This is a genomic window from Paenibacillus montaniterrae, assembly GCF_018403185.1.
In the GTDB taxonomy this organism is placed as follows: domain Bacteria; phylum Bacillota; class Bacilli; order Paenibacillales; family Paenibacillaceae; genus Pristimantibacillus; species Pristimantibacillus montaniterrae.
Genome location: NZ_BOSE01000001.1, coordinates 170,337 through 285,679, shown reverse-complemented (window position 1 = coordinate 285,679; position 115,343 = coordinate 170,337). Strand labels below are relative to the sequence as shown.

The following is a 115,343-nucleotide window of genomic DNA, read 5'->3' as shown; positions in this document are numbered from 1 at the left end:
AAGGCTCAATATGCTGAATAGCCTGCACAATTTCCGTTTTTTGCTGCGAGCGATTGAGCAAAATAGATGGATAATCGCCGTTCGTAATCAAGGTTACTGCGCCGCCATCATATTGCTGATCAATCCATTGCAGCGCATCCTGCTTCGCCTGCGTCAAATAGCTGTCTCCGCCCTCAAGCTCCGAGGTCGCCATGCTGGCTGAGCGATCAATCAAAATAATTGCATGCGCATCCTTCGTCAGCTGCTTTTCGATAGCAGGCTCCATTAAGGAAAGCACGATAATAATAGCGGCGATAAGCTGAAGCCAAAGCAGCAGCCGCTGCTTCAAGCGCTGCCAGGGCTTGTTGGCTTCCTGCTCCTGCAGCGCCTTGCGCCATAGCAAATGGCTGGAAATCGCTTTGGGCTCATAGCGTTTTTTCAAAATATACATCGCAATGATCAACAAGCAAGCGAGCCCAAACCACGCTGATGCTGTAGAAAGCCAATGCAAGCTGCCACCTCCTAAACCTTTTATTCGTCATCTCTTCTATTTAACGGTAGCGAAGCTGTTCTCCCTGCTCCAGCAGCTTCATAAAGCCGTCTGGCAGTGGCTCGCTGCAATTCATCCGGTAATACGTTATCCCTCTGCGTTCACAAGCTGTTCGCAGCTGATCGATAAACATCGCAACGCCCTGCTTATAGCGCTCCATAATGCTTTGCGACATCGCGACCTCCTTGGCCTGAGTCGTTTCGATATCAACCAACCTCAGCTCCCCCTCGAGCTGCGGCTCCAGCTCCTCGCGATGCAGAATGTGAACAAACACCACCTGCTGCTGTCGAGCCTGCAAATTGGCCAATAGCTGCTCAAAGCCCTGCTCATACAGCCCATCGGAGAATATCCATGTCACGCCTGCCCGTCTCGGCAGCTTGCTGCCATCAGAGAACGGCATGAGCGCATCGGTTACATCGGTGAGCGGCGCTTGCTGCTCATTTGCTGTATGGCTCTGCTGCTGTACGGTGCGAATCAGCTCGGCAAGCCTCATAAGCAGCGTAAATTTCGCTTGCTTGCCATAAAGATTGGGCAGCTGCCCAAAAACCTCACGCTCGTTGAATAAGGAAAGTCCCATGCGATCCTCGCTTTGCAGCGCCAAATAACCAATGCTGGCTGCAGCCCTCATCGCAAACAGCCATTTATTTTGCTCGTCCTCGCCAAAGCCTCGCATCGACTGGCTGCTATCCACATAAAGCTGAAAGCTGCGCTCCTGCTCGTCCCAGTATTGCCGTATATATGCCTTTGAGGTGCGGCCATACAGATTCCAGTCAATACGGCGAATATCGTCGCCAGCAATATAAGCGCGATAGTCGGCAAATTCAAGCGAGCTGCCAAGACTGCTCGATTTCCGCTTGCCTGCCAGCATGCCTTTTACTCTTGAGCTGGCATTCAGCACGATGCCATCCAGCTTGGCAAGCCAGCCGTCATATGGAAACAGCAGCTTCATATCGTGCAGGCGGTTCGAAGATTGATGCTCAGCCATGCTAGCCCTCCTTACTGCCTCGTACGTTCTTGCTCGATTGATTGCTCGATTTGCTCGATAATATGATCACTGGAAATGCCTTGAGCCTGCGCCTCGTAGCTCAAGCCGATGCGATGCCGAAACACAGGCTTGGCAACGGCCGACAAATCCCCCCACGAAACATGGGCGCGACCTTGCATCAGTGCCCGTACGCGAGCGATCGAGATTAAGCCTTGCAGGGCGCGCGGCCCCGCTCCATAACGCACATATTGCTTTACGAGCGCAGGCGCATCGGCTTCATGCGGATGGGTGCGCATTGTAAAGCTGACAGCCAGCTCCAGCATTTCCTCGGAGCATATGATTTGCTTGGCCAAATGCTGCAGCTGCTTAAGCTCTGCCGCGCCAAGCACGACACTGGCCCGGTTAATTTGCGTGCCGGTTGTGCGCTTTACGATTTCCTTCAATTCGTCTCGCGTTGGATATTCAATGCCGATTTTAACGAGAAAGCGGTCCAGCTGCGCCTCCGGCAGCGGATACGTTCCTTCCTGCTCAATCGGGTTTTGCGTTGCCAGTACGAAAAATGGCTTTGGCAGCGCATAGCTTTCTCCTGCTGCTGTAACGGTGCCTTCCTGCATCGCCTCGAGCAGCGCGCTTTGTGTTTTCGGAGTCGCGCGGTTAATTTCATCAGCCAGAACAAGGTTGCCGAATATTGGACCGCGGCTAAATTTTTGAGTATGCGAGGCCAAATCCAGCAAGGTAGTGCCGGTAATGTCCGCAGGCATCAGATCCGGTGTAAATTGAATGCGGGAAAACTGCAGCTCCATCGCCTCTGACAACGTGCGAATGAGCATCGTTTTGCCGAGGCCCGGGATTCCCTCGAGCAGTGCATGACCACCTGCAACGACACACCAGAGCAGCTGTTCAACCACCTGCTCCTGTCCGACGATTACGCTCTTTATCTCCTCTTTTAATGAAACAATCCATTGCTTCGCTTGCTCGATTTGCAGATTGCTTTCCACCATATGCTCCTCCGTTTCTATTCGTCAAATCTATTCGGGCTGAATGGAATCAAAATATTGCTGAACCTTGGACTGAACATGCGATGGCAGCGTTGAACGGTTCAAGGAATCCTTCGCTGCAGCTTCATACTCGCGGAACACCTCACTGTAATCGCCCTGCTGTCCCTCCAGCATTGGCGAGATGCCGCCAGAGATCGTTTGCCCGCCGGAGCTTGGGCCGCCATCCACACTAACCTCGCTTGATCCTTCAATGCGCGGCGTTGTAATTGTCGCATGGTTGCCTGGCGCACTGCCAGCGCCGCCTCCCTGACCTGCTCCTGCTCCCGAGCCGCTTCCTTGACCGCTTCCTTGACCCTGCCCGGAGCCGTTGCCAGCTCCTTGACCGTTTCCTTGGCCCTGCCCGGAGCCGTTGCCAGCTCCTTGACCTTCACCATTGCCTTCTCCCTGACCTTCGCCTTGGCCTTCACCATTGCCTTCTCCCTGACCTTCGCCTTGGCCTTCACCATTGCCTTCTCCCTGACTATTTCCTTGGCTCTGTCCAGCTCCTTGACCCGACCCTTCAACCTGTTCAACTGCTTCCGCAAGGCTTTGACTTAAGGAAGGATCGGTCTGTGCCAGCGAGCTGCTTAAATCACTAAGCTGCTGCGCCAAGCCGCTGCCAGCTTCACTTAGCATTTCGCTTAACGCCTCCGCAGACAGCAGCTCGGATAAAGCGTCAACAAGCTGCTCGCTTGTCTGCTCATTCATAGCGCCAGAAGCAAGCTGCTCTGACGCTTCCTGCATGAGCGAGGATAGCTCGGGCTGCTGTTCCGCAAGCTGCTCGGCCAATTGCTGCAGCGCTTCAGACTGCTCCTTCGACAACTGCTTTAATGCCTCGCGCAGCTCGGCTTGCTGCTCTGCGCCTTGCTGTTCCAGCGCTTTATTCATCGCCTGCTGCAGCTGCTGCAGCGATGGCTGAGCGGCAATCCCTTCGTTCAATTGCTTCAACTGCTCCATCTGCTGCTGTTTTTCCTCCGTCTTCTCCTTCAGCTGCTCCAATGCCTGCTGCAGCTCCTCGCGATTTTGCAGTTCAAGCTGCTTTTGCTCATCCAGCTTTTGCAGCAGCTCGTCGAGTGAAGCAAGCAGCTCCTGCTTGCTTTCCTCCTCAAGCTGCGACTGCTCAATTTGCTCCTTCATCTCTTCAAGCTGCGTCGCGATTTCCTCTTTCATTTCTTCCTTTATTTTTATTTGCTTCGCGACCGCATCCTGCTCATTAGGTACAGCAAATAAAACCCCAACCACAAAAATAGTTAACGACATTAAATAAATCCAGCGCTTTGCTTGCCAGCCTCGCTTCCAAGGAATGCGCGCTGGCAGCTCTTGCTCATATTGCTTGGCAGATTGCAATGCCTGCGCCAGTACAAGCTGGCCCAATGGCGAGTTTGCCTGCTTTTCCTCCAAAGTTAGCGCAGTCAGCACCGAATCCTCGCCAAGCTCAACATCAACCAGCTTGGCTGCATCAAGCTCCTTCATTCGCTTCAGCCAGCTCGCCAGCTCGATTGCTGCTATTGCAAGCAGCCAGATCGCGGCCGCAATCCACTTGCTGTACATAATGGGAACAAGCCTGGAAACGATCAATAGTATGAACGGCAGCACCGCACCGTACACGATACCTTGAACGAATGCTGCCAGCAGCTTGACTTTATTCCAGCGTCTTGCAATCGCCTTTAGCGATGACATCATAGCGGTCATCGTTGCACCTCCTCACATAGCAGAAAGGAGTCTATACCAGGGCGTGGCCTCGGAGTTCTCAGACACGCCTTAACTAGACTCCTCTATCCTTTATAACGCTTGCTGCCTGTCCTCTGCACTGTCTATGCCGGATGAACCGGAGCGGATCAGCTCTTTTTCAAAAGGCAATTAGCCTTTCCTTCTTTTAACAGGTCTTAGCTTGCGAATTGCTGCTACAAGCGCCAGCACAAGCATAATCGTGTAAAACAGAACATATTCCAGCCAAAACGGCACATAATCGAAATATCCCTTCGCACCAGAGCTATTGTTAACATTGGCAAGCGATAAATGCCAGTCGCCAGTGTCAAATAAACTAAACATCGCGAAGGCCGGATTAATAGCCAGAAAATGCAAAATCCACGAAAAATCAAGATTCTGACTGGCATTTCCTGAATGGATATAGTTCGTATATCCACTGAAGAACAGCAAGTAAATAATCCCTGTCCCCGCAAACATAAACAGCACCACACCATAGGTTACAATGACCGCCATCATCGTCCGCTTGAATAGCGTCGAGAACAAAATACCAAATGATCCAAACACAAACATGTTAAAAATAAAAAAGGCAAAAACGGACAATAGCTGATCAGGCGATATTCCGCCATACAAGAACACAATCCCGTAAAGCGGCAGCGATGCAAACACAATGAGCAATATAAAACCGATGCTGCTCAACAGCTTGCTGACAATAATCGTAAACGAGGATTGCTGCGTAGTAAGCAGCAAATTCAATGTCTGCTTTTCACGCTCGCTGCTGACGACTCCAGCCGTCAAGCCCGGAGACATAAAAGCGATAAGCCCCAGCTGAGCAAAGGAAAGCACGATAAAGGCTATCCCTGAAAATTCGTTATCGTAGGCGTTGCGCCCTGAACTAATCCCGACAATCGAGAAAATCACGCCTGCAAACAAGCCCATTGCGATCAAATAAGCAAGCAGCGTCCACATAGATCTTGAGGTCCGCATGCGCAGCCGGTATTCCTTATCAATAACCGGATTGAGAAAAAACTGCTTTAATGCTTGAATGGATTTGCTCATTGCTCGGCTCCTCCTCCCCTCGTAATCGCAAGGAAGATATCCTCGAGATCCGTTTGCGCTTCCTGATACGAAATAACCTCAAAGCCAGCCAGCAATATCGCCTTAAGCAGCGCTGCCTGCTCGACGTCCTGCCCGGAGAACTGAACCTCCAGTGTCTGTCCATCAATAAATACGCCCTGCACATGCGGCTGATCGTTAAGAAATAGCTTCAGCTCATCCTGTCTGCTGCTTGTTTTAATGCTGAGCTGGCGCTTGGCCATCAGCTGCTGCTGAATATGGTTAATATTGCCGACAGCAACCATTTCCCCATGCTCGATTACACCAATTTCATCGACCATCTCAGCCAGCTCAGGCAAAATATGCGAGGAAATAATGATCGTTTTGCCCATGCTTTTCAATTCCTTCAAAATTTCCCGCATTTCGATCCGTGCTCGCGGATCCAGCCCTGAAGCAGGCTCGTCAAGAATAAGCAGCTCGGGATCATGCACAAGGCAGCGTGCCAGGCACAAGCGCTGCTTCATACCTCGCGACAAGGAATCTACATAGGCATCGCGCTTATCCGACAAGTTGACCAGCTCCAGCAGCTGTGGAATAAGCTGCTCCCGCTCCTTGCGCGGAATGCCGTAGCTGCCGCCGTAAAAATGCAAATACTCATCTGTTTTCAGCTGATCGTATACACCGAAGAAATCAGGCATGTAGCCAATTTTTTTGCGTACCTCATGCGGCTGCTCTGTAACATCCATGCCATCTACCTTGGCTGTTCCTTCTGACGGCAGCATGAGCGTAGCGAGAATCGACATCGTCGTCGACTTGCCTGCTCCGTTTGGGCCGACAAAACCGAATACCGTTCCTTTTTTTATCGAAAAATCGATGCCCTTCAAGGCGTGAAAGGTGCCGAAGTTTTTTTTCAGACCGTTTATTTCAATCATATATTCCGACATTATTGCACCTCACGATCAAGCAGCAGTACCGGGAAGCTGCCTTCAAAATAATTTTGTCCGCTGTCAAGCTTCACCTGCAGCATATTAAATTCATTCATATACGGCTCCAGCTCAAAGCTTCCGGAAGGAACGTCTTCCCATTGTCCCAGCTCTTCATTGAAAATGCGCAGCGAAGGGGTGAAATTCTGATAATTGTCCAACTGCACCTGACCTGACAACGCCGTGCCGCTTTGGCTCGCTGCGATCGTATACTTAAACAGAATTTCGCCTTGATTGAGCGAGAAGTATGCTTGATCCATTTGTGAATATTCGCCTTGCTCGACGATTACATTCGACGGACTTACAAGATCCTGCTGCAGCAGGCCATCTGTCAACTGGTCAGTAATATTGACAACCCATGCGGTTAGTTCATCGCTTTTGACTGCCTTGTCGTTCACTACATATTTAGCTGTGTCATCATAGCTGAACGCGACTAGCATAGCGGTATCGTTAATATAGCTGCCGCTGTCAAGCAAAGCGGTTTCCCGAGCAAGCTGCTCCCATTCCATGCCCGAGCCTGTTACCAAATCCGAGCTGTAGCTGCCGCCATAGTATTTTGGTTGATTCGTTATAATCGTCAATGCTGGCAATGAATAGGAAACCTCCTCACCTGCCGCCAGAGCGCCAATATAATAGAGTTGGTTATTTGCTGCGAGCGACAAGTGCTCGACATCGACGCCCGTATCATTGCGAATAAGCAAACTAGCCGAACCATCTTGCAATGTTGCGCTTAATGTGCCGTATTGCTCCGCATTGTAAATTTGCTCCTGCAGCACGACGGATTTGGTCGTCCAATATTTATTGTTCGTATAGACAGCCTCTCTGCTTGCCCCGTTATAATAAATGCGCTGCTGCTTGTTCGTATTAACCTCAGCGCTGTTGGAAATGCTTGATTCGCTTAGCCGCGGGTAAGAATGCTCCGGCAGCGCAATATGGACATCCTTGCTGTTCGGGATAAACACCTTGCGTGCCCCGACTTCCTTAACAACCTGATCATCAATCATCGCGACCTTTACACCGTTCATATAAAGCTCAGCTTTATCTCTTGTGCCGACGATTACGATAATTACTGTCGATACTACCGCCATCGTCGGAATGAGCCACCAGGACCATTCACGACGATCCAAACGGCGCAGCACGATATAAAGAATCGGCGCTACGATCAGCGTGTATATGGCAAAAATAACGAGCAGACCGCCAACCTCTGGCGATTTCAAGCGTGGAAAATAGCTGGCACTGTTTTCAAGTGGCCAGTTGTAGTTGGCTTGATAAGCTGCGCCCTGCAGCATAAGCTGCTCGCCAAGGATGCTTTGCAAAAATTCAGTACGGCCATCCCAATTGGAAAATGGCTTCAACCCAAGGTCAAAGGCAGTATAATACACCTTGCCATGCCCGTAATCATTGACCGCAACGATCGGTGTTCCCTGATCCTCTAGCACTATGCGGCCGCGCACAAGCTTGCCATCGATAATTTGCAAAGGCGCGAGCGGCTCTGGACTGCCAATATAACTGGAAAGCAAGTCAGCTCTACTCCAGGTTACGGTCGCTTGTCCTTCCACTGGCACTAGCTCGGCAAAAGCTGCTGCCGTTTGACTATAGCCAGCTCCGCCTCCGACCAGTAATGTCCCGCCGCTTGCTACCCAATCCTTAATCGCCTTTACCTTTTGCTCCGACCACTGCCCAGCGGCAACGTCATTCAAGGCAATAATCGAAAACATCGATAGATCATGGATCGAACCCGCATAAAAATCGTCGCCCAACACAATTGGCGTTGTACTTATTCCGTTATTATTAAAAAAGGCTGTGAAATTGAGCGTGTCGGGATCACTTGCGGCAATGCCGATAACATTTGGAGTAGAAATGCTTTTCCCCTCTAGATAGCGTGTCCCATCGATTTCCACCTGCTCGCCCCGATCAACTCCGCCTTCGTAAAATTGAATCCAGGAGCCTAATTTGGAAAAGCTGCCATCGACCGTCATAACCGCTTCAACTGTGCTGCCCATTGTAATTTCAAGCGGCATAATATGAGCAGCCGCCACTCCGCTGGAATCCCTAATATTCAGCACAAGCTCGCCCTTCAAGTCGCGATTCAGATTATTGCTTAGCGTAAACGTAACAGGTACGCTTTTCCCAGGCAAATAAGTGCCGTTATAGCCTACCTCCGTCTGCACATGAAGCTTGTCGGCCGCTTTCTCTCCTTCAGCTGTCGCATAAGCTGACGGGCCTGGTAAAATCAACAATAATGCCAAACAGCTTGTAATGATCCCGCTTAGCAGCTTCCTTTTCTTATCATAGCGCACATTATGACCCCTTCCACTCTCTATTCTGTTTATTCCATTATAACGTTTAAAATCTGACAAAAGTTGCAGCTTTTTCACATTGCAGAAAGCGCGTGACATCGCTCCAAACATTTAGTACATTAAATTGAGGAGATGATCAAATGAAACTGGCACAATCTCAAGCTGCGCAGCGCGGCTTGTTCGTAGTTGTAACGATTATGTACTGGATTTCCATGTACATCTATGTTCCTATTCTATCACCTTATTTATCCAGCTTAAACTATTCTTTGAAATTTGTCGGCATTGTGCTTGCCAGCTACGGCTTTATTCAGCTGCTGTTTCGCTTTCCGATCGGCATCTTATCCGATACATTAGGCAAGCGCAAGCCGTTTATTATTGTCGGCATGATCAGCACTACGTTAAGCTGCTTGCTGTTTCTTATACCCAATTTATGGGTGTGGCCTTTGCTCGGACGTGCTGTCGCAGGCATCTGCGCTTCGACCTGGGTAGCTTTTACAGTCATGTACGCAAGTCAATTTTCCGACCGTGAAATTCCGAAGGCGATGGGGCAAATCAGCCTGCTTACTGTAGTCGGGCAAATGATCGGGATGCTGCTGTCCGGCTGGCTGACTGATTTGGCAGGCTCCGCAGCGCCATTTATCGGGGGAGCGGTCATCGGCTTGATCGGCTTGCTGCTGGCGCTGTTTTTACATGAACCGCGCTCCGGCATTAAGCGCGAGCACGGCATGTCTCCGCAGCTAATCGGGGAAGTTATTCGCACTGGACCTTTGCTGCGGGCAAGCTGGCTGTCGATTCTCGCGCATGGCGTGCTGTTTATTACGATGTTTGGCTTTACGCCATTGAAAGCAACTGAGCTTGGCGCTTCCGGAACAGAGCTGACGCTGCTCGTATTCTGCTTTATGCTGCCGCATGCGCTGGCGGCGATCGTCGTCAACAAATGGTTTATTCCAACGCTTGGCGCCCAACGGACAATTCTGCTTGCATTTGTTGTAAGCAGCCTCTGTACGCTCGGCCTGATTGTTGTGCCAAGCTTGCCATGGATGTATGCAACGCAAGCGCTGAACGGCTTTGCGCAAGGGCTGCATTTGCCGCTCTTCCTCAGCCTTGCGATTATGGATGTCAAGCCGCAAATGAAAGCTACAGCAATGGGCTTATACCAGGCTATCTATGCAATTGGAATGTTCAGCGGTCCATTTATTGCCGGCTACCTGAACAAAGCGTACAGCATCGACTACGGCTTTGCCTTGGGCGGCGTGCTTGCGATAATTGCCGCTGGCTTCGTTCTGTATTGGATGTACCGGGAAAAATCAGCTTCATTGGAGAAAGGAAGAAGCAAGCATGAACAAAACGCTGGTGCTTGATGCAGGTGGGGTGCTGGCTACAAATCTGTCACCCGGTCTATGGCAGCAGCTAAGTGACATAGGCCAATGCGAGCAGCAGGCACTCTATGCCGCATATAAGCAGGAAATTAGTGATGACCTGTGGCGCGGCGCATGTACGGAGCAGCAGTGGTGGGAGTGGCTATCGGCGCGCGGCATCCGATTAAGCGACGAGCAAAGAGCAACCCTGATCGCTGGGCAGCTTCGCCCGCTGCCAGCCTTAAACAAGCTGAAAGCTTGGTCAGCAGGCTGCAAGCTTGTCATTATGAGCAATCATCGTTCGGAATGGCTGCTGCCACTGCTTGAGCCGCTGCTTTCCAGCCTGCATGCGGTGCATATTTCAGATCAGGCAGGTCTGCGCAAGCCTGATCCGCTTTGGTTTGAGCAAATCGACAACACGCTTGAGCGGCCTGCAGATATTGTGTTTGTCGATGACAGCCGTAAAAATTTACAAGCAGCTGAACGCTATGGCTGGCGCACGCTGCTTGCAGATGAGCAAGGACTATGGATTAAAATGATCGATGAATGGCTAAATTGATTAACGCCAAGCCGAGCATAAACAACAACAGCAAGGAATCCTGCCGCTGCCAGTGCACTCGTGCATGAAGCAGCGGCTTTTCTTTTATCCAGTCGTATCCTCTAAGCTCAAGGCTGGTCGCAAGCTGATCTGACAGCTTGAGCATGCTTCTGACGTAAGCAAGCATTAGGGCATAAAGCATTTGCCATGAAAGCAGACCTGTCTGCTTGTACCTTGTTCGACACAGCGATTGCAGCTGCTGCCAGCGCTTCGATAACATCGGCACAATGCGAAAAATTAACGATACGAGCAGCGCATAGCTGTCTAGGGACAGCTTCAGCTTGCGCAGCGGCGCAAAGCTTTGCTGCAAGGCGCGCTGCAGGCGAAATGGTGTCATAAGCGACAGCAGCGGCAAGCCTAATACGATAATGACGAGCAGCGACAGCATGCGCTGGGCAATTTGCAATGCTGGCTCCGCATGAAAAGCAAGCGGAGCCAATGACAAGCCCCCGACTACAGCAAAAATAGCGGAAATAAAGACAAAGCCGAGCACGATGCCAAGCCAATTGGCGGAGCTTCTGCGCAGCAAGACCGCTGTCGAGAGCGCCAACACGCCATACAGCGCAAGTGCATACCAGCTATTCCACAGCAGCAAGCTTGCCGAGCAAAGCAACATGCTAAGCATAAGCGAGCGCGGATCGAACAAGCTGGGCAGGCGGCTAATCCGTTCATGCCGGCGATGCGGATCAGTGTGCTGCTGCTTCGCGCTGGCGGTACGATGAAGCTCCCACGGCTGCAGCAGCTGCTCATCTGCTTGCTGCAGCAGCAGTGCAAACCTCGCTTCATCGGAGCTGATTGCCCCTGCTTCTGCTGCATGCAGGCCGCCCTCATCGAGCAGCACATTTTCGTCGATTAACGGCATTAGCTCCTCCAGCTGATGGCTGACTATAATTGTACCTTGACCTGCCTGCTTTCTTTGCGCCAAACTTTCCAGCACAAGCTGCTTACCCGCTTGATCCAGCCCGGCAAACGGCTCGTCCAGCAGCAGCCATTCCGCCTGCAAGCTAAAGCTGATTGCCAGAGCGAGACGCTTCTGCTGCCCTACACTCAAGCTTTGCAGCTCCCGCTCATGCAGGCTCGGCGTAATGCCATAGCGCTCAAGCGCCTGCTCCAGCCGCATCTGCAGACTGCCGTCTGCAGCACTGTATTGCTGCAGCGTCAGCTTAAGCTCTTGTACAATCGTTCCGCCAAACCACATATCCTCAATATGCTGCGGCACATACTGGATTTGCATAAGCGCTGCTTTATTCCACTTCAGCTTGCCGCGCCAATTTTTGCTGGCAAGCGGCAATTCGCCAATGCGAACGATGCCTTGAGCAACCGGCTCGATGCCCGCCAGCCTTTGCAGCAGCGTTGATTTGCCTGCTCCGTTATGCCCTTGAATGAGATAGCTGTGCCCTGCAAGAAAATGATAGCTCAGCCTCGTATTGCTCTCGGGCAGCAGCAAAGCATCAACGAGCTCAAGCCGCCCTGCTTCGCCGTCTGCTGCGGCTTTAATACGCTGCGACTGCATGCTGCTTCACCACCTTCGCCAGGCTGTAAGGGTTAAACTGCAGCTGTTCCGCTGCTAGCCCAAGCTCATAGCTCTTATGCACACTCCACGGAGTTGGCAAGCCAAGCTGAGCGGCTTTGGAGCCTGCTTCTTCTCCGCAGTAACGGTAAAGCTCTGCTGCCGACCCTTGATAGACCATCTCGAGCTCGCTCATGACCCATACAGTGTCGCTGGCCTCCAGCTCATCGAGCTGCTGTGTAATCCAGATCACGGCAATGCCCTGCTCCGCGGCAAGCTTGCGAATCATCTCACATACTCGCCATTTGTTTGTCTCTGAAAGCATCGAAGTAATTTCATCCAAAATAATGCATCGCGTTTCCATTAACAGCGCTCCGGTAAAAGCAACGAGCTGACGCTCGCCGCCAGACAGCTGATCGATCGGCACATGCTTGAGCTCCCGCAGCTGCAGCGCGGCAAGCAGCTCATCAATGCGAGCTTCGAGCTGTTCAGGCTCAACCCGCCTGCCATATTGCTCATAGCTGATCACTAAATCCTCATATGCGCTTGCTCCAAGCAAGTAATCGGAGGTCATTTGCGTTACAATTGGAAATATGTCTGCGGACTGGCGCATCTCCTGCCCTGTTATCTCCAGTCCGGAGCGCTGCAGCCCGCTAATTATACGTCCTAATGTGCTTTTACCCGAGCCGTTGCGACCAACGAGCGTAATCCATTCACCCTCGTGAACCGCGCAAGTAAAAGGCTGCAATAGCTGATGCTGGTCGTAGCTGCGGATCGCCACTAACTGCTCAGCAGCATAAATTTTTGTCGTTGTTGGAATAAAAATATAAATCGCCCTCTTCACAAGCTAATGATAATATGCTAAACTCCGTATTGTTAACTCGAATTAAATTATAAATGGTTAACAATGAAATAGCAATATGGAAGGATGGATGGAATGAAAGCAATTCCAATACGTACATTAGTGTATACGGCACTGTGCAGCGCAATATTTATCGTATTTTCTGCTATTCAATTGAAGTTTGCCTTCTCGCCGGTGCCGATTACGCTGCAAACGATGGCTGTTATTATTGCTGGCATGCTGCTCAAGCCTAGAGCGGCCTTTCTCAGCATTGCCATCGTAGTTGTGCTCGGACTGCTTGGACTGCCTGTGTTTGGCGGTAAGAGCGGGATCGCTCATATTATGGGGCCAACTGGAGGGTTTATTTTATACTTCCCGTTTGGTGCAATGTTGATCAGCCTTTGCATTCAAGCGCTTGAAGCAAAGCTGCCTCAGCGTTCATTGAAAAAGCACGCGATGTATTTGCTCGTATTTCTGGCATTAAGCTCCTGGCTGGCGTATGTTGTTGGTGTACCGTGGTTTATGGCCTCGCTTGGCAATGTTTCGCTTGCTAAAGCGCTCGCGCTTGCCTGCTACCCATATGTAACCGGAGATGTATTGAAATCAGTGCTGGCCTTGCTCATCTTCTTTGCACTACATAAGCCGATTATGCAGCTTCGCGGTCAGCAAGCGAGCAGACGCAAGCCGGCATCAGAGCTCCACATGTAAGGCTGCCCACACAAATCGCAATAACTAAAAAGCATCAACTCAAGCGTGGCGGAAGCTGATTATACCGCCAGCGAATGAGTTGATGCTTTTATTTCATTGTGCCGTTAGTCGAGGCAGTCGTCCGTTTCTTCCTTAAGCGCGTCTTCCAAATTAATTTTATCGGTTAATGTATCGCGCACGATCGTAATAACGAGCTGCAGCAAATAGTTGATATCGGCCTGGCTTTGCTGAAACTCTGTAACGACTGGAATGCTGTCCAGCTCGTCCTGCAGCTCATTCATTTCTGCTTCAATCTTTTTCACCATTTCCGGGTTGTTGAACGTTTTCTCGAAAGCAACCGCTTCTTTTTGCTTCTTCTTAATCGCTGCAATTAGCTGCTGCACTCGCTCATGCTTATTAATTTTTTCTTCAGCACGGCGATAATGTGCAACCTCCTCCGACTGAGCTAGCATATCCGCCAGCTCCCTAGCCTTCGCTTGAATGTCTTCCTTCACGCGTAAATCTACAATAGTATGTGATTTTACCTGTGCATGAATTCCGCTATGGCTGCAAGCAGCACCAGCAGCCTCGCCTCCATGCTGAAATAGCTTGGCATCTATCGATTGTTGCGGCATGTTCATCCGTATTCGCTCCTATTATTAGTTTGTCATTAACGTACTTTCAATCGGCTCGGCTTTAATATAAAAGCTTTGGGCTACCGTTACTTTCGCGTGGATCAGCTTGCCGATCCACTCCGCTGGCCCTTCAATATGAACAAGCTTATTGGAACGTGTACGACCAGACAATACTTTGTCATTGTTTTTACTTACACCTTCAATTAAAACCTCAATCTCTTGGCCGAGCAGAGCTTCGTTCTTTTGTCTGGAAATGTTGGCAAGCAGCTCATTCAAGCGGTACAAGCGCTGCTTCTTCACTTCCGCAGGAACATCATCCTCCATAACTGCTGCTGGTGTACCAGCACGCGGAGAATAGATGAAGCTAAAGGCAAAATCGAAGCCAACCTCCTTCACGAGGCTGTATGTTTCTTCAAATTGCTCCTCCGTCTCGCCAGGGAAGCCAACAATAATGTCAGTCGTCAGCACTGCATTCGGAATCGCTGCTTTAATTTTTCTGACCAGCTCCAAATACTGCTCGCGATTGTATTTGCGGCTCATTCGCTTCAAAATCGTCGAGCTGCCGGACTGCACTGGCAAATGGATATGCTCGACCAGATTTCCGCCTTTGGCAAGCACCTCGATCAAATGATCGTCAAAATCACGAGGATGGCTCGTCGTAAAGCGAATGCGCGGAATATCTATTTTGGAAATATCGTCCATCAAATGGCCGAAGCGATAATCAATATCCTCAAAATCTTTGCCGTAAGCATTTACGTTTTGCCCAAGCAGTGTCACTTCCTGATAGCCTTCTCTTGCCAACTGGCGCACCTCGGCAATGACATCCTCAGGACGGCGGCTGCGCTCCTTGCCGCGCGTATAAGGCACGATGCAGTATGTGCAAAACTTGTCGCAGCCGTACATGATGTTAACCCATGCCCGCATGCCGTCGCGTTTTTTCGGCATGTTTTCAATGATGTCGCCTTCCTTGGACCAAACCTCAACGACGAGCTCCTTGCTGTAGTACGCATCGTGCAGCAGCTGCGGCAAGCGGTGTATATTGTGCGTGCCGAATATAAGATCGACGAAGCCGTGGCGCTGCAGCAAGCGGTTGACGACTGTCTCCTCCTGAGACATGCAGCCGCAAACCCCGAGAATGAGATCGGGCTTTTCAAGCTTTAAGCCTTTAAGATGGCCAAGCTCGCCAAATACCTTCTCCTCTGCGTTTTCACGAATCGCGCATGTATTTAGCAGAATAACGTCCGCTTCCTTGCGATCTGTCGTTGCAGTATAGCCCATCTCCTCGAACATGCCCTTCATAACCTCGGTGTCATGCTCATTCATTTGACAGCCATACGTATAGATCAGATAATGTCTGCCGCGACCGAATTGCTTCATCTCTTCCGGAATTGAAAAGTCGTAATGCACCTGCACGTCCTGCTTGCCCCGCTTTTTCTCTTCACGATGGTCTGGCGCAGCATTGATCTGGATATTGCGTCCTTTAATGCGATATGTCTTTTTGCCGTCTTCCTCACTAATCAACTTTGCATCGGAGAAGTCAAAGTATTTGGAGTAATCTTTCGTTTCCTTTGACATATATATCCACTTCCCTTTAATTATCGTTTCTATTTATGCACTTTTTCCATACTGATAGTCTCAATGTACCATTATATCATACATTAGTAGCTGCATACAGTATAGACCCTAAAATGAACAAAAGGGTGATCCAGAAGTCAGTGAACCTGACAGTTCTGAATCACCCTATCGCTCGCTTCGGAAAGAAATGCCCTCCAGCCGCTTCAGGAGCTGCCGAGCAGTCCTCCCGAGCAATCGGCCAGCAGCCTATTGCTTCTGTGCATCCTCAACCATTTTGCTCATTGGCACGAAGGTATAGCCGCGTGCGCGCACTTCCTCGATAATTTGCGGCAATGCTTCAACTGTATGAATATCATCCAGCATATGAATCAAAATAATGCTGCCATTTTGCACATTGTCAAGCACCGTTTGCAAAATATCGTGGGCGTCATTCGTATTATCCCAGTCCTTCGTTGTCAAATCATAATCGGCAATCGTCGTATAGCCGGTTGCCGCGACGGTACGAGCCGAGCGCTCATCAAAAGCTCCAGTCGGCGGACGGAACAGCTTGAGCGGCGGCTGCTGCAGCGCTTCGGTTAAAATTTGATGCGCTTTTACAACCTCCTCCTGCAGCTCTTCATCGCTAATCGTCGTAATGACCGGATGCGAATACGTATGGTTAGCTACCTCAAAGCCCGCTTCCAAAATCGAGCGAGCCAAGCTAGGATTGCGCTCCGCACCGTTAACACGAACAAAGAAGGTAGCTGGAACGTCATATTCCGTAAGGATGTCAATGATTTGGGTAACGGTATAGTCGGTTCCCCAGTCGTCGATTGTCAACGAAACCTCGTTGATAGAGCGATCACCATTTTCCACGACGGTATAGGTCGTATCCGCAGTGGCAGGGTTGATTTTCGCAAAATCTCCGCCTTCAATTTCATCAAACGGTTTATATTCCAGCTCATCCTGCATGACAGCAGACACCGTAGCAAGCTCATAGCCGACCTCGCTAACCGCCTCATGCACCAGGGCAAGCAGCTCATCAATGCGTGAATTGCGCTCCAAATCGATGCATACAATGCCGCCGCGGGTAATAAAGATGCGAAGATCCTTGGCGGAAGTGAACTGCTCGTCCAAATCGCTATCCTTTAAAAACAGACTGTAGCCGATGACCGCATCATAGCCTGAATATGCTGCAGCGAGGCCAAGCATTTCATTCGGCTCAGACGTAACCGCACGCACATATTGCAGCTCATGCTCCAAAGCTTGCTCAATCGTTTGCTTGCCAAGCTGCATCGTTTGAGCCATTTCCTGATACGTGCTGTCATTATAGTTATGGCGCTTCAAGCCCAAGCTTTGCACCTCGTGACCGCGCTTTTCAATTTCCTTCAGCAGCTCCGGCTCCTCAGCTGCTCGCATTCCAGTAACAAAAAATGTAGCCTTTGCCTGATAGCGATCCAGCTCATCAAGCACCTGCTTAAGCTTGTCTTTATCTGGCAGCCCCTCAAAGCTTAATGCCATTTTGCGAGCTGTCGTATATACATGTTTGACGACGCGGCTAGGTTCACCTTCATATTGTGTCAAATTGCCATGCTGTTCATTTGCTGTGCTTTCCTTGTAGCGATCAGTGATCGGCGGCGCAGAATTTGTCGAACTGCAGCCTGCCAACAGGATCAGCACAAGCAAAGTGGCTAGTCCTTTTCGCTTCATCGTTGCTTCTTCCTCCCATATAGTTGCTCGTTTAACACTATCATCTGTATGTAATGATACTAATTGGGACTAACAAAAAACTGAACGAGCAAAAATCCTCTTTGCGATAAATGTCCATAGCATTCATCACATAAGAGGATTTTATTCCAGCATAAGTTCAATTGTGTCTTAGGACATGCCTAATCTATAATTTCAGCCGTATCTCCGTTGTTCACACCTGCTGCGTTCGCTTCATCGGTATCGATATGCATATCGAGCGCAAAATCTGGCGAAACACGAGCGATTACATTTTCGAATATAACGCCGCGCTCGCCGCCTACACGTACACGCAGCTTTTGTTTATCGGCAATTCCCCATTTTTCCGCATCGGAGGTATGAAAATGAATGTGGCGGGCTGCTATAATAACGCCTTCTTCAATCGTTACCTCGCCAGCTGGGCCTTGTATTGTAATGCCAGCTGATCCCGCAATATCTCCTGATTCACGCACAGGCGCTTTAACGCCAAGCGCAAATGAATCTGTACGAGATACTTCAAGCTGAGTCGCCTTGCGTGCAGGGCCTAAAATTCTAACTTTTGGAAAAGATCCCTTCGGACCTACAACGGCTACAGTTTCATTGGCTGCATATTGACCAGGTTGAGATAATGGTTTGAATTCTGTTAGTTGGTAGCCTTTACCAAACAACACTTCTACATGCTCCTGGGATAGATGAATATGTCTTGCTGATACGCCTACAGGTATTTTTTTCTCCATTTCTCTTTACACTCCAATATTAGGTTCTCTCTTTCGCACCGATGCACGAAAGGCATATGATCTATTTCATACGCCTTAATCATACCACTGTTTGAAAGTTGAGAACAAGCAATCATGAAAATAAGCATAAAATTTTCAAAAATGAGCTGGGGCGTGTTTTCAGACACGCCCTAACGCCGCGGATTCAAATTCCGCAGCAAAAATTGGTAGGCATTGCGCCACATAATTTTCTCAACAAGCTCCCGGCTATAGTATTGCAGCAGCAATTGCTCGAGCCCGTTCACATCTCGTGGAGAGCTTAATCCTTCAATATGTTGGTCGATTCCGTCAAAGTCGGAGCCAAGCATAATGTGATTTTCCGCACCCAATGACAGCATATGCTCGATATGCTTTAACAAATCTGTCACATTTGCCTGCTTACCTTCTACGACAAACCACGGCACATAGGTTATGCCGATTAGCCCCTGCTTCTGCACAAGCGCTATAATTTGCTCATCAGTTAAATTGCGGGGGTGATTGCATATCGCTTTTGCATTGGAATGCGAAGCAATGACAGGCTTGCTGCTAATTTTTACGACATCCCAGAAGCTTTTTTCTGACAAATGAGAAACATCAATTGTAATTCCCAGCTTATTGCACTGACGCACAAAATCTTTGCCGAGACTCGACAACCCTGCACCGCTAGCTTCCAATACTCCGTCCGCTGCCCAATTCATAGCATTCCAGGTTAGTCCGGCAAAGCGTACGCCTAGCCGGTAGAGCAAGGAGGTTAAAAACAGATGTCCCTGCAGCCCATCAACGCCTTCCAGCGACAAAATAGCGCCGACCTTGTTCGTCGCCTTGCAGCGCTCAACATCAATCGCAGAGTCGACTACGATCATATTGGGGTGATTGGCAATCCGCTCATAAAAAATTTCTATGCTTTTCATAATGGTAATCAGATCCTTTGGGTGATCCGACGGGATATACACTGCAAACACTTGAATCATATAGTCGGCATCAAGCAACGACTGCAATGTGACATCCAGCCTTGAGGAAAAATCCTCCTTATGAAAATCCAAATCATGCTCAACGAGCAGCTTGCTAATGACATCACAATGAAAATCGATTTTTCGCAATGCGTCTCCCTCCTTTATTTCAAGCAAAATAACCTGTTTACCCTGAAGTAAACAGGCCAATGTTATTATAGAAATCGTCTATGCCAATTCACCTTGACGAGCTTCATTATCTAGGTTCAACGATAAGCTTAATCGCCGTACGATCTTCTCCATCAATAACAATATCAGTGAATGCAGGAATACAAATCAAATCTACTCCGCTCGGTGCAACAAATCCACGGGCTATTGCAACTGCTTTGATCGCCTGATTCAAAGCCCCTGCGCCAATAGCTTGCAGTTCAGCTGCGCCACGTTCTCTTAGTACGCCTGCTAATGCCCCTGCTACTGAATTCGGATTAGATTTGGCTGAAACTTTTAATACATCCATGTTAAGAACCTCCCCTGGAATGTTTGATGGACTTTACTTTAATATAACTATTCGTGAAATCGAGAAAGATTCCTGCACAGCGAATTTTAATAATTGCAATTATTCTGAATTTTGCATAGACACAACTTCCTGCTTGAGCTTCCGCAAGCTAGAGCTATGACTTACGGGGATCATATAACAAATGGCTGCTTATTGCATAAGCAGCCATGATTCTTCCGTTAATCTTATTTTCTCCAGCTTATTGGCACGCCCGCTTTTGCTGTCCAAGTCGGCAACAACGGCGTGAAAATGCCATTTTCCTTCATCTACTACAAATCTTGACGGCATTCCTGTTAGAAAACGGTGCAGCACTGCGTCCTTTTGCATGCCAAGCACGCCTTCCTTGGAGCCAACCATCCCGACATCTGTAATAAATGCTGTCCCTCCAGGCAAAATCGTATCATCATTCGTCTGTACATGCGTATGTGTGCCTACAACAACCGACGCCTTGCCATCCAAGTGCCAGCCCATGGCAATTTTTTCAGAGGTAACCTCGGCATGAAAATCGACTAAAATATGAGGCGTTGCTTTGCGTGCCTCTTCAATTAGACGATCAGCCGTCGTAAACGGGCAGTCGATCGGTGGAAGATAAGTTCTGCCTTGTATATTGATAATCGCCAGCTTCTTGCCATTAGCCGAAATAATCGCCAAGCCCTTGCCTGGCGCGGAATGATGAAAATTAGCTGGACGCACAATACGAGGCTCATCATCCATCCACTCAAAAATATTTTTATTGTCCCAGGTATGATTGCCCATCGTAATGCCGTGAATGCCCCAATCATAAAAATCGTTAGCAATCGTGCGCGTAATGCCTCGCCCAGCTGCCGCATTTTCACCATTAGCGATAATAATATCGGGATTATACTTCGCCTTTAACGCAGGCAACACCTGCTTAACCGCATCCCTGCCCACACTCCCCACAATATCGCCTATAAACAATACCTTCATTGCAACCATCCTTTATATTATATCCAATCTTCGCCATCAACCAAGCTACGAAGCGACGCATCGTCATCAAAGTCGGAATTTTGAACTACCACTTTAAATAAAAGTTCAAAATTTCGGCTTTCAGGACCAAGAAGATTGGATGAAGCTAGAAATTACGGAGCGCAGCGTAGATTCCTGCTACGTGAGCACCGTAAATTTCGGCTGAATTCAAGCTTCGCCGTCGACTAAGCTACAAAGCAACGCATCGTCATCAAAGTCGGAATTTTGAACTATCACTTTAAATAAAAGTTCGAAATTTCGTCTTTCAGGACCAAGAAGATTGGACGCTAGTAGAAAACGAGGAGCGCAGCGTAGGCACTAGCTACGTGAGCACCGCAGTTTTCGCTAGCGTTCAAGCTTCGCCGTCGACTAAGCTACGAAGCAACGCATCGTCATCAAAGTCGGAATTTCGAACTACCTCTATAAGGCTAAAAATAGAGAAGTGGCTGTTTAATATCAGCCACTCCCCTATGAGCATTCTTACTTAGCATATTCCACGGCACGCGTTTCACGAATGACCGTTACTTTAATATGTCCTGGATAATCTAGCTCGCTTTCAATTTTCTTCGTAATGTCACGAGCAAGACGGAATGCTTCTGTGTCATCAATTTTGTCAGGTTGAACCATTACACGAACCTCGCGACCAGCCTGGATCGCATAAGATTTCTCAACACCATCAAATGATTCTGTAATCGCTTCAAGCTTTTCCAAACGCTTAATGTACGTCTCCAATGTTTCGCGACGCGCACCAGGTCTGGCAGCCGACAATGCATCGGCAGCGCCAACAAGCATTGCAATAACGGATGTTGCTTCTGTATCACCATGATGTGATGCGATACTATTAATGACTACTGGATGCTCTTTATATTTCTTAGCTAGCTCAACACCAATTTCCACGTGTGAGCCTTCCACCTCGTGATCAAGTGCCTTACCAATATCGTGAAGCAGACCTGAACGTCTTGCCAGCACTACATCCTCGCCTAGCTCAGCAGCCATTAGGCCCGTCAAGTAAGCAACCTCCATTGAATGCTTAAGCACATTCTGACCATAGCTTGTACGATATTTCAAGCGACCAAGAATTTTGATTAAATCTGGATGTAAACCATGTACACCTACTTCAAAAGTGGCCTGCTCTCCATATTCACGTACACGATCATCAATTTCCTTGCGTGACTTTTCAACCATCTCTTCAATTCTCGCAGGATGAATACGTCCATCCGCAACAAGCTTCTCTAGTGAAGTACGTGCAATTTCACGTCGGATTGGATCAAAGCCAGACAATATGACCGCTTCCGGTGTATCGTCGATAATTAGATCGATACCGGTCAATGTTTCCAGTGCACGGATATTCCGACCTTCACGTCCGATAATACGTCCCTTCATTTCTTCATTTGGAAGCGTTACAACCGATACCGTTGTTTCCGCTACATGATCAGCCGCACAGCGCTGAATCGCAAGTGAAATAATGTTACGAGCCTTTTTATCAGCTTCTTCCTTCGCTTGCTGCTCAATATCTTTAATCATTTGAGCAGTCTCATGACGCACCTCTTGTTCCACATTCGACAAAATAATCGATCTTGCATCTTCCATTGTCAAGTTGGAAATACGTTCTAATTCACTGAGCTGTTGCTTGTAGAGCGAATCGATTTGTTGCTGTGTTTCCTCAATTCGTTTCTCCTTGCTGGCTACAGACTCTTCTTTGCGTTCTAGTGTTTCTAACTTTTTATCAAGCGATTCTTCTTTTTGAAGCAATCGTCTTTCTAAACGTTGTGTTTCGTTACGACGCTCACGAATGTCCTTTTCAGCTTCGGTACGCAGTCTGTGGACTTCGTCTTTCGCCTCAAGTACGGTTTCTTTCTTCAAAGCATCTGCTTCCTTCTTCGCGTTTTCAACGATTTGAAGAGCTGCCTGCTCTGCACTAGAAATTTTCGCCTCGGCAATCGACTTTCGTATCATGTAACCAATCCCAAAGAAAATTGCGCCAACAAGGATACAGATGAGGACCCAGATTCCCTCATTCATCTCGTTCACCTCCTTGTTGCATACACCAAGGCATTGCTTGGGATGTTATTTGGTTTTTAACCGGTTTCCATACCGTCTCAATTACGCCATTTGACGAAAAATAAAACATTTTGCATCAATTCTTGGAAGTAAAATTGAAACAAAATTTTTAGGAATACTCCTTCATTTTATCTGTTCGCAAAATCAATTGTCAAGCAATTCCCTATTTATATCCACTTCTAACCTATTTATATCCTCTTTTTCTAGCATTTGCATAACTTTTCGGCATATAGCTCCCGAATATCCTCGTCTCATAAGAAATTGCAGCAATTTTCGACTATTTTCAGCGGGCTCTCCGTGCAAGCTTCGCATTTTTTTGCTTGCTGCCTCGTAAGCAGCCTCCACTTCTTCATCCTCATCGAGCTGGGCGAGCGTTTGTTCAATGATGCGACTGGAAATGCCCTGTCCTTTCAGCTCCTGAGCGATTCGCAACCTTCCCTTGCCTTGTTTGCCAATCCGCGAGCGCACGTAGCTGCTGGCATATTCGCGATCATCGACGTACCCTTCTTCCTTTAAGCGAGCAATCGCCTCAGCGATATGCGGCTCGCTGAACTGCTGCCGTCTCAAATGCAGTGCAAGCTGGTAGCTGCTGCGGGCTCGTGTGCCAAGATAGCGAATGCCTTTTATATATGCCATATATTTTGCATTCTCTTCTCTAATTTCGTCAATTAATGAAGAAGTTAAACCTCGCCCTTTCGTTAATTGATAGGAAATAAATATATCTTCATGTACGACAAGCGGCTCGGGAAGCGCTTCAACATATACGCTGTACATTTTTCCTTGCCTGCGATCAACCTTAATTGAAGAAATAACCTTTTCTGCATTCTCATCCATTATCCAGCAACCTCACTCCTCGTAATAAGCCCATTATGTTCTCATCTATACAAATAATCGCCGTTCCTGTTAAAGAACGGCGATTCATATGGTTCGTTTAAGGAAGCTTAAAATAATTCTTCCAAATCCTCTTCTTCACTGTCATCATCCGTAAACTTCGTCTGAAGCGCAGCACTCATATCATAGGAAGAACGAATTTGATTTTCAATCGTTAACGCTATTTCCGTATGATCCTTCAAAAATTGCTTGGCATTCTCGCGTCCTTGTCCCAAGCGCTCACCGCCGAACGAGAACCAGGCGCCGCTTTTTTGCACGATGTCCATTTCGACACCGATATCAATAATGCTGCCTTCTCTGGAGATGCCTTCTCCGTACATAATATCAATCTCAGCCTGCTTGAATGGAGGCGCCATTTTGTTTTTTACAACTTTAATGCGCGTACGGTTACCAACCATATCATTGCCTTGCTTCAATGTTTCAACGCGGCGAACATCCAGACGCACGCTGGAGTAGAACTTGAGCGCTCGTCCACCAGGCGTCGTTTCCGGGTTGCCGAACATAACGCCAACCTTTTCACGAAGCTGGTTAATAAAAATCGCAATCGTTTTTGATTTGGAAATTGCGCCTGAAAGCTTGCGCAATGCTTGAGACATCAAACGAGCCTGCAAGCCAACGTGAGAGTCTCCCATATCGCCTTCGATCTCAGCCTTAGGCACAAGCGCCGCAACCGAGTCGATAACGACGATGTCTACTGCACCGCTGCGTACAAGCGCCTCAGCGATCTCCAGCGCCTGTTCACCAGTATCCGGCTGTGATAACAGGAGCTCATCAATATTGACGCCCAGCTTGCTCGCGTAAAGCGGATCAAGCGCATGCTCCGCATCGATGAAAGCAGCTTGTCCGCCTGCTTTTTGCACCTCGGCAATCGCATGCAGGGCAACGGTCGTTTTACCTGACGATTCAGGACCATAAACTTCAATAATACGGCCGCGCGGATAGCCGCCTATTCCTAGCGCAATATCAAGAGCAAGCGAACCACTGGAAATGGTTTCAACTTGCATATGTGTTGATTCACCCAATTTCATAATAGAGCCTTTACCAAATTGCTTTTCAATTTGACGAAGCGCATTGTCTAATGCTGCACGACGATCACTCACGAAATTCACATCCTTCAATGATTATATTAGTATCATACCTTACTTCTCAGTTCTTGCCAACACTTTTTTCGAACACACATTCGTATTTTTTCGAACGATCACCCTCCGTCACTTTAGAAGATCTATTTTAAACAAAAAAACCGTGGCATAGACTAAGTCTCGCCACGGTTCTTCCATGTAGCCATATTATAGCGTAAATTGCTGCAATGTACAATTCCCTGTTGCTGTCCGCACCGTTTCCCGAATACTTGCTCAGCTGAGCTCGACACCATGGGCTTTAATCGCCTGCCATAGGCGGAACTGCAAGCTTTTTACTGCTCTAAGCTGAATGGAGGCGCGATCCCCGGTCAGCTTCAGCTCAAACACCTCGGTCGGCTTGCCCCTCTCTGCCAGGCCAATAAATACTTGGCCTACCGGCTTGCCCTCGCTTGTTCCCGGGCCAGCTACGCCTGTGATCGACACGCCAAAGGTAGAATCAAGCAGCTCGCGCACATTTTCCGCCATTAGCTTGGCCGTTGAGCTGCTAATCGCTCCCGGTGCGCCTTCTCCTTCAAGCTGAGACATCGGGATGCCAAGCAGCTTGTGCTTCATCTGGTTCGTATAGGTGACAACTCCGCCTACAAAGCAGGAGGAGCCTGTCGGAACCTGCGTAATCAATTGCGCAAACAGTCCGCCGCTGCAGCTCTCGGCAGAAGCAAGCGTAAAGTTTTTGCTTTGCAGCATGCGAATAATTTGCCGCTCAATCGGAATATCCTCTTCAGCATACAAATGCTCGCCTACAATGCCCTTGATTTGCGCGATCGTCGCATTCAGCTTGATTGCCGCTTCCTCCTCGCTGCCCGCTTTGGTGGAAACACGCAACGACACCTCGCCTTCCTTGGCATAAGGAGCAATCGTCGGGTCGCTTTGTCCATCAATAAGCGGCAGCAGCTTCGCCTCAAGGTTCGACTCGCCTATGCCTGCGAATTTCAGCAGTCTGGAATATAGAGGCTTTTCCTGCCCCAGCGCATCGCGCAGCCAGGCAACAACCGGCCCATTGAGCATAGTATTCATTTCCTTTGGCGGCCCCGGCAGCAGTATATAGTAGGTTCCATTTTCGAACAGCGCGTTGCCGACCGCAAGCCCCGCTTCATTAACTAGCGGCGCTGCTTCTTCAATGGAATGAGCCTGACGGATGTTGCTCTGCACCATCTCGACGCCGCGGCCTTCAAACAACGCTTTTATTTTTATCATGGAAGGCTCGTCTATAACGAGCTGACGGCCTAAATAAGCGGCGAGAACATCCTTCGTAATATCATCCTGCGTCGGGCCTAGACCGCCTGTAAAAATGAGCAGGTTGGCGCGTGAGCGGGCTATATTGATTGCTTGCTCGATACGAGCAGCGTTATCGCCTACCACCGTTTGAAAATAAACGTCTATGCCAAGCTCAGCCAGCTTCAATGAAATATCTCGCGCATTGGAATTTACAATTTGACCAAGCAGCATTTCGGTCCCTACCGCTATAATTTCAGCCTTCATAAATGCACCCCTTAAAATGATAGATGAAAAGTCAAGGATGCACGCTCCCTGGCAGCAGAGAGCGTGCATCCTATTATTCTACAGGTATTAAAGATTTATTTTTAACAAAGTAATCAATGCCCGAATATAGCGTAATAATTGCCGCTACCCAGGAAATGATAAGATCGAATGGCAGATGAATGAGCTCGAACGGAAAATTGTTGAGCAAAATTACAATAATCATTGTAATCTGCGTTGCTGTTTTCCACTTGCCCCATTGGCTTGCAGCTACTACCTTGCCTTCAAGCAGCGCAATTTGACGCAAGCCCGTTACCGCAAATTCCCGAGAGATAATGACTATCGCGACAAGCGCGCTCAGCTTATCCATCTCCACCAAGGCAATTAGCACCGAAGCAACAAGCAGCTTATCAGCTAATGGATCAAGCAGCTTGCCTAAATTCGTTACCAGCTGATTTTTCCGGGCTATGTAGCCATCCAGCCCATCCGTGCTTGCTGCAATAATAAAGATCAGGACAGCAATAATTTGCGCGTATGATATGTTCATATCAGAAATGGCAAGTGAGCCTAAATCAAATCGAACGAGTAAGAAAAATAAAATGACAGGCACTAAAAAAATTCTAGCTATCGTAATTTTGTTAGCTAAATTCAACGTTTTCCCTCCATTAATGTTCATCCGCATTCAAACCGCCTGCTCAGAACCCTATCGCTCAGTATGCTATTATTATCTATCTAAAATTGATGAATTGCAAATCTATGTCAATCTTCGCATTGCGCAGCAGCTGGATTACCGACTGCAAATCATCCTTGTTTTTGCCGGATACGCGCAGCTGATCGCCTTGAATTTGGCTTTTCACTTTAAGCTTCGAATCCTTGATCGCCGTATTGATTTTTTTCGCAATATCCTGCTCAATGCCCTGGCGAATTTTTATTTTTTGTCTTACCGTACCGCCAGAAGCAGCCTCTATTTTGCCATAATCCAAATTTTTCGTCGGGACATTGCGCTTGACCATTTTGCCAAGCAGCACATCAATAACCGCCTTCAGCTTGTAATCGTCATCGCTTGCAATCGTCAGCTCATCCTTATCAAGCGAGATTTGCGTTTTGCTGCCTTTAAAATCAAAGCGCGTCGCGATTTCACGCTCCGCTTGCGTAACAGCATTGCTCAGCTCCTGCAAATCCACCTTGGAAACAATATCAAATGAATATTCGCTCATCGTTCATTCTCCTTTCAAACAAAACGACAGCTATTCTGCTGTCGTGTCTGTCCCTTGCATCTGAAGTAAAATTCGTTTGCTGCCTTTATTGTTATCGCCATCCTCAATAACAACGTTATCCAGCCTTACTTCCAAATTAGCCGGTCGACCAAGCACCAAATAGACATCGCCCTTTACATTAAACGTTTCTTCCTCACCGTCTTTAATGTTGGCGTAATACAATCTCGTACCATTCTTCCCGTTATCATATATTTCAAGCCAGCTTGCATCACCGCTATTTGTAACCTTCAACTCATAGCTTTCCTTGACTGGTGAAACAGAAAACAGATCGTCCTTGCCGCTTTTTTCAACAAAAGTCAATGTGACAGGCGGTGGCGGAGTAGGAGATGGCGTCGGTGTTGGCGTTGCTTGATCAGGTGATGGCGTTGGGGTTGCGACACTTTCACTATTGTCTGTAATCGCCGTAGAATCCGTTTCCTTGGGAGGCTTGCTCTCGGTATTCACATTATAATAATAGATGACAAGAATGACGAGCAGCAAAAAGCCCCATAGCAAAACCGTAAAACCAATTTTTCCAAAGCGTTCCGATCTGGCCGAGCGCATCCTGCGCGGCTTGCGCGCGGGCAATGTTTCAGTGACAGGCATATCCGGCTCAGGCACCTCAACCTGGTAGTGCTTCAGTACTTCATCAGCATCGAGTCCAACAAATTCTGCGTAGTTTTTTATAAAAGCCCTTATATAAAACTTGCCTGGCAAAACATCAAAATCGCCTTCTTCCAGAGCTTCCAAGTACCGTTTTCTTATTTTGGTTTGTTCTTGCACCTCATCCAGTGAAAATCCTTTTTCTTCTCGAGCTTTTTTTAGCAAAGCACCTAGCTCTGACACAGGATTACCTCCTTTTTCTAAAAATCTTCTGTGTAGTTCGTAAATGTTTCGTACGTAATTTCTTCATCCGGAGTATTGCGCAGCTCCACGATAATATCAAAATGACTGTAATCGTAATTGGATTCACGTACAAAAATGTCAGGATGCTCAATCACTTTCGTCGATGGCATCTCCATAATTTCTTGAATTAAAGCATAGTGGCGTTCATTAGAGCGAATCGTGCTGACAATGCCGTCAATAATAAAAATATTGTTGGGGTCCATTTCCTGCTCGGAAAGCTGCGAGCGAACGGTCTGTCTAAGCAAGGTCGAGGATACAAAGGTCCATCGCTTATTCGAGCATACACTACCTGCAATAATGGATTCTGTCTTGCCAACACGAGGCATACCGCGGAGACCGATCACATAATTACCATCACGCTTGAATACTTCGCCAAGGAAATCGACCAAAATACCAAGCTCATTGCGTGTAAATCTGAACGTTTTGCGGTCATCCGAATCACGCTCTATGTACCTGCCGTGCCTAACGGCTAATATATCAACAATGGTTGGAGTTCTAAGCTTGTTGACGGTAATATCGTCAACCTTTTTCAATAGCTTGCCCAAAAGTTCTATTTTTTCATCATCGTTGGTTTGCAGCAGCAAGCCCCGCGTATGATGGTCTACACCGTTGATCGTAACAATATTGACTTCCAGCATACCTAATAAAGAAGCAATATCTCCCAACAAGCCAGGTCTGTTTTTATGTATTCTGTACTCCATGTACCATTGCTTTTGTTCCAATCCAGTCACCATCCTAAATGTCTATGTAAATCTAGCTAACATATGTATTCTACAAAATTCAACACTTTCCTGCAATGACAGCGAGAAAACCTTAACCTCAGACAGATTAGGATAAATGAGTGCTTCACAATAATTAATGCTGTTAAATGCATTGGCAAAAAGCCCCCAAAAAGGAGGCTTTTCGCCAAAATCTGCAGTGTATCGTCTATAAACAGTTAGATTATGACTTTTCAGCCAGTTTTACCATCAATTTAGCTATAGTGTGACGATCGCTCTCATCACCGACATCCCAAAGCTGCTTAATGACAGCCTGCTCATCGTTTTTTGGATCAACACGCTCATCTAAGAAGGAACCAATTTCGTATGCCAAATTAGAGATCGTGTCTTCAGACAAACCGAGATTTTTACCTTGAGACACACGTTCCTTCAAAAAGTTTTTCCATGTCTCAAACTGATCAAGTACGCTAGACATTGAACTCGCCTCCATAAACTCATTTGTTGAATGATCTCAACAGAACTTAGTTTACGCAATCGGCTCAATGCTATGCTAAAAATAATTGCATGCCATAGAAAATTTTTACGTCAGCCAGCCGCCGTTAGGACTAATAATCTGGCCTGTAATATAAGAAGATTCAGGCAGCGCCAAAAAGTACACAAGCGAAGCAATTTCTTCTGTCGAGCCAAAACGGCCAACAGGAATTTCCTGTGCCAAAGCTTCCTTTTCAGCTTGATCGAACGTGCTCATCATATCGGTTTCAACGACTCCGGGCGCAACTGCATTAACGGTAACGCCGGAAGGCGCCAGCTCCTTGGCCAATGCTTTAGTAAAGGCGTTAATCCCGCCCTTGGTAGTCGAATAAAGCACCTCACAAGCTGCACCGGTCATCCCCCACACGGAAGATACGTTAATAAAGCGGCCGTATTTTTGCGAAATCATATGCGGCATAAACAGCTGGGTGCATAAAAACATCCCCTTCAGATTTACATTCATCACATGATCCCACTGCTCTTCGGCAACATCAATCAGCATTCCATAATGAGAAATTCCAGCGTTATTGACGACTATGTCAGGCTTGAGTCCAAGCGTATCAAGCTTCTCCTTCATCCGCGTCAGCTGATCCTTTGAGCCAAGATCAGCTGACACCGTCAATACTTCAGCGCCAAGCGCAATGCATTCGCGGGCAGTTTCATTCGCCTGCTCATGTCCTTGCAAATAATGAATGACAATCCGATACCCTTCCTTGGCAAAGCGTCTTGCGATTGCAGCGCCTATGCCACGGCTTCCCCCCGTTATCAGCACTGTCATTTCATCCAATGGTTTGGCCATTACTTTTCCGGACTTACGACAATGGAGACTGCAAGCTGATCGAAGTCGAAATGCTCCTTTAATCGTGCGTTGACATCCTCCAATGTACATTCCTGATAATATTTAAGCACATTAAACATATCGCAATTGCGGAAACGGTAGCGTGTAAATTCAGTCGCAATCGCTTCAGGGGAATTCAGCATACGCAAATAGTTTCCTATTTTTTTGCGCTTTACTCGTTCAAAGCGCTCAGGGTCAATGCCGGCCTGCAGCGTATTCTCTACATAGTTGCGCACCTCTGCAATAAGCGCATCCGGATCTGGCGTATCTCCGCCAATTACTGAAAATGCGTACTGCTCAGAGCAATTATATTCATGGCCGAATGAATCAAAAATCAACTGCTGGTCATACAGGGACTGGTAGAACGACGAGCTGCTGCCAAACATAATATCAAGCATTAGCTTGCTCGTTACCTCCTGCCTCAACAGCTCTTCACCCTGCTTCGTTACTTCAGGCTCCTTGAAGCCGAGCATGCATTTAGGCAGCGATACAGACAGCTGCTTCACCTTGCGCTGCTCGCGGATTTGTCGCGGCTCTTCCTCAAAAAAGCGCTTGATTTCTCCTAGTGGAGCAAAGCTTTTTTGCGCCTGGTTTTGCTTCACAAGCTCAATAATATGCTCCGCGTCGACGCCACCTACAACAAACAGCAGCATGTTGGATGGATGGTAAAATGTATTGTAGCAGCGATAAAGCAGATCTTTATCGATTTGATAAATCGATTCCACTGTGCCTGCAATATCAACAGCTATCGGATGCTTTTGAAACAGCGCTTCAAATAAGCCGTAATAGACGCGCCAATCCGCATTATCATTGTACATATTAATTTCCTGCGCGATAATCCCTTTTTCCTTTTCAACATTTTGCTCGGTAAAATGCGGACGCTGCACGAAATTAATTAACGTCATTAAGTTTTCGTCGATTTTTTCAGTCGCTGAAAATAAATAAACGGTACGGTCAAAAGAAGTATATGCATTGGCCGCAGCACCTTGCTTGGAAAAGGTTGCAAAAATATCATGGCCATCGGGCTCTTCAAACATTTTATGCTCCAAAAAATGCGCTATGCCGTCTGGAACTTTAATTGGCGATTCATCGCCAACTGCAAAGTGATTGTCGATTGAGCCATATTTTGTGGCAAATGTCGCATAGGTTTTTTGAAAGCCAGGCTTGGGAAGCACAATAATTTCTAATCCATTGTCCAGCACTTCGCGATACAATGTTTCTTCAACCTGCGGATAATTCAATACGTCCATAGCCTACACCTCCTGGCGATCACGCAAGAAATAAATCGTGTCGAGCTCAACAGCAGCGGCGATGCGCTGCACATCCTGCTTCGTAATTTGACTAATTTGCTCGATCATAGCTGGAATAGAGCGATCGACTTTGGAAAATTGCTTGTTAAAGTCAAAGCCTGCAATATCGTTGGCACTATCGAGCATTTCCCGCATCGCATTGGTCAGCATCGCCTTCGTTTGCTCAAGCTCGGTATCGCTGATCGTTCCTTTTTTCATTTCTTCAAGCTGCTGCTCAATAATTTGCAGCGCTTTTTCGTAGTTCGAAAATTCAATCCCTGACTGAATCGTCAGAATGCCTTTATGAGCATCATACCTCGAAGAGCAATAATAAGCGAGGCTTTCCTTTTCCCGCACATTGACGAAAAGCTTGGAATGCGGATACGAGCCTAAAATGCCGTTATACACCAATGCCGCCACATAATCATCATCGGCATAGCTTACATTCATGCGCAAGCCAAGATTAAGCTTGCCCTGATTGACATCAAGACGATCGACGACCGTCTTTACCGAGCTTACAGGATGATGCGCATCAGCTTGCGAATATGCGATTGGCTCCGCCTGATCGGGAAGCTTGAAATGCTGGCTGACAAGCTCTGTTACTTGCTCCAGCGTCGTATCGCCAACGACATAGAGATCAAATTGCGCTTCACTCATCCATTGCGTATAACGCTTATAGAGCGCTTCTGCTGTTATTTGCGGAATATCCTCCAGGCGCCCGGAAGCATTCAGTCGATACGGCTCTTGCTCGCACATTTCCTGAACGCAGCGTTCTGCCGCATACTGAATTTTATCGTTAATGATCGACTCCAGCTGCTTTTTAAGCGTTCCCTTCTCCGCCTCAACATAGGCTGTGCGGAAGCTGCCTTGCTCAAGCAGCGGATTCGTAAGCACGTCGCCCATATAGCGCAGCGCCCCCTCCAGCAAGGAATGCTCGCTGTCCACAAATCGATCATTAATTACATCCATTCTCAGCTGGATAAATTGCGTATTGCCACGCTTGACAATGTTGAAGCCAAAGCCAGCTCCGTACATAATGTCAAGCTGCTCTCTCAGTTGAATCGTTTCTGGAAATTGAGAGGTGCCACGTCGCAATACATATGGAATAAGTGCTGTAGAAGTTACCGTTTCCTCCGAAAGCGGGGTCCCGGCAAATAACGTCATCGCATATGTTTTAAAGCGATTCGTGGGTAGAACATGAATCGTTAAATTTTTTACCGTTCCTACCTGAAATTCCATTCGCTCATGGCTCCTTTCCTACTTGCCTGTTCCTATATTCTAACGTATCGTAAATGGAAGAAGCAACCATCAGACATTCTCCGAATGATTGCTTCTTTGCTTTCGCCTTACTTACAAAATATATGCTTGCCAATCGTTAATATTTGCTGTCTGGTCCAAATCCAGGCGCTAGTTGCCGTATTTGGATTAAAGTAGTAAATACAGCCATAGGTTGGATCCCAGCCGTTAATCGCATCGCGCACAGCACGCTTTGCCGTTTCATTGGGCGATAAATAAATTTGACCATCATCTACCGCTGTAAATGCTCTAGGCTGAAAAATAACTCCATAAACCGTATCTGGAAAATCTGGATGCTTCACACGGTTCAAAATGACAGCTGCTACCGCAACCTGCCCTTCATATGGCTCGCCGCGCGCTTCGCCATATACCGCATTGGCCATTAGCTGAATGTCGTTTTCAGTGAAACCGCGCAAATTCGATTGCGAAGCCGAGCCGCCGGAACCGCCACCAGAGCCACCAGTGTTGCCGGAGCTGCCAGAGCCGCCCGAGCCAGAGTCCACGTGCATCGATGGATTCCAGTTTTTCGTTGCGTTCACCAGCTTGTTTTTTGTAGCTGAACCGACTACTCCATCAGAGGTTAAGCCGAATTCCCATTGAAACCATGTTACAGCATTTTTAGTTCTGGAGCCAAACACCCCATCTATATCACCGTTGTAATATCCCAGAAACTTAAGTCTTCCTTGCAGCTCTGAGACATCCGAACCTGTTGAACCTACTCTTAATGTCGCTCCACTAAAGGTCGGTTCAGCTTGCGGCTCCCATGCCCGTGTATATAGGACTAGACTTGTAAATAGCAGGGTTACGATGCCGATCACCATAAGTTTACGAAATTTCATATTCAATACGCCTTTCTCTCGATGCAGTTTCATAGTCAGTAGCTGACATGCAAATAGTATGAGATAAGGGATTGAATAATATACTTGTTTCTTACAATTTAACCTTTACTTCGCATTTATTTCGTAATCACTTCGCATTCCACTGCTCTAGCGAAACGAGCACGGTACGCGGCTTGCTGCCTTCATACGGGCCAACGATGCCCTTGGCCTCCAACTGGTCAATCAAACGAGCCGCACGTGTATAGCCGATCCGCAGACGCCGCTGCAGCAGCGAAACAGACGCCTGATTGCCTTCAATAACGATGCGTGCTGCTTCATCAAACAGCTCGTCATTATCATCATCTGCTGCATCCTCTGATTCTTCCTCAAGCTCCGGCACAAGCTCCTCGTTATACTTCACTTCACCTTGCGCACGAACAAATGTAACAAGCGCTTCTACCTCTTCATCAGACAAGAATGCCCCCTGCACGCGAATTGGCTTGTTCATGCCCATCGGCAAAAACAGCATATCGCCGCGCCCAAGCAGCTTCTCTGCACCAGCAGAATCCAAAATGGTGCGAGAGTCCACCTGAGAGGAAACGCCAAAGGCGATTCGTGAAGGAATATTCGCCTTGATAACACCTGTAATGACATCAACCGATGGCCGCTGCGTCGCAATAATGAGATGGATGCCGGCTGCACGAGCCATTTGCGCAAGTCTGGCGATCGCATCCTCCACTTCATTGGATGCAACCATCATCAAGTCGGCAAGCTCATCTACAATAACGACGATATAAGGAAGCACCAGATTAGGATCGTCCTTCATCAGTTGATTGTAGCCTTCAATATTGCGCGTGCCGGATTTTGAAAACAGCTCGTAGCGCTTTTCCATTTCAACTACAATTTTTTTCAAGGCGAGCGAGGCCCGCTTCGGATTGGTCACAACAGGTGCAAGCAAATGCGGAATCCCGTTGTACACATTAAGCTCAACCATTTTAGGGTCAATCATCAAAAATTTAACCTCATCAGGCTTCGCTTTATACAATATGCTGGCAATGATCCCGTTAATGCATACCGATTTCCCTGAGCCCGTCGCCCCGGCAACGAGCAAATGCGGCATTTTTGCCAGATTGCCTACAATCGTCTGTCCGGAAATGTCGCGTCCAAAGGCAATCGACAGCTTGGACTGAGCATTCATAAATACTGGCGTCTCCATTACCTCGCGCATCGTTACGACAGAAACCTCTCCGTTAGGTACTTCAATCCCGATTGCGGATTTGCCTGGAATTGGCGCTTCCATCCGTACATCCTTAGCGGCCAAGGCAAGAGCGATATCGTCAGTCAAGCTTACGATCCGGCTTACCTTCACGCCCGTTGCAGGCTGCACCTCATAGCGCGTTACCGCCGGGCCGCGCACAACGTCAAGCACTTTCGCTCTAACGCCAAAGCTTTCAAGCGTTGCCTCCAGCTTGCGGCGCGCATCATACATCTCATGCCCATCCGTCGACTTGCTGGCCTGCTTCGGCATATGCAGCAGCGAAAACGGCGGCATCTCGTACGGAATCGGCTCTGGATGAAGCGGAGCGTGCACCATCCTTGCTTCGTTCTTCAAGTCCGCCTCCGTAATTAGCGCATCGGAAGTAACCGCTTGTCCCTCCGGATAATCAAACTCCCCTTCATCATCAGCATCCACTTCATTCAAATGAGCATGCTCATGATGCTGCCCATTTTGCTCAGCGATCAATTGATCAGCAAGCGCTGCAATTCGCTCATGCCCGGCAGGCTGACTGCTGTGCAGCGAGCTGTCATTGCCATCGCCCGGCCCCTCATATAAATCATCCCGATCCAGCTTGTCATGCTCAAAATCATCCTCATCCTGCTCCAGATGATCCTTGGCATGAACATGAATGATCGGCGAGCTCGATTGCTCTGTCTGCTCCCGAGCTTCTTCTTCCTTTGGCACATATGTATATCCTTCGAGTACTTGAGCTTGCTCATCATCATAATGAGCTTCTTTATCGTTCAGCTCCCACTCATCCTGCTGCTCCTTTTCCTGCGAGCTGAAAGTAAAAAACCATGACTTCTTCTTCGGCTTAGGCTGCTGTTCAACGGCAACGTAATGCTCATCATCATCGTCGATAATCGCATCATCATACTGCTCATGCTGCTGCACCTTGGCTATCGCTTTTTTTCTTGCACGCAGCAAACCGATTTTGGCCACAAGCAGCTGAATTAACCGTTTTGACTTCACTCGAACAAATCGCAGCATCTCCACATACGATTTACCGGTTATGAGCATAAATGCGATCATATACTGCACAATATTCAAAATTAAAGCGCCATAATAGCCAAACAGCATAAAAAGCAATGAATATTGCAATGCGCCAACATAGCCGCCGCTAATCGACAAGTCGCGAATCGATTGATTATTTTGCAGCTCCGTAGCAAACAGCTGTGCACGAAGCTCCTGATCCAAGGTCGTAAATATCATTCGGCCTGTAACCGCAGCATCGTCAAGTCCCATATAGCGAGAATTGATATGCGAAATCGAGCTGCTGAGCGCTAAAGCAAGCACGGCAATAACTACTCCTGTTTTTCGCTGCGACCAGCCTGTCGGCCAAGTCCGCTTAATCATAACCGCTAAGCCGACGACAATGCCTACAATCGCCAGCACGAAATAAAATTTGCCAAGTATTACGCCAAATAAACGGGATAGTGCACGGCCAACTGCTGCTTCACCAGAGAGGGCGATCATGGAAATCGTAATAATGAGAATTCCGTACACTTCATATTTTAATTGTGCGCCAATCGAACGCTTCTTCTTTCGTTTTTTTGCCAATATTCTCCCCCCTGTTTTTCATTATAGCACATGCATTACATATGAGTCATGAAAGGAGTTGAGTAGATGGCAAAGCTAAAGGCGACCCGCTATGCAGCAGATCGCCTTGTCAAGAGCAGTGGAAGGCACCGCCATGCTATTATGCTATTGCTGAAATGGAATAAGTGCGCCAGGTGCGAGCTTTTCGTCAAGATAGCAGTCCAGTGGCGGATTGATGAGTCTGACGATCATGGCCTTGCCTGTCGTCAAAGGCTTTACTTCCATCAGCAAGCCTTGATACACATAATCAACGATATGCTCCGGCGGTGTCTGCTCCCGATATACAAATTCAAGCGGCATTACCGAATACAGCATTAATTAATCTCTCCTTTCGCTAGTGCAATAAGAGTTTTCAATTCCTTAAGCGCATCTCCAACTCCGCCTACACGATTAATTAGACCATATGAAACGGCCTCAGGGCCTATAATGGTTGTTCCAATATCTCTTGTCAGCTCGCCGGTCTTTAGCATAAGCGATTTGAAAATTTCCTCGGTTACATTGGAATGAGCTACGACGAAGCGGGTAACCCGCTCCTGCATTTTCTCCAAATATTCAAAGGATTGCGGCACACCAATAACAAGCCCGGTCATTCGAATTGGATGAATCGTCATCGTTGCAGTTTCTGCAATAAATGAAGTATTGCCTGAAACGGCAATCGGCACACCAATCGAATGCCCGCCGCCCAACACGAGCGTAACAGCCGGCTTTGACATCGAAGCAATCATCTCGGCAATTGCCAGCCCGGCCTCCACATCGCCACCTACCGTATTCAATATAATTAATATTCCTTCAATTTTATTGTTTTGCTCGGCGGCAACAAGCTGCGGAATAATGTGCTCGTATTTGGTCGTTTTATTTTGTGGCGGCAATATAAGATGACCTTCAATTTGCCCAATTATGGTGATGCAATGAATATTGCTTTCCTGAACCTGCGGAATATTGGCTGTGCCCAGCTGCTGAATAGCTTGAACCGCCTGATCCATAAGCGGCTTCTGGTCTGGCTCTTTATTTGGTTCCTCTGACATCATTGTCATGCCCGTTTTGCTCCCCTTTTCTTAAATGTATGTCATTAGTATGGTTTGCTATCCTATTTTTATCCGACAAAAAAAGCAGGATGAACGACAGCTTTCGCTGACATCCATCCTGCTTTTTTTGAAGCCTATTACTTATTAATAAGGGAGGACAAAGTTTTGAGTATAATAAGTGCGGTAAGAACCTACGCCAAGCATACGATAATGCTCATACAGCATATTTTCACGATGCCCTGCTGAGTTGACCCAGCCAGCATATACTCCAAAGCTGTTTTCATAGCCATAGGCTATGTTTTCGCCACCGCCAAAGTTTCTTAGTCCTGCTGCCTCCATACGATCTTGAGGCGATTGTCCACGCAAGTTTGTATGATCCATATACTTATTCGTATACATATCCTTGCTGTGTGAGTAAGCTGCACTAGCAGCTTTGTCGTTCCATGTCAGCTGTGATCGAACAGCATTTTTATGACGAAACACGTTGGTTAAGTCAAAAATTTGACGATCAAAGCCGGAATCGACAGCAGCTTGATTGGAGTTCGCTGAACCAAGTTTGTCAGCAGCATAAACGAGTATGCCATCAACAGATTGATCCGCATTTGCGTCCAAATAATAGTTTGTTACAACACCGTTAGCCTTATGCTCTACATAACCATTAGCTCCGGCATCAGCTGGCTTGCCTATTTTCTGAGTCAGGGCAGAGTAACTTGACCCGACTTTTATAGGCTGATCCAGTCCCCACACATCGCGAGCGTTGGAATACATCGCCACTACCGTTTTATCGGCTGCGACACCATACATCGCGAATTGATTAGGTTTTTTGTTGTACACATACCAGGTGTAGCTGTACTGAGATGAATCCTTGCGGTCTGGCTGTCCTAGCTGCTTGAGCAATACCGCTTCCGTATCTCCTAGCTTGATGTTGCGCAAGCCGGTATTGACTCGGTCACTTGGCTCCCCGGACAGAGATGGGAGCTTGCTTTTCATACGTTGAACAAACACAATAGCTTCTGCACGCGTCAATTGGTCGTAAGGCAAGTATCCAGCAACAGTTGCGCTGTTTTTACCGCTGGACAATCCAGTATCCAGTAAATATTGGATAGATGTCTCATCGCTGCGATAAGCGCCCTTTAGCATCGTATAGATAAGATTCGCTACATGGTAACGTTGGGACGTTACGTTATAGCCATAAATATACCATTGCTTATCTGTTGCCAAGTCAAAATAAGGACGATACCATTTCTCTCCTTTTGCTGCATTTCTGACCGATAGCTCATCAGAATATGCTCGCACAACCATTGCTAAAAATTCAGCTTCTGTTACTTTCGCCTCAGGTAAAAAATTGTTGTTCTGATTGCCTTGAACAATGCCTTGCTCATAGCCCCAAGCAATTGCTGATCTTGCCCAATGCTTGCTGCTCACATCCTTGAACGGTAACGACCCTGATGCGTCTACTTTCATGCCATAGCTGCCACATAAGATGACAAAACAACATGCTAACATTACCAATAACCGTTTATTAACTTTCACAGTAATCACCTCGTATGCATTTCATTAATAAACCTTGCATTTTACTTGCTTTGATTATTGACCTGTTAACGAACCTTAGCTGCATGAATATTTTAGCTATGAAACTATTGTTCTTCCATTATATGCTAAACTTTAATAGAATCAATTGTTTTTTAGAAAAATAGGCCAAAAAGTATAAAAAAACTAGCTAATTCTGCTTCTTACGACACAGAATTAGCTAGTTAATTTAGGTGAATGGAAAGCTTTAGCTAGACTTCCATAATAATTGGCAAAATCATTGGACGGCGACGTGTTTGTTCATAAAGGAATCTTCCAAGAGAATCCTTTACATTTGTTTTTAAAGATGCCCATTCGTTGACTTTATCGTTCATAAGCTTATTTAACGTCGAGGTTACGATGCGATTTGCTTCGTCAAGCAAGCCTTCAGACTCGCGCACGTAGACAAAGCCACGGGAAATAATATCTGGTCCAGATAGTATTGTACCGTCTTCCTTGCTAAGCGTAACAACGACAACTAAAATTCCATCCTGAGACAAAAGCTTGCGATCGCGAAGGACGATATTTCCTACATCGCCTACGCCCAAGCCATCAATTAGCACGCGACCAGCCTGTACCTTTACACCTCTGGCTGCTTGACCATTTTGAAACTCAACCGTGTCCCCATTATCAAGGACAAATACATTTTCTGGATCAATTCCTACTTCTTCAGCAAGATCTGCATGGATGCGAAGCATACGATACTCACCATGAATCGGAATGAAATACTTTGGTTTAACCAAATTAAGCATTAGCTTAAGCTCTTCCTGACTGCCGTGTCCCGAAACATGGACACCGGATACAGAGCCGGAACCGTAGATAACATTAGCGCCTAAACGATAGAGTTCATCAACAGTTCGTCCTACATAACGTTCATTACCAGGGATAGGTGTCGCGGCAATGATCACCGTATCTCCAGGCAAAATATCAACTTTGCGATGCGTAGATCTAGCCATTCGTGTCAAGGCAGACATCGGCTCGCCCTGGCTTCCCGTACACAAAATGACTACGCGGTCAGCCGCCAGACGATTAACTTCCTCTGGCTCGATCAGCATTCCTTCAGGAATATTCAAATAGCCTAACTCGTTTGCAATTGTCACCACATTGACCATACTGCGTCCCACGACTGCAATTTTGCGGCGAGTTGCAATCGCAGCGTTAATGACCTGTTGAATACGATGCACATTAGAAGCAAACGTAGCAACAACGACACGCTGTGTAGCTGTACGGAAAATGTCCTCTAATCGGTTTCCTACATTTTTTTCGGAAGGCGTGTAGCCTGGACGCTCTGCATTAGTAGAATCAGAAAGCAGCGCCAGTACACCTTTTTTCCCAATTTCTGCAATGCGCTGCAGGTCAGCATATTGCTCATTAACTGGAGAATGATCGAATTTGAAGTCGCCGGTATGGACAATAATGCCTTCTGGCGTATCCAGGCAGACACCGACCGAATCCGGTATACTGTGGTTTGTTTTGAAAAAGCTTGCCTTGATCGAACCGAGCTGCAGCTCGCTTTCTGCTGTAATTAAAATCCGCTTCGTATCGCCCAGCATTCCTGCTTCCTTGAGCTTAACTTCAATCAGACCTAACGTAAGCTTCGTTGCATATACGGGCACATTCAAGCTTTTCAGCACATATGGCAGTCCGCCAATGTGATCCTCATGACCGTGAGTGATAAGAATGCCGCGAACCTTGTCTTGATTTTCCACGAGATAGGAAACATCAGGAATGACAATATCAATCCCTAGCATATCCTCCTCGGGAAACTTAAGACCAGCATCAACGACCACGATGTCGTCATTGTATTGCACGACATACATGTTCTTACCAATCTCACCAACACCGCCCAAGGCGAAGACCAGTAGTTTATCTTGGTTATTCTTTTTTGACAAGTGAATCTATACCTCCTATAGTCCATTACTTAAGTAATTGATTTGATTTATATTACTAAAAAACGCCAGATGCCGCTCTGACGGAATTTACAAAACTTAATTCTTTAATTTGCCGCACCCATTCACTTAATTCCATTATACATGATTAAAAAGCGATTACACAAGTCACGAGTCAAAATATGGCTATGAAACCATTCCTTCAGCCCGAACTAACCGCTGCCGCAGCATTTAACCAACGAGCTTAGCCTATTCATGTCAATTAGTATTCCCTACTTGAAGCACGAAATTCTTGTGAAGCATGTAAAAATTTAAATGTTGCCCCTTAAACATCGCGCAGCCCAATAAAAAAGACTGCATGTCAGTCGACATACAGTCCAATCGCTTATCATTTATTTAAGATTGCATACGCTTTTGCAGAGGAGGCAAGCTTGCTACAAATGCCGCTTCCTCACTCGTAATTGGAGCTAATGGAAGTCGTGCAGAGCCTACAGGCAAGCCTGTTAAGGACAATGCGTGCTTGACCGGTACTGGATTAGGCGTAGGGTGTGGGCAATAAAACAAGCCTTTGAAAACAGTCAGCAGCTCTTGGTGCAGCTTGGCTGCTTGGGCAACATCCCCTGCCAAGTAGCTGTCGATCATTTGCTTCATTTCCTTGCCGACAACATGAGAAGCAACGCTAATAATTCCGTATGCGCCTACTGCCAATGCTGGCAGGGCTGCACTATCGTCACCAGAATAAACGCGGAAGCCTTCTGGCGCATTAGCGGCGATCGTCGCCAGCTGCTCCAGGCTCGCGCAATCCTTTGTCGCAACCACATTTGGCAGCTCGGCAAGGCGCAGCGTAGTTTGCGCTGACAAATTTACAGCTGTTCTGCTTTCAACGTTATACAAAATAACCGGCAGCTTTACACTTTCGGCGATGCTTTTGAAGTGCAGATAAAGCCCTTCCTGCGACGGCTTGTTGTAATATGGGGTTACAAGCAGCAAGCCATCCACCCCGCATTGCTCCGCCTCTTTGGACAATTCGATGGAAGCTCGTGTGTTATTGCTTCCCGTACCAGCAATAACCTTCGCTCTGCCAGCCACCTTGTTTACTACGAATGAAAACAACTCCAGCTTTTCATTATGTGTAAGCGTAGGCGACTCTCCAGTCGTACCTGCCACTACAATGCTTTCGCTTTTTTCCTCTACGATCAATCGTTCCAATAGCCGCTCAGTCGTCGTCCAATCAATATTACCTTCGTTATCGAAAGGAGTTACCATCGCGGTAATCAGTCTTCCGAATTCCATCCGAACTCCTCCTACAATGATATGCCTTATTAAACATCCTATTATAGCAATCGCTATCGTCTATCTCTTAATTGTAAATTGTTTACCGATTCAGGTCAAACGTTGAATGTAAACATTTTAACGCCATCGCCATATGCTTCTCCTTCACCAGCACCCAAATTGCCGCATTGGAGTCGGCAGATTGCAAGATCGGTATTTGCTCTTGGCTAAGCGCGGACACGATGCGCGCCATTACGCCGGGCTGACCGTTCATGCCACCGCCAATTACGGAAACCTTGGCACAGGCGGCTTCAAGCCTGACCTGCAGCCCCTGCTCGGCTATCAGTTTCTCGGCCAGCTGCGCCTGCTCCCCTTGCACCGTAAATAAAGAGTGGCTGGCTGTAACATTAATGAAATCAACGCTGATGCCATGTGCCGCCAAGCTTTCAAAAATAAGCCGCGGATCATGCGGCTGCTGCTCGGTTCCGGAAACATGCAGCTGCGTTATGCCTAAAGCATAGGCAATACCTGTTACATGGCGATCGAGCACAGCATGCTCATTATGCTGCCAGGCTTCATCCTGCACCAGTGTTCCTTCTTCCTCCGAGAAGGTAGAGCGTACACGAACAGGGATGCGAGCCTGCTGGGCAATTTCAACTGCTCGCGGATGAACGACCTTCGCCCCTTCTCTCGCCATATGGCAAATTTCCGCATAGCTTACCTTGGCGATTGGCCGCGCATCACTAACCAGCTTGGGATCTGCTGTCAGCACGCCATTAACATCCGTATATATGTCCACAATCTCGGCTTGAAGCGCCGCACCCAAAGCAGTTGCTGATGTATCGCTGCCGCCTCTGCCTAATGTCGTAATCGCACCTTGTTTGGTTCGACCTTGAAAGCCCGTTACTACAACGACCTGTCCCGCTTCCAGCGCCTTTACAATGCGCTCGGGATGGATCGCAATGATTTTAGCCGAGCCATAATCGTCATCCGTCTCTATGCCGGCTTCAGCCCCTGACAGCACGACTGCAGGCATGCCCGCAGCGCGAATTTGCGTTCCGATTAGCGTTGCACTAATCATCTCGCCGCAGCTAAGCAGCATATCCTGCTCTTTAAGATCCACATAGGCAGCAAAAGGCGCCAATTGCTCCAACAGCGTATCTGTCGCATATGGATCACCGCGCCGACCGATCGCAGATACAACGACGACAACGGCATAGCCGTTGTCTCGTTCGCGTTTTATATGATGAATAACATGTTCTTTAGCTTGACTTGTCGATAATGAAGTACCGCCGAATTTCTGCACAATAATTCGCATAACTTCGCCTCCAAGCTGTCTAACCTTAGATGCTAAGTCGGAATCTGCTTATCCTTTAACGATGTATTCAGCGATTTGTACTGCGTTCCATGCCGCACCTTTTAATAGATTGTCTGAAACAATCCACATATTCAACCCTTTTTCGCTCGTAATATCACGGCGAATACGGCCAACAAATACGTCCGGCTTGCCCGCCGCATCCGTAGCTAGTGGATATTGCTGATTGGCTGGATCATCTACCAGCGTTACGCCAGGTGCTTCAGCCAGCAGCGCTTTAACCTCATCAATATCGAATTGCTCATTAAACTCAACATATACAGACTCGGAGTGACCATAAATGACTGGAATACGCACACAGGTTGCGGATACCTCGATCGATTCATCACCCATAATTTTTTTCGTTTCATTCGTCATTTTCATTTCTTCAAATGTATAGCCATTGTCTGTAAACTTGTCAATTTGCGGAATAGCGTTAAACGCGATTTGATGCTTCACCGGCAAACCGCCCACTGGAAGCACATCCGGCTGCACCTCTTGCTCGTCAAGCACTGCGCGAGTTTGGCGCAGCGTTTCTTGAATCGCGCGAGCGCCTGCACCAGAAACAGCTTGATAAGTGGAGACGATGACGCGTTTAATGCTATAACGATCATGGAGCGGCTTTAAAGCAGCAACCATTTGGATCGTTGAGCAGTTAGGATTAGCAATAATGCCATTATGCTCTTTAATTTTTTCAGGGTTGACCTCAGGCACCACAAGTGGTGTATTTGGATCCATACGGAAAGCGCTCGTATTATCAATACATACTGCACCACGCTTAGCCGCTTCAGGAGCAAGCGCCTTGCTCACGTCACCGCCGGCACTAAACAGTGCAATATGCACATCATTAAAGCTGTCTGGTGTTGCTTCCTCAATGACATACTCTTGACCTTTAAACGTAAGCTTCTTGCCAGCAGAGCGTGCTGACGAAAGAAACTTGATTTGTTGAATAGGGAAGTTTCTCGTTTCCAATAGTTTAATAATTTGTTCCCCTACTGCTCCAGTTGCACCGACTACGGCGACATTGTACACTTTTTGATTTGACATTCGATGTCTTCTCCCCTCTGTTTATATATTAATGCCGCTCGATTAGCATAGGCTGCAATTGCTTGCCTTGCAGAGCTGCTTCACATGCTTCCATTATCAAGTCCATTCTAGCAACCAATGAGTTTGGCTTATTGATAGGATCGTCTTGACCGAACGGCACAAAATAAATATTTTTGGTAACGAGCAGTTTGGCGATATTGGCGGCATTCAAGCCCAGGCCGTCATTAGTGGAAATCGCCAGCACGATCGGTCTGCTGTTGCGCATTTGCGCTTTAGCAGCCATCAGCACAGCGCTGTCCGTAATCGCATTAGCCAATCTGCTTGTTGTATTACCTGTACAAGGAGCGATGGTCAGCACATCGATTTTTTTCGACGGCCCCAACGGCTCTGCCTGCACAATGGATGAAATGATTTCGTTGCCTGTAATTCTCGTCAGCTCATTGCGCCATTTTTCAGCTGTGCCAAAACGGGTATCTGTTGTAACCAGCGAATTTGAAACAATAGGAATTACATTTGCGCCCGCATCAACAAACCGTTGAATTTGCGGCATTACCTCTTCAAATGTGCAATGTGAGCCTGACAGCGCATAACCAACTGTTTTTCCGTTCCAATCCATCATTTTTCCCTCCGATTCTTTTGTTCCAACAATAATTGGCTTAAGCAATCGGCGAGAATTAGACCTGCGGTTTTCGGAGCTACAATTCCAGGAAGGCCAGGGGCAAGCAGTGCTTTAATCCCTTTCGATTCTGCATACGCAAAATCTGTGCCTCCAGGCTTCGTTGCCAGATCAATGATAACTGCGTGTTTTTGCAGTTTGTTGATTATTTGTGCTGTGATTATCATAGTCGGAATTGTATTAAAAAGCAAGTCAATATTCGCCGCAACGTGCTCAAGATCCTTGGTGTAAAAGGGCTGGAAGCCCATTTCATATGCACGTGCAAATTGCTCGGATCGCCTTACACCCATCCACACCGTTGAGCCCAGCGCTTGCAAGCCTCTAGCCATCGAGATCCCCGTTCTGCCAAAGCCCAGCACCATCGAATGGGAGCGATGTATTGTAAAATCAGTATGCTGGATGGCCATCATAAGGGCGCCTTCCATCGTTGGAATAGAGTTATAAATCGCGATATCGTCGCGCTCGAATAATTCAACTAACGGTAACGCATGGCGTGCGCATAGCTCCTTCAAGTATGGCTTTGCCATGCCTGCATATATGACGCAAGTTTTAGGCAACGCTGCCAACAGCTCATCGGTAAGCTGGAACGACTCACTGCTGAAAACGGTATGAACATACCCATCGTCATCACAACCAACTGCTGGCAAAAGCAATGCATCAAGTTTGGCAAAAGATTCTTTAGTCAGTTCGATTGGAATTGCCTTCTCATGAAGTTCCTTTTTTTGGTCAAAGCCGCAAATGCTAACCGTTGCATTACTTTCGCAAAGCTTATTGATGATTTCGAGTTGCCTTGCATCTCCGCCAAGCAGAAGTACATTGACGCCCGTCAACATGGGGCACACTCCTTTCTGGCTCAAAAATATATGCTATACTATGCACCGCGGCAGCAATAGGTGTATAACTAGACGGTGAAACATGGTTTATTTAAATATCAAAATCTGCAAACAATTTTCTTAAATATGTAACTTACTGGATTTGAAAATCGTCTACAACTATACAAGAAAGAAAGGGGAAATTCTATGAAGTATTTAGCAATAATGATTCTGATTTTAATTACTGGTTGTAGTGGCATTCATATTGATTCGGAGCAAAATGATAGTGACCTCCGTATAGCTCAAGGCATTGTTTTGGGAATATCCAATGTTGAAGGGCAGAAAAAGCTTTTAGTTACAGAAGACGTAAATAATGATCTAATTTTAGCGGAGCTGCAAGAAATTATTTCTCAGCCGTTGGATGAAATCATGCGTAAATATTCAAATGACTTAAAGCTGATCGATCTTCGTGAATTATCGGAAGAAATTATTGATAATGGGGCATTACAGGCGGGAGCAAAAATTAGATACTCTAGTGAAAATGAATTTTTAATGACTCATCCCCCTACTTTAATAGCTAAAGAACTATCCTTCATTAATTAAATTTAGAAAGCGACCTTTTGGGTCGCTTTCTAAATTTAATCACTTTATTCAGCTGTATTAGAGGTAAATGGTGTTAAAGCACCACCATAAGCCATTGCTCTTGCTATATGAGTAAATCTTGAATAACTTACATAATCAGATGATCTCATAATTCCGAGCAAATTACCATCGTACCAGAGTGTCCCCCCGCTATCTCCCCCTAAAGCAGGAATATCCGTTTCCATATACCCTAATGAACCGAGTGAAGTGACATTGAGTGCTGTAACCTCACCACATTTGAAACCAGAGGTTGCACCTGACATGCATATCTTATCTCCTACATTAAGTGAGCTTGAACTTGATTGATAAGAAGTCACTCTGCTGTCAGTCCATGAGTATTTATACACATAATTAGAGATTTTTTTATTTGATGCTACTGCAATAACGCCAACATCAGCATAATCTCCTTGGTATTCAAAGTGCTTAGTCCCAACTTCTTCTCCACCTTGATATATGGAAGATGTCCATTGCTCTGTACAGTGAGCAGCAGTTACAATAAATCGATTATTATTCTTTTTCGCTAACGTCCCAATTGTACAGTATATTCCTGAAGCTGTTTGAGAATTGCTAGCATTATCAGCGATTAGAAGTCCGCCTGCCATCGTATTCAGAGTAGATGTTCTTGCTACTAATTGCTCGTTAGATTTCTCAACCACTACTTTATAAATTTCAGATGTTTTATCCTTAAATGGAACCAATGTCTCTCCTTTGAGCAATTGCAGAGCTTGCTCATTTTTTGCAACCTTAACTTCTACAACATTTTCTTGAACTCTGACTACTACTGTCTCAAAAGGGATACCTTGTTTCCTACTCTCTTTTATTATAGCTTCATATGCAGTCAACAGTTCAGCTTCAGAATAATTAACCTTCCTTATCTCTAAATACTCTTGAGGAACAAGTTCTTCAATTGCCTTACGAACTTGTTTTACTTTTTCATTATCTACCGAAAAACCTACGATAAACTTCAATCCATTGGCTGTTTCTTGATGAAAAGTTCCAATATTACTATATGTCTCAATGATATCCTTATCAGGGCCAATTGCAACTTCCAAACCGCCTTCTTTAAGAAGTGCCGAAATTTGTCCCCCATATTTCTTCATAATTTGATCTCTTTCTTGAACATACTGTTCCTCTTCTTCAGTAAGAGCAACGCTATACTTAACAATGGTATCCTTTGCATTATCGGATTTTAAAGCGGCTTGAATTGCTTCTTCTGAAAAATCAAGATTGTTAGCTTGGCGATACTTTTGATGTTGTTCAATCACCTCTTCGCTGTATTCAAGTTGGCGATTTAATTCTTCATCAGACATTAATACAATATCTAGTTGTGGACTTTGACTATGTTCAGAATTATCCGCTAAAATTGAGCCTGAAATAAAAGTTAACGAAATAATGACACATAAAAACGTTGTAAATAATTTAAAAATCTTCTTATTCATCCTTTGACTCCTTTTCTTTTTATTAAGTAATTAACTCGAAATGTACTTCTCTCCCCCTTCCTTCACTACTTAAATGAATGGAATCTTTATCATTTAATACCATTCATTTACATTTCAGATTAAACGGACGTACTATGATTGTTTTCATCATAAGAGCTCAGTTTTAAATCATAACAAGCAATTTTAAAAGACTAAAGCACAAGCGCAGGATCACTGATCCAGGCTTGTGCTTCTCTGTTTTTTGCATAGTTATATATACATAAGCTTAGCTGCTAAACGCCTGTATGACCAAAGCCGCCTGCACCGCGAACGGTTTCCGGCAGCGTATCTGTCTCTTCAATCGTTACTTTTGGCACGAGGCCAAACAGCATTTGCGCAATTCGTTCACCGCGCTCAATCGTAAATGGCTTGTCCCCAAGATTAACCAACAGCACCTTTACCTCTCCGCGATAGTCGGCATCAATGGTGCCTGGCGAGTTTAAACAAGTTATGCCATGCTTGTACGCTAGTCCGCTGCGCGGGCGAATTTGCGCTTCCAATTCATTCGGCATCGCCATTGCAAAGCCTGTTGGAATAAGCTTGCGCTCTCCCGGCTCAAGCGTGACGGGCTCGTCCACTGCAGCCTGCAAATCAAAGCCTGCTGAGCCTTCTGTCATCCGTTTCGGAATGGCCAGATCCTCGTTGCCTGGCATACGCTTAAATAACACTTGATACAAGCTGATCCCTCCTAAGATTAGCAATTGCTTTGTCGCTTGAACCGACCATCGACACTGCAAACGGTGTAGCAAGCATCATGTTCGTTACTTCCTTTATCTCTTCAATCGTAATCGCATCAATGCGAGACAGCAGCGCGTCTATAGAATTATGCTTGCCGAGCATAAGCTCGTGCTTGCCGTTGCGATTCATGCGGCTGCTAGTGCTTTCCAAATTAAGAATAAGCGAGCCTTTCAGCTGCTCCTTGCCGCGAGTAAGCTCGGCCTCCGTTAGCCCGTTTTGCCCGACCTCATGCAGCATTTCCATCGTCAGATCGATTACTTCCTTCGTTTGCTTAGGCGCCGTCCCCGCATAGATTGTAAACAATCCCGAATCTGCTGCCGCGCTATGATAGGAATAAACGGAATAAGCAAGTCCTCTTTCCTCACGAATAACCTGGAACAAGCGTGAGCTCATGCCGCCGCCGAGCGCGTTATTAAGCAGAATCATGGCGTTTTGCAGCGGTGTTCCCATCGCACAGCCAGGGAAAGAAATGCAGATATGATTCTGCTCTGTTTTTTTCTGAAAGAAAACGGAGTCGCTGACAAAGCTGGGCTTGATCAATTGACTCGTATGTTCGGCATAATTTTTATAATGGCCAAAATAAGTTTCCAATAGCTCAAGCAGCTTGGCTGGTTCAATGTTGCCCGCTACGCTTAGCACAATATTTTCAATCGTGTAGCGCTGCTTCATAAACTGATGAAGCGAGTTCGAGCTCATTGCCTCCAGCGTTTGCTGCGTGCCTAGGATCGGATAAGCAAGCGGATGATTGCCGTAAGCCGCCTTAGCCGCCTCGTCGTGAACACGATCATCCGGCGTATCCTCATACATCGAAATTTCTTCAAGAATAACGTTGCGCTCCTTGGCAAGCTCCTCCTCGTCCATTTGCGAGCGGAAGAACATATCTGCCAACGCATCTACCGCAATCGGCAAATGCGAATCGAGCACCTTCGCAAAATAACAAGTATATTCCTTTGCTGTAAACGCATTGACATTGCCGCCAATTCCGTCGAACAAATCGGCAATATCGCGTGCGGTTCGCTTCTCAGTGCCCTTGAACAGCATATGCTCGATAAAATGTGAAATTCCGTTGTTCTGCTCTGTCTCATTGCGGGAGCCATTCTTCACCCAAATGCCGAAGGATACGGAGCGAACCGTCGGAATCTGTTCGACAACGACACGCATGCCATTGCTAAGCTTGTATTTTTCCACCAAGCAGCCTCCTATCATGTCAGGGCGAGTATGCATACACACCCTAGCGTACTCTATTTCATTTGTTGTGCAATTGCTTCTTTAAGCTTAGGATATGGATCTTCCCATCCTTCAGGCTTCATTACTTTTCCGTCCGGCTTATAATGCGGCTTGCCATCAGGCCACAGCTTGCTCATATTGGCATGCTGTACAATATCCATCAACGCTTGCGGCCGTACGCCCATTTCTACCAAGGTGCCGATTGCGAAGTAGATAACATCAATCATCGCATCTGCTTGATCGACAATTGTTTTTGCTTCAAGAAATTCCTGCACTTCTTCCTGAATCCAATTCATCCGCTTAACAGCTCGTTCTGCTTCTAGCAGAGTCGGCTCGTCACTTGCCGGATGGTTGAATGCGAGTTGAAAAGCTCGAACCTGCTCCCAAGCAAGATCGAGGCCCTTCGCTTCTGTTTGCTTATATGTTTGAGTCGTTTCCATTGCAATCCTCCTAATTTCAAGACAATTACAATGATAACACTATATCAAAATATGTCCACACCCTCAACTCCGTCGTGCAGGCGCTCAGAGGATAGTGTATGAGAGACTGTGCCGGGCATATAGCCCTGCTCCTTGAAGTATTGAATCATTTGCGGCAGCGTCTTTTCCGTAGCAGTGGTCGGATGCATTAAAATTAGCGCACCAGGCTCCAATTTAGCTTTAATCCGCTCCATTATCTGCTGTGCGCTCGGATTGCGCCAATCTATTGTATCAATGGTCCACAGTACCGTTAATAGCCCCTGATCACGCGCAACTTGTACGGTTGATGCGTTGAAGGAGCCTGATGGTGGCGCGAACCATTTGTTGTGAACACCGATTTCCTTAAGCAATGTCTCTGTTTTTGTAATCTGCTCAAGCTGCTGGTGGCGCGACAGCTGAGCCATATCCGGATGCGAGTATGCATGATTGGAAAGCTCATGCCCTTCCTCCTGGATGCGCAGCGCCAGCTCCTTATTTTTTTTCAGCCACGAGCCATCAAGGAAAAATGTAGCCTTCACATCCTCATTTCGCAGCGTGTTAAGAATCGAATCCAAATATTCATTGCCCCAAGCCACGTTGATCATTAAGCCAACCGCTTTTTTCGCAGAATTGCCTTTATAAATCGGCTGGCTGCCAAGGTCCTCCAGCTGTACGGCAGGCTCAACCTCACGATAAACGAAGCGCAGCTTGGCGCCGCGTACGGCGTTCACATTCAGCTCATAGGTCGCCTCAAGATCAACCTCCAGCCCATTGTAGCCTGGAATTGCCTTGTAAACGCGATCAATCGATGCATTGATTGGAGCGATCTTGAGCTTTTCAGCCTCGGCTTTAATTTGCTCCATCAGCTCTCGCTTTTCCTGCTCGCTGCGGTTCACCTGAACAAATGTATATACCGCATCGTCTTCCTTGACATGCTCAATAAAGCTTGAAACATTGCCATTTAATTTAATCATAACAACAACCATTAGCGCGCTTGCTGCTATGAAGGACGCTCTTTTCCACCATAATCGGTTCACAATCCTCACTCCACATCATCATATAATACGCCTTCAAAAAATCTCCGACCCTTTGAACAAGCTCTTTCGTACAGACGCAGTACAAGCTTGGCTGTAGTACATGTTATGTGGAGCTGTGCGGCATTATGAATGGAACGCAAAAAAAGAGACAGATAGATCTGACTCTTCCTCGCACTAATATTTATTTACTGCATGTCACTGAAACTAAGCTTTAGGTGCTTCCTCAGCTTGCAGCACAGCTTTGCGGGACAGGTTAACGCGACCTTGCTGATCGATCTCTGTCACTTTCACTGTAATTTGATCACCGATTTTCACAACATCCTCGCATTTGGCAACACGCTCAGTGGACAGCTGTGAAATATGGACAAGTCCGTCCTTATTCGGAAGAATTTCCACAAATACGCCGAATTTTTCAATTCGCTTGACGGTACCCAAGTAAATTTCTCCGACAACGACTTCCTTCACGATTCCTTCAATAATTTGCTTCGCCTTCTGATTCATTTCCTCATTGGAAGAAGCGATAAATACGGAACCATCCTGCTCAATATCGATTTTTACGCCGGTTTCTTCAATAATTTTGTTAATGATTTTACCGCCAGAGCCGATAACATCACGAATTTTATCCGGATTGATTTTCATGCTGACAATTTTAGGGGCGTATTTGGACAGGCTTGAACGCGATTCAGTCATAACCTCAGCCATTTTGCCTAAAATGTGCATGCGGCCTTCTCTTGCTTGATCTAATGCTTGAGCAAGAATAGCGCGATCAATGCCCGCAATTTTAATATCCATTTGAATCGCCGTAACACCTTCTGCTGTACCTGCAACCTTGAAGTCCATATCACCAAGATGGTCTTCCATGCCTTGAATATCCGACAGAATTGAGAACTGCTCTCCATCCTTAATGAGACCCATCGCAATACCAGCTACAGGTGCTTTGATCGGCACGCCTGCGTCCATCATTGCCAGCGTACTTGCACAAATACTTGCCTGAGAGGTAGAACCGTTGGACTCAAGCACTTCAGATACAAGTCTGATTGTGTATGGGAATTCCTCTTCCGAAGGAATAACTTTGGAAAGCGCGCGCTCTCCCAACGCACCATGACCGATTTCGCGACGTCCTGGCGGACGAAGCGGTCTAGCTTCACCAACAGAGAACGGCGGGAAGTTGTAATGATGCATGAAGCGTTTTGTCTCTTCGGCAGAAATGCCATCCAAAATTTGCACATCGCCAAGCGCTCCCAGCGTACAAATGCTAAGTGCCTGGGTTTGTCCACGCGTAAATAAGCCAGAGCCATGCGTACGAGGCAGAAGCGCCACATCGCATTCGATTGGACGAATTTCGTTCAATGCACGACCATCCGGACGCACCTTGTCATGCGTAATCAGACGACGTACTTCCTCTTTGACGATATCGTACAGCACTTCCTTCACATCGGCAATAAGCTCAGGAGTCTCGGCATATACTTGTTCAAAATGAGCAACAGTTTCTTCATTAATCGCATCGATTGCATCCTGACGAGCATGCTTTTCAGCAATTTTAACAGCTTCTACCAGGCGTGCAGACGCATAGGCGCGTACAGCTTGATCGACAGTCTGCTCAACTGTATGTAAGACAACTTCCATTTTCGGCTTGCCGGCAAGCTGTTGAAGCTCTTCAATCGAAGTGATCAGTTGCTTGATCGCATCATGACCGAACATAATCGCTTCAAGCATTACTTCCTCAGGCACTTCATTCGCTTCAGCCTCTACCATCATAATCGCATCCTTTGTTCCAGACACGACAACGTAAATATCCGACTGCTGCTCCTGGGCAACCGTTGGGTTAATAATAAACTCGCCATTAATTCTACCGACAATGACGCCGCCTACTGGTCCATTAAATGGCACGTCAGAAATGGTCAGTGCCGCAGAAGTTCCAATCATCGCTGCAATTTCCGGAGAGCAGTCCTGATCAACGGACATAACAATGTTGGCAATTTGCACGTCATTACGGAAGCCTTCAGGGAACAATGGACGAATTGGACGGTCGGTCAGACGGCTGGAAAGAATCGCTTTCTCGCTCGGTCTACCTTCACGTTTAATAAATCCGCCAGGAATTTTCCCTACTGCATACAGGCGCTCCTCATAGTTTACCGTTAGTGGAAAGAAATCCAAATCCTTCGGCTCAGATGAAGCCGTAACGGTACAAAGAACGGCAGTTTCACCATAACGAATCATCACAGCTGCGTTGGCTTGTTTCGCCAATCGACCTGTTTCAAAAACAAGCGGTCTTCCGCCTAGCGTCGTTTCTACACGATGTTGCATTCAAACCCTCCTCTTCTATTACAAAAAGCAACCCGAAAGCCTTAGATCCAGGAATGGACCACCTTAAGGACTGCCAGGTTGCTTTTCATTACACTGATCTTAACGGCGTAGGCCAAGTTTTTCAATCAATGCGCTGTAACGTTTAACATCTTTCTTCTTAAGGTAAGCAAGCAGCTTACGGCGCTGACCTACCATTTTCAACAAACCGCGACGTGAATGATGATCTTTCTTGTGTGTACGCAAATGATCTGTCAAATTAACGATGTTTTCCGTTAGGATAGCGATTTGAACCTCTGGAGACCCAGTATCACTTGCATGAGTTTTATGTGTCTCGATAAGTTCTTGCTTGCGTTCTTGAGTAATTGCCATCCTGATTCACCTCCTTATCATAATCGCCATTAGCCTAGCAATCGGCGGTGAGCTCGATATCCAAGCTAAGGTTCAGTTGTACAAGCTGTAAAAGCCTGACAACAGTTCATAGTATAGCATAGATGAAAATGGTTTGTCGAGATTATGTTTGCAGGAACAGGCTCTTCACTTGTTCGGCATCCTTGCTAATTTGCTCAATTAGCTGCTGGATGCCTGCAAAGCGCTGCTCAGGCCGGATAAACTTGACAAACTCAATCGCAACATGCTCTCCGTAGATGTCCTCTGAAAAATCGAATAGATGCGCCTCCATAACTGGAACAATGTCCTCGGCATAAAATGTAGGCTTCATCCCATGATTCAAAACACCGTAAAAGGTTCGATCACCCAAATGCGCGATCACTGCATATACACCAAGACGAATCGTCAAGTAAGGCGCAATCAGCCGCAAATTGGCGGTTGGAAAGCCGATGGTGCGTCCGCGCTGATCGCCCTGCACGACGATCCCTTCTACTGAAAACTTTCTGCCCAGCAAGTGATTCGCTTGCTCCATCTCGCCCTGCTCCAAATATTCGCGAATGGCTGTGCTGCTTACTTTGACCCCATCAATTACGAACGCTTCAACAACCTCAACACTGATTGCGGGCTCGCAAAGCTGCTTTAATACATCCGTATTTCCAGCTCCCTTTGCTCCGAAACGGAAATCAAAGCCTGCCACAACATTCATCACATTAAGCCGGCGCAGTATATCCTCTACAAACGCTTCTGGCGTAATTTGAGAAAACGGCTTGTCAAAGGTGACGACAAATGCATAATCGACGCCAAGCTCCTGAAACAGCTTTAACTTCGTTTCCAGCGGCGTCAAGCACATGCTATACTGCTCGCCTTGTCCCAAAATCGCTTTAGGATGGGGATCAAAGGTCATGACTGCCGAGGCAATACCTAGCTTCTGTGCTGTCTGAACCGCCTTACTGATCACCTGCTGATGTCCGCGATGCACGCCATCGAAGTGGCCAAGCGCAATCGAGAATCGCTGATCGTCAAGCTCTATCTCATTAAGAGATATAGGGTAAGTCAATGTTATGATTTTCAAAGTTGACACACCTACATTTCATCTTTAACATTTTACTTCAAGAAAATACTTTGACTGGCACGATTTGATGCTGTTTTTTATCAAGTTGAAAAATTCCTAAAAAAATTGCTGCCTCGTCAAAAACACGAACAAGGGACCCGTCTTCAAGCTCCTGATGGCCTGTCAGGTCTGTCCAGTAAAGCTTTTGCCCCTGCAGCGCGTATTTGCGCTTTGCTTCCTTCACAACTGCAGCAGGAATATGATCAATCGCCAGCTCCGGCTCAATTAGCACCTGCTCCAGCGTTCCTTCCTGCATATGCTGCTCTACCTGCTCCAGTGTAACACAATGCTCCCTTGTCATGCCGCCCGACATCGTCCGCACCAGCGAGCCCATCGCTGCCGGTACGCCCAAAGCTTTGCCTATATCGACGCATAGCGTGCGAATATATGTACCTTTGGAGCAAGTAACAGAGAACGTAAATTGCGGCTGCTGCCCATCAAGCTGCTTGGATAAAAGCTCAATATGATAAATGGTAACCGTCCTTGCTTTACGCTCCACGCTCTTTCCTTCACGAGCAAGCTCGTACAAACGCTTGCCATCTACCTTAACGGCAGAATACATCGGCGGCACCTGCTCGATTGCTCCTGCAAAGCGCTGCAGCACCTCAATGATTTGCTGCTCTGACACCGTTACATTGTCAGCTTGCTCTACAATATTGCCTGACATATCCTCTGTATCAGTTGCCACGCCAAGCACGATCGTTGCCTCATAGGCTTTGGGACGCTCTTGAATATATTCAACAATTCGTGTGCTTCTCCCCAAACAAAGCGGAAGTACACCTGTCACCATTGGATCAAGTGTACCCGCATGTCCGATTCGCTTCAGCTTTAACAATCGCCTCGTTTTCGCAACAACATCATGCGAGGTCCAGCCTGCAGGCTTCCAAATCGCCAATACCCCATCCATTTATGCCAACGCCTTTCCTACAGCTTCGACCAAGCTTTTTACACTTTCGTCCAAATCTGAAGAGAGTCGACAGCCTGCTGCTCGCACATGTCCGCCGCCGCCAAAGCTTTGCGCAATTTGCGAAACATTGACCTTGCCAGCCGAGCGAATGCTTGCTTTAATAACGCCGTTTTCGGATTGCTTGAATAAAATGCCGACCTCTACACCTTCCACATTCAAAATGTAGTTGACGATCCCTTCAATATCCTCGCTTACCGCTCCGCAATTCGCCAGATCTTCCTCTAAAATGGTGACCCAGCCAATCGTTTGTGCTTCATTAAATGTGATGCGCGCCAAAGCGGTTTGCAGCAGCTTAAGTCTGCCCATCGTCATCTTTTCCAGCAAATGATCCGCCAGTTCATAGGCAGATACGCCTAAAGCCAGCAGTTCGGATGCCATAGACATGACGGCTGGCGATGTGTTGGAGTAGCGAAAGCCGCCCGTATCGGTCAACAGCCCGGAATATAGCGCCTTGGCACATGCCAGATTTGGCGTAAACGGAGTCAGCTTAATTAAATCATAAATGATTTCGACTGTCGCAGCAGCTTCAGCACGAATAATATTTAAAGTTCCAAAGCCATTGTTTGTAGGATGATGATCAATATTCAATAACGGAGCTTTACGATCCTGAATACGAGCAAGCACCTCTCCCATACGAGAGGCATCAGCGCAATCGAGCGCGATAACCGCCTCAAAATTCAAGTCAAGCTCGTCCTTATATTGAATAATATCATCATAACGGTACAAATAGTCCAATCGCTTTGGCAAGTCGCTTTGATTAATAATAGTAACTTGTTTTCCGTATTGCTCGAGCAACCAGCTCATCGCAGCACATGAGCTAATCGCATCGCCGTCAGGATTTTCATGAGCGACAACCAGATAAGAAGAATAGCCTTGGATAAAGGCTATTGCTTCCTTCAGTTGCGCTTCATAGCTGGCAGCAATACTCATTTTTGCTCGGCATCCTGATTGAGTTCAGATAATAACGATTCAATACGGCTGCCGTATTCAATACTGCTGTCAAACTTAAACTGCAATTCAGGCGTATGGCGCAGCTTAATGCGCTTGCCCAGCTCCGAGCGAAGATAGCCTGTCGCCTTGGACAAGGCACGCAGCGTTTCTTCCTTTTGCTCGTCGTTGCCAAGCACACTAAGATATACGCGCGCCTGTGACAAATCATTTGTTGTTTCCACACCTGTAACGGTAATAAAGCCGATGCGCGGGTCTTTTAACTCAGATTGGATAATCTGGCTAAGCTCCTTTTTGATCTGCTCGCTTACCCGGCCAACTCGAATTTTAGCCATTGCTTACTCACCTCTCAACCGACTCCATAACAAATGCTTCGATAATGTCGCTTTCCTTAATATCGTTAAAACGATCAAGTGTTATACCACACTCAAAGCCTTGTGCAACTTCTTTGGCGTCATCCTTATAGCGCTTCAAGGAATCGATTTTGCCTGTATACACAACAATACCGTCGCGAACGACACGCGCTTCTGCATTGCGAACGATTTTGCCGTCGATTACCATACAGCCTGCAATTGAGCCGACCTTTGAAAGCTTGAAGATGTTGCGGACCTCGGCATGACCGATTACAACCTCTTTATAGATTGGCTCTAGCAAGCCTTTCATCGCATACTCAATTTCATCAATAACCTTGTAAATGATGCTGTGCAAGCGCACATCAACCTTTTCTTGCTCGATCGTATATTCTGCTTGTGGTTCTGGGCGAACGTTAAAGCCGATTACAATCGCATTGGAAGCTGAAGCAAGAATAATATCGGATTCCGTAATCGCACCAGCACCGCTATGAATAATTTTTACGCGAACGCCTTCTACATCAATTTTGGCTAGTGAGCCTTTAAGAGCTTCGGCAGAGCCTTGAACGTCCGCTTTAATAATCACGTTCAGCTCCTTCATTTCGCCTTCCTTAATGTGGTTGTACAAATCATCGAGCGTCACGCGCGTGTTGGCTCCGATTTCCGATTGACGATGCTTGATCGCGCGGCGTTCCGCGATCGCGCGAGCTTTGCGCTCATCCTCAAATACCATGAACGGATCACCCGCCAATGGCACCTCAGTCAAGCCCGTAATTTCTACTGGCGTAGACGGACCTGCTTCCTTCAAGCGGCGACCGCGGTCGTTGACCATCGCTCTGACGCGACCGAAGCAGTTGCCCGCTACAAAAGCGTCTCCAACCTTAAGCGAACCATGCTGTACAAGCACGCGCGCTACTGGACCTTTACCTTTATCAAGCTCGGCTTCAATGACTGTACCGCGTGCACGCTTGTTCGGGTTCGCTTTATACTCATTAACTTCTGCAACTAGCAAAATCATTTCCAGCAGGTTTTCAAGCCCGATGCGCTGCTTCGCAGACACTTCCACGAAAATCGTATCGCCGCCCCATTCTTCAGGAACAAGCTCATACTCGGTCATCTCTTGCTTGATTTTATCTACGTTGGCAGTAGGCTTATCAATTTTGTTAACTGCAACGATAATTGGCACATTTGCCGCTTTCGCATGATTGATCGCCTCTATTGTCTGCGGCATGATACCGTCATCTGCCGCTACGACGATAATCGTAATATCCGTTACCTGCGCACCGCGCGCACGCATTAGCGTAAACGCCTCGTGACCCGGAGTATCGAGGAACGTAATCTTCTTGCTGTTGATCTCTACCTGATAGGCACCGATATGCTGCGTAATGCCGCCAGCCTCGCCTGTCGTAACATTCGTTTTGCGAATCGCGTCAAGCAACGTTGTTTTACCGTGATCGACGTGACCCATAATCGTTACAACTGGTGGACGAGTAACCAAATCAGCCTCTTCATCAACTTCTTCTACCGTTTCAAAGTTGTCTTCCTCTACAGGAATTTTCACTTCAACCTCTACTCCGTATTCGCCTGCGATAAGCAGGATGGCATCCATATCAACCTCTTGGTTGATCGTAGCCATTACGCCAAGGAACAACAGCTTCTTGATAACTTCAGAAGCATCCTTATGAAGCAGCTTCGCCAAGTCGCCAACTGTTAATGTACCGCGAACGATAATTTTTTTAGGTGTATTATCAATTTTTTCGCGTGGCGGCTGAGACTGCTGATTTCTATTGCGCCCTTTATTGCGGTTGTTTTTAAAGTTTGCATTGTTTCGTCCATCCTCAAAGCGCTTGTTGCTATGCTTGCCCTTGTTGTTGAAGCTGCGATCATCATTGGCCGGACGTGTATTTTCAAAGCGGGATTCGAACGCTTTCGGCGCTGTACCGGCAGTACCAGTACGTTGAGTGCTGCCGCCGCTTTGAGGTCGGTTGCCTGCTGCTCCTTGAGCGCCTCCCTGATTGCGGTTGCCGGATTGGCCGCCACCTTGCTGGTTGCGGTTGCCGGACTGGCCACCTTGCTGATTGCGATTACCGAATTGGCCGCCGCCCTGGTTGCGATTGCCGGATTGGCCGCCTGCAGCGCCGCTGCTATTCGGACGCTGGTTGCCTTGCGGACGATTATTGCCTTGCGTTCTATCTCTATTGCCTTGACCTTGCTGCTGGGATCTCGGTCTTTGCTCGCGCTGCTCATTGCTTCCTGATGCACGGACCGCCTGGTTTTGCTGCGACTGTTGCTCTCGTTTTTGATTTTCACTCATATTGATAGAATTCATTGTCCCCTGTCTTTTTTCATCTATATTTTGCTTTCTGCCCTGCGGCGCTGCTTGATCAGCCTGTGCTTTAGGCTTCGCTGCCGGAGCTTCTGCATTTGATTTTTTTACTGCTGCATTTTCTTTTATTTCACGAAAAAATCCTTCGACCTTCGATACCATTTCGTTCTCCATGACGCTCATATGGTTGTTTACAGGTAAACCCAGCCTTTTAAGAATGGTGATAATTTCTTTGCTGCTCATATTCATCGATTTTGCATATTCGTATACGCGCAGCTTGTCTTTGTTTTCCTTACCGTCCTGTTTAATATTCAAGTAAGATCCACCTCCATATTTTGGCTTAAATGACCTGCAATCAATCTGGCAAATTGCACGTCAGTTACTGCGATTACGACTCTTTCTGCTTTGCCAATCGCTCCGCCTAAAGCCGCTCTATCAAAAGCTTCCACTAGAGAAACCTGATAACTGCTGCATTTGTCGTTAAACTTCTTCTTCGTATTGTCCGAAGCGTCGCCTGCAAGAACGACCAGCTTTGCTTTGCCGGCACGAATCGCCTTCAGTACAATTTCATCGCCAGTTGCAAGCTTTCCGGCACGCATAGCCATGCCTAAAGCCGAGAGAGCCTTATGATTATTCATCAGCCAACTCCTTGCTAGCGAGAAATTCATCTTCAATTTTAATAAAATCCGCTTCCAGCTGATCGTAAATGTCATCACCAACAGGCTGCTTTAATGCCCGATCCAGCGCTTTGCTTTTTTTCGCAAGCTTGAAGCAGGATAGCTTGCCGCACAAATAAGCGCCGCGACCTGACTTTTTGCCAGTCAGATCTATCAGAACTTCTTCATCCGGTGTCCGCACGACGCGAATCAGTTCCTTCTTCGGCATCATTTCCTGACAAGCCACGCATTTGCGAAGCGGTACTTTTCTTGGCCTCATCGCACACCCTCCATTCTGATTCCACTAATCAATCGATACGGAATCCTGATGCATCACTTCCTGAGACGTTTTTGGACGTCCAAACTCTTGCTCAGCTTGAGTTTCAGACTTAATATCAATTTTCCAGCCAGTCAGCTTGGCAGCAAGTCGAGCATTTTGCCCTTTAATGCCAATCGCAAGCGAAAGCTGATAATCCGGAACGATAACACGTGCCATTTTTTCCTGTTCGAATACGATTACTTCAAGCACCTTGGACGGGCTGAGCGCATTCGCTACATATTCCTCAATATTGTCAGACCAGCGAACAATATCGATTTTTTCGCCTTTTAGCTCATTTACGATCGTTTGTACGCGCATTCCTTTAGGTCCTACACAGGAACCAACCGGATCTACCTCGCTATTGCGGGAGTGAACCGCAATTTTTGAACGGAAGCCCGCTTCACGAGCAACCGAGCGAATTTCTACAACACCATCATAAATTTCTGGCACTTCAAGCTCAAAAAGACGTTTTAGCAGTCCAGGATGCGTACGAGATAAAATAATTTGAGGGCCCTTAGTCGTATTTTCCACCTTCGTAATAAAAGCCTTCACACGATCAAGATGCTTGAATTTATCTGTAGGCATCAGCTCTGTCAAAGGCAATACAGCTTCGACTTTGCCAAGATCTACAAACAAATTGCGAGTATCCTGTCTCTGTACAAGGCCTGTAACGATATCTTCCTCTTTATCGATAAAAGCGTTATAAATTAGACCGCGTTCCGCTTCACGAATACGCTGCATAACGACCTGCTTTGCCGTTTGAGCAGCAATTCGCCCGAAATCGCGAGGGGTTACCTCAATTTCAGCAACGTCATCTACTTGATAATGCGGGTTGACTTCGCGTGCTGAATCTAATGAAATTTCCAATCTCGAATCCAATACATCCTCGACGACCGTTTTGCGAGCATATACCTTGATCACACCATTGTGACGATTTATTTCTACTCTAACATTTTGCGCAGTGTTGAAATTGCGCTTATAGCTGGAGATAAGTGCTGCTTCAATTGCATCTAAAAGCACTTCCTGAGAGATGCCTTTCTCTTTTGCAATCTCTTGCAGTGCTTCAATAAACTCCATACTCATTGGAACCATGTTCCCCCTTTCATCTAATAAAAAGCTAGAAAATAATTGCAAGTCTTGCACTTGCAACTTTTTCGTAAGGTAATGTATGCTCATGATTTCCTACACGGACGGTTAATGTTTCACCGTCAAATGCAAGAAGCTGGCCTTCAAATTCCTTCATTTTGTTGATCGGCTCGTACGTAGTAACAAATACGTTCTTTCCAATCGCTTTTTGTACATCTTCAGCCTTCTTGAGCGGTCGTTCCGCGCCAGGCGAGGAAACCTCAAGAAAATAAGCACCCGAGATAGGCTCATGAATATCAAGCTGCTCGCTTGCATATTCACTAATGCGGACGCATTCATCGATGTCAATGCCGCCTTCTTTGTCACAGAAAATACGCAGAAACCAGTTGCTGCCTTCTTTCACGTATTCGATATCGACCAATTCAAAGCCATTTTCCTCAAGATACGGTGCAATTATAGCCTCAACTGCAGTTTTGATTGCTGATGTACTCAAATGTGCTCCTCCTAAAACGTTTCATAAGCGAATTTCGGTTAAACAACACATAAAGAGTGGGTTTCCCCACTCTTTAATCGCGAAAGTCTTATCAACATCATTGCCACAAAAATTATAACATAATCGTAATAGGGTGACAAGAAATGATTTCTAGTTGCAAAACGTCTAAAACAATGATAGCTGATTGGATTCCGGCAGTCCGCGGAAGCAGCCCATTGATGTGAGCAGCTCAACTATAGTCTTGGACGCCTTCGTTCTCATCTGGAAGTCTTCAATCGACAAATATTCTCCAGCCTCTTTCGCTGCAGCAATGTTGCGCGCAGCGTTCGTGCCAATCCCCGCTACAGCTGAAAACGGCGGAATAAGCGCTGTTCCATCAACCTGGAACTTGGTTGCATCCGAGCGATAAAGGTCAATTGGCTTGAACGTAAAGCCGCGCGCCGTCATTTCCAGACTCATTTCCAGTTGCGACAGCATTGCTTTTTCCTTTGGCGTTGCGCTAAAGCCTTTATTCTCGATTTCCTCGATTCGCTTGTAAATTGCATCATAGCCCTGACATAGCAAATCGAGCTCAAAATCATCTGCTCGCACTGTAAAGTAAGTAGCGTAAAACTCAATCGGATAATACAGCTTGAAGAATGCCGTACGAACCGCTGAAATAACGTAAGCAGCAGCATGGGCTTTCGGGAACATGTACTCGATGCGCAAGCAGGAATCGATATACCATTGCGGCACTTTGCAGCGCTTCATTTCCTCGATCCATTCAGGCGTCAGCCCTTTACCTTTACGAACGCTTTCGGTAATTTTGAACGCCAGCGAGGCGTCCATTCCAGCCTTGTAGATCAGGTAAAGCATAATATCGTCACGACAGCCAATTACCGTTTTAATGGTACAGGTGCCGTTTTTAATTAATTCCTGGGCATTGCCAAGCCATACGCCCGTTCCATGCGACAAGCCTGAAATTTGCAGCAAATCGGCGAAGCTGGACGGTTGAGTTTCCTGAAGCATTTGCCGAACGAACTTCGTCCCCATTTCCGGTACGCCATAAGTAGCAACGGCAGAGCGAATTTGCTCAGGCGACACGCCTAAAGCTTCCGTAGAATTAAACAGGCTCATTACTTTAGGATCGTTCATCGGAATCGTCGTCGGATCTACGCCGGTCAAGTCCTGCAGCATTCTCATCATCGTCGGATCATCGTGTCCGAGTATATCGAGCTTCAGCAGATTCTCATCAAAGGCGTGATAATCGAAATGCGTTGTTTTCCATTCTGCCGTCACATCATCGGCTGGATATTGTACTGGTGTAACGTCCTCTACCTCAATATAGTCGGGAACGACAACAATCCCGCCCGGGTGCTGTCCCGTGCTGCGCTTAACGCCAGTACAGCCGCTTGCCAGTCGTGACAGCTCCGCGTTGCGCCATTTTTTGCCATGCTCTTCCTCATACTTTTTGGCAAAGCCGTATGCTGTCTTCTCCGCGACCGTGCCGATTGTGCCGGCGCGATACACGCATTTCTCACCGAACATCTCTTTAGTAAAGTTATGGGCGATCGGTTGATATTCGCCGGAGAAGTTAAGATCGATATCGGGAACCTTGTCCCCTTTAAAGCCAAGGAACGTTTCGAAGGGAATATCCTGACCTTCGCCTTTCATCGGCTGACCGCATTTCGGACAGTCCTTGTTCGGCAAGTCGAAGCCGCTCGGCACGCTGCCGTCCAAAAACCATTCGCTATGCTTGCATGCTTTGTTTTTGCATAAATAGTGCGCAGGCAGCGGATTTACCTCGGATATACCGAGAAAGGTTGCGACAACTGAAGAACCGACAGAGCCCCGCGAGCCGACAAGATAACCGTCGGCATTCGATTTTTTCACCAGCTTTTCCGAAATCAAATAGTTGGCGGAGAAGCGGTATTTAATAATCGGCACAAGCTCCTTCTCCAAACGGTCGATAACTACCTGCGGCAAATCCTCGCCATACATATCTCGCGCAGTCGCGTAGCATGTATTGCGAATTTCCTCATCCGCGCCCTCGATATTCGGAGTAAACAGCTCGCTTGGGAACATCGCATATTTTTCAAAGCGCTCCGCAAGCTCATTTGTATTTTTGATGACAACCTCGTAGGCGGTTTCCTCGCCTAAAAACTTGAACTCCTGCAACATTTCATCCGTTGTTCGGAAGTGAGCGTCAGGCTTGCGCATATTTTTAAGCGGGCTGAAGCCTGTTATGCCGTGAATGGTAATATCGCGATAAATTTTGTCCTGCGGATTCAAATAATGAACATTGCCTGTGGCGATGACCGGCTTATTCAGCTTAATGCCAATCTGGTAAATACGTCTCAGCGCATCCTCCAGCTCGGCGCGGCTGCCGACAAGCCCTTTTTCTACTAAATGAATATAAAAATCTAGCGGCTGAATTTCCAGCACATCATAAAATTGCGCAACCTCCTCGGCTTCTTCCAGCGACTTATTAAGCACTGTTTCAAAAAACTCGCCTTTTTCACAGCCGGAGGTTACAAGCAAGCCCTCGCGCAATTCCATAAGCTTGCTTTTCGGAATGGTTGCCATTTTTTTATAATATTCTGTATGCGATAAGCTAATAAGTTTGAATAAGTTCTTTTTGCCTACAGCATTAAGTGCGTAAACGCAGGCATGAAAAGGTCTCGCGTTCGACAAATCGAGGCCGACATAATCGTTTAGCTGCGATAGCTTCACAATATTCCGCTCCAACGCATCCTTAATTAATCCGTTCAATATACCGCCGAGCGCAATCGTATCATCAATCGCACGGTGATGATTATCGAGCTGTACTTTATACTTATCTGCCAGCGTATTCAGTCGGTGATTTTTCATCGTTGGATGCAGCAGTCTGGCCAGCTCCAATGTATCCAGCACAGGGTTGGTAAGCTCTGGCATACCAAGCGACTTGCAGTTGGCTTGAATAAAGCCAATATCGAAGCGAGCATTATGCGCTACTAAAATATCATCGCCGATAAATTCTACAAAGCTGCGCAGCGTCGGCTCCAGCTCGGGAGCATCTGCGACCATTTCATCCGTAATATTCGTAAGCTGCTGAATATTGTACGGAATTCGCTCATGCGGATTAATAAAGGAGCTGAAGCGATCAACTTCTTGTCCGTTGCGCATCCGCACTCCGGCAATTTCAATAATTTTATTATTAATAACCGATAAACCGGTTGTTTCAATATCGAAAACAATGTAGGTGGCATCTGCCAGCATAATTTCCTGTGGATTAATGACGATCGGTACAGAATCATTGACCAGGTTCGCTTCCACGCCGTACAGCACCTTCATATCATGCTTTTTCGCTGCCTTTACCGCATCGGGGTAGCACTGCACATTGCTGTGATCAGTTATTGCAATCGCCTGATGCCCCCATTTGGCCGCCATTGCGATATAGTCGCCAACATGCGTGACCGCATCCATCGTGCTCATCGTCGTATGCAGGTGAAACTCAACCCGTTTCTCCTTGGCATGGTCCATACGGCTTGGCGGAGCGCTAACCTCATGCAAATCATTCGGAATCATTACAAGCTCAGGCTCTTGCATAAAGCGGTCGTACTCGACCTTGCCTCTCGCCTTAATCCATTTTTTATTACTCAGCTTGCTCAATATTTTAACGTCTTCCTTCGTCTTGGCGAATACCTTCATCGCCAGCGAATCGGTAAAATCTGTCAAGTTAAAGGTGAACAGCGTGCTGCCGTTGCGCAGCTCCTTCACATCGAGGTTGAAAACCATCCCTTGCACGGCGATTTTCTTTTCTTCGTCCACGACATTCATGAGCGGTACAATTTCATCGCGAATGTCATAGCCGATCGCCAGACGCACAGGCTCCTCACCATCGGCAGCCGGCTCCTCTTCTGGCTCGGAAGGAACAGCAGCCATCAGCTGCTGAATCGCTTCATTGTTCTCCTGCTCGATTTGCTCCATAAATTGCTCGTAAACTTCCTGATTGCTTTCAGCAAGCTGCAGCTTGACGATAATTTCGCGTTTAAAGGCATGGTTGAAATAAGCCTTAACTTCCTCATCGATTTTCTTCTTGCGCGCCAGCTCTAGTCCTGTCGCGTCCAGCAAGCCAATCGACAGCACGTTGCCCGCTACCTGCGTCGTCGCTTTTTGCAGCCATCCGTTAACGGAAGGAATATTTTTTTGCGCCCACTCCAGAAACAGCGGCCAATACTGCGCTACAATGTTTTCGGTTTCGACAACATCATCATAGATGAAAATAAATGATGTATTGGCGATATGAGCAAATTTTTTGCGTATTTGGTGGGTAAATCCATTATAGGCTTGTAAAGGAACTAAGGACGTCTTGCGAATGCAAAACGTCCAATCATTGTTATGCTTATTTACGATGACCTGATCAATATATCCATCTTCAAAGTAAGCCTGAATGAGTTCCTGCGGCAGCCCTGATTGCTGCACAAGCATTTCAAAGCGCTGACGCTTTCCGTCGGTTTGGTTCATCATTATCCACTCCTGACGTTCATCATTTCGGTACTTTTATTTCAATAGCAGCCTTGTCTTAGTAGTGAGTGCAAAAAGCACGGCTTTTTGAGCTTCCTCTAGTACGCTCTGGCGAAAATTACGGTATGCTTCGCCTCGCTGCCGCAAACAAGACAAGTCGTTTTATGCGTTTCCGGCTCAAACGGAATGTTGCGGCTTGTTGCCCCAGTTTCCTCTTTAACTTGCTTTTCACAGGCGTCAGAGCCGCACCAGCCCGCCTCCACGAAGCCGCGCTTTCTCTCCATAGCCGCCTTCATTTCATCAAGCGTATCTACGGAATAAGAGTTGTCAGCGCGGAACGCTTTAGCGCGCTCGAACATTTCCTGCTGCGTCTCGCTCAGCATCGCTTGCACCTCTTGCACAAGATTTGCTTGCGACACGACACGCTTCTCGCCTGTAATACGAGATACGAGGACAACTTGTCCATTGTCCATATCGCGCGGACCCAGCTCAAGACGCAATGGAATGCCGCGCATTTCGTATTCATTGAATTTCCAGCCTGGGCTTACATCAGAGCGATCGTCTACACGAACGCGTACGCCTGCAGCCTTCAGCTCGGCGTACAGCTCATCGACACGCGCTACAACCGCATCTCGTGTTTTAGCCGGGCCGATCGGAATCATGATCACTTGCGTCGGTGCAACTTTTGGCGGAAGCGCCAAGCCGCGATCATCGCCATGCACCATAATTAACGCGCCAATCAAGCGCGTGCTTACTCCCCAAGAGGTCGTAAAGCAATATTGCAGTTCGTTGTTGCGATCCAAATATTTAATATCGAAGGCAACGGCAAATTTATTGCCTAGAAAATGGGATGTACCTGCTTGAACGGCTTTGCCATCCTTCATCATTGCCTCAATCGAGTACGTATTTACAGCACCTGCAAAACGCTCAGACGGTGTTTTTTCCCCTTTAATAACGGGAATCGCCAAAAATTCTTCAACGAATTGAGTGTAAACATCAAGCATTTGCAGCGTTTCCTGACGAGCTTCTTCCTCCGTCTCGTGTGCGGTATGCCCCTCCTGCCATAAAAACTCGCTCGTACGAAGGAACGGCAGCGTTCTTTTTTCCCAACGCACAACATTGGCCCATTGATTAATAAGAACAGGCAAATCACGATAGGATTGAATCCATTTGGCATACATATGTCCAATCATCGTTTCAGAGGTAGGACGAATCGCCAAGCGCTCCTCCAATACCTCGCCCGCAGCCTCTGTTACCCAAGGCAGCTCCGGGTTAAAGCCCTCAACATGATCCTTTTCCTTTTGAAAAAAGCTTTCCGGGATAAACAGAGGAAAGTAAGCGTTGCGGTGACCGGTTTCCTTGAAGCGGGCATCCAGATCACGCTGGATATTTTCCCACAGCTCATACCCTTCCGGGCGAAACACAATACAGCCGCGAACTGGAGAGTAATCCATCAATTCAGCTTTTTTTATTACATCAATATACCATCGGGAGAAGTCCTCGGATTGAGGCGTAATCTCCGTCACAAATTGTTTATCCTTAGCCATCAGCTAACCTTACTCCCCTCGAATTAATCTCACTATGTCATTATACGTAACAACGAGCATCAGCATCATTAACAACGCAAACCCGATAAAATGAACCAAGCCTTCCTTGTTTGGGCTAATCGGCTTGCGTCGCACCGCTTCCAGCCCGATAAAAATCAGTCGGCTGCCGTCTAGCGCAGGCACAGGAAGCAAATTGAATATGCCTAAATACAAGCTTAGCGTTGCTGTCCAGCTTGTCAGCTGCACAATGCCTTGTTGTGCAATCTGGCTTGTAATTTCCGCAGTTCGCACCGGTCCACCTAAATCATCAAGATCAACTTGCAGAGTCACGAGCATTTTAATGCCGTCCATTATAAGGATAGTCATATCCTTCATTAAGGTAGCGCCGCCTGTTATCGTTTCGCCAAAGGTTGGCGTACGAGTGCCATAAGCGGCTGTGACGCCGATCTTCCCTTCGCCAGCTTCATTGGGCTGAGGAATTACCGTTGTCGAATGCGCTTCGCCATTGCGCACATAATCAATGACAATTGGCTCATTTGGATGCTCGGCAATAATATCAATCATCCGGTAAAAATCTGTACCAATCGCTTCGCCGTCAACTGCCGTAATAATATCGCCTACTTGAAGCTTCGCTTCAATAGCCGGCATATCAGGCGTCAGCTCGCCGATTTGCAGATTTTCTTTTACGCCCGCCATTTGCACATATACGAGGAACAGTACAAATGCAAGCACAAAATTCATAAGCGGTCCAGCAAAAATAGCCATCGCACGCTGACCAACCGTTTTGCCGTTAAATTGACGATCAAGCGGCGCGATTTGCGTTTCGTTGCCGCGCGCAATAATTAAAGCCTGCGGATGCAAGCTGTAATGCTCAACCTCGCCATCAAGCTCCAGATCAATATGTAGATTGCGCTCCATATCTAGCGATACAACTTCACCGCGAATGGCGTCCTTGCGCTCATCGAGACGGTCCAAGTAAATGCGATGCACGACGCCGTCCTTCAATCGAATAGCAACCGTTTGCCCTGGCTGAACCTCTACGATTTCAGGATCCTCGCCGGCCATTCTGACAAAGCCGCCGGCCGGAATGAGACGGAGCGTATACTTTGTTTCTCCACGCTTGAAGGAAAACAGCTTAGGTCCAAAGCCGATTGCGAACTCTCTAACAAGAATACCAGCACGCTTTGCGAAAAAATAATGTCCCCACTCGTGAACTGTGATGATCACAAAGAACACCAGGACGGTCAATAACACCGTTTGAATCATTTGCATATGTTTTAATAGCCTCCTATCGTTACGGCCTGTACATAGATTATCATTATTCCACTATGCGACACAAGAGAACTATATAAGCAATGATACTTAAGAATTGTTATATGGTTATATCGCAGCCGCTATAGCTCTAGCCTCTTGGTCTACTGCAACGATAGCTTCAATCGTATCCACTTCGCATCCAGCATGCTTGGAAAGAGCTGTTTCAACAACACGCTCAATATCTAAAAATGAAATTTCCTTTTTCAAAAACCGATCAACGGCAACCTCATTGGCTGCATTGTAAACGATTGGCGCTGATAAGCCAGCTTTGCCGCATTCAAAGGCAAGCCGAAGCATCGGATAACGTTCAGTATCCATCGGTCGGAAATTAAGCTGACCGATTTGCGCCAGACTTAGTCTTTCCGTCTTGTTGGCAATCCGATCAGGGTAGGTTAACGCATATTGAATAGGCACTCGCATATCAGGCATGCCGAGCTGCGCAACAACACTGCGGTCTACAAACTCAACATACGAATGGATAATGCTTTCCGGATGAATAACTACATCGATTTGCTCATAGCTGACGTCAAACAGCCAATGCGCTTCAATGACCTCCAAGCCTTTGTTGGCCATTGTTGCGGAATCAATTGTAATTTTAGCGCCCATTGACCAATTGGGATGCTTTAACGCCTGCTCGACTGAAACATTCGTAAGCTGCTCTCTCGTATAGTCGCGAAACGAGCCGCCAGAGGCTGTTAATGTTATACGCTCGATTTGCTTGCGCGTTTCACCATTCAAGCATTGGAAAATGGCCGAGTGCTCACTGTCGATAGGCAAAATTTGCACACCGCGCTGCTTGGCGCGCTCCATCACGATATGGCCTGCTGTTACAAGCGTTTCCTTATTGGCCAAACCAATCTGCTTGCCTGCATCGATAGCCGCAAGTGTAGCAGGAAGCCCTCTGCTGCCCATGATCGCCGTAACGACAATATCCGCCTCGGAGACGGCCGCAACTTCAATCAGGCCCTGCTCCCCATACATCACTTGTACAGATGAGGAAACGTAAGCTGACAGCTGTTCTGCATGCTCCTTTGTCGCTACGCTCACCAGCCTTGGTGAATATTTATCGATTTGCTGCTTCAGCAATTCAATGTTGCTGCCAGCTGACAAGGCGATAATTTGAAATTTATCCGGATGCTGATCAACAATATCCAACGTTTGTGTACCGATTGAACCTGTTGATCCCAGTAATGATATGTTTTTCAATTGACTACCTCCGCTTACACTGGAATGAGCTGAGTCAGCACAAGAATAGGGAAAACGATAATCCAGCTGTCCGTGCGGTCAAGAATACCGCCATGACCCGGCAAAATATTTCCCATATCTTTAATTCCGCGTACTCGTTTATAGGCCGACTGCATCAAATCTCCCAGCTGACCTGCAACCGCTGCAACGACTCCAAGTACAACGGCACGCCAAAGCTCAATGAGATCTGGTGACAGCAGTGCAAACACAAGCGCTATCAATATCGAGCTGACAACGCCCCCAATTGCTCCCTCTACTGTTTTATTGGGGCTGATCAATGGGGTTAGCTTATGCTTGCCGAATGCGCGTCCAAAAAAATACGCGCCAATATCACTAGCCCAAATTGCACAAAAAGCAAGGAAGCTCCACCATAAGGCGTTCGACTCCATTAATCTGACGTCTACCATCGATGCAAAGCCGATTCCCAGGTAGGCTGTACCTAAAAAGGTGAATGCTACTTCATCAATCGTGTATCGATTTTTCGAAAAAACAGTTAATGCCAGCAATGCAAACATAAGCAGCCATAGGATCGTCATGTCGGAAAGCCAGTCAATGCCATACGAATGAAATGGCACAACTATAGCTAGCAAGCCGACTATTGCTGCGAGAGCTAAAGGATTATTCCAGCTAATACGATTCATTTTTAAAAATTCAATTAACGCTATACTAGCCATCGCAACGATCAGTGCCACATAGAAATGCCCTCCTGCAATCATCAACCCTAAGAAGACAGCACCCGCCAAGACACCAGTAACCACTCTTTGCTTCATTGCACTACTTCACCTCTAATGTGATAAGGCTACACTCCACCAAAGCGTCGTGCACGCCGCTGATATTCCTGGATTGCTGCCATAAAATGCTCCTCAGAAAACTCCGGCCAAAACACATCTGTAAAATAAAACTCGCTGTACGCAAGCTGCCAAAGCATAAAGTTGCTTAAGCGAATTTCACCGCTCGTTCTGATTAGCAGGTCTGGATCAGGTAAATCCCTGGATTGCATATAATTAGAGAAAAGTTCCTCATTAATATGATCAACCTGCAGCTGCCCATTTTCTACTTGCTCAGCTACAGCTTTAACTGCTTTAATCAATTCTAGTCTACCGCCATAATTTAGTGCAAAATTAAGTACCAGCCCAGTATTATTAGCTGTTTTGCTCATCGCTTCTTCTACAGCTTTGCGCGTATAAGAAGGAAGCTGCTCGACCTCTCCCATCATGCGCACCTGTACATTGTTTTCCATAAGCTCGCCAATTTCCAGCTCAAGAAATTGCTGAGGCAGCTTCATTAAAAATTCTACTTCTTCCTTTGGACGCTTCCAGTTTTCCGTTGAAAACGCATAAAGCGTTAAATACTTTACCCCCAGGTCATTCGCCGCAATTGTAATGCGTTTTACGGTCTTCATCCCTGAGTGATGCCCTGCAATTCGAGGCAAACCTTTTTGCTTTGCCCATCTTCCATTACCATCCATAATAATTGCTATATGCTCTGGTATATTCTCCAGCTGATCCGGCAATAGAGCTTGAGCGCCTGTATCCCCTTTTTTAGACCAAAGTCGCTTTAACAATTGGCTCCCTCCCCCAAGCGAAAATCCAAAAATGTGCTATTTAGTGAAAGAACCCCACCTGATGGAGGGGCTTGTCATCATTATACTTCTAATATTTCTTTTTCCTTTGCAGCCAACACTTTATCGCTTTCCGCAATATATTTGTCAGTCAGCTTCTGGATATCATCCTGATAACGTTTGGACTCGTCTTCAGAAATTTCTGTTTTCTCCAGCTTTTTGATGCTGTCATTTGCATCGCGGCGAATGTTGCGAATCGCAACCTTAGCTTCTTCAGCAATCTTTTTAGCCGTTTTAACCAGCTCTACGCGGCGCTCTTCCGTCAGCATAGGAACAGAAAGACGAATAATCGCACCGTCGTTAGATGGAGTCAGACCCAAATCAGATTTAAGAATGGCGCGCTCAATATCAGCTAACGAAGATTTATCCCATGGCTGAATGAGCAAAGTACGAGAGTCAGGAGTTGTAATGTTAGCCAATTGATTCAACGGTGTCATAGCGCCGTAATATTCTACCTGAACACGATCTAGTAAAGAAGGGCTTGCTTTACCGGCACGCAGTGAAGCGAAATCTCTCTTCAATGCCGTAATTGCTTTTTCCATTCTTTCTTCAGCAGACTTTTTAATCGCTTGTGGCATTACTTTCCACTTCCTTTCACGATTGTACCAATTTTTTCACCTAGAACTACACGTTTAATATTGCCATTTTCCGTAATCGAGAAGACGATAAGCGGAATGTTATTATCCATACATAGAGAGGAAGCTGTAGAGTCCATAACACCCAAATTACGGTTAAGCACATCCAGATAGGTTAGCTCTTCAAACTTCTCTGCATTGGCATCTTTAAATGGATCAGCAGAGTATACGCCATCCACTTTGTTTTTCGCCATAAGAATGACTTCCGCTTCAATTTCCGCAGCACGCAATGCCGCAGTCGTATCAGTAGAGAAAAATGGATTACCAGTACCAGCAGCAAAAATTACGACACGACCTTTTTCAAGGTGACGAATAGCGCGGCGGCGAATATAAGGCTCAGCAATTTGTTGCATTGCAATAGAGGTTTGTACACGAGTTGGCACATCAATTTGCTCCAATGCATCCTGCAGCGCCAATGAGTTCATCACTGTAGCAAGCATGCCCATGTAATCGGCTGTTGCACGATCGATTCCTTTAGCAGTGCCCGCGATTCCGCGCCAAATATTTCCACCGCCAACAACAATCGCCACTTCAACTCCAAGCGCAACAACTTCTTTTACTTGGCTAGCAATTGAAGAAATAACCGATGCTTCAATACCATAGCCTTCTTGACCAGCTAGCGATTCGCCACTAACTTTCAATACGATGCGTTTATATACTGGATGTTCCAACTTTTTTACCTCCATCTTACACCTCTTGCTCAGAGGCATTCAATAATGTTTCTTGGATTCTATCATGGTAAACGGAAGGCGGGGCAGAAGCCCCGCCCCTCGTGGTGAGTTCGGATTAACGTTTTACTTGAGCCATAACTTCTTCAGCGAAGTTTTCAACTTTTTTCTCTAGACCTTCACCAAGCTCAAAGCGAGCGAAGCGACGGATGGAAATGTTTTCACCGATTGTGCTAATTTTTTCATTTACTAGTGTAGCAATTGTTTTGTCTGGATCTTTAATGAAAGATTGCTCAAGCAAGCAATATTCTTCATAGTATTTAGACATGCGGCCTTCAACCATTTTCTCAACGATATGAGCTGGCTTGCCTTCGTTAAGCGCTTGTGCCTTAAGGATTTCTTTTTCTTTTTCTAGCTCTTCAGCTGGAACTTCCTCACGACGAACATATTTAGGATTTGAAGCTGCAATATGCATTGCAACGTCTTTAACGAAATCTTTGAATTGGTCTGTTTTAGCAACGAAGTCTGTTTCACAGTTAACTTCAACTAGAACACCAATGCGTCCATTGCTGTGGATGTAAGCTTCTACAACACCTTCAGTCGCGATACGACCAGCTTTGTTAGCTGCAGCAGCCAAGCCTTTTTCACGTAGGTGGGCAATTGCTTTATCGATGTCGCCACCAGTTTCTTCAAGAGCTTTTTTGCAATCAAGCATACCTGCTCCAGTTCTTTCACGTAGTTCCTTTACTGCGCTCGCATTTACTGCCATGTAAAAAACCTCCTATGGTTGTATATCTATTTTTGTTCAAAAAAAGGGTAGTGAGAGGTTTTCACCATCTGACCACCCTTTGTTGTTTATCAATTCACATGCAAAGCTCTCAATTAAGCAGTTGTTTGCTCACCTTGATTAGCTTCAACAATCGCATCTGCCATTTTTGCAGTAAGCAATTTAACCGCACGAATTGCATCGTCATTACCAGGAATAACGTAGTCAATTTCGTCTGGGTCGCAGTTTGTATCAACGATACCTACAATTGGGATACCCAATTTGCGAGCTTCTGCTACCGCGATGCGCTCTTTGCGTGGATCAATGACGAACAATGCGCTTGGAAGTTCTTTCATGTGCTTGATGCCGCCCAAGAATTTTTCAAGACGCTCTTGCTCTTTTTTAAGAAGGATAACTTCTTTTTTAGGAAGCACGTCGAATGTTCCATCTTGCTCCCATTGCTCAAGCTGCTTCAAACGCTCGATACGTTTTTGAATCGTTTGGAAGTTTGTAAGCGTACCACCCAACCAACGTTGGTTGATGTAGAAGTTTCCACAACGCTCAGCTTCTTCTTTAACTGAATCTTGAGCTTGTTTTTTTGTACCTACAAATAGAACAGTACCGCCTTCAGCAGCAACAGATTTAATGAAGTTATACGCCTCATCAACCTTTTTAACTGTTTTTTGCAAGTCAATAATGTAAATGCCGTTTCTTTCTGTGAAGATATAACGATCCATCTTTGGATTCCAACGACGAGTCTGATGACCGAAGTGAACCCCAGCTTCCAATAGCTGTTTCATAGAGATAACCGCCATATGCTACACCTCCTAGTATTGGTTTTTTTGTGTCCTCCGCTTCTCGCATCTTGCATAACAACTTGCACCGAGTGCAAGCACCTGCCACACAATTGAAAAGCGTGTGTTTTTAACACCGAAAATTAATATACCACATTGCACCATTAGAAGCAAGCAATTAGCCAAAACAAATTGTCGCTTATTGGATAAGCGTAATACCTTTTGTTGCGATATGGTCATTCGCTTCGGCTTCTGTCAAAGGCTGGCCTGCAAACAGCTTGCGCAGCTCCTCCATACTGCTTTGCTGCTCGACGAGAAAAAAGCCGGCGCGTATTTGTGCGTCATGCTCCTTTAAGTAGCTAATAAACGAGTCAGCATCGTCAATCACACTTTGCTCTTTTAGCTGCTTTACCGTTTTTGTAATTGGATCGCCTGGATGAACGCGCAAAATATATGAGACTTTAGGCTCATCTACTGCCTCTGGTGAAGCGACTGACTGCTCCTCAAGCTCATCTATTTCAGGCTCATTTGGTGCATCTGGCGAATCAGGAGCAAGATCAGAGGATTGCTGCGGGCTTGGTTCAGGAGCAGGCGTTGTCTCCGGCACGGTCGATGGGTCTAAAGTAGGGACTGGCGACGGGCTTGCTGCATCATTCATTTGTTGCTCCATCTTGCTGAGCTGCTGCTGACTTTTCGCCCCTAAATTGAAAAGCTCGAGCAATAGAACGCCAATAATGATCCCGATGCCGATACCAACTAGCAATGAACGTTTATGCATGGCGAGCTTTCTCCTCCTGCATGGCAAGTTGTAAAATGAGCTGAACTTCTCCTTTGTTTTTCCCAAGCTTTTTCGCTATCGCCTCAATTGATTTGCCGGCATGGTACATATCAAATAGCTCAGCATAACGTCTATGTATACTATTTTCGTCAAAATGCTCGGCTTCAACAGTCTCGAGCATCTGTTCCTCCTGCAAAATTGTCGAAGACGATGCGTCATTTCGAGGCTTCGGCTCCGCATAGGGCTGCAGCATTTGCAGCTTGGCCTCAAGCGCTGCATGCTGCTGAGCAAGCTTGGCGAGCTGCTCCTCCATATTGGCATGACGCTGCTCGAGACGTGCAATCGTCTCACTTTTCACCCGATCTTCCTCGCGCAGCTGCTGCAAGGAATCCGTCAGCATTTTAACAAGCTCCTGCTGCTCCTTCTCCATATTCTCCATAAACTGCTCAAACGCTAGCTCAAGCTGCTCCATCTGCGCACCTGAACTAGCGTTATGTTGCTTGTCTTTACTTTTCGGAAGCAGCAATGCTGCGATTACGATAACCGCTCCCAGTAGTGCGATATATTGCCATGATTGCATAGAAATCCCGCCTCGAGTAATTAATAAAATGTGTACATGAGCACCTGCATGCTTCTGAAGCATAATCCCTTCACCGCCGACTAAGCTATAAAGCAATGCGTCGTCATCAAAGTCCAGCTTTAAACTTCCACTTTCAATCAAGGTTTAAAAGCTGGGCTTTCAGGACCAAGAAGCTTGAACGCTAGTAGAAAACGAGGAGCGCAGCGTAGGCAAAAAGCTACGTGAGCACCGGAGCCTTCGGTAGCGTGACATATTCGCCGTCGACTACGCTACAACGCAATCACATCGTCATCAAAGTCCAGCTTTTAAACATCCTCTTCCAATGAGAGTTTAAAAGCTGGGCTTTCAGGACCAAAAAGCTTGAACGCTAGTAGAAAACGAGGAGCGCAGCGTAGGCAAAAAGTTACGTGAGCACCGCAGTTTTCGCTAGCGTTCAAGATTCGCCGCCGAATACGCTACAGAGAAGTTCCATCGTCATCAAAGTCCAGCTCTTAAACATCCTCTTCCAATGAGAGTTTAAAAGCTGGGCTTTCAGGACCAAGAAGCTTGAACGCTAGTAGAAAACGAGGAGCGCAGCGTAGGCAAAAAGCTACGTGAGCACCGGAGCCTTCGGTAGCGTGACATATTCGCCGTCGAATCCACTACAACGCAATCACATCGTCATCAAAGTCCAGCTTTTAAACATCCTCTTAAAGTCGGATGTCTAGGTTGTGTCCTTTATAGGGATGCCTCCCCCCCTCAGTTTGCTGCTTCTGCTGGCGCTCTTTCTCATCTCTTTGAGCCGATGAATGACCACCGCTCTGCTCCTTTTCCTGGTCACGAATAGCTGCTTTATCGGTTTCATCAACCGCCGCTGTCTGAGTGCGCTTCTGCTCAGCATCCTTTACTACGCTCGTTTCCAGCATCGTTTGCTCAGTCATTGGGCGATTCATCGCCTGCTGCTGCAAGGAGCTCAGCTCCGGAGCACGCGGCACGGATAGTTGGAGATTTAATGGATTTAGTCCCATTTTGCTCACCTCTATTTTTATCGCTTAAAAATATGGCACCATAACGACTTCACCATTTTCATATTTGAACACGACACTGCCAGTGTTGTCTTTAATATATCGTGTATACCGGCCTATGACAACTTTAACTCCGCCAAACACTTGATTTCGAACCGCCACCGTTGCAGTCTCGCTATTCTCCAGCTGCTTTTCGATTTCCATCATCCGCTCCTTGGACTGGTTGAGCAGTTCCATCGTCTGCTGCTTCGTGTACATCAGCTTTTGTCTCATAGCTAGACGATCAGGCGTTAAACGTCCGCTTGCCGCCATTTGATCCAGGATAACCAAAGCCTTGTCCGTCCGCTCGAAATTTTCTGTCTGCTCTTTAATCGTAGTGCGCAGCTTAACCTGTTCCTCACGCAAAGCGGGGTTGACGCCGACTTCAATAATCGTGCCGGTAGACATCGCATTGCCGATTGTTTTGGCCGCAACGCCGTCTCCTGCCTGAATATTGCCGCCAACAATCAAGCCTTTGGAGCCCTCGCAGATGACCTTCCTGCCCGCTTTTACCGTTGAATGCAAAATGCTTTGGTTAACAGTAATATCTCCACCCGCTGTAATAAATGCATCCTGAATAAAGGAGCATTTAATGTTATTGGCTGCGTTAACCTTTCCTTTGCCTGAAGCCATGACGCCGCCAGTAATTTCAATCGAGCCTCCCGAGATCAGCTCGGCACCTTCAACGCCGCCAACTACCCGAATATCGCCGGCAGCATTCACTTTAAAGCCTGTCAATACATTGCCGCGTATGACAACGGTACCAACAAAATCAATATTGCCGACCCGGTAATCCACATCGCCCTTCACTTCAAAGACAGGGAAAACATTGATTTTATCTCTGTCCGTCAAAGAGATCAAGCCGTCGATCGCAGCATACATCAAATTGCCCTCGCCATTGACCACAACGTTTTTTCCGACTTTAAATCTGGCCGGCTTTCCTACAGCTCCCGCTATACTTTCTCCATAAATGTTCGTTCCCGAGCTTCCTGTCTGCGGCGGCACAAGCCGCGCAATAAGCTGGCCTCTTACAACATTATCGAGCTTCTTTACTTGCTTAAAATCGACTACCGCCAGCTCGCTTTGCTCCTGATCGCCATCCTGCTTCCGTGCAACATCTACAAACTCAACTACTCCATCTAAGCCTTTGCTTGGGGGACTGCCTTTTGCTACCTCTATTTTTTGAGCCATATATAGAATCGGATTTTTACAAATCAAGCGAAGATTATCATGCAACAGACCATGGACAATTCCTTTTGTTCGGAGAAAATGTTCCAGCTCCTCAGGAATATACGCCTCTTCATCATAAATCGTCTTGAAGGTTAGCCAAGCCGTTAACTTATCTGACGAAATCTCCAAATTCACACTGGAATCATATCGTTGATTGTCCATCATTACACCCCTCTCTTATGAATGAAATAGTTCCGCTCTATGCTGCTCAAGCACCCCTCTTAATCGTTGAATCGCTTTGGAATGAAGCTGTGAAATCCTTGAGGGTGAAAGCGACATAACCTCGGCAATTTCACTCAAGCTAAGATCCTCATAGTAAAATAAAGAAATGACTGTGCGCTCTTTTTCCGTTAACCGCTCAATGCCTTTTTCCAAGCTTGCTTTTAGAAACACATCATCTACTGTAGACTCTGGTTTTTTCGCTGACTGATCTATTAAAAGAGACATGCGTGTCTCTGACTCTTCCTCACGTAACGGTTCTTCTAATGAAAAAATAGTTGAAAATGATATGTCCTGTACAATATTCGCGAAATCCTTCTCGCTTATATCAAGATATTCACAAATCTCAGCATCTGTGATCGAGCGCATATGACGCTGCTCCAGCACTTGATAAGCCTCTTCAATCTTTTTAGCCTTCTCGCGAACAGATCGCGGAACCCAATCTCCTTGACGCAGTCCGTCAATAATGGCTCCGCGAATTCGCCACGATGCATAGGTTTCAAACTGCAATCCTCGTAAATAATCGAATTTTTCGATGGCGTCAATCAAGCCCATGACGCCATGACTACCTAAATCCTCTTTCGATACATTTTTCGGCAAACCGATAGACATTCGATTCGTAACATATTCGACTAACGGCAAATAATTCTCAATAAGATCCTTCTTGGCATTGATATCACCATGTTCACGCCATGCTCGCCATAATTCCAAAGAAGTCAGGTGAGGCACTTTTTGTTCTTTCATTGTCTCACTCTCCTGTTAGGTGACGTACTGCTCTTGTCAGGTCTTCAGCTTGCATGTTTTCAGTCGATACAAGCTTCTTTGGCTTTAGTGGCTGAAACTGTGCAGCTTTTTCATCCTGCACCGGTGCTGGTTCAGCTTTCTCCACCTTGCCTTGAGCCATCTGCTCGCGCAAAACCGCATTCAAGTCCTCTTCTCCATCAGGCGTCACGTAGTCGATATTGGAACCAGCCAGCTCCTCTTCAACCATTTCCTGCTCTGCAGCAGCTCGTTCAGGACTGGGTGCAAGCAAGCTGGCCATTATATACCGCACAACAAACGCCAACAGAAAAAACAGCACAAATGCGTAGCCTCCACGCAATAACGAAGTTGTCCACGGATTATTGATCATCCCGATTAAAAATACGATAATTAAGCCAAATATTCCGAAACTTAAATTCCAGCGCCAGCTACCATACATTTTAAATCTCCTTTATTCCGTGTTGCACACTACGAATCGTAAGTATTCCATCATTAGAGCTAAATTCAATCGTTCTTCCAAAATTGCCCCCTGTGTCTTGAGACAATAGCGGGATATTGTACTGTTCCAGCTTCATTAAACAAGACTCTACATTGCGCGGGCCTATTCTTAACGAATCCGTTTGTCCCGGCAATGTAAACATTTGAGCTCCGCCTGCCATTTTCGCCTGCATCGCCCTGATGCTTGCCCCCAGAGCAACCATTCGCTCGATCAGCTCAGGAATCGCTGTATCGGCATATTTGGCAACATTGAGCGGGGTTTCCCTCGCTATGCTGGAGGACGGAAGCATAACATGGGCCATGCCCGCGATTCGCTTAGCTGGATCGAATAGCGTAAGCCCGACACATGAGCCAAGTCCAGTTGTTTTAAGCACTTCGCCATTAGAGGCAATATTAAGGTCTGCCATAGCTACCTTGATCAGCTTTTCACTTATCATTCCAATCCTACTCCCAGAGCACGGAATATCTTTTCAAATGAGTTTGGATCTGGAATAAGGAAAAAATGCCCTTCCAGTGACTTGCAGTCCTCAAGAAAGCTTGTTTCAATGAGGAGTGCAGAATCGCCCATTTCACCATATTGCATAATACCGTAGCTCAGGATTGCTCCTGCCATGTCATGCGCCACAACAGGAACAGAAGGATGTAATTGAAGCTTGGTAAAATCAGCAAGCGATGATAAATAGGAGCCAGCAAGAATGTTACCGATCTCGCACAGCATTGACATCTCCAACTCAGTATACGTTCCATCCATGACATGTTCTCCCGGCAATAGCTGCGACATGAGCTGCAACGCGTAATGCTTCTGCATGATGAAGAACATATTGCCCGGCACATCGCCTTCAACGCGCAGAAAAACTGCGATAACAGTTTGCTCAGAGCCGCCAACGCGTTCGGCAACCTGCTCAAACGGCAGCAGCCTTACACTCGGCACTGACATATCGACAGGCTTGTTCAAAAGCGTGGACAACGCTGTAGCCGCATTGCCAGCTCCTATATTGCCGACTTCCTTCAGCACATCCAACTCAAAGGCTTCAAAGCGGTTGAAGTTCGTCAATGTTTACACCTCTAATTGCTCAAGTTGAACGATTTCTGCTTTGTTCAGCACCTCTGATAGATTAAGCATGATGAGCAAGCGATCTTCGCCGATCTTGGCAATACCGTCAAGATATTTCGCTTGGATTCCGCCAACAATTTCAGGCGGCGTATCGATTGTGTCAGAATTAATATCAATGACATCATTGGCCGTGTCAACGATAAAGCCGACTTCCATTTCATTGACTGCTACGACAATGATGCGAGTATGCTCGGTAACCTCAGATTCAGGCAAGTTAAAGCGTCCGCTCAGATTAAGAACCGGAACGACAACGCCACGCAAGTTTATGACGCCCTTTATAAAGGGAGGTGTTTTAGGAACGCGTGTAATTGGCATCATGCGCTCAATTGTGCGAACCTTGTCTACTTCGATTCCATACTCCTCTTTCCCAATACCAAAAACGATTACTTTTAACTCTTCACCCATGCTAATCCCTCCTTATTTAATTAAAGCATTTGGATCGATAATGAGTGCGACTTGACCGTCACCCAAAATCGTAGCACCAGAAATGCCGGATATATTGGTTAAATATTTGCCGAGCGATTTTAATACGATTTCACTTTGGCCAATGAACTCGTCGATCACGATTGCCGCCCATTTGTCGCCCTTCTGAATGACAATCACCTCATGCTCATCTTCCAAATCCTCGCTGTAATTCGGTGAATCGAACAGCTTGGAGAGCGAAATAAGCGGGATGACAGCATCTCTAAATTTGATCATCGAATTGCCATGCACATGCAGAATGCTGGAATGCTGGATAATTGCCGTCTCCACAATTGAGGAAAGCGGAATCGCAAACTTCTCGTCCCCCAGCTTAATAAGCATTGCTGAAATGATTGATAGCGTTAGCGGCAGCTGTACGGAAAACTTCGTTCCTTTGCCTTCAACCGATGTTACCGTAACGTTGCCGCCCAGCGATGTAATTTTTGTTCGCACAACATCCAGACCTACGCCGCGCCCTGAAATATCCGAAATGACTTCAGCCGTACTGAAGCCCGGCGCAAAGATCAGCATATTGATTTCGTCGGTAGTCAGCTTGCCGGCATCCTCCTGCTTAACGATCCCTTTGCTAATCGCTTTTTCCAATACTTTGGCGGAATTGATGCCTCTTCCGTCCTCTTCCACTTCGATAAATACATGGTTTCCGCTATGGAAGGCGCGAAGCGACACCGTACCTGTTTCAGGCTTGCCGGCCGCAATTCGCTCGCTGACGGTTTCGATGCCGTGGTCCACAGAGTTGCGAAGCAAGTGAACGAGCGGATCTCCGATCTCGTCAATCACTGTGCGGTCAAGCTCGGTTTCAGCACCAGTAATGATAAGATCAATTTTTTTGTCAAGCGATTTCGCCAAATCGCGAACCATGCGCGGGAAACGATTGAATACCGTATCTACTGGCACCATGCGCAGCTTCAAAACAATATTTTGCAGGTCGGAGCTGACGCGCGCCATATGCTCCACAGTTTCAATCAAATCCTGCCTTTTAATCTCGCTTGCCAGCTGCTCAAGGCGTACGCGGTCGATCAGCATTTCGCTAAACAGATTCATCAAGGAATCCAAGCGATCGATATCGACGCGAATGGTGCGGTTCGCTACAGGAGCGCCGTTCGTCTTGGCAGGTGCTGCTTTTTTAGCTTCGGCTGCAGGGTTGCTCGCTTCTGCTGTCGCGGAAGCTGCAGCCGTTTCAGCCGCTGCCTGCTTGCCTGCGCCGGAGGAGCTTGAGCTGGACAGCGTCGCAAGCGACTCTTCATCAAGCGGCAGCACTTCTACCGACTCAATTTCAGAAATACTGTTAATTTTGGCGACAAGCTCCTCTGGCTTGATTGAGCTTATTGTAAACACCGTAAAGGAACGATCAAATTTCTCCTGCTCCAAATCTTCTACCGGCGGCTCTGACTTAACGATTTCTCCGGTATTTTCCAACACATCAAAAACCATATAGGAGCGGGCAGCCTTCAACACGCAAGACTCAGTTAATGTAACTTTGATATAAAATACTTGATGGCCACTTTCAATGGATTGCTTTAATACCGAGGACTGATATTGATCAAGCATGCCGCCGCCAGCATCGCTCACTGAGCTGCTCTCGCCAGCGGATGCGGAGGAAGCAGCTGCGCCGCCATTTTTATGCTCGCCTTTTACGATGCTAACGAGGTTCGCAACAATTGCCGAAACGTCGGCTTTGCCTGTGCCGCCCTGAATGACATCCTCGACCATCGATTCAAGGGCATCCAGCCCTTGAAACAGCGTATCAAAAATAAAGCTGTCCATTTTCAGCTTGTCATTGCGCACCAGGTCAAGCACGTTCTCCATTTCATGGGTCAAAGACGCCAGATCCTCGAAGCCCATAGTAGCTGACATCCCTTTCAGCGTATGTGCGGAACGGAAAATATCTTGTACGATTGAAATATCGTCAGGTGCGCTTTCCAGTCTCATCAGGTTGTCGTTCAGCGCCTGCAGGTGGTCATTTGATTCGTCAATAAACATTGATAAGTAAGCATTCATATCCATAACATGACACCTCCTATTAGTTTGTATTGCATGTTAGAGGTTGTTCAAAAAGCCCAAGAAAGCCGTACTTTTTGAACACTCACTATTAGTGTGTTGACAAAAGCTTTATCAGCTCTGGCGCGATTTGCGTCAGTGGCAGTACCTTGCTTGCTGCGCCAAGCTCTATTGCTGATCTTGGCATCCCGTACACAACACAGCTCTCTTCAGCTTCAGCTATCGTAGAGGCTGCGCCTTGTTCAGCCAGCTTCTTCATCCCTTGCGCACCGTCGCTGCCCATTCCTGTCATCAGCACGATATGCCGCTCCAGCTCCTTCGCATCAAGCAGGGATTCGAAGAGCACATCGACAGATGGACGATGGCCATTGCGCGGAGGCTCGCTGCTTAAGGCAATGACATAATGAGACTGCTGACGCGTCACCTGCATATGCTGCCCGCCCGGAGCTACATAGGCCTTGCCATTTTCCAGCCTCATTCCATGCTCTGCCTCGCATACCTCAAGCTCGCTAAAGCTGTCTAATCGCTGCGCCAGCGATTTGGTAAAGCGCGGCGGCATATGCTGGACAATAACGACAGGCGCCGCCAAAGTGCGCGGCAGGTTGCTAATAACTTCATGTAGTGCTCTAGGCCCACCAGTCGACGTGCCAATCGCAATAATCGATGTAACCGATCCAGCTTTTTCCTGCTGCTTGCTGGTGGCCGCTGGCGGCTGCTGTGCGACTTTCGATGCATGCTTAGCTTGTTCAGCCGCTGCTTGCTGCTTGCTTTTTGGCGTACTTAAATGCGACTTGGCCAGATCTATTTTATCTTTTTTATTCGTCAAAGCTGATGATAGATTCGTAGTAGCATTTGGTATAATATTATCATTTTTTGGGAGATTTGACGCAGTTTTTGACGAATTAGCTGCTGCTTTATTATTAAGTAGGACTGTAGACGACAATGGCTTGGGCTGCGTCGGCTTGCGGCGTGTAAGCACCGCTATTTTCAGCTTTTCTCGCAGCATCTCGCCAACGCCATGAATGTCCTGCATATTAGCGCCTACGCCTGTCGGCTTGCGAATAAAGTCGAATGCGCCATATTGCAGCGCTTTAATTGTATCCTGCGTATTGGCTTCACTAATACCAGAGAGCATAATGATCGGCAGCTTATGCTTTTTCAAAATATGCTGAAGCGCATCAAGCCCGTTCATTTGAGGCATTTCCAAATCTAGTGTTATGACATCTGGTTTGGTCTGCTCAACACTCGTTACCGCCTCGATCCCGTTCACAGCAGTTCCAATTACAGTGAATTGCGGATCTCGCTCGATTAAATCGGTAATAATCTTTCTCATAAAGGCCGAGTCGTCAACAACCAATACACGATACTGTTCCATACCTTTTGCCTCCATTTCTCAGGATTATCTTGTCCGTTTTAGTAGTCTATGTAAAAATCCTTTGATACCAGTGGAAGTGCTCTCGATTGGGAGATTCAGATATTCCTTTGCAATTTGCTTGATCGAATTTGCTGCATCACAATCCGGGAATAGCATAAGTAGCGGCACTTGCTTTTTTACTGATTTGGAAACATGCGAATCATCGTATATGTAGCCGATTGAAGGCAATTCAATATTTAAAAATCGTTTCGTTGCGCTTGCAATATTGGTTGCTGTACGCTCCCCTTCAGCACGATCTCCTGAACGGTTGACTACGATTTTGAACTTCACGCTGCTGTCAACCGAATTGACCATTTTTATAAGCGCATAAGCATCGGTAATCGAGGTTGGCTCTGGCGTCGTAACGACTATCGTTTCATCTGATGCCGTAATAAACTGGGTCGTTTCCTTCGAAAGTCCTGCTCCTGTATCGAAAATGATAAAATCGTACTGCCCCTGCAGCTTTAAGATTTCAGCACCAAAGCGATTGATTTCTTCATCCGACAGTCTGATCAGCTCAAGCAAGCCTGAGCCGCCAGCTATATAATGCAGGCCCTCTGGACCTACGCTAATAATATCCCATATCGTTTTCTCATTTTTCACTAGATGATAGAGACTGTAGCGTGAGCTCATCCCCATTAGCACATCAATATTAGCCATGCCGATATCCGCATCGATAACTAGCACGTTCATCCCGAGACGCTGCAGGGCAAGGCTGAAGTTCAGACTGAAGTTCGATTTTCCTACGCCGCCTTTTCCACTCGTAACCGAAATGAATTTTGTCTTTTTTTGATTTTGCGGTTCTGTATTTTGCTTTACTAGCTGACGCAAAGCTTCGGCTTGATCATACATGATGCGGCTCCCCTAGCAACATATCAATATACTTTTCTAGCTGAAAAGACTCAATATCATCTGGTACATTTTGACCACTTGTAATAAATAGCGGTGTTAAGCCGTACAGCATGATCATATTGAAGATCGTGCCGTAGCTGCTTGTTTCATCTATTTTGGTAAAGACAACCTTGCGCACGCCATACTTGCTAAACTTTTCCGCGATTACCTTCATATCTGCTGTTCGGCTTGTCAAGCTTAGCACGAGCACTGACTCGCTTTGATCGCTATGCGGCAGCAGGCTATTTACCTCCGATACATGCAAATCGCTTTTATAATTGCGGCCTGCTGTATCCATTAAAATCAAATCCGCCTGCTCAAGCGCAGTTAAAGCCCGCTCCATTTCCAGCGGAGAAAAAACAACCTCTAGCGGAATATTCAAAATGTTCGCATAAGTGCGCAGCTGCTCTACTGCTGCAATTCGATAGGTGTCCGCTGTAATGAGTCCCAGCTGCTTATGCTCTTTAATAGAATAGTTAGCCGCCAGCTTGGCAATCGTCGTTGTTTTACCTACTCCAGTAGGACCAACGAATTGCACAAACTGGGTAGATAAGTCTAATTTCCCACCCTTGTAAGGCGTTAGCCACTCGATCAATTTGGCTCTAGCCTGTTGCCAAAGCTCCGCAGCAGTCAGGCTCTCGCCCGTCTCCTGCTCCCGTTGCACAAAATCGTCGTATACGATGTCAATCCAATGCTGGTCAAGCTCCTGCTCAACAAGCCGATTTCTCAAGGCAGCAATTGATTCAGATGGCGCATATTCCGCATTCCTGTTCTTTGCGAGCCTGATCATTTCCTGACGCAAGCTTTGCAGCTCATTGACTATAAATTGCTCCGTTGGCGACATGGCAGCTGACGTTGATAACGCAGCATCTACCGATAACGCTTGTTCAGCAGGCTTTGCCTTTATTTGCTGCTCGGAAGCTGCTTTGGTTGGGGACGGCGAAGAAGCTTGATTGGCCTGCATCGCTTGATTGGTTGGCGACGCTTGATACAAGCGCGATGCAAAGCTGGCGCCTGTTGCAGAAGCCAATGGCTCCTTTGCCTGCGGAGCAGCAGCTGGCTGCTCATTTTGTGTTGTTTTCGTGCCGGCTGGCTCTTTATTGTCCTGAGCTTTGGAGCGCTGCGAAGCCTTTAATATTTGCTCGATGACCAGATCAACCTGCTCCGCATCAAGCTTTTTATTCGATTTTGGCTCTTGCTTGGCAGCATTGGGCTCAACGGCGGCCAGCACCTCGATTTTCCGCTTGCGGAACATTCCCAGCACACCGCCAACCTTAATTTCCTTAGATTCCAATATAACTGCATCCTTGCCCAATTCGTTACGAATCAGTGGTACTGCATCAGGCAGCGCGTCTACAACATATCTTTTCACTCTCATAGATTAACCACCCCAACGCTTTGTACTTCGATATTAGGTTCCAGCTCACTATAGGATAAAATCGGCAAATCCTGCATCGTTCGAGCTACGATCTGTCTCAAGTACATGCGAATCGTAGGCGAGGTCAATACGATCGGCTGCTGGCCTGATTGCAGCAAGCGGTTCACCTGCTCGGTCAAACGCTGGTAAATTTGTTGAGAGGATACAGGATCGAGAGAAACATAGCTGCCTTGATCATTTTGCTGTACAGATTCTATAATTTTCTTTTCAAGCTGTGCGCCGAGTGTAATAACGCGCAGCGATTGCCCGCTTGAAGCATACTGTTGCGTAATTTGACGCGAAAGTGCTTGACGCACATATTCTGTCAAAATATCAGTATCCTTCGTGTACTGCCCATAATCGGCCAATGTTTCAAATATTGTTACAAGATCTCGAATCGACACCTTTTCCTGCAGCAGCTTGGTCAACACCTTCTGCACATCGCCAAGCGACATTACGCCAGGAATGAGATCATCGACAAGAGCCGGGTAGCTCGCTTTCACATTTTCCACCAGCGCTTTCGTCTCTTGACGTCCGATCAGCTCATGAGCATGGCGTTTGACAATTTCAGTCAAATGCGTAGCTACAACAGATGGCGGGTCCACTACGGTATAGCCGGACAGCTCTGCCCGCTCCTTCGTCATTTCATCGATCCAAATCGCTGGCAAGCCAAAGGCAGGCTCTGTCGTTTCGATCCCGTGAATCGAATCGTCGTCGACACCTGGACTCATTGCCAAATAATGATTAAGAAGCAATTCTCCACGCGCAACCGTATTCCCTTTTATTTTTATAACGTATTCATTCGGTTTAAGCTGAATGTTGTCGCGAATCCGAATGACCGGTACAACCAGCCCCAGCTCAAGCGCGCACTGCCGTCTGATCATAATGATCCGATCCAGCAAATCTCCGCCCTGCTGCGTGTCCGCCAAAGGAATCAAGCCATAGCCGAATTCAAATTCGATCGGATCAACCTGCAGCAAGCTAATGACGCTTTCCGGACTTCTGACCTCTTCGATCTGCTGCTCTTCTACAAGCAGCTCATCCTGCTCTGCCTTCTTAAGCTGTGAACGGCTGAGCAAATAGCCGCCTACTGCGAGCGCAATGGCGAATGGCCATGTGCGTAAAATTCCGATTGGCGTCAAGCCCAGTGCTGCAATTGTACCTGCTGACACATAAAGTAGCTTCGGATACTTAAATAGCTGGCCTGTAATATCGTCCGCCAAATTGCCTTCAGAGGCAGAGCGAGTTACGATCAAGCCTGCTGCTGTTGAAATCAACAGCGCCGGAATTTGCGCAACAAGACCGTCACCAATCGTCAAGATGGAAAATGTGGACAGTGAGTCCTGAAAGCTTAACCCTTGGTACACCATCCCGATAATAAAGCCGCCGATCAAGTTAATGATCATCATAATAATCGTGGCAATCGCATCACCTTTGACGAACTTGCTGGCACCGTCCATCGCTCCGTAGAAATCTGCTTCGCGCTCGATGGATGCGCGGCGCTCTTTGGCCTCCTGCTCGTTAATCAAGCCAGAGTTCAAATCGGCGTCGATGCTCATTTGCTTACCAGGCATTGCATCCAACGTAAAGCGGGCCGCGACTTCCGCTACGCGCTCGGAGCCCTTGGTTATGACGATAAATTGTACGACGACCAGGATTAAGAACACGATAAAGCCAATCGCAACTTGACCGCCGCCTACCCATTGTCCAAACGTTTCAATAACTTCTCCCGCTTCAGCATGAGAAAGGATACTGCGCGTTGTTGAAATACTAAGAGCTAAGCGGAAAATCGTCGTTACGAGCAAGATTGCAGGAAAGATCGAGAAATCCAACGCTGACTTCGCGTTCATCGCTACAAGTAAAATCGTGATCGCTACCGTGATGTTAATAATTAGTAGAAAGTCGATTAAAAGAATAGGGAGCGGTACGATCATCATGAGAATAATCCCGATAATGCCACATGTTACTATTAGCTCTTTAGCTTTCATGATGTTCCCTCCCTCAATTATTTTTTAGTACTCTTTCTGCCTTTAATTCTATATACATATGCCAGCACCTCGGCAACAGCCTGGAACAAATCCTGCGGGATCGCGTCTCCAATTTCTGTCTGGCTGTACAGCGCGCGTGCTAATGGCTTATTTTCCATCGTTATCACATCATGCTCCTGCGCTACCTCTTTAATTTTAAGAGCCAGATGATCCATTCCTTTGGCGACAACTACAGGAGCTTCCATGTTAGCTGCATCATATTTTAGCGCGACAGCAAAATGCGTCGGGTTCGTAATGACCACATCTGCGTTGGGAACCTCTTGCATCATGCGAGAAATTGCCATGCGCAGCTGCTTTTCACGAATTTTGCGCTTAATTAACGGATCGCCTTCAGATTTTTTATGCTCGTCCTTAATGTCCTGCTTGGACATTTTAATGCTTTTTTCATGCTCGTACTTTTGATACATAAAATCAAGAAAAGCGAGCACGAGCAGTATGGCGCCTGTTGTGACGCCCAGCCGTATTACGAGTGATGCAAGATAGGAAACGACAGCCTCAACCGGCTGCATGCCCAAGCCATTGATGTTGTTCCATTCACCTTTAATAATGGTGTACACCACGAATGCAACGATCAAAAATTTCAATAAGCTTTTTACAAATTCGACGAGGCTCCGCATCGAGAAAATGCGCTTGAAGCCTTCAATCGGATTTAGCTTCTTCAGGCTCACCTTTAACGTTTCATTGGTGAACAGAAAGCCAAATTGCACAACATTGCCGACAATTCCAATAATGACGACAATCGCCAGAATCGGAGCAATCAGCAGCAGACATTCCAGCATAATTCGCAAGAAGAAGCCGCCAAGATTGGTTATCGTAACCTCCATCACCAGCCAGTTTTCCAAAATGTCGGTGGTCAGTGCAAAAAAGTGGGTTTTATAATAGTCGCCAAGCATTAAAAAGGAAGCAAACACTAATGTTATAATAAGCGCTGAAGGCAGCTCTTGAGATCTGGCTACCTGTCCCTTTTTACGCGACTCCTGCCTCTTTTTTGGCGTTGCTTTTTCGGTTTTTTCTTGATTGAATAACTGGAGATCGACGACGAAACGATAATTGCGCACTTATTTGCCTCCAATCTACGCCGGCGGACCTTGTACGATACCAAACATCTGTTCAAGCGTGTGAAACATAATCGAAAATATTTTTTCAAAAATATAGGCCATGCCTGGCATTAGTAGAAATAGCAAAAATACGCCAAGCATAATTTTAATAGGAAAGCCGATAACAAATACGTTAAATTGCGGCGCAGTTTTCGCTAAAAAGCCGAGTCCCACATCCGTAATAAACATTGCTGCCAACAGCGGCAAAGCTACCTGTACGCCGATCACGAGGCTCGATATAATCGCATCTGTCATAAATTGAGCCAAGCTGCCGTCTGCCATCCGTGAAAACCATTGATTTTCAATCGGCATATAAAGATAGCTGTCCATTAAGCCGATAAGTAAATAATGATGACCATTCATCATTAAAAACATAAGCAGCATCAGCAGGTACTTAAAGTTACCGAGCAGCGGTACGGTGACCCCTGAAACCGGATCGACGATATTGGCCATCGAAAAGCCGATTTGCATGTCGATAATTCCGCCTGCCGTTTGCATCGTGACAAAAAAGATATAGACGATAAAGCCCATCATAATGCCGATCAGCACTTCTCGCACAATAAGCAGCACGTACTGCATATCAATGATCATCGCCTGGTTGCTGCCATGCATTGAAAACACGAGCAAAGAAATAAAAAAGCCGAGTCCAATCTTAAAAATCGCCGGAACGGTGCTGTGATTGAAAATAGGTGTAACGACGAAAAAAGCTGTTACTCGACAAAATATGAGCAAAAAAATAGGAAGTGCTTCTAAAAAAACTTCTGTCATCGAATTCACAGCCTAACCGATATATTGATGCAGATTGCTGAATATCGTATACGTGAAATCAACAACCGTATTAAGTATCCACGGTCCAAATATAACGACTGCGATCAAAACCGCGACGATCTTTGGAACAAACGCCAGCGTTTGCTCTTGAATTTGGGTTGTCGCCTGAAATACGCTTACTACTAAGCCTGTCACCAAGGCAAGAACAAGCATCGGCGCAGCCGCCTTCAAGACAGTGAATACAGCCTGACCGGCAATTCCAATAATAAACTCTGCACTCAATGTCTATCCCTCCTGTATGAGCACTAAGGACTAAAGCTTAGCAGTAATGATCTCACGATAAGATACCAGCCATCCACAAGAATAAACAACAGAATTTTGAACGGCAACGAAATCATGATTGGCGGCAGCATCATCATCCCCATCGCCATCAGCGTACTGGCAACAATCATGTCGATAATTAAAAACGGAATAAAAATCATAAATCCCATCTGAAAGGCCGTTTTTAATTCACTTATTGCGTAGGCTGGAATTAGTGTCGTTATAGGTATATCCTCATACGTCGCAGGTCGCTCTTCCCCTGTGTAGTTCATGAACAGCAGCAGGTCCTTCTCGCGCGTATGATTAAACATAAACTTTTTAATTGGCTTCGCTGCTTCCTCAAACGCTTGCTCCTGTGTAATCTCGCCTTGTATATATGGCTGCAGCGCAGTTTGATTAATTTCACTAAACGTTGGCGCCATAATAAAAAACGTTAAAAACATCGCCAAGCCAACAAGCACTTGCGCAGGCGGGATCGTATTGGTTCCCATCGATGTTTTGACAAAGCCCAGCACGATTACAATCCGCGTAAAACTTGTCATGAGCACCAATATCGCAGGTGCTACACTAAGCACAGTGATTAGTAATAAAATCGACAGTGTGCTTGTGCCTGAAGCCTCACTATCATTACTACCAATGTTAATGGAGATATCAGGAAGCGGTTCAGCGTGCGCATAAGGTACCATTATGATAAAAAGCATGAATACAAACGGTACAATAAGCATCCACTTTTTTTTCATTGTCCATCAACCATTCATCATTTTTTATCCTTCAGGATAGATTCAAGCTCATGCTTGCGCTCCGCTTGCTTATCCAGCTTCGCCTGCAGCAAATCCTCAAAGGTGCCGCGTTCATTCCACATATCTGTCGATCCAGCCTGCAACTCTTCGCTTTTGTCGCCTTTATTGAAGCGAGCTGCAAAATACTGCTTCAGGGAAGCAATGTTGATGCTGCTCTGCTCGCTTAGCTCTAATGCAGCCACGATTTGTGCAACCTTGTCCGGATCCAATTCCTTATCCAACAGCGTAACTTGTTCACCTACGCCAATTATGTAAATTCGGTCTGCGACCTCTATCACCTGCAGTGAGCTGTTTTGCCCCAAGCTGATCCCGCCTAATGAGCGCAAGCCGCGCTGGTTGGCCCAAGCTCGATTGCGCTTTGACAGCCATTTCACTGTAAGCATTAGAAGCGCGATTACAACTGCCAATGCTAAAAATACTTTTATAACATCCCATATAAGATTGGACTGAACCATTGGCGCGCTTTCACTTGACAAATCGCTTCCTTGCTCGCTGTTACTAGAAGCAGCAACAGCGACGATAGGAAGAGAAATAAGGAATAAGCTACTACTTGCAATTTTGAGTGCCAGTTTCCGCATTATGCGCCTACTCTCATTAACCAAGTGTTTTTTTAATCGCTTCAATAACACGGTCAGCCTGGAATGGCTTAACGATAAAATCTTTTGCACCTGCTTGAATTGCATCAATTACCATGGCCTGTTGACCCATCGCAGAGCACATAATAACTTTAGCATTTGCATCGATTTTGCGAATTTCCTTCAATGCAGAAATTCCGTCCATTTCCGGCATTGTAATATCCATCGTAATAAGATCAGGTTTAAGCTCTTTAAATTTTTCTACTGCTTGCGCGCCATCCGGTGCCTCTCCAACGACCTCATACCCGTTCTTCGTCAAAATGTCCCGAATCATCATTCTCATAAATGCAGCGTCATCAACAATAAGAATACGATTAGCCATGTTTCTTCCTCCTAGAAATCCTTTATTGTAGTTTTTGAATTCTGTCCCATTGACTTACGATATCTGTTACACGCACGCCAAAATTCTCATCAATAACGACAACTTCGCCTTTGGCAATGAGCTTGTTATTGACCAGAATATCTACTGGTTCACCTGCCAGTTTATCTAACTCAATGATAGAACCTTGCGACAACTCTAGTATGTCTTTTATTTGCTTTTGGGTCCTTCCTAATTCTACAGTGACCTTCAATGGAATGTCGAGTAGTAAATTAAGATTTGTCCCGTCAGTTTGCGGATATTGTCCTTGATTGAATGTCGCAAACTGCACTGGCTGAACGTTAACGTTGCGATTGGCGTTCATGCCTTGATTCGGCGCGCTAAATCCCATTGTTGGCTGAGCGTACATATCCTGCTGTGGTGCATACGCTGCAGGCGGTACGTTCGGCATTGGAGCCCCTTGTTGCGGCTGCAGCTCAGGTTGAACTGGAGCAGCTGCAGCTTGTGGTGGTGCAGCAGGCGGCGCTTCAACAGCAGGTGCAGAAGCCGGTGCAGAAGCTGGCGCTTGCGGCTCAGTGTCGTCAGTTCCCATTAGCGTCGCTACCATTTGCTTGGCAAACGAGACTGGCAGCAGCTGCATAATAGTAGAATCGATCAGATCGCCAATCGTTAGATGGAATGATATTTTAATCATCACATCATCTTGCGGCAAATGATCAACACCGTCTCCGCTCGTCATGTCCAAAATGTTGATTCCAGGCGGCGAAATATTGACCAGACGATTAAAAATCGTAGACATAGAGGTTGCAGATGAGCCCATCATCTGATTCATCGCTTCCTGTACGGCAGATATATGAATTTCGTTAAGCTCCTGATCTTCAACATCGCCTTCTCCACCAAGCATCAAATCTGCGATCACCTGCGCATCCTTGGTGCGGATGACGAGAGAGTTAATGCCTTCAAAGCCATCAACGTATTCAACGCTTACGGCAACATGAGGCTTCGGAAATACATCGCCCAGCTCGCTTTTTCTAACTAATGAAACGGAAGGGGTTGTAATATCCACTTTTTTGCCCAGCAGCGTAGACAAAGCCGTTGCAGCGCTGCCGAACGTAATATTGCCAATCTCGCCGAGGGCATCCTGTTCAATAGAAGAAAGATAATCATCCAAAACCTCTTCGCCTGCAGGAACTGGCGACTGACCAGCTTCTTCCGAGTCGCCCGAGGATTGACGTAGCAACGCATCAATTTCCTCTTGAGATAAATAATCTTTACTCGTCATAGTCTTCTTCCGCTCCTTCGCTTACAATCTCATCAATTTGAATCGCTAGTCGATCCCTGATTGAGCCTGGACTTCCAATAAATTTCAACTTTTCGCCTACCTTTATTTTAAGTCCTTCATCCACAGGTTTGTTTAAAGTTAAAACATCTCCTTGAGCCAAGCCCAAAAACTCTTGAATCGTTATGGTCGCTTCACCAAGCTCGGCAATTATAGGCAGTTTTGTCTTTTTCACTCGATGCTCAAGAATTTCAACTTCCTCTGGTATACGCTCCTTTTTCTGAGAAACAAACCAATGATGAACGGACAGTCTTGGCATAATTGGCTCCAGCACCACGTGAGGGATACAAAGGTTAATCATGCCAGTCGTATCGCCAATTTTGGTACTGAAGGAAATCAATGCAATCGTTTCGTTAGGAGAAACAATTTGCATAAATTGCGGGTTCGTCTCCAAGCCCTCGAGCTTCGGCTTAATGTCGATGACCGTTTTCCAAGCCTCTTGAAGACTATCAAATGCTCTAGCAAATACCTTCTCCATAATAATGGTTTCTATTTCAGTCAGAGCATTCATCTTTGAAGGCGCGGTTCCGGGACCGCCAAGCAAGCGATCCAACATGGCATAAGCAACGTTCGGGTTTACTTCTAAAACCATACGTCCTTCTAGCGGCTCAGCTTCAAAGATATTCAAGATGGTCATCTTCGGAATGGAACGAATAAATTCATCATAAGGCAGCTGTTCTACATCAACTACGTTTATTTGCACAAATGTTCTTAGCTGTGCCGAAAAATACGTCGTTAAATAGCGAGCAAAGTTTTCATGAATTCTAGTCAAGCTTCGAATATGATCCTTGGAAAAGCGTACTGCACGCTTAAAATCATACACACTAATTTTTCTCGTTGTTTCTTCCTTTTTTAAATCTTCAGCATCCATCTCACCAGATGATAATGCCGCGAGCAGAGCATCAATCTCATTTTGAGATAATACATCAACCATGTCTCTCACCTCCTTGGAGGAATTTTCTAGAAGCTAAATTCTACTAATCAAAAAGTTGGTAATTTCAACTTTAACAAGCTTTCCTTTTGGCAGAATCGGATTAATAAGATTTAACAGCTTCGATTCCAAAAGATCCTCACCCTGAGAGCCGTTCAGCTCATCTGCAGTCATATCAGCCAGTGTTCTGCTCAAAATCGGCTTCACTTCAATTTCCAGAATTTTGTCAAAGCTCTCTTTTGCCTTTTTGCTATCTAGCTGGAAAGCAAAATTGATGATGACTACAAACTCTGGATCCTTCAGGTTTCTGCGGAAATCGTTCAGCACAGATGTAACCTCAACACGCTCGTCAGCACTTAGCACTTCCACTTCTACCTTCTTGTTTTCGCTATTGGCAGTGCTGTTATCATCGAACATGGTTTGGTATACAACTACACCTACAACTGCAATTAATGTAATGGATAGAAGGATGGTTATTAACCACGGCAGCATCTTTTTCATCGCAAAGGCTCCTTTGTCTATTCACTCTTCTTATGGGCCACAGCAACTAGGCCGATTGTTTGAAGATACTGCTGATTTAGCGCAACAATCTCAGCAGTTTTTTCTTTAACTACAATTTTGTTGCCAGTTGTTAACGTAATAACAGTATCAGCAGCCTCTTCAACCAACTCAATAAGCAGCGCGTTGATCGTGACTGGTTGACCGTTTAAACGCGTTACAGTAATCATTATATGCCTCCTAAATAGTAGGGAGATCAAGGGATCTCCCTACGAAATGAGCTTACTTATCGTTTAAGATTAACGACCTCTTGTAAAATTTCATCGGAAGTAGTAATGATTCTTGAGTTTGCCTGGAAGCCGCGCTGAGCAACGATCATTTCAGTAAATTCGCTCGTCAGATCGACATTGGACATTTCAAGCTGTCCAGCGATAATCGCGCCAGTCCCAACCTCTGGATCGTTTGGCGCAACAATTTCAATTTCGCCATCAGGGTTAGCGTTGACAGTCATGCGATACAGGTTGCCGCCCAGCTTTTCAAGACCGCCAGGATTGACTACTTTTACGACGCCGATTTGCGCTACTTCAACCTGACCGTCTGCGGTAACACCAACGATCGTGCCGTCCTGCGAGATGCTGAAGCCTGTAACTTCCTCGTCCAATATAATTGGAGCTCCTGCAGTATCAAGCACGAACAGACCATCAGCGTTGACAAGCTGGCGGTTGGCATCAACCGTAAAGTTACCCGCACGGGACAATACTTGCTCCGCATCATCTCCGGCAGACAGGATGAAAAAGCCATCGCCGTTAATGCGCAGATTCGTTGGATCATTTGTATTCATCGCGCTTCCAGCCTGGTGCATCGTATCAATAGAAGCAATCGATACCCCAAGTCCAACCTGCTTGGCGTTTACGCCACCGCTTACGCCTTCTTCAGGAGCAGTAACCCCACTGATGCTTTGGCTCAAAACATCCGAAAACATTACGCGTCCGGACTTAAATCCAATCGTGTTCACATTGGCAATATTGTTGCCGATTACGTCCAGCTTTGTTTGAAAGCCTCTCATTCCAGAAACTCCAGAGTACATCGATCTTAGCATTGAATCTCCTCCTCAGAAATTTTCATCGTATAAGCTTAAGCTGCATCAGTCGGTCAGCAGCTATAGGCCTCCTGTTCGGTCCAGCCTAGCTTAAAATAATTGCACTATCGATTTGCGTAAACACATTGCTCTTCATCTGTCCACCATCCAAAGCTGTAACGACTGTTCTTGTTGGCACATTGACGATCATCGCAATATCGCGGTAAACAATTAAAGAGTCTTTGGCGCCTTTTTCCGCGGCAGAAGTAACAGCATCGCTAATTTGATTCAAGCTCTCCTGCGGCAAGCTGATGCCTCGCTGAGCCATTCTTACCTCTGCATGATGACTGAACTTAAGCAGCTCGCGGTCAAACACATCAGAGAACTTGCTTTGCTCTGTCGATCCGCTTTGCACTGCTTGATTCGCCTTCGGAAAGCTGCCGGGATTAACCTTCATCGGGTACAGCTGTCCGATTTTTATACTGTTGTTCATGATCCACTCACCTCATCATTGGCAGCGGACTCTGGTTCGCCAGACTCATCAGTTGCTGGAGCTTCTGGTTCTTCTGTATTGTCACTTCCATCTTCATCTGGAGCTTCGCTGCCGTTATCAATTGGCTTGGTTGAAATTTGCCCAATATAATCGATACCGATTAGATCTCCATTTACTTCAACGAACAATTTTCCGTCTTGCGAAACGATAGATTCCACAACACCGCTTTGCTTAATAACTTTGCCTTCCGAATCGTACTCATTCCACGTTACATGCTTACCGATCAAGCTTGATGCAGCACCGATATTTTGTCGCAGCAGCGCAACCTCGCTCGACATATTCATCAGCTGCTCAACCATGGAGAATTGCGCCATCTGTGCGATAAATTGCGTATTGTCCATTGGCGACAACGGGTCCTGATTTTGCAGCTGAGCTACAAACAGGTTAAGAAACTGGTCCTTGCCGAGTGCAGTTGATTTGGATGCTGCTTTATTAACGTTAGTCGTACTGTAGTGCGGCCATACAACTGAGGATGTAACTGGAGTTGCCATATGTTCACCTCCTGCACGCTTTTATATTGTTTTTGCTTGCTCATTAAATAGTTGCATTGACGGCTCGACCGAAGCCAAGCTCCTGATTCGTTACGTTCACTAGCAACTCTTCCTCAAAGGATTCTTCCTTGCTGCGGGAATTTGCATGTGCTTCGCTTTGCTGGTTGCCATGCGAGCCCTGCTTTTGCTGCTGACTCAATTGTGAAGCAAACTCATTATGGGCAACTTCAATTTTTTCAACCGTTATCCCTTGAGCTGCCAGCGACGCGCGCAGCTGAATCATCTGATTTTCAAGCGCATCCTTGGCCATTGCCGTTTCCGTCTGGAACATTGCAGTCAGCACGCCGTTTTGCATCGAGATTTTCACATCCACATGGCCTAAATGCTCCGGCGTTAATGAAAGTCTTGCCTCCGTCACACCGTTAAGCGCCGTTACCTGAAAGCGCTGAACGACCAAACTGCGCATCGTTTCCGCAAACTCGTCGGCTATTACAAATGCGCTAGAGCCGCCTGCTGCTGATCTTGTCAAATGCGAAAGAAAGTCCTTTACATTATCGGCTTTCAGCTGAAATTCCGGCAGTACGGTTTGCACCATGGTCTGCTCGAGTGCAGGCTGATTAACCTGGTTAGCTGCAGGAGTCGTGCTAGAAGCTTCAGCAGCTTTATTCGCTGCCGCCGTATAGGCTGCTTCCTGCGACAAACGCTGCAAATGAGCAGCAGCATTAACTGGCAGCTTTGCATCCTTACTGACTTCTGTTGTAGGCAAAGCTTGTGCAGCATTCTCAGTCGGCTTCACTTTAATTTCCTTGGTCAGCTCGCCGATTTTAGCCTGAATGACCTGCAATTGCTCCGCTACGACCTGCTCGGCGGATTTGCCAAACAGAACTTTGCCTGTGCCATTTTGCAGCGCCTGCTGCAGCACGAGCAATTGGTCAGACAGCTTGACAAGCGCTTCATTGGACGAGTAGCCGGAATGGGCTGCAAGCTGCTCATTCAAGCTAACAGCTGGCGCCATCACCTTCGACTGATTGTTGGAGAACGATATGATCTCGACAAGTGCAGCGATTTGCTGCAGCAGTGACTCAATCAATGCCTGCTGCTCGACAGTCAGCTCAACCTCCCCCGCCTGCTCTAGCTGATCCAATTGATCCAGCATTTGCTCGATCATGCCGTCCAGCTCTTCTTCTGTCGGCTGCTTGCTCCCAAGCAGCAAGCTGCTGTTCGCCAAAAGAATAGCAGGATTGACAGCTGCTTGACTGCTATCAGAAGCTGCAGGCTGCTGTGCACCTACGATGCCGAATAGCTGTTTCTGGAAAGCAGCTCCATCGGAGGCGGCTGATTGATTGCTGGTCAATTGAGCAACATTGCCCATAACGGGAGCGCCGCTCAGCAAATTCAATATGTCCACTTTTTCACCTCCTTTCAATCATGAGGCTATCTAGCTTTGCATTAGTCTTGTAACTAATACTGCCGCTGTACGCTCGTCAATTGCAGTCATTTCCTCCAATATCGCAGATCTTGCTGTACTATCTGTCACTTGCAGCACGCGCAGCACTTTGCTGGAGCTGATGTCCATCATTTTCAGCAGCATTTCCGCTGCTGCAGCCGGGTCCATTGCTGCAAAGGTAGCTGCCAGATCCGCATCGCTCACCTGGCTTGAAGTCGCCTGGTTATTGGATTCAGACTGCAGCCGCTCAACTCTTGACTGCAGCGCGGCAATTTCCATATCCTTTGCCGTTTCATTATCCTTCAGCTTAATCGTGACATCTGCCGCTACCTGAGGGTTCATTTTTTCCATAATTCGAACGCGGTCATCCGCGCGCATCTGGCTGAACAGCAAGGCCATTTCCTCAAGCGTCATGCTCTGAACAATCGGAGCTGCCTTGCTCGGAGTCATCCTTGAAAACATGCCTGCCAGCTCTTGAATGCGCGCGGTATATTGCTCGTCGGTTACGGTTTGCTCGGCAGTTGTCGTTTCCGCGGCCGTTTCGCTTTGCGTTTGCAGCGTATTGATCGTTTGCTCCTGCTCAACCGTTTTTGCAGTCGCTGCAGAAAGCTCTTCCTGTGCAGCTGCAAGCTGAGCCTCCAATTCTGCAATTCTTTCATTCAGCTTGTCAGATCTAAGCTTCTCATCAGAATTGGCAAGCGGCTCTGTAGGCTCTGGCAATAAATCTCGTATGATCGGGATGCTGTGGCCAATCTCAATCGCCTTGCTGCGAATGTCTACGCCCAGAAACGTTATAAACAGTCCAATTAGTACAATGACAAACAAAAGAGGGGTCACGATAAATACAGCTCTCTCTATAAAACTGCTTTCTTGCTTCTCTTCATCAATGGCTGCCAATTCCATTCACTCCCTTGCGCGCGATTCTCTTATGGAGCAGGTGACATAAAACGGATGGAGGCCATCTCGTCCAGCTCTTGTTGTTCTTTGAGCAGCATATTATATTGAAATTTCGCGAATGCATGCTCCTTAGCCTTATGCCAAACCTTTTCTTCCTTCATTTTGTGTGCGAGCTCATTTCTGCGAAGCTCTACCTTGTGTTCTGCCCGCTTAATATCTTTTAATTTGCTCTTAATTTTTTGCTCTAAATATTCGATATACTCATTAATAGTAATGACATCTGCCAATGGCGAAGCTTCAAGCACGGCCTGCTCCAGCTTCTGCTCCCATTCCTGCTGCTGCTGCTTTATTTGCCTTAGCTGCTCGTTTTCCTCGTTCAGAATGGCAATTGCATCAGATAGCAGCCATTCGGCTTGCGTTTTTTCGCTTTCTTTCAAATCAACAATTTTTTGAAAGCCGTACTTAAAGGATGCCATTTACTAATCAACTCCTACTAAAATTAGCGATAAGCTGCTGCTGTGCCTGTTCCAGCGTTACCTTTTCATTGGTGCGCTGTCTTGTAAATGAGTTAATAAGATCAATGTATTGAATTGCCATATCTATTTGCTGATTGGAGCCCTGCTGATAGGCACCGATATTGATAAGATCTTCAGAATCACGATATATCGCAAGCAATCTTTTCAATTCGTTGGCCGCATCGAGCTGCTCCTCGCTGACGATTTCGTTCATAACGCGGCTGACCGAGGCAAGCACATCTATCGCAGGATAATGCCCTTTATGCGCCAGCGCTCTGCTCAGGACAATGTGACCATCCAGAATGCCGCGCACTGCGTCGGCAATCGGTTCGTTCATATCATCGCCATCGACGAGCACAGTATAAAATGCGGTAATCGAGCCTTTATTGCCTGTTCCAGCTCGCTCCAGAAGCTTGGGCAGAGCAGCGAATACAGACGGTGTGTAGCCTCTTGTCGCAGGCGGCTCTCCAATCGCCAGGCCAACCTCGCGCATCGCCATTGCATAGCGGGTTACAGAATCCATCATCAGCATCACGTTAAGGCCGCGATTTCTAAAGTATTCCGCAATTGAAGTGGCAATCATTGCACCCTTCATGCGAATAAGAGCCGGTTGATCAGAGGTCGCCACGACGACAACTGAACGAGCAAGCCCCTCTGGACCGAGGTCCTTTTCGATAAATTCAAGCACCTCGCGCCCACGCTCGCCGATTAGTGCAATGACGTTGACATCAGCAGTTGTATTGCGGGCAATCATGCCGAGCAGCGTACTTTTCCCAACGCCTGAGCCAGCGAAAATACCAACGCGCTGACCTTCACCGACCGTCAGCAAGCCATCAATGGCCTTGACGCCGGTTCCTAACGGCTTGCTCACGCGCGGACGCCCTAATGGGTTGCTTGGCGCATGGTGCGTAGAGTAGCTTGGCATTCTGCTCGGCAAAAAGCTGCCATCCAACGGGTTGCCAAGACCATCCAGCACTTTGCCGAGCAGCTCGGAGCCTACCTGAACGGTTAGCGGCTTGCCAGTGCCGACAACATCGCAGCCAGGACTAATCGCATGAAGATCGCCCAAAGGCATTAATATTACTTTATTTTCACGAAAGCCAACTACCTCCGCCTTTAGCGGCTTGGCTGATTTGGCCGGATAAATATAGCAGAGATCGCCAATGCTGGCGTCCGGACCTTGCGATTCAACGGTTAACCCGATCACCTGTGTCACTTTGCCATTAATGCGGACAGGGTCAACATTTTTCAGATGCTCTTGATACTTTTCCAAATCAAATTTAAGCTGGGTCATTGGCTTGGCCTCTCTCTTCAATGCTCTGATGTGCAATAATGAGCAGCTCACGCTTAATTTCAGATAATTGTGTATCGATTCGAGTATCAATGCTGCCAAACTTGGAGCGAATAACACAGCCATTGTCCTTAACGGTCGCATCCGGTATGATGACCAGCTCGGCCTGCGAATCGATCGCCGCGTTCAGCTCTTCGCGCGCTGCCTGGACAAATGAAAGCGAGGCTGGAGCTACGCATAGCGTAATCTCACCTTGCTCGCGTCGTCTGGATAAGGTTCGGGTTATCATCTCGATTACGAGCTCAGGCTCCAGCGAAAGCTGCTTGTCGATAATTTTCTCGGCAATCGAGCAGCTAAGCTCGATAATAAATGGTTCAGCTTCCTGAATAATTTGCTCGCGAGTGCGGTAAGCCTCCTTCAAGATCGAGGCCGCTTCTGCCAAGTTATGCTCCCACTCGCTGCGCACCTGCTCTTGAGCCTGCTCAATGCCTTGCTGGAAGCCTTCCTGATAGCCTTCTTGCTGCTGCTGCAGCCGAAGCTGCTCGTCTTCGTTGCGTTTTTCCAGCCACCAGACTTCGATCTGCTGCCTTGCATCCTCGAGCATTTTGTCGCATTCCTCAGCCGCTTCCTTAAGCCGGCTATCGGCAGCTGCTTTCGCATCAGCAAGCATTTGCTCTGTTAAGGAAATCGTCGCGGCATCAGGCTCGCTGGCATCAGGCTCTGTCTCTTCAATTTCGCTGATGGCATTATTTGGTGGTAAATATTGATTGGTTAAACGCAACTTTTTCAGCTCTTCCAGCGTCATAACATGTGAGGACTTGATCAAGTTAGACAATGATATCATCTCCTCCGCCACGTGCGATGATAATTTCGCCAGACTCTTCTAGTCGTCTAATAATTGCAACGATGCGAGTTTGAGCTTCTTCTACATCACGTAAGCGTACAGGGCCCATAAATTCCATTTCTTCCTGGAATGTTTCAGCCATACGTTTAGACATATTACGGAAAATTGCTTCACGCACTTCTTCGCTTGAAACTTTAAGCGCAAGCTGCAAATCGGCATTTTCCACATCACGAATAATGCGTTGAATCGAACGATTGTCAATGCTGACGATATCTTCAAATACGAACATGCGCTTCTTAATATCCTCGGCAAGCTCTGGATCTTGAATTTCCAGCGCATCGAGGATTGTACGCTCTGTACCGCGGTCGACACCATTCAAAATTTGAACGATAGAGTCGATGCCGCCAGCATTTGTATAATCCTGAGTAACTGTCGCGGACAGCTTTTGCTCAAGAATATGTTCGATTTGCGTAATGACCTCTGGCGAAGTACTGTCCATAAGCGCGATTCGCTTCGCGACATCCGCCTGCTTGTCTTGCGGCAAGGAAGACAGAATTGTCGCTGCTTGATCAGCCTGCAAGTAAGACAGAACTAGTGCAATGGTCTGAGTATTTTCATTTTGGATAAAGTTAAGAATTTGTGCTGGATCAGCTTTTCGTGCGAAATCAAACGGTCTAACCTGCAGAGTAGCAGTCAGACGCGTCAGCACCTCCTTAGCCTTTTCCTCGCCTAGCGCCTTGTCCAAAATTTCTTTGGCATAGGCGATACCGCCTTGTGAAATATACTCTTGCGCCATACAAATTTGATGGAACTCTTGCAATATATTATCGCGGTCAACACTATCAACTTTTCTGACATTAGCAATCTCTAACGTTAATTGTTCAATTTCATCGTCGCGTAAATGTTTAAATATTTGCGCAGATACTTCAGGCCCTAGCGTGATCAATAAGATCGCTGCCTTTTGACGTCCCGATAATCCTTGAGCCATTTTAGACAAATTACAGCACCTCTATTCATCTACTAGCCAGGTACGAAGCAAGTTGACGAATTCGTCAGGTTTGCGTTTGGCAAGCGTTTCAAGATTTTTGCGAGCTTGACTGTCGTTCTGAAGATTGTCAAGATCAATCGTTTCATAAGCAGGACGAACTGGAATATCTTCAACAACCAGCTCTTCTTCCTCTTCGGCCTTCGCTTTGCGACGACGCAGCAATACAAAGATCAATGCAGCGATTAGCAGTAGAGCAAGTGCGGCAAGACCAATAATCCATGCGGTGGATAGTCCTGTTTCATCAGCCGCTGCAGCAGCTTCTGCGTCAAAGTCGCGCGCAATAAGCGTTACCTTTTGTTGAACTGCTTGATCATTAGTCAAATCCTGGCCGGAATTAGCCAGCTGGCTTCTTACGAAGCTAGCCAAATAATTAGTAATTGCTTGCTGATCAGCCTCGCTAGCCAATTCAGAGGCTTCAAAGCCAACGCTGATTGACAAATCTTTTACGACATAAGCTTGAGATTCTATAATATTATTTATGCGGTTCACATCATAATTGCGAATGGTAGAATTGCTTTCTGAAGAATTTTCTCCACCAGCATTCCCAGTTTGGTAGGTTGGAATATCCGTTTCGCCTGTTCCAACAACTCCGCCCGACGCATCCGTGCTAGTGCTGGAGGTCGATTCCAACTGCTCGCTAATAATGATGCCGTTGTTATTGTTATTCTCCAACGGAAGAACCAGGCTTTCTTGACTTGATTTTTTATCAAAGTTCAAGCTGCTTGAAATACTGACCACAATTTTATCAACGCCATAAATTTGGCTTAAGTATTGCTGGATCGTATTTTTCAGTTCTTGTTCATATTTCTTTTGTATATTAAATTGTGTCTCTATTAAATTCGTTCCGCCACTTAATAGATCATTCGCTTCCGACGAAAGCAATTCGCCATGCTGCTGGCTGGAAATTGTAATATCCTGAATATCAATGCCACCTACAGCTGCTTTAATCAGATTGTAGTAGCCATCGATTTCCTTTTGAGTCGGGCGATAGCCAGGCGTGAAGTTTAGCACGACAGCTGCCGTAGGCTTTTGCATTTCCTGCGTTGTCAGAAACACGCTTTCTTCATGCTTCGTTACCAATACCTTGGAGCTTTCGATGCCGCTTAGTCCATTTAACAGCCGTTGGACTTCGCCGTTTATCGCATTTTGATATTTGACATTAAATTCATTTTCGGTAGTTCCTAATGCGCTGCTACCGATTCCAAATGTTTCAGCAAATCCCAATGAACCGTTTTGGATTAGCCCTTGTGAGCCTACATCAATTTTCACACGTGCAGCATCTTTTGCAGGAATTGAAATTTCACTGCCCGTTGCGTTGAGCTTATAAGGAATTCCTGCCGATTCCAAATGATTGATGACTGCTGCCGAATCATTGGCATCCAGCTTTGTGAATGCTACCTCATACTCAGTACGAGTGAAAATGACTGTGATTAACACGATCGCTACAATCAGTCCAATAAGGGATGCGAATAACCATATTTTCTGATTTCTTCCCATTTGCTGAAATCTGGTTTTGACTTTATTTACATATTGGGCTACTCTTTCGTTCACGTTTTCACCTCATCCGAGTTCTATGCAGGCACCAGAGCAACTTAAACTTGGATTCTCATTATTTCTTGATACGCTGCAACTACTTTATTGCGAATCTCTGAGGTAAATTGCAAACTAATTTGAGATTGACTTGCTGCAACTAATACTTCAGTAGCATCCACTTGACCTGCTAAATATAAATCATTCATTTTATGTACGTTTGCTTCCTGGGCTGCAACATTACTTAATGCATCGTTGAGATATTCGCCGAACGACCTCGTAATTTCCGCAGTAGTTTTTTCAGAACTGCTCACATTTGCGTTTTTAATCGCACTAATCGCACTTGTAGAAATGTGCTCAATCATGAAACCTCTCAATCCTCTCTACGATTTATTTCCCTATTTCTAGTGCTTTCATAAACATCGATTTCGTAGCATTTAATGCTGTAACATTCGACTCATAAGCACGAACGGCAGCAATCATATCTACCATTTCGGTAGCAATATCAACATTGGGCATTTCTACGTACCCATCTACATTGGCATCCGGGTGGGAGGGATTATATACTAACTTTGTTGGAGAGGAGTCCTCAATGATTTTTGTCACATTGACTCCTTTAAATTTGCTGCTTGCATCATTACCATTTAAGGTATTGTTGAAGATTTGGGAAAAGGACTGCTCGTTAGATTCCATAACGACCATTTTGCGTTTATATGGAACGTATTCACCATTGACATAAGCGGCTCTTGTTGTTTCCGCATTCGCAACATTAGAAGAAATGACATCCATACGCATTCTGTTAGCGGTTAGTGCAGAAGCACTAATATCAAAGCCATTCGTAATTTTCACGCACGCTTACCTCCTGTTACTTTGCTCCTGTTATTGCGATTCTCATCATTGTAAAATCATGGTTTAGCTGCTGAACATAAAAATTATAGTTCAATTGGTTCTTGGCTAGCAATGCCATTTCAGCATCATGATCGACATTGTTGTTTGTTGTCGAATTCATGGCAGTTGAGGTGTCGGTTACCAGCTTGGCAGTCGGAAGACCTAGGTCTCCTTTTCCTATTGCAATATGCTTTTCATGGGTCCGGCTGCCTTTAAGCTTATCCTCTCCATTCCCCAGCTGCTTTGCGATAAGCTCTTCAAATACGAGCTCGGATCGCTTAAAGTTTGGTGTTTCCGCATTAGCAATATTGTTAGAGATGACTCTCTGTCTTGCTTCTGCAGCGTACAGTGCTGCTTCCATTCGCTGGAAAGATGCATTGTTGACAAGTTTCACTGATTTTCACCACTTTCATTCTTCCGATTAGGAAGTATTCTTCCTACTAGGAAAGATTATTCAACATCGATCCTACAAAATCCTTTATTTTTATACAAAAAGATTAAAAAAATATAATAATACGTCGAAACATATACTTATATCATCTTTAATTATGCAAATTTAGACAATAAGAAAAAAGCCCTAACTTCAAAATCGAGTAGGGCTTTTCAACTATGTCCTGAATTGGAACTATATGTGTTTTTACCTTCTATTTTTTTCAAGCTCTTGCAAAAGCTGGTGTTTTAGTATTCTAATATAGGTCCCTTTCATGCCAAGCGATCTAGTTTCTATGACTCCTGCGCTTTCCAGCTTTCTTAATGCGTTGACGATAACCGATCTCGTAATCCCGACACGATCCGCAATTTTCGAGGCAACCAGAAGCCCTTCCTTGCCCTCCAACTCTTCGAAAATATGCTCTACCGCTTCGAGCTCGCTGTATGACAGCGAATCAATCGCTACCGCAACAACGGCTCTGCTGCGCGCTTCCTGTTCAATTTCCTCGCTTCGTTCTCTTAAAATCTCCATGCCTACAACCGTGCTTCCATATTCAGCCAGTACTAAATCCTCATCTGTAAAGTCGCCGGATTCACGTATTAGCAGCAGTGTGCCATGTCGATCACCACCACCAATAATTGGTACAATAGTCATATATCCGCCATCGCCTAATCTGTCGAAAATTTCAGATTCCAAATAGCGGGATGCTACATTGGTGCTCGTTTCATCCACGTTCATCATCAATTGATTCGTTTCGCTGGAGAAACGAAGCTCATCTGCTTGCAGAGACCGCAAGTAATCGTGCGCATGCACGTCCAGCGCTGCGCAGCCTAATATTTTTCCGCGGCGGCTGACGACGAATACATTCGCCTGTATCGTCGTACACAGCACCTCGGCCATTTCTCTGAAGCTGACCGCTTTACCGGCGGTCCGCTGCAGCAAACGGTTTAATGTTCTTGTTTTATTCAATAGACTCATTCAAAATTTGCCCCCTAAAACTGTACCTGCTATAGGCGTTCAAAAAGTCGGGCTTCTTGAACTTCCTTTATAAAATATATTGACTTAAATCTCGGTCTTTAGCAATACCCCCGAGTTTTGCTCGTACATACTCAGGAGTAATTGTCATATGCTCTAGGTTCAGCTCAGGAGCTTCAAAGGACAGATCCTCCAGCAGTTTTTCAAGAATCGTGTGCAAGCGTCTGGCACCGATGTTCTCCATATTGCGATTGACGTCAGCTGCAATCGAAGCCAATTCCTTAATCGCATCCTCAGAAAAATCGATTTTAATGCCTTCCGTTTCAAGCAGCGCCGTATATTGCTTGGTAAGCGCATTTTGCGGCTCCGTTAAAATACGGATAAAATCGTCCTCAGACAAGGACGTAAGCTCTACGCGAATCGGGAAGCGCCCCTGCAGCTCCGGAATCAGATCGGAAGGCTTGGCAATATGGAACGCGCCGGCTGCAACAAACAAAATATAGTCTGTTTTTACGGGGCCATACTTCGTCATAATCGTCGATCCTTCTACAATCGGCAAAATATCGCGCTGCACGCCTTCACGCGATACATCCGGGCCTGAGCCTCTCGATGGCGCAGCAATTTTATCAATTTCGTCGATAAAGATGATGCCGCTTTGTTCTGCCCGTACGACGGACTCGGCAATGACCTCATCCATGTCAATCAGCTTGTTGGCCTCCTGCTGCGTCAGCACTTTTCTTGCTTCCTTTACAGGAAGGTTGCGTTTCTTCGGCTTTTTCGGCATTAACGAGCCAAGCAGATCCTGCATATTCATCCCCATGCCGTCCATGCCCTGTCCGCCAGCCAGCATATCCATCATCGATGGCGAATTGTCCTCTACCTCGATTTGCACCTTTTCATTTTCCAGCTTGCCCGCTGCCAAATCCTCACGAACCTTGGCGCGGCGCTCAGCCAGCCCATGATCCACTTCTGTTTCCTTTTCATTGTTTTGTTCGGACTGCATATTGCCAAACAGCATTTCAAACGGATTTTTATTGGACTTTTGCTTCGTTTGCGCAGGTGCCAGCAAATCTACGATCCGTTCGTTGGCAAGCTTTTCCGCTTCGTCCTGTACAAATACAACCTTTTCCGATTTCACCATGCGAATCGCGGTTTCAACAAGATCGCGCACCATCGATTCGACATCTCGCCCAACATAGCCGACCTCAGTAAATTTGGTCGCTTCCACCTTAACAAAAGGAGCCTTCACAAGCTTGGCCAGACGACGGGCAATTTCGGTTTTACCTACACCAGTCGGTCCAATCATCAGAATGTTTTTTGGAACGATTTCATCGCGCAAGCTTTCATCCAATATGCTTCTGCGATAACGATTGCGAAGTGCTACCGCTACAGAACGCTTAGCGTCTTTTTGTCCTACGATATATTTATCAAGCTCCGCGACAATTTCGCGCGGTGTTAGAGCTTTATTACTCATCTTCCTCGCCTCCTGTATCTTTTCAAATCGCTTGTAAACTTGATTATATAATCTCTTCCACAATAATATTGTGGTTGGTATAGACGCATATTTCCGCTGCAATGTTCAATGCACCTTTGGCCATGTCCTTGGCATCCATGTCCTGAGCATGACGCTTCAGAGCCCGTGCCGCCGCAAGCGCAAAGCTGCCGCCAGAGCCTATCGCGATTATGTCGTCATCCGGCTCAATAATTTCACCATTTCCTGAAATGAGCAGCATGCCTGTTTTGTCCATCACAATCATCATCGCTTCAAGCTTTCGCAATACGCGATCGGAACGCCATTCCTTTGCCAGCTCAACAGCGGCGCGCTGCAAATTGCCATGATGCTCCTCCAGCTTTGCCTCAAACTTCTCAAACAACGTAATCGCATCAGCAACCGAACCGGCAAAGCCAGCTACAACCTGGCCGCGATAAAGACGGCGCACTTTTTTCGCCGTTCCTTTCATTACCATTGAGTTGCCGAACGTAACCTGACCATCGCCTGCAATTGCCCCTTTGCCATTGTGCCGAACCGCACAAATCGTAGTCGCATGAAACTGCATTTCCATTCCAATCCCTCCTAATTTATCAGTTCACTGTGAAGCCAGAATTGTTATCGACATATTGTGCGAGACCGCTTGAGCATATTAAACCAAATGCTGCTCTTTAAACTGCTTGATCGCCTGCAGCGCCCGATTTGCAATTGCTTCATTTTTTTCCTTCTTATTTCGAATTTTATTCTCCAGAGGTGGAAAAAGACCGAAGTTAGCATTCATAGGCTGAAAATGTTTGAAATCAGCCGTCGTAATATAATGAGCCATGCTGCCGAGCGCTGTTTGCTCTGGAAGCTCTACAAGCGCCTCTCCTTTAGCCAGCTTGGCGGCATTGATGCCGGCAATCAAGCCTGAGGCAGCAGACTCCACATAGCCCTCTACGCCCGTCATTTGACCAGCAAAAAACAACGTTTCGCGCTTCTTCGTTTGATACGTCGCTTTAAGCAGGCTCGGCGAGTTGATGAACGTATTGCGATGCATCACGCCATAACGGACAAACTCGGCGTTTTCAAGGCCTGGAATCATTTGAAACACTCGTTTTTGCTCTCCCCATTTTAAATGCGTCTGGAAGCCTACCATATTGTAGAGTGTGCCCGCCGCATTATCCTGTCTTAGCTGAATGACAGCATACGGCAGCTTGCCTGTATGAGGGTTGACGAGACCAACCGGCTTCATCGGCCCAAAAAGCACCGTTTGCTTGCCGCGTGCAGCCATGACCTCGATCGGCATACAGCCCTCAAAATAAATTTCCTTCTCAAACTCCTTAAGCTGTGCTACCTCTGCAGTAATGAGCGCCTCGTAGAAGGCGTTAAACTCTTCCTCTGTCATCGGGCAGTTCAAATACGCCGCTTCTCCCTTGTCGTAACGAGAAGCGAGATACACCTTGCTCATATCGATAGAGTCTTTCTCTATAATCGGTGCTGCCGCATCGTAAAAATAGAAATATTCCTCGCCCAGCAATTGCTTGATTTCGTTTGACAATGATTCTGCAGTAAGCGGTCCTGTCGCAATGACGACGATGCCGTCCTTGGGAATTTCCGTTACCTCTTCATTTTTCACTTCTATTAAAGGATGGCTGCGCAAACGATTGGTCACTTCGCCAGAAAATCCGTCGCGATCCACCGCAAGCGCTCCGCCAGCGGGCACGGCATGCTGATCGGCACTGCCTATAATAATGGAATCAAGCAAGCGCATTTCTTCCTTTAATACGCCGACAGCATTGGTCAGCCCATTGGCACGCAAGCTGTTGCTGCATACCAGCTCTGCAAACTGGTTCGTATGATGCGCTGGCGTCTGTCTGACAGGCCGCATCTCATACAGCACGACCTCAACGCCTTGCTTGGCGATTTGCCAGGCTGCTTCACTGCCCGCCAGCCCAGCACCGATGACTGTTACTTTTTGTGTACTCAATACATTCCATCCTCTCATTGCAGCTATTGTATATAAAGACAATATCCTCCCAGCAATTTGGGAGGATCACTTGTCAAATCAGGCATTATATTTCCTCGTGCTCGTCTTCGATAACCTCTTCACTATAGTCGCAGGCTACACATTGAAGACGCGCCCCGCTGCGGTTACGCTTCTCAACCAACACTTGCTGACAGTTGGGACAGCGCTTGTTAGTCGGCTTATCCCACGATACGTAATCGCATTCCGGGTACGTATCACAGCCAAAGAAAATTCTACCCTTTTTACTGCGACGCTCCACAATATGCCCTTTGTTGCATTTCGGGCAAACCACGCCTATTTCCTTAACGATCGGCTTCGTGTTGCGGCAATCCGGGAAGCCCGAGCAAGCGAGAAACCTGCCGAACCGCCCCATCTTATATACCATTGGCTTGCCGCACTTGTCGCACAGCTCGTCAGATACTTCGTCTTGAATTTCTACTTCCTTCATTTCTTCTTCGGCTACTTCCAGCCGTTTTTCAAAGGTTTCGTAAAAATCCTCTAAAATTTTTACCCAATCCTCGGTTCCTTCTTCAATATGATCGAGATTGCCTTCCATATCTGCTGTAAATTCTACATTCAGTATTTCCGGGAAAAATTCCTCCATCAGTTGAATAACGAGTTCACCAAGCTCTGTCGGGAAAAACTTTTTCTCTTCCAGCGCGACGTATCCGCGTTTTTGTACCGTCTCCAGCGTTGGCGCATAGGTACTTGGACGACCGATGCCAAGCTCCTCCAGCGCTCGCACAAGTCTTGCCTCGGTGTAGCGTGGCGGCGGCTGCGTAAAATGCTGCTTCGGATCGATCTCAAGCGGCTTAAGCTGCTCCTTGACCTGCAGAGGCGGAAGCAACGTATACTCTTCTACCGTGCCGTCATCATTGCCTTCGACATAAACCTTCATGAAGCCGGCAAATTTGATTTTCGAGCCGGATGCGCGGAACGTAGCAGGTCCGCATGTAAAGTCTACCGTCATCGTATCCAGGATAGCAGACGCCATCTGGCTCGCGGCAAAGCGATCCCAGATCAATTTGTAAAGTCTGAACTGATCCCGCGACAAATACGGCTTCATCGTTTCAGGATCTCGCAAAATCGAGGTTGGACGAATCGCTTCATGGGCGTCCTGCGAATTGCTGTTCTTCTTCGTATACTGCCTCGGCTCTGCAGGGATGTAGTCCGCTCCATACTTTTCCGTTACATAGCTGCGAGCTTCCTCTTGCGCAACAGGAGAGATGCGCGTCGAATCCGTTCTCATATATGTAATCAAACCGACTGTGCCTTCCTTGCCAAGCTCTACCCCTTCGTACAGCTGCTGGGCGACAGACATCGTTTTCGATGCCCGAAAGCCAAGCTTGCGTGCTGCTTCCTGCTGCAAGGAGCTCGTAATAAATGGTGGCGAAGGATGACGCAGACGCTCTTTCTCCTTTACCTCGGCAACTGTAAAGCTTTGCTCGGCAATCGCTGTAAGAACAGCGTCTACTTCCTCCTTATTGCCCAGCTCCTTTTTCGTGCCGTTCAGTCCGTAAAACTTAGCCTCAAAGCTTTGCTTTTCATGCATCAGCTTGGCAGTGATGGACCAATACTCCTCAGGCACAAAGGCGTCGATTTCATTTTCCCGATCAATGATCAGCTTTACCGTAACCGACTGAACGCGACCTGCTGAAAGCCCCTTCTTCACTTTCTTCCATAATAATGGGCTTATTTTGTAGCCGACCAGACGATCCAGAATGCGTCTCGCCTGCTGTGCGTTGACCAAATCCATATTGATTTGGCGCGGAGTCTTGAAAGCTTCCTTTACCGCTTGCTTCGTTATTTCGTTAAACACAACGCGGCATGGCTCTTGTTCATCAATTTCCAGGTAGTGCGCAAGATGCCAGGCAATCGCCTCTCCCTCACGATCGGGGTCGGCCGCCAGATAGACGCGCTTCACTTTTTTTCGGGCATCTTTCAATTCTTTCAGTACTGAGCCTTTGCCGCGTATAGTAATATATTTTGGATTAAATCCATCTTCAATTTCTACACCAAATTGACTTTTAGGCAAATCACGAATATGTCCCATGGACGCCTTCACAATATATTTACTACCTAAATATTTACCAATCGTTTTGGCTTTGGCGGGTGATTCTACAATGACTAACGAATCTGCCATACGAGGTGCCTCCTCTTTAGAAACAAGTTACAGTGCAATATATATAGATCCAGGTTGTAGCTCTATGAATTGTTTTATACATAAATTTAGCAGAAGTACGTTCAAATGTCCAAACGGGATTGACGTATGCTCATGAATCTCGTTAATGGAGCGGGGCTGCTCCTTAATATAGGCATAGATGAGACGCTCTTCCTCCGACAGCCGATTATGCTCTGTTGATTCGGCATTTTCAGCCTGCGGTGCAAACGGTTCGCCGGCATTTACAGTATGCTGCAACCATGAGAGTTCCTCAAACAACTGTTGTGAGGTCAATAGCATTCTAGCATATCCTTTCTCAATAAGAAAGTTCGGCCCTTCACTTTTCTTCGAAAAGATCGAGCCTGGCACCGCAAACAGCTCACGATCCATGTCCAGCGTATGCCTTGCCGTAATC

At 46.7% G+C, this 115,343-nt stretch carries 112 protein-coding genes (2 of these 112 cut by a window edge); 4 read left to right on the top strand and 108 right to left on the bottom strand.

The window, feature by feature from the left end:
• The 7 genes from KJS52_RS01430 to KJS52_RS01400 all read right to left on the bottom strand — a co-directional run.
• Positions 1-490, bottom strand: partial view of a vWA domain-containing protein gene (locus tag KJS52_RS01430; RefSeq protein ID WP_213512858.1) — the 5' portion only. It extends 1,430 nt beyond the left edge of the window; the window shows 490 of its 1,920 coding nt (coding positions 1-490); it begins with the start codon at positions 488-490; its stop codon lies beyond the left edge, outside the window.
• A 40-nt stretch (positions 491-530) separates the two neighbouring features.
• Positions 531-1,514: a DUF58 domain-containing protein gene (locus KJS52_RS01425; protein ID WP_213512857.1), complete on the bottom strand. Its 984-nt coding sequence runs from the start codon at positions 1,512-1,514 to the stop codon at positions 531-533.
• A gap of 11 nt (positions 1,515-1,525) precedes the next feature.
• Positions 1,526-2,515, bottom strand: coding sequence for an AAA family ATPase (locus KJS52_RS01420; protein WP_213512856.1), 990 nt, complete (start codon positions 2,513-2,515; stop codon positions 1,526-1,528).
• A gap of 27 nt (positions 2,516-2,542) precedes the next feature.
• Positions 2,543-4,243, bottom strand: coding sequence for a DUF8809 domain-containing protein (locus KJS52_RS01415; RefSeq protein ID WP_213512855.1), 1,701 nt, complete (start codon positions 4,241-4,243; stop codon positions 2,543-2,545).
• A 168-nt stretch (positions 4,244-4,411) separates the two neighbouring features.
• Positions 4,412-5,317: an ABC transporter permease gene (locus tag KJS52_RS01410; RefSeq protein WP_213512854.1), complete on the bottom strand. Its 906-nt coding sequence runs from the start codon at positions 5,315-5,317 to the stop codon at positions 4,412-4,414.
• A complete protein-coding gene (locus KJS52_RS01405; RefSeq protein ID WP_213513758.1) occupies positions 5,314-6,246 on the bottom strand; it encodes an ABC transporter ATP-binding protein in 933 nt (310 codons plus the stop codon). Before KJS52_RS01405 ends, KJS52_RS01410 begins: the two co-directional genes overlap by 4 nt.
• Positions 6,247-6,257: 11 nt before the next feature.
• Positions 6,258-8,546 (bottom strand): DUF8725 domain-containing protein, encoded by a 2,289-nt coding sequence (locus tag KJS52_RS01400; RefSeq protein ID WP_213512853.1) that lies wholly within the window; start codon positions 8,544-8,546, stop codon positions 6,258-6,260.
• A gap of 191 nt (positions 8,547-8,737) precedes the next feature.
• Between KJS52_RS01400 and KJS52_RS01395 the strand changes: the two genes are divergently transcribed.
• Together KJS52_RS01395 and KJS52_RS01390 are read left to right on the top strand one after the other, a co-directional pair.
• On the top strand, positions 8,738-9,958 hold the full coding sequence (locus KJS52_RS01395) for an MFS transporter (protein WP_213512852.1): 1,221 nt from the start codon (positions 8,738-8,740) through the stop codon (positions 9,956-9,958).
• Positions 9,936-10,514: an HAD family hydrolase gene (locus KJS52_RS01390; protein ID WP_213512851.1), complete on the top strand. Its 579-nt coding sequence runs from the start codon at positions 9,936-9,938 to the stop codon at positions 10,512-10,514. The genes KJS52_RS01395 and KJS52_RS01390 overlap by 23 nt, the downstream gene beginning before the upstream one ends.
• Here the strand turns inward: KJS52_RS01390 and KJS52_RS01385 are convergent.
• Together KJS52_RS01385 and KJS52_RS01380 are read right to left on the bottom strand one after the other, a co-directional pair.
• Positions 10,486-12,066, bottom strand: a complete 1,581-nt coding sequence (locus KJS52_RS01385; RefSeq protein WP_213512850.1) for an ATP-binding cassette domain-containing protein — start codon at positions 12,064-12,066, stop codon at positions 10,486-10,488. The genes KJS52_RS01390 and KJS52_RS01385 overlap by 29 nt on opposite strands.
• Positions 12,047-12,907 carry an energy-coupling factor ABC transporter ATP-binding protein gene (locus KJS52_RS01380; RefSeq protein WP_213512849.1) on the bottom strand — a complete coding sequence of 287 codons (861 nt, stop codon included), beginning with the start codon at positions 12,905-12,907 and terminating at the stop codon, positions 12,047-12,049. Before KJS52_RS01380 ends, KJS52_RS01385 begins: the two co-directional genes overlap by 20 nt.
• 93 nt (positions 12,908-13,000) lie before the next feature.
• On the opposite strand from KJS52_RS01380, the gene KJS52_RS01375 reads away from it, so the two are divergent.
• On the top strand, positions 13,001-13,612 hold the full coding sequence (locus KJS52_RS01375; RefSeq protein WP_213512848.1) for a biotin transporter BioY: 612 nt from the start codon (positions 13,001-13,003) through the stop codon (positions 13,610-13,612).
• A 104-nt stretch (positions 13,613-13,716) separates the two neighbouring features.
• Here KJS52_RS01375 and KJS52_RS01370 read toward each other — a convergent pair whose 3' ends face one another.
• From KJS52_RS01370 to dpsA, 30 genes are all read right to left on the bottom strand, one after another.
• Positions 13,717-14,232 (bottom strand): YlbF/YmcA family competence regulator, encoded by a 516-nt coding sequence (locus KJS52_RS01370; RefSeq protein WP_246563027.1) that lies wholly within the window; start codon positions 14,230-14,232, stop codon positions 13,717-13,719.
• A gap of 18 nt (positions 14,233-14,250) precedes the next feature.
• Positions 14,251-15,801, bottom strand: a complete 1,551-nt coding sequence (miaB, locus tag KJS52_RS01365) for a tRNA (N6-isopentenyl adenosine(37)-C2)-methylthiotransferase MiaB (RefSeq protein ID WP_213512847.1) — start codon at positions 15,799-15,801, stop codon at positions 14,251-14,253.
• A 246-nt stretch (positions 15,802-16,047) separates the two neighbouring features.
• On the bottom strand, positions 16,048-17,490 hold the full coding sequence (locus KJS52_RS01360; RefSeq protein ID WP_213512846.1) for a polysaccharide deacetylase family protein: 1,443 nt from the start codon (positions 17,488-17,490) through the stop codon (positions 16,048-16,050).
• 179 nt (positions 17,491-17,669) lie between these two features.
• Positions 17,670-18,242: a phosphate propanoyltransferase gene (pduL, locus tag KJS52_RS01355; protein WP_213512845.1), complete on the bottom strand. Its 573-nt coding sequence runs from the start codon at positions 18,240-18,242 to the stop codon at positions 17,670-17,672.
• Positions 18,243-18,412: 170 nt separating this feature from the next.
• Complete coding sequence (locus tag KJS52_RS01350) at positions 18,413-19,360, bottom strand: dipeptidase (RefSeq protein ID WP_213512844.1); 948 nt, start codon at positions 19,358-19,360, stop codon at positions 18,413-18,415.
• Positions 19,361-19,466: 106 nt separating this feature from the next.
• Positions 19,467-19,727 (bottom strand): stage V sporulation protein S, encoded by a 261-nt coding sequence (locus tag KJS52_RS01345; protein ID WP_025335291.1) that lies wholly within the window; start codon positions 19,725-19,727, stop codon positions 19,467-19,469.
• Positions 19,728-19,916: 189 nt separating this feature from the next.
• Positions 19,917-20,714: a TIGR00282 family metallophosphoesterase gene (locus tag KJS52_RS01340; protein WP_213512843.1), complete on the bottom strand. Its 798-nt coding sequence runs from the start codon at positions 20,712-20,714 to the stop codon at positions 19,917-19,919.
• Between the two features lie 519 nt (positions 20,715-21,233).
• Entirely contained in the window at positions 21,234-22,775 is a 1,542-nt protein-coding gene (gene rny, locus KJS52_RS01335) for a ribonuclease Y (RefSeq protein ID WP_213512842.1), read from the bottom strand.
• 183 nt (positions 22,776-22,958) lie between these two features.
• Positions 22,959-23,648, bottom strand: a complete 690-nt coding sequence (locus tag KJS52_RS01330) for a regulatory protein RecX (protein WP_213512841.1) — start codon at positions 23,646-23,648, stop codon at positions 22,959-22,961.
• 107 nt (positions 23,649-23,755) lie between these two features.
• Positions 23,756-24,805, bottom strand: coding sequence for a recombinase RecA (recA, locus tag KJS52_RS01325; RefSeq protein ID WP_213512840.1), 1,050 nt, complete (start codon positions 24,803-24,805; stop codon positions 23,756-23,758).
• A 252-nt stretch (positions 24,806-25,057) separates the two neighbouring features.
• Positions 25,058-26,323 carry a competence/damage-inducible protein A gene (locus KJS52_RS01320; RefSeq protein WP_213512839.1) on the bottom strand — a complete coding sequence of 422 codons (1,266 nt, stop codon included), beginning with the start codon at positions 26,321-26,323 and terminating at the stop codon, positions 25,058-25,060.
• Between the two features lie 73 nt (positions 26,324-26,396).
• Positions 26,397-26,972, bottom strand: a complete 576-nt coding sequence (gene pgsA / locus KJS52_RS01315) for a CDP-diacylglycerol--glycerol-3-phosphate 3-phosphatidyltransferase (protein ID WP_213512838.1) — start codon at positions 26,970-26,972, stop codon at positions 26,397-26,399.
• 76 nt (positions 26,973-27,048) lie between these two features.
• Positions 27,049-27,537 carry a YajQ family cyclic di-GMP-binding protein gene (locus KJS52_RS01310; protein WP_213512837.1) on the bottom strand — a complete coding sequence of 163 codons (489 nt, stop codon included), beginning with the start codon at positions 27,535-27,537 and terminating at the stop codon, positions 27,049-27,051.
• Positions 27,538-27,567: 30 nt separating this feature from the next.
• A complete protein-coding gene (locus KJS52_RS01305) occupies positions 27,568-28,422 on the bottom strand; it encodes a helix-turn-helix domain-containing protein (RefSeq protein ID WP_213512836.1) in 855 nt (284 codons plus the stop codon).
• A gap of 17 nt (positions 28,423-28,439) precedes the next feature.
• On the bottom strand, positions 28,440-29,204 hold the full coding sequence (locus KJS52_RS01300; RefSeq protein ID WP_246563026.1) for a DUF3388 domain-containing protein: 765 nt from the start codon (positions 29,202-29,204) through the stop codon (positions 28,440-28,442).
• Between the two features lie 220 nt (positions 29,205-29,424).
• Positions 29,425-29,676, bottom strand: a complete 252-nt coding sequence (locus KJS52_RS01295) for a DUF3243 domain-containing protein (RefSeq protein WP_213512834.1) — start codon at positions 29,674-29,676, stop codon at positions 29,425-29,427.
• Between the two features lie 105 nt (positions 29,677-29,781).
• The gene (gene ymfI, locus KJS52_RS01290) at positions 29,782-30,531 is read right to left on the bottom strand and encodes an elongation factor P 5-aminopentanone reductase (protein ID WP_213512833.1); all 750 of its coding nucleotides are present in this window, start codon (positions 30,529-30,531) and stop codon (positions 29,782-29,784) included.
• Positions 30,531-31,820, bottom strand: a complete 1,290-nt coding sequence (gene yfmH / locus KJS52_RS01285; RefSeq protein ID WP_213512832.1) for an EF-P 5-aminopentanol modification-associated protein YfmH — start codon at positions 31,818-31,820, stop codon at positions 30,531-30,533. Before yfmH ends, ymfI begins: the two co-directional genes overlap by 1 nt.
• 3 nt (positions 31,821-31,823) lie before the next feature.
• Positions 31,824-33,098 carry an EF-P 5-aminopentanol modification-associated protein YfmF gene (gene yfmF, locus KJS52_RS01280; RefSeq protein ID WP_213512831.1) on the bottom strand — a complete coding sequence of 425 codons (1,275 nt, stop codon included), beginning with the start codon at positions 33,096-33,098 and terminating at the stop codon, positions 31,824-31,826.
• Between the two features lie 107 nt (positions 33,099-33,205).
• Positions 33,206-33,994 (bottom strand): spore cortex-lytic enzyme, encoded by a 789-nt coding sequence (gene sleB, locus KJS52_RS01275; RefSeq protein ID WP_213512830.1) that lies wholly within the window; start codon positions 33,992-33,994, stop codon positions 33,206-33,208.
• 127 nt (positions 33,995-34,121) lie between these two features.
• Positions 34,122-36,812 carry a DNA translocase FtsK gene (locus KJS52_RS01270; protein WP_246563025.1) on the bottom strand — a complete coding sequence of 897 codons (2,691 nt, stop codon included), beginning with the start codon at positions 36,810-36,812 and terminating at the stop codon, positions 34,122-34,124.
• A gap of 144 nt (positions 36,813-36,956) precedes the next feature.
• Positions 36,957-37,166: a YlzJ-like family protein gene (locus KJS52_RS01265; RefSeq protein WP_213512829.1), complete on the bottom strand. Its 210-nt coding sequence runs from the start codon at positions 37,164-37,166 to the stop codon at positions 36,957-36,959.
• Complete coding sequence (locus KJS52_RS01260) at positions 37,166-37,885, bottom strand: ClpP family protease (protein WP_213512828.1); 720 nt, start codon at positions 37,883-37,885, stop codon at positions 37,166-37,168. The genes KJS52_RS01265 and KJS52_RS01260 overlap by 1 nt, the downstream gene beginning before the upstream one ends.
• A 135-nt stretch (positions 37,886-38,020) precedes the next feature.
• Positions 38,021-39,340 carry a CAP-associated domain-containing protein gene (locus KJS52_RS01255; protein ID WP_213512827.1) on the bottom strand — a complete coding sequence of 440 codons (1,320 nt, stop codon included), beginning with the start codon at positions 39,338-39,340 and terminating at the stop codon, positions 38,021-38,023.
• 317 nt (positions 39,341-39,657) lie between these two features.
• Entirely contained in the window at positions 39,658-41,337 is a 1,680-nt protein-coding gene (locus tag KJS52_RS01250) for a ribonuclease J (RefSeq protein ID WP_213512826.1), read from the bottom strand.
• Between the two features lie 393 nt (positions 41,338-41,730).
• Positions 41,731-42,627, bottom strand: a complete 897-nt coding sequence (gene dapA, locus KJS52_RS01245; protein ID WP_213512825.1) for a 4-hydroxy-tetrahydrodipicolinate synthase — start codon at positions 42,625-42,627, stop codon at positions 41,731-41,733.
• 82 nt (positions 42,628-42,709) lie between these two features.
• Complete coding sequence (gene dapG, locus KJS52_RS01240) at positions 42,710-43,924, bottom strand: aspartate kinase (RefSeq protein WP_213512824.1); 1,215 nt, start codon at positions 43,922-43,924, stop codon at positions 42,710-42,712.
• Positions 43,925-43,972: 48 nt separating this feature from the next.
• A complete protein-coding gene (locus KJS52_RS01235; RefSeq protein ID WP_213512823.1) occupies positions 43,973-45,007 on the bottom strand; it encodes an aspartate-semialdehyde dehydrogenase in 1,035 nt (344 codons plus the stop codon).
• Between the two features lie 28 nt (positions 45,008-45,035).
• Entirely contained in the window at positions 45,036-45,623 is a 588-nt protein-coding gene (locus tag KJS52_RS01230; protein ID WP_213512822.1) for a dipicolinate synthase subunit B, read from the bottom strand.
• Complete coding sequence (gene dpsA, locus KJS52_RS01225; protein ID WP_213512821.1) at positions 45,623-46,516, bottom strand: dipicolinate synthase subunit DpsA; 894 nt, start codon at positions 46,514-46,516, stop codon at positions 45,623-45,625. Before dpsA ends, KJS52_RS01230 begins: the two co-directional genes overlap by 1 nt.
• Positions 46,517-46,702: 186 nt before the next feature.
• Here dpsA and KJS52_RS01220 point away from each other — a divergent pair, with 186 nt between their 5' ends.
• Positions 46,703-47,098 (top strand): hypothetical protein, encoded by a 396-nt coding sequence (locus tag KJS52_RS01220; RefSeq protein ID WP_213512820.1) that lies wholly within the window; start codon positions 46,703-46,705, stop codon positions 47,096-47,098.
• Between the two features lie 44 nt (positions 47,099-47,142).
• On the opposite strand, the gene KJS52_RS01215 is transcribed toward KJS52_RS01220, so the two are convergent.
• The 69 genes from KJS52_RS01215 to dprA all read right to left on the bottom strand — a co-directional run.
• Positions 47,143-48,576 (bottom strand): S1 family peptidase, encoded by a 1,434-nt coding sequence (locus KJS52_RS01215; protein ID WP_213512819.1) that lies wholly within the window; start codon positions 48,574-48,576, stop codon positions 47,143-47,145.
• A gap of 272 nt (positions 48,577-48,848) precedes the next feature.
• Positions 48,849-49,268, bottom strand: coding sequence for a dUTP diphosphatase (gene dut, locus KJS52_RS01210; RefSeq protein WP_213513755.1), 420 nt, complete (start codon positions 49,266-49,268; stop codon positions 48,849-48,851).
• Between the two features lie 4 nt (positions 49,269-49,272).
• On the bottom strand, positions 49,273-50,559 hold the full coding sequence (locus KJS52_RS01205) for a M16 family metallopeptidase (RefSeq protein WP_373871341.1): 1,287 nt from the start codon (positions 50,557-50,559) through the stop codon (positions 49,273-49,275).
• A 35-nt stretch (positions 50,560-50,594) separates the two neighbouring features.
• Positions 50,595-51,020 (bottom strand): pyrophosphohydrolase domain-containing protein, encoded by a 426-nt coding sequence (locus tag KJS52_RS01200; RefSeq protein WP_213512817.1) that lies wholly within the window; start codon positions 51,018-51,020, stop codon positions 50,595-50,597.
• A gap of 44 nt (positions 51,021-51,064) precedes the next feature.
• A complete protein-coding gene (locus tag KJS52_RS01195; RefSeq protein ID WP_246563024.1) occupies positions 51,065-52,075 on the bottom strand; it encodes a polysaccharide deacetylase family protein in 1,011 nt (336 codons plus the stop codon).
• Between the two features lie 204 nt (positions 52,076-52,279).
• Positions 52,280-54,382, bottom strand: a complete 2,103-nt coding sequence (gene pnp / locus KJS52_RS01190) for a polyribonucleotide nucleotidyltransferase (RefSeq protein WP_213512816.1) — start codon at positions 54,380-54,382, stop codon at positions 52,280-52,282.
• Positions 54,383-54,481: 99 nt separating this feature from the next.
• Entirely contained in the window at positions 54,482-54,751 is a 270-nt protein-coding gene (gene rpsO / locus KJS52_RS01185) for a 30S ribosomal protein S15 (protein ID WP_213512815.1), read from the bottom strand.
• Between the two features lie 142 nt (positions 54,752-54,893).
• Entirely contained in the window at positions 54,894-55,841 is a 948-nt protein-coding gene (locus KJS52_RS01180) for a bifunctional riboflavin kinase/FAD synthetase (RefSeq protein ID WP_213512814.1), read from the bottom strand.
• Between the two features lie 37 nt (positions 55,842-55,878).
• The gene (gene truB / locus KJS52_RS01175; protein ID WP_213512813.1) at positions 55,879-56,787 is read right to left on the bottom strand and encodes a tRNA pseudouridine(55) synthase TruB; all 909 of its coding nucleotides are present in this window, start codon (positions 56,785-56,787) and stop codon (positions 55,879-55,881) included.
• On the bottom strand, positions 56,788-57,777 hold the full coding sequence (locus tag KJS52_RS01170) for a DHH family phosphoesterase (protein ID WP_213512812.1): 990 nt from the start codon (positions 57,775-57,777) through the stop codon (positions 56,788-56,790).
• A complete protein-coding gene (gene rbfA / locus KJS52_RS01165) occupies positions 57,774-58,130 on the bottom strand; it encodes a 30S ribosome-binding factor RbfA (RefSeq protein ID WP_213512811.1) in 357 nt (118 codons plus the stop codon). The genes KJS52_RS01170 and rbfA overlap by 4 nt, the downstream gene beginning before the upstream one ends.
• Before the next feature lie 7 nt (positions 58,131-58,137).
• The gene (gene infB, locus KJS52_RS01160; RefSeq protein ID WP_246563167.1) at positions 58,138-60,720 is read right to left on the bottom strand and encodes a translation initiation factor IF-2; all 2,583 of its coding nucleotides are present in this window, start codon (positions 60,718-60,720) and stop codon (positions 58,138-58,140) included.
• 62 nt (positions 60,721-60,782) lie between these two features.
• Positions 60,783-61,109, bottom strand: a complete 327-nt coding sequence (locus KJS52_RS01155) for a L7Ae/L30e/S12e/Gadd45 family ribosomal protein (protein WP_213512809.1) — start codon at positions 61,107-61,109, stop codon at positions 60,783-60,785.
• Positions 61,102-61,407, bottom strand: coding sequence for an RNase P modulator RnpM (rnpM, locus tag KJS52_RS01150; RefSeq protein WP_213512808.1), 306 nt, complete (start codon positions 61,405-61,407; stop codon positions 61,102-61,104). The genes KJS52_RS01155 and rnpM overlap by 8 nt, the downstream gene beginning before the upstream one ends.
• A 24-nt stretch (positions 61,408-61,431) precedes the next feature.
• Entirely contained in the window at positions 61,432-62,529 is a 1,098-nt protein-coding gene (gene nusA, locus KJS52_RS01145) for a transcription termination factor NusA (RefSeq protein WP_213512807.1), read from the bottom strand.
• A 34-nt stretch (positions 62,530-62,563) separates the two neighbouring features.
• On the bottom strand, positions 62,564-63,025 hold the full coding sequence (gene rimP, locus KJS52_RS01140; protein WP_213512806.1) for a ribosome maturation factor RimP: 462 nt from the start codon (positions 63,023-63,025) through the stop codon (positions 62,564-62,566).
• Between the two features lie 165 nt (positions 63,026-63,190).
• Positions 63,191-67,510 carry a PolC-type DNA polymerase III gene (locus tag KJS52_RS01135; RefSeq protein ID WP_213512805.1) on the bottom strand — a complete coding sequence of 1,440 codons (4,320 nt, stop codon included), beginning with the start codon at positions 67,508-67,510 and terminating at the stop codon, positions 63,191-63,193.
• A gap of 98 nt (positions 67,511-67,608) precedes the next feature.
• Positions 67,609-69,057 carry a proline--tRNA ligase gene (proS, locus tag KJS52_RS01130; RefSeq protein WP_213512804.1) on the bottom strand — a complete coding sequence of 483 codons (1,449 nt, stop codon included), beginning with the start codon at positions 69,055-69,057 and terminating at the stop codon, positions 67,609-67,611.
• Positions 69,058-69,066: 9 nt separating this feature from the next.
• A complete protein-coding gene (gene rseP / locus KJS52_RS01125) occupies positions 69,067-70,329 on the bottom strand; it encodes an RIP metalloprotease RseP (RefSeq protein WP_213512803.1) in 1,263 nt (420 codons plus the stop codon).
• A gap of 108 nt (positions 70,330-70,437) precedes the next feature.
• Positions 70,438-71,577 (bottom strand): 1-deoxy-D-xylulose-5-phosphate reductoisomerase, encoded by a 1,140-nt coding sequence (locus KJS52_RS01120; RefSeq protein WP_213512802.1) that lies wholly within the window; start codon positions 71,575-71,577, stop codon positions 70,438-70,440.
• 14 nt (positions 71,578-71,591) lie between these two features.
• Positions 71,592-72,386: a phosphatidate cytidylyltransferase gene (locus KJS52_RS01115; RefSeq protein ID WP_213512801.1), complete on the bottom strand. Its 795-nt coding sequence runs from the start codon at positions 72,384-72,386 to the stop codon at positions 71,592-71,594.
• Between the two features lie 29 nt (positions 72,387-72,415).
• Positions 72,416-73,180 (bottom strand): undecaprenyl pyrophosphate synthase, encoded by a 765-nt coding sequence (gene uppS, locus KJS52_RS01110; RefSeq protein ID WP_213512800.1) that lies wholly within the window; start codon positions 73,178-73,180, stop codon positions 72,416-72,418.
• Between the two features lie 80 nt (positions 73,181-73,260).
• Positions 73,261-73,815, bottom strand: a complete 555-nt coding sequence (gene frr / locus KJS52_RS01105; protein ID WP_213512799.1) for a ribosome recycling factor — start codon at positions 73,813-73,815, stop codon at positions 73,261-73,263.
• Complete coding sequence (gene pyrH / locus KJS52_RS01100; RefSeq protein ID WP_213512798.1) at positions 73,815-74,543, bottom strand: UMP kinase; 729 nt, start codon at positions 74,541-74,543, stop codon at positions 73,815-73,817. The genes frr and pyrH overlap by 1 nt, the downstream gene beginning before the upstream one ends.
• A gap of 115 nt (positions 74,544-74,658) precedes the next feature.
• On the bottom strand, positions 74,659-75,309 hold the full coding sequence (gene tsf, locus KJS52_RS01095; protein ID WP_213512797.1) for a translation elongation factor Ts: 651 nt from the start codon (positions 75,307-75,309) through the stop codon (positions 74,659-74,661).
• A 113-nt stretch (positions 75,310-75,422) separates the two neighbouring features.
• Positions 75,423-76,121 carry a 30S ribosomal protein S2 gene (gene rpsB / locus KJS52_RS01090; protein WP_213512796.1) on the bottom strand — a complete coding sequence of 233 codons (699 nt, stop codon included), beginning with the start codon at positions 76,119-76,121 and terminating at the stop codon, positions 75,423-75,425.
• A 178-nt stretch (positions 76,122-76,299) separates the two neighbouring features.
• Positions 76,300-76,878, bottom strand: coding sequence for a hypothetical protein (locus KJS52_RS01085; RefSeq protein WP_213512795.1), 579 nt, complete (start codon positions 76,876-76,878; stop codon positions 76,300-76,302).
• Positions 76,871-77,458: a DUF6115 domain-containing protein gene (locus tag KJS52_RS01080; RefSeq protein WP_213512794.1), complete on the bottom strand. Its 588-nt coding sequence runs from the start codon at positions 77,456-77,458 to the stop codon at positions 76,871-76,873. Before KJS52_RS01080 ends, KJS52_RS01085 begins: the two co-directional genes overlap by 8 nt.
• A 689-nt stretch (positions 77,459-78,147) precedes the next feature.
• The gene (locus tag KJS52_RS01075) at positions 78,148-78,465 is read right to left on the bottom strand and encodes a hypothetical protein (protein WP_213512793.1); all 318 of its coding nucleotides are present in this window, start codon (positions 78,463-78,465) and stop codon (positions 78,148-78,150) included.
• Between the two features lie 24 nt (positions 78,466-78,489).
• Positions 78,490-79,893 carry a flagellar assembly protein A gene (locus tag KJS52_RS01070; RefSeq protein WP_213512792.1) on the bottom strand — a complete coding sequence of 468 codons (1,404 nt, stop codon included), beginning with the start codon at positions 79,891-79,893 and terminating at the stop codon, positions 78,490-78,492.
• A gap of 15 nt (positions 79,894-79,908) precedes the next feature.
• The gene (locus KJS52_RS01065; protein ID WP_213512791.1) at positions 79,909-80,694 is read right to left on the bottom strand and encodes a FliA/WhiG family RNA polymerase sigma factor; all 786 of its coding nucleotides are present in this window, start codon (positions 80,692-80,694) and stop codon (positions 79,909-79,911) included.
• 4 nt (positions 80,695-80,698) lie between these two features.
• Positions 80,699-81,151 (bottom strand): hypothetical protein, encoded by a 453-nt coding sequence (locus KJS52_RS01060; RefSeq protein ID WP_213512790.1) that lies wholly within the window; start codon positions 81,149-81,151, stop codon positions 80,699-80,701.
• Between the two features lies 1 nt (position 81,152).
• On the bottom strand, positions 81,153-81,647 hold the full coding sequence (locus KJS52_RS01055) for a chemotaxis protein CheD (protein WP_213512789.1): 495 nt from the start codon (positions 81,645-81,647) through the stop codon (positions 81,153-81,155).
• Positions 81,644-82,264: a chemotaxis protein CheC gene (locus KJS52_RS01050; RefSeq protein WP_213512788.1), complete on the bottom strand. Its 621-nt coding sequence runs from the start codon at positions 82,262-82,264 to the stop codon at positions 81,644-81,646. Before KJS52_RS01050 ends, KJS52_RS01055 begins: the two co-directional genes overlap by 4 nt.
• A 3-nt stretch (positions 82,265-82,267) precedes the next feature.
• Positions 82,268-82,729: a chemotaxis protein CheW gene (locus KJS52_RS01045; RefSeq protein WP_213512787.1), complete on the bottom strand. Its 462-nt coding sequence runs from the start codon at positions 82,727-82,729 to the stop codon at positions 82,268-82,270.
• A gap of 12 nt (positions 82,730-82,741) precedes the next feature.
• Complete coding sequence (locus KJS52_RS01040; protein WP_213512786.1) at positions 82,742-84,811, bottom strand: chemotaxis protein CheA; 2,070 nt, start codon at positions 84,809-84,811, stop codon at positions 82,742-82,744.
• Positions 84,812-84,896: 85 nt separating this feature from the next.
• The gene (locus KJS52_RS01035) at positions 84,897-86,180 is read right to left on the bottom strand and encodes a protein-glutamate methylesterase/protein-glutamine glutaminase (RefSeq protein ID WP_213512785.1); all 1,284 of its coding nucleotides are present in this window, start codon (positions 86,178-86,180) and stop codon (positions 84,897-84,899) included.
• Positions 86,181-86,204: 24 nt separating this feature from the next.
• Positions 86,205-87,071 (bottom strand): MinD/ParA family protein, encoded by an 867-nt coding sequence (locus tag KJS52_RS01030; protein WP_213512784.1) that lies wholly within the window; start codon positions 87,069-87,071, stop codon positions 86,205-86,207.
• Complete coding sequence (locus KJS52_RS01025; RefSeq protein WP_213512783.1) at positions 87,064-88,488, bottom strand: flagellar biosynthesis protein FlhF; 1,425 nt, start codon at positions 88,486-88,488, stop codon at positions 87,064-87,066. The genes KJS52_RS01030 and KJS52_RS01025 overlap by 8 nt, the downstream gene beginning before the upstream one ends.
• The gene (gene flhA / locus KJS52_RS01020) at positions 88,485-90,515 is read right to left on the bottom strand and encodes a flagellar biosynthesis protein FlhA (RefSeq protein WP_213512782.1); all 2,031 of its coding nucleotides are present in this window, start codon (positions 90,513-90,515) and stop codon (positions 88,485-88,487) included. The genes KJS52_RS01025 and flhA overlap by 4 nt, the downstream gene beginning before the upstream one ends.
• Before the next feature lie 17 nt (positions 90,516-90,532).
• Positions 90,533-91,633, bottom strand: a complete 1,101-nt coding sequence (flhB, locus tag KJS52_RS01015) for a flagellar biosynthesis protein FlhB (RefSeq protein WP_213512781.1) — start codon at positions 91,631-91,633, stop codon at positions 90,533-90,535.
• A 15-nt stretch (positions 91,634-91,648) separates the two neighbouring features.
• Complete coding sequence (gene fliR / locus KJS52_RS01010) at positions 91,649-92,440, bottom strand: flagellar biosynthetic protein FliR (protein WP_213512780.1); 792 nt, start codon at positions 92,438-92,440, stop codon at positions 91,649-91,651.
• Positions 92,441-92,452: 12 nt separating this feature from the next.
• Entirely contained in the window at positions 92,453-92,722 is a 270-nt protein-coding gene (gene fliQ, locus KJS52_RS01005) for a flagellar biosynthesis protein FliQ (RefSeq protein ID WP_213512779.1), read from the bottom strand.
• 23 nt (positions 92,723-92,745) lie between these two features.
• Positions 92,746-93,501, bottom strand: a complete 756-nt coding sequence (gene fliP / locus KJS52_RS01000) for a flagellar type III secretion system pore protein FliP (RefSeq protein WP_213512778.1) — start codon at positions 93,499-93,501, stop codon at positions 92,746-92,748.
• 17 nt (positions 93,502-93,518) lie between these two features.
• Positions 93,519-94,037: a flagellar biosynthetic protein FliO gene (locus KJS52_RS00995; RefSeq protein ID WP_213512777.1), complete on the bottom strand. Its 519-nt coding sequence runs from the start codon at positions 94,035-94,037 to the stop codon at positions 93,519-93,521.
• Between the two features lie 118 nt (positions 94,038-94,155).
• Positions 94,156-94,518 (bottom strand): response regulator, encoded by a 363-nt coding sequence (locus KJS52_RS00990; protein ID WP_213512776.1) that lies wholly within the window; start codon positions 94,516-94,518, stop codon positions 94,156-94,158.
• Between the two features lie 22 nt (positions 94,519-94,540).
• Positions 94,541-95,797, bottom strand: a complete 1,257-nt coding sequence (gene fliY, locus KJS52_RS00985; RefSeq protein WP_213512775.1) for a flagellar motor switch phosphatase FliY — start codon at positions 95,795-95,797, stop codon at positions 94,541-94,543.
• Positions 95,787-96,788 carry a flagellar motor switch protein FliM gene (gene fliM, locus KJS52_RS00980; protein ID WP_213512774.1) on the bottom strand — a complete coding sequence of 334 codons (1,002 nt, stop codon included), beginning with the start codon at positions 96,786-96,788 and terminating at the stop codon, positions 95,787-95,789. The genes fliY and fliM overlap by 11 nt, the downstream gene beginning before the upstream one ends.
• Positions 96,789-96,821: 33 nt before the next feature.
• Positions 96,822-97,286 carry a flagellar basal body-associated FliL family protein gene (locus tag KJS52_RS00975; RefSeq protein WP_213512773.1) on the bottom strand — a complete coding sequence of 155 codons (465 nt, stop codon included), beginning with the start codon at positions 97,284-97,286 and terminating at the stop codon, positions 96,822-96,824.
• Positions 97,287-97,303: 17 nt separating this feature from the next.
• Entirely contained in the window at positions 97,304-97,513 is a 210-nt protein-coding gene (locus KJS52_RS00970; RefSeq protein ID WP_213512772.1) for a flagellar FlbD family protein, read from the bottom strand.
• Positions 97,514-97,569: 56 nt separating this feature from the next.
• Positions 97,570-98,382, bottom strand: a complete 813-nt coding sequence (gene flgG / locus KJS52_RS00965; protein WP_213512771.1) for a flagellar basal body rod protein FlgG — start codon at positions 98,380-98,382, stop codon at positions 97,570-97,572.
• A gap of 85 nt (positions 98,383-98,467) precedes the next feature.
• Positions 98,468-98,854 (bottom strand): TIGR02530 family flagellar biosynthesis protein, encoded by a 387-nt coding sequence (locus KJS52_RS00960; protein WP_213512770.1) that lies wholly within the window; start codon positions 98,852-98,854, stop codon positions 98,468-98,470.
• Positions 98,851-99,405 carry a flagellar hook capping FlgD N-terminal domain-containing protein gene (locus KJS52_RS00955; RefSeq protein WP_213512769.1) on the bottom strand — a complete coding sequence of 185 codons (555 nt, stop codon included), beginning with the start codon at positions 99,403-99,405 and terminating at the stop codon, positions 98,851-98,853. The genes KJS52_RS00960 and KJS52_RS00955 overlap by 4 nt, the downstream gene beginning before the upstream one ends.
• Before the next feature lie 43 nt (positions 99,406-99,448).
• Positions 99,449-100,813: a flagellar hook-length control protein FliK gene (locus KJS52_RS00950; protein WP_213512768.1), complete on the bottom strand. Its 1,365-nt coding sequence runs from the start codon at positions 100,811-100,813 to the stop codon at positions 99,449-99,451.
• Between the two features lie 30 nt (positions 100,814-100,843).
• Positions 100,844-101,749 (bottom strand): magnesium transporter MgtE N-terminal domain-containing protein, encoded by a 906-nt coding sequence (locus KJS52_RS00945; protein WP_213512767.1) that lies wholly within the window; start codon positions 101,747-101,749, stop codon positions 100,844-100,846.
• A 29-nt stretch (positions 101,750-101,778) separates the two neighbouring features.
• Positions 101,779-102,225, bottom strand: a complete 447-nt coding sequence (fliJ, locus tag KJS52_RS00940) for a flagellar export protein FliJ (RefSeq protein ID WP_213512766.1) — start codon at positions 102,223-102,225, stop codon at positions 101,779-101,781.
• 7 nt (positions 102,226-102,232) lie between these two features.
• Complete coding sequence (gene fliI, locus KJS52_RS00935) at positions 102,233-103,558, bottom strand: flagellar protein export ATPase FliI (RefSeq protein WP_213512765.1); 1,326 nt, start codon at positions 103,556-103,558, stop codon at positions 102,233-102,235.
• Complete coding sequence (locus KJS52_RS00930; protein WP_213512764.1) at positions 103,545-104,390, bottom strand: FliH/SctL family protein; 846 nt, start codon at positions 104,388-104,390, stop codon at positions 103,545-103,547. The genes fliI and KJS52_RS00930 overlap by 14 nt, the downstream gene beginning before the upstream one ends.
• Positions 104,383-105,387, bottom strand: coding sequence for a flagellar motor switch protein FliG (fliG, locus tag KJS52_RS00925; protein WP_213512763.1), 1,005 nt, complete (start codon positions 105,385-105,387; stop codon positions 104,383-104,385). Before fliG ends, KJS52_RS00930 begins: the two co-directional genes overlap by 8 nt.
• A 21-nt stretch (positions 105,388-105,408) precedes the next feature.
• Positions 105,409-106,998 (bottom strand): flagellar basal-body MS-ring/collar protein FliF, encoded by a 1,590-nt coding sequence (gene fliF / locus KJS52_RS00920; RefSeq protein WP_213512762.1) that lies wholly within the window; start codon positions 106,996-106,998, stop codon positions 105,409-105,411.
• A gap of 41 nt (positions 106,999-107,039) precedes the next feature.
• Positions 107,040-107,342 (bottom strand): flagellar hook-basal body complex protein FliE, encoded by a 303-nt coding sequence (gene fliE / locus KJS52_RS00915; RefSeq protein ID WP_213512761.1) that lies wholly within the window; start codon positions 107,340-107,342, stop codon positions 107,040-107,042.
• A gap of 25 nt (positions 107,343-107,367) precedes the next feature.
• Positions 107,368-107,826 carry a flagellar basal body rod protein FlgC gene (gene flgC / locus KJS52_RS00910; protein WP_213512760.1) on the bottom strand — a complete coding sequence of 153 codons (459 nt, stop codon included), beginning with the start codon at positions 107,824-107,826 and terminating at the stop codon, positions 107,368-107,370.
• A gap of 16 nt (positions 107,827-107,842) precedes the next feature.
• Entirely contained in the window at positions 107,843-108,259 is a 417-nt protein-coding gene (flgB, locus tag KJS52_RS00905) for a flagellar basal body rod protein FlgB (RefSeq protein WP_213512759.1), read from the bottom strand.
• 243 nt (positions 108,260-108,502) lie between these two features.
• A complete protein-coding gene (gene codY, locus KJS52_RS00900; protein WP_213512758.1) occupies positions 108,503-109,273 on the bottom strand; it encodes a GTP-sensing pleiotropic transcriptional regulator CodY in 771 nt (256 codons plus the stop codon).
• Positions 109,274-109,340: 67 nt separating this feature from the next.
• A complete protein-coding gene (hslU, locus tag KJS52_RS00895; protein WP_213512757.1) occupies positions 109,341-110,744 on the bottom strand; it encodes an ATP-dependent protease ATPase subunit HslU in 1,404 nt (467 codons plus the stop codon).
• Between the two features lie 43 nt (positions 110,745-110,787).
• A complete protein-coding gene (gene hslV, locus KJS52_RS00890) occupies positions 110,788-111,333 on the bottom strand; it encodes an ATP-dependent protease subunit HslV (protein WP_213512756.1) in 546 nt (181 codons plus the stop codon).
• Positions 111,334-111,411: 78 nt separating this feature from the next.
• Positions 111,412-112,728: an FADH(2)-oxidizing methylenetetrahydrofolate--tRNA-(uracil(54)-C(5))-methyltransferase TrmFO gene (gene trmFO, locus KJS52_RS00885; protein ID WP_246563019.1), complete on the bottom strand. Its 1,317-nt coding sequence runs from the start codon at positions 112,726-112,728 to the stop codon at positions 111,412-111,414.
• 85 nt (positions 112,729-112,813) lie between these two features.
• Entirely contained in the window at positions 112,814-114,910 is a 2,097-nt protein-coding gene (gene topA, locus KJS52_RS00880; RefSeq protein ID WP_213512754.1) for a type I DNA topoisomerase, read from the bottom strand.
• Positions 114,911-114,937: 27 nt separating this feature from the next.
• Positions 114,938-115,343: the 3' end of a DNA-processing protein DprA gene (gene dprA, locus KJS52_RS00875; protein WP_213512753.1), read on the bottom strand. 722 nt of this gene lie beyond the right edge of the window; the window shows 406 of its 1,128 coding nt (coding positions 723-1,128); the start codon falls outside the window, past its right edge — the gene reads right to left on this strand; it ends in the stop codon at positions 114,938-114,940.

Excerpts from the sequence above, each read along its gene's own strand:
- KJS52_RS01425 (WP_213512857.1), bottom strand. The coding sequence starts at position 1,514 with ATGGCTGAGCATCAATCTTCGAACCGCCTGCACGATATGAAGCTGCTG.
- KJS52_RS01420 (WP_213512856.1), bottom strand. The coding sequence starts at position 2,515 with ATGGTGGAAAGCAATCTGCAAATCGAGCAAGCGAAGCAATGGATTGTT.
- KJS52_RS01415 (WP_213512855.1), bottom strand. The coding sequence starts at position 4,243 with ATGACCGCTATGATGTCATCGCTAAAGGCGATTGCAAGACGCTGGAAT.
- KJS52_RS01410 (WP_213512854.1), bottom strand. The coding sequence starts at position 5,317 with ATGAGCAAATCCATTCAAGCATTAAAGCAGTTTTTTCTCAATCCGGTT.
- KJS52_RS01405 (WP_213513758.1), bottom strand. The coding sequence starts at position 6,246 with ATGATTGAAATAAACGGTCTGAAAAAAAACTTCGGCACCTTTCACGCC.
- KJS52_RS01395 (WP_213512852.1), top strand. The coding sequence starts at position 8,738 with ATGAAACTGGCACAATCTCAAGCTGCGCAGCGCGGCTTGTTCGTAGTT.
- KJS52_RS01390 (WP_213512851.1), top strand. The coding sequence starts at position 9,936 with ATGAACAAAACGCTGGTGCTTGATGCAGGTGGGGTGCTGGCTACAAAT.
- KJS52_RS01385 (WP_213512850.1), bottom strand. The coding sequence starts at position 12,066 with ATGCAGTCGCAGCGTATTAAAGCCGCAGCAGACGGCGAAGCAGGGCGG.
- KJS52_RS01375 (WP_213512848.1), top strand. The coding sequence starts at position 13,001 with ATGAAAGCAATTCCAATACGTACATTAGTGTATACGGCACTGTGCAGC.
- KJS52_RS01370 (WP_246563027.1), bottom strand. The coding sequence starts at position 14,232 with ATGAACATGCCGCAACAATCGATAGATGCCAAGCTATTTCAGCATGGA.
- miaB (WP_213512847.1), bottom strand. The coding sequence starts at position 15,801 with ATGTCAAAGGAAACGAAAGATTACTCCAAATACTTTGACTTCTCCGAT.
- KJS52_RS01360 (WP_213512846.1), bottom strand. The coding sequence starts at position 17,490 with ATGAAGCGAAAAGGACTAGCCACTTTGCTTGTGCTGATCCTGTTGGCA.
- pduL (WP_213512845.1), bottom strand. The coding sequence starts at position 18,242 with ATGGAGAAAAAAATACCTGTAGGCGTATCAGCAAGACATATTCATCTA.
- KJS52_RS01345 (WP_025335291.1), bottom strand. The coding sequence starts at position 19,727 with ATGGATGTATTAAAAGTTTCAGCCAAATCTAATCCGAATTCAGTAGCA.
- KJS52_RS01340 (WP_213512843.1), bottom strand. The coding sequence starts at position 20,714 with ATGAAGGTATTGTTTATAGGCGATATTGTGGGGAGTGTGGGCAGGGAT.
- rny (WP_213512842.1), bottom strand. The coding sequence starts at position 22,775 with ATGAATGAGGGAATCTGGGTCCTCATCTGTATCCTTGTTGGCGCAATT.
- KJS52_RS01330 (WP_213512841.1), bottom strand. The coding sequence starts at position 23,648 with ATGGATGAGAATGCAGAAAAGGTTATTTCTTCAATTAAGGTTGATCGC.
- KJS52_RS01320 (WP_213512839.1), bottom strand. The coding sequence starts at position 26,323 with ATGAAGGCTGAAATTATAGCGGTAGGGACCGAAATGCTGCTTGGTCAA.
- KJS52_RS01310 (WP_213512837.1), bottom strand. The coding sequence starts at position 27,537 with ATGAGCGAATATTCATTTGATATTGTTTCCAAGGTGGATTTGCAGGAG.
- KJS52_RS01295 (WP_213512834.1), bottom strand. The coding sequence starts at position 29,676 with ATGTCTAGCGTACTTGATCAGTTTGAGACATGGAAAAACTTTTTGAAG.
- ymfI (WP_213512833.1), bottom strand. The coding sequence starts at position 30,531 with ATGGCCAAACCATTGGATGAAATGACAGTGCTGATAACGGGGGGAAGC.
- yfmH (WP_213512832.1), bottom strand. The coding sequence starts at position 31,820 with ATGGACGTATTGAATTATCCGCAGGTTGAAGAAACATTGTATCGCGAA.
- yfmF (WP_213512831.1), bottom strand. The coding sequence starts at position 33,098 with ATGGAATTTCAGGTAGGAACGGTAAAAAATTTAACGATTCATGTTCTA.
- sleB (WP_213512830.1), bottom strand. The coding sequence starts at position 33,994 with ATGAAATTTCGTAAACTTATGGTGATCGGCATCGTAACCCTGCTATTT.
- KJS52_RS01265 (WP_213512829.1), bottom strand. The coding sequence starts at position 37,166 with ATGCTGTATTCGGTAATGCCGCTTGAATTTGTATATCGGGAGCAGACA.
- KJS52_RS01260 (WP_213512828.1), bottom strand. The coding sequence starts at position 37,885 with ATGACAATGATGTCAGAGGAACCAAATAAAGAGCCAGACCAGAAGCCG.
- KJS52_RS01255 (WP_213512827.1), bottom strand. The coding sequence starts at position 39,340 with ATGAAAGTAGACGCATCAGGGTCGTTACCGTTCAAGGATGTGAGCAGC.
- dapA (WP_213512825.1), bottom strand. The coding sequence starts at position 42,627 with ATGGAATTCGGAAGACTGATTACCGCGATGGTAACTCCTTTCGATAAC.
- dapG (WP_213512824.1), bottom strand. The coding sequence starts at position 43,924 with ATGCGAATTATTGTGCAGAAATTCGGCGGTACTTCATTATCGACAAGT.
- KJS52_RS01235 (WP_213512823.1), bottom strand. The coding sequence starts at position 45,007 with ATGTCAAATCAAAAAGTGTACAATGTCGCCGTAGTCGGTGCAACTGGA.
- KJS52_RS01230 (WP_213512822.1), bottom strand. The coding sequence starts at position 45,623 with ATGGATTGGAACGGAAAAACAGTTGGTTATGCGCTGTCAGGCTCACAT.
- dpsA (WP_213512821.1), bottom strand. The coding sequence starts at position 46,516 with ATGTTGACGGGCGTCAATGTACTTCTGCTTGGCGGAGATGCAAGGCAA.
- KJS52_RS01220 (WP_213512820.1), top strand. The coding sequence starts at position 46,703 with ATGAAGTATTTAGCAATAATGATTCTGATTTTAATTACTGGTTGTAGT.
- KJS52_RS01215 (WP_213512819.1), bottom strand. The coding sequence starts at position 48,576 with ATGAATAAGAAGATTTTTAAATTATTTACAACGTTTTTATGTGTCATT.
- dut (WP_213513755.1), bottom strand. The coding sequence starts at position 49,268 with ATGCCAGGCAACGAGGATCTGGCCATTCCGAAACGGATGACAGAAGGC.
- KJS52_RS01205 (WP_373871341.1), bottom strand. The coding sequence starts at position 50,559 with ATGATAGGAGGCTGCTTGGTGGAAAAATACAAGCTTAGCAATGGCATG.
- KJS52_RS01200 (WP_213512817.1), bottom strand. The coding sequence starts at position 51,020 with ATGGAAACGACTCAAACATATAAGCAAACAGAAGCGAAGGGCCTCGAT.
- pnp (WP_213512816.1), bottom strand. The coding sequence starts at position 54,382 with ATGCAACATCGTGTAGAAACGACGCTAGGCGGAAGACCGCTTGTTTTT.
- rpsO (WP_213512815.1), bottom strand. The coding sequence starts at position 54,751 with ATGGCAATTACTCAAGAACGCAAGCAAGAACTTATCGAGACACATAAA.
- truB (WP_213512813.1), bottom strand. The coding sequence starts at position 56,787 with ATGGATGGGGTATTGGCGATTTGGAAGCCTGCAGGCTGGACCTCGCAT.
- KJS52_RS01170 (WP_213512812.1), bottom strand. The coding sequence starts at position 57,777 with ATGAGTATTGCTGCCAGCTATGAAGCGCAACTGAAGGAAGCAATAGCC.
- rbfA (WP_213512811.1), bottom strand. The coding sequence starts at position 58,130 with ATGGCTAAAATTCGAGTTGGCCGGGTAAGCGAGCAGATCAAAAAGGAG.
- infB (WP_246563167.1), bottom strand. The coding sequence starts at position 60,720 with ATGAATATGAGCAGCAAAGAAATTATCACCATTCTTAAAAGGCTGGGT.
- KJS52_RS01155 (WP_213512809.1), bottom strand. The coding sequence starts at position 61,109 with ATGAATAATCATAAGGCTCTCTCGGCTTTAGGCATGGCTATGCGTGCC.
- rnpM (WP_213512808.1), bottom strand. The coding sequence starts at position 61,407 with ATGAGGCCAAGAAAAGTACCGCTTCGCAAATGCGTGGCTTGTCAGGAA.
- nusA (WP_213512807.1), bottom strand. The coding sequence starts at position 62,529 with ATGAGTATGGAGTTTATTGAAGCACTGCAAGAGATTGCAAAAGAGAAA.
- KJS52_RS01135 (WP_213512805.1), bottom strand. The coding sequence starts at position 67,510 with ATGAACCAAACCGACGGAAAGCGTCAGCGCTTTGAAATGCTTGTGCAG.
- proS (WP_213512804.1), bottom strand. The coding sequence starts at position 69,057 with ATGGCTAAGGATAAACAATTTGTGACGGAGATTACGCCTCAATCCGAG.
- rseP (WP_213512803.1), bottom strand. The coding sequence starts at position 70,329 with ATGCAAATGATTCAAACGGTGTTATTGACCGTCCTGGTGTTCTTTGTG.
- KJS52_RS01115 (WP_213512801.1), bottom strand. The coding sequence starts at position 72,386 with ATGAAGCAAAGAGTGGTTACTGGTGTCTTGGCGGGTGCTGTCTTCTTA.
- frr (WP_213512799.1), bottom strand. The coding sequence starts at position 73,815 with ATGCCACAAGCGATTAAAAAGTCTGCTGAAGAAAGAATGGAAAAAGCA.
- tsf (WP_213512797.1), bottom strand. The coding sequence starts at position 75,309 with ATGGCAGTAAATGCGAGCGCAGTAAAGGAACTACGTGAAAGAACTGGA.
- rpsB (WP_213512796.1), bottom strand. The coding sequence starts at position 76,121 with ATGGCGGTTATCTCTATGAAACAGCTATTGGAAGCTGGGGTTCACTTC.
- KJS52_RS01085 (WP_213512795.1), bottom strand. The coding sequence starts at position 76,878 with ATGCATAAACGTTCATTGCTAGTTGGTATCGGCATCGGGATCATTATT.
- KJS52_RS01080 (WP_213512794.1), bottom strand. The coding sequence starts at position 77,458 with ATGCAATCATGGCAATATATCGCACTACTGGGAGCGGTTATCGTAATC.
- KJS52_RS01075 (WP_213512793.1), bottom strand. The coding sequence starts at position 78,465 with ATGGGACTAAATCCATTAAATCTCCAACTATCCGTGCCGCGTGCTCCG.
- KJS52_RS01070 (WP_213512792.1), bottom strand. The coding sequence starts at position 79,893 with ATGGACAATCAACGATATGATTCCAGTGTGAATTTGGAGATTTCGTCA.
- KJS52_RS01065 (WP_213512791.1), bottom strand. The coding sequence starts at position 80,694 with ATGAAAGAACAAAAAGTGCCTCACCTGACTTCTTTGGAATTATGGCGA.
- KJS52_RS01060 (WP_213512790.1), bottom strand. The coding sequence starts at position 81,151 with ATGTATGGTAGCTGGCGCTGGAATTTAAGTTTCGGAATATTTGGCTTA.
- KJS52_RS01055 (WP_213512789.1), bottom strand. The coding sequence starts at position 81,647 with ATGATAAGTGAAAAGCTGATCAAGGTAGCTATGGCAGACCTTAATATT.
- KJS52_RS01045 (WP_213512787.1), bottom strand. The coding sequence starts at position 82,729 with ATGGGTGAAGAGTTAAAAGTAATCGTTTTTGGTATTGGGAAAGAGGAG.
- KJS52_RS01040 (WP_213512786.1), bottom strand. The coding sequence starts at position 84,811 with ATGGATATGAATGCTTACTTATCAATGTTTATTGACGAATCAAATGAC.
- KJS52_RS01035 (WP_213512785.1), bottom strand. The coding sequence starts at position 86,180 with ATGGAACAGTATCGTGTATTGGTTGTTGACGACTCGGCCTTTATGAGA.
- KJS52_RS01030 (WP_213512784.1), bottom strand. The coding sequence starts at position 87,071 with ATGTATGATCAAGCCGAAGCTTTGCGTCAGCTAGTAAAGCAAAATACA.
- KJS52_RS01025 (WP_213512783.1), bottom strand. The coding sequence starts at position 88,488 with ATGAGAGTGAAAAGATATGTTGTAGACGCGCTGCCTGATGCAGTACCA.
- flhA (WP_213512782.1), bottom strand. The coding sequence starts at position 90,515 with ATGAAAGCTAAAGAGCTAATAGTAACATGTGGCATTATCGGGATTATT.
- fliR (WP_213512780.1), bottom strand. The coding sequence starts at position 92,440 with ATGACAGAAGTTTTTTTAGAAGCACTTCCTATTTTTTTGCTCATATTT.
- fliP (WP_213512778.1), bottom strand. The coding sequence starts at position 93,501 with ATGAAAAAAAAGTGGATGCTTATTGTACCGTTTGTATTCATGCTTTTT.
- KJS52_RS00990 (WP_213512776.1), bottom strand. The coding sequence starts at position 94,518 with ATGGCTAATCGTATTCTTATTGTTGATGACGCTGCATTTATGAGAATG.
- fliY (WP_213512775.1), bottom strand. The coding sequence starts at position 95,797 with ATGACGAGTAAAGATTATTTATCTCAAGAGGAAATTGATGCGTTGCTA.
- fliM (WP_213512774.1), bottom strand. The coding sequence starts at position 96,788 with ATGGTTGATGTATTATCTCAAAATGAGATTGATGCTCTGCTCGCGGCA.
- KJS52_RS00975 (WP_213512773.1), bottom strand. The coding sequence starts at position 97,286 with ATGAAAAAGATGCTGCCGTGGTTAATAACCATCCTTCTATCCATTACA.
- KJS52_RS00970 (WP_213512772.1), bottom strand. The coding sequence starts at position 97,513 with ATGATTACTGTAACGCGTTTAAACGGTCAACCAGTCACGATCAACGCG.
- flgG (WP_213512771.1), bottom strand. The coding sequence starts at position 98,382 with ATGCTAAGATCGATGTACTCTGGAGTTTCTGGAATGAGAGGCTTTCAA.
- KJS52_RS00960 (WP_213512770.1), bottom strand. The coding sequence starts at position 98,854 with ATGAACAACAGTATAAAAATCGGACAGCTGTACCCGATGAAGGTTAAT.
- KJS52_RS00955 (WP_213512769.1), bottom strand. The coding sequence starts at position 99,405 with ATGGCAACTCCAGTTACATCCTCAGTTGTATGGCCGCACTACAGTACG.
- fliJ (WP_213512766.1), bottom strand. The coding sequence starts at position 102,225 with ATGGCATCCTTTAAGTACGGCTTTCAAAAAATTGTTGATTTGAAAGAA.
- fliI (WP_213512765.1), bottom strand. The coding sequence starts at position 103,558 with ATGACCCAGCTTAAATTTGATTTGGAAAAGTATCAAGAGCATCTGAAA.
- fliG (WP_213512763.1), bottom strand. The coding sequence starts at position 105,387 with ATGGCTCAAGGATTATCGGGACGTCAAAAGGCAGCGATCTTATTGATC.
- fliE (WP_213512761.1), bottom strand. The coding sequence starts at position 107,342 with ATGATTGAGCACATTTCTACAAGTGCGATTAGTGCGATTAAAAACGCA.
- codY (WP_213512758.1), bottom strand. The coding sequence starts at position 109,273 with ATGAGTCTATTGAATAAAACAAGAACATTAAACCGTTTGCTGCAGCGG.
- hslU (WP_213512757.1), bottom strand. The coding sequence starts at position 110,744 with ATGAGTAATAAAGCTCTAACACCGCGCGAAATTGTCGCGGAGCTTGAT.
- hslV (WP_213512756.1), bottom strand. The coding sequence starts at position 111,333 with ATGGAAATGCAGTTTCATGCGACTACGATTTGTGCGGTTCGGCACAAT.
- topA (WP_213512754.1), bottom strand. The coding sequence starts at position 114,910 with ATGGCAGATTCGTTAGTCATTGTAGAATCACCCGCCAAAGCCAAAACG.